Here is an 81,650-nt window from a genome sequence, read left to right as displayed (position 1 = left end):
ACTGTCACCATTGATGGCAATACCTACACCGCCACCGTTACTGGTAATGCTTGGACATTCAATATCCCTGTCGCAGACATTGCCAACTTTGAAGCGACTGAAGAAGTCGTAGCCACTGTCAGTGACCTAGCCGGGAATCCCGCTACCCCCGCTACTCGCAACATCACTGTTGATACCACTGCTCCGACTGTCACCATCAATGCCATTGCGGTTGATGACATCATCAATGCCGTGGAAGCAGGTAGTCCTGTTGCAGTCAGTGGCACCACGACTGGTGTTGAAGATGGTCAAGTCGTCACTGTCACCATTGATGGCAATACCTACACCGCCACCGTTACTGGTAATGCTTGGACATTCAATATCCCTGTCGCAGACATTGCCAACTTTGAAGCGACTGAAGAAGTCGTAGCTACTGTCAGTGATCTCGCTGGGAATCCCGCTACCCCTGCTACTCGCAACATCACTGTTGATACGGTTGCACCAGCGGTTAATGAGCTTGACATCACTGACAACACCGATACCGGCGCAGATGACTTGATTACTAGCAATGGCAATCCTGTCCTCACCTTCACGGGTGAACCTGGACTCACCATCACCCTTACCGGTCCGGATGGTGCACTGGCTCCATCTGCTGCCTACACCGTCGCAGAGACACCCAGTGCGAATGGATCTACCTACACTGTCATCCTGCTGGATGCAATTCCCAATGGAGAGCCAGATCCCTTTGGTGATTTTGCGAATGGTGTAGCAACCAATAATCCAGACAACACTGGCGACGGCACCTACACCATCGTTGCAACCGATGCTGCCGGTAACAGTGTTGAAGTTGATGAGTTTGTCATTGACACCACTCCTCCCAACATTGCTATCACCGCTATCACAAACGACAGTGGCACCCCCGGCGACTTCATTACCAACGATCAAACCCTGATCTATAGCGGGACAACCGATGCCAATGCCACGGTGACAGTAACCCTCACCGACAGCAGCAACAACCCTGTCTTCACAGCCACCACCACCGCAGATGCCAATGGCAACTGGTCGCTAGACCGCACTGCCAACGAAACCTTAGCCGGAGGCACTTACACCCTCACGGCCAGCACAACGGATCTGGCTGGCAACACAACCACCGATACTCAAGCCATTCGCATTGAAACCAATGCACCAGGCATTGCCATCGCCAGCATCAGCACTGACAGCGGCATCCCCGGCGACTTTGTCACCAACGACCAAACCCTAGTCATTGCTGGAACCTGGACCAACCTGGATACCAACACCTTGGCAGTGACCTTTAACGGCACGACCTATACCTTTGGGGAAAATCCTCAGCTAACAGTCAGTGGCAACAACTGGACCCTAGACCTCAGCGGTATCACCACCCCTCCAGGGGATTACGTCATCACTGCTGTCACCACTGACTTAGCTAACAACACCAGCCAAGCCACTCAAAACGTCACGATCGACACCACAGCACCCAATGCCAGCATCACACTGACATCCAACATCACAGCAGATGATGTCATCAATGCCGTCGAAGCCGGTCAGCTCATTCCGATCACCGGCACCGTCGGTGGCAACGTCAGAGCCGGTGACATTGTCACCCTCGCGATCGGTGGTCAAACCTTCACAGGAGCAGTCGCCAATGGTGGTACCTTCAGCATCGATGTTCCAGGTAGCGCCTTAGTCGCTGACCCTGACCGCACCATTCAGGCCAGCGTCACCACCACCGACCTAGCCGGTAACAGCACCACTGCTACCGACACGGAGAGTTATACCGTAGATACAACAGTGCCCGGAGCACCGATTGTCACGATTACGGAAGACGTCAACAATGACGGGCTAATTAGTGTCGGGGAATTGAGTGGGTTAGTGGATGTATCTATAGCTATACCAGGTGGTGTGGTAGCAGGGGATATCCTGACTATCAGCGATGGCACCACTCCCCAAACCATCGTCTTAACCGCCGCCCAAATCAACGCCGGAGTAGTAACCACCCAGGTAGCAGTACCCAACCCAGGTACTACTTTAACGGTGACCGCCTTTGTTACAGATATTGCCGGTAACCAAGGTACCAGTGGCCGTGATAGTGCCGTATTAGATACCACCGCTCCCGGAGCACCCACCGTAACGATTACGGAAGATACCAATAATGACGGCTTCATAAGTGCAGGGGAATTGAATGGCCTAGTAGATGTATCGATCGCCTTGCCCACTGGGTTAGTTGCTGGGGACACCCTGACCATTAGCGATGGCACCACTCCCCAGACCATTGTCCTCACCACCGCCCAAATCACCGCCGGAGTAGTAACCACCCAGGTAGCAGTACCCAACCCAGGTACTACTTTAACGGTGACCGCCTTTGTTACAGATATTGCCGGTAACCAAGGTCCCAGTGGCCGTGATAGTGCCGTATTAGATACCACCGCCCCCGAAGCACCGGTGGTCACGATCGCCGAAGATGCCAATAATGATGGCTTAATCAGTGCTGGGGAATTGAATGGCTTAGTAGATGTATTGATCGCCTTGCCCACTGGGTTAGTTGCTGGGGACACTCTGACCATTAGCGATGGCACCACTCCCCAAACCATCGTCTTAACCGCCGCCCAAATCAACGCCGGAGTAGTAACCACCCAGGTAGCAGTACCCGCCGAAGGTGCCACTTTAACGGTGAGTGCATTCATAACGGATAATACTGGGAACCAAGGTCCTGATGGCAGCGATAGTGCCGTATTAAACACCACAGCGCCTAATGCCGGCCCCCTGGACATCACTGACGCAACTGATACCGGCGCCGATGACTTGTTGAGCAGTAATGGTAACCCCGAACTGACTTTCACTGGTGAACCAGGATTAGAGATTGAGTTGCTTGGGCCTGATGGTAACCCTGTTGATCCCGATGCCTATGAAGTGGTAGAAACCCCCGGTGCCAACCCTGGTGACCCTTCCACCTACACAATCAAATTAATTGACGCTGATCCATCTGACCCAGATAGCGATCCGTTTGGAGACTTCTTCAATGGAGTTGTCACAGGGAACCCTGCCAACACTGGGGATGGAACCTACACCATCACAGCAACGGATAATGCAGGCAATACCAACGATGTAGGTCAATTTGAAATTGATACGACTTCTCCCGGTACTCCCAACAATGGCAATTCTCCTTTCAGTCCCCTGGACATCACTGACCCAACTGATACCGGTGCCGATGACTTGTTGAGTAGTGATGGTAACCCCGAACTGACTTTCACTGGTGAACCAGGATTAGAGATTGAGTTGCTTGGGTCTGATGGTAATTCTGTTGACCCCGATGCCTATGAAGTGCTAGAAACCCCCGGTGTAAACCCTGGTGACCCTTCCACCTACACAATCAAGTTAATTGACGCTGACCCATCTGACCCAGATAGCGATCCGTTTGGAGACTTCTTCAATGGCTCCCCCACAGGTAATGGGGCCAATACCGGCGATGGCATTTACACCATCACAGCAACGGATAATGCAGGTAATACCAACGATGTAGGTCAATTTGAAATTGATACGACTTCTCCCGGTACTCCCAACAATGGCAATTCTCCTTTCAGCCCCCTAGACATCACTGACGCAACTGATACCGGCGCCGATGACTTGTTGAGCGGTAATGGCAACCCCGAACTGACCTTTAGCGGTGAGTCAGGATTAGAGATTGAGTTGCTTGGGCCTGACGGTAATCCCGTCGATCCCGATGCCTATGAAGTGGTGGAAACTCCCGGTGCCAACCCTGGTGACCCTTCCACGTACACAATCAAATTAGTTGACGCTGACCCTGACCCATCTGACCCGGATAGCGATCCGTTTGGAGACTTCTTCAATGGAGTTGTCACAGGGAACCCTGCCAACACTGGGGATGGAACCTACACCATCACAGCAACGGATAATGCAGGCAATACCAACGATGTAGGCCAATTTGAAATTAAGACTAGTTCTCTAATTTCTATCAACGATGATCGGGGTACCGTTGTCATTGGCGATCTGGGTTTTGGCTCCATCAATGTCGATGTCTTAGCCAACGATCAGGGCTTGGGCATTCAGATCACCAACCTGACCCAACCTCTTAAAGGTACGGCGGTGCTGCGGGATAATGGCACCCCCAATAATTTCAGTGACGATTTCTTGACCTATCACATCCATGAAGAGTTATTGGATTTACGTTCAGCCACAGGGCCTGTACGCATAGATATCAGTGATATTTTCAGCAGTGCGAGCTACAACAATTCCGTCGGCTTCTATCAAGTTTTGGATCATTTTGGCACCATTCTTGATCCGGCTTCTGGGCGACTTTTAACCCCGGCAGATCTGGAATACAGAAATGTGGCCCTGGCCAGCGCCATTCCTGGGCTACAAATCAGTAAGGATAATCCAGTTCAGTCCATTGAACTACCTGGAGGCGGCATCTATGCTCCGTTCCTAACGTCTGACCAGGGTAACGGGCAAGTGAATCACTTCTTCGCCCTCATTGATGCCAATCCAGGTCAAGTGGACTATGTTCGTTTTGCCAATGGCACCTATAGCTTTGAAGATAGTGCCTTTGGCGATCGAGATTTCAATGATCTGCGATTTGCGGTCAATATTTTGCCCCAGGGAGGTTTCGTTCCCCCAGCCATTGGCCTCACCGCTAACGCGGGAGTTTTCACCGCCAATGGGCTCGTTGATCAATTTACCTACACCATCACCGATGTTAATGGGGATAATCGGACCGCTAGCGTTGCCATTGACAATCAGGAACATCTCAAATTCACCCTGCTGGGAGTGGACGGAGATTTCAAAAATGAGGTGGCTATTTTCAGGGTGGACGATCGCCAGGGAACTATCAATGGCATTGCCCCAGGACAAGCAGGCTATCTGGAAGCGGCCTTAAGCAATAGCCAGGTGATATTTACCGGTATCAGTGGACAGACTCAGCTTTTCGGTGAATCCCTGACCCGGACTATGGAAGAATTCAAAGTTAGTGATAGTTTTGGTTTCCTGTTAATCCAGAATAATTCCCTGGATATGGTGCTCAGAGAGCAGGCCGCCGGGGCCATATCCACTCCGGTTTTCTTCAGTCAGGCGATCGCCAATGGCAATCAAATCCAACAAATCCCGAGTAATGATGGTCAGGGGATAGTTGTTGCTTGGGAAGATATTGCCCAGGGAGGAGACGGGGACTTTAATGACTTTATCTTCCGGGTGGCAATGACAGACCAACCGGCTCCCTTGGGGACGCTCTACCAAGGGCAAGCTCAACAGGAGATCTTCGCTAATACGAGCAATCAAAACGTTCAAATCGGGGTTCAGATCGCCAGTGACTCTGCCTATGACAATACTGTTGGTTTCTACCTGGTTCAAAATGCCCAGGGCACGGTGCTGGATTACACCACCGGTCAACTGGTCAACCCCGGTGATGCCAACTATGCTGAAGTGGCGGTGCGGCAACGTCTTGCCCTTGGTTCCAACGGCCAACCCATTGGGGGGGAAATTCGCCCAGGGCAAATTATTGCTCCCTTCCTGATTTCCAATGGCACCGAAAATCAATTCCTGACGGTTAATCCTGTCAACCAGGCGATCGCCGCTGGCCCCGTTGCCTTCTTTAGCTACATCAATGCCAACCCCGATGGACTGGATCATTTCCGGTTACTGGCGGATAACACCTTTGGGGTGGAAGACATGTTAGGAGGAGGAGACTTTGACTACAACGACGTGGTCATTAAGTTGGATCAGAATCCTGTTAATCGGGAATTATTGGACCTGCGTTCCCTCAGTGGCTCCGTAAATCTTGGCATCAACGAAATCACCGGTGATGCTTCCTTTGGGCTCTCCGTTGGTTTTTATCGGGTGGAAAATCAGTTTGGTGCCATTGCGGACCCCCTGACGGGCCAACTGCTAAACCCTGGTGATGGCAACTATCAAGCCGTGGCGCTGCAAAATACTGCCGCCCAATTTACTGTTACCCCCAGTACCACGACCCAGGCATTGGAGCTAACCGGGGGGAGCTTGTTTGCTCCTTACCTCACCGTCAGTCAGTCCGACGGCAATGTCTTTAATTACTTCTCCTATCTGGGGGCTAACCCTGATCAGGCAGATCACATTCGGGTTTTGGGGGATACCTTCCAATTTGAGGATGGCTTCTGGGGGGGAGATATGGACTTTAATGACCTCCAGTTCCGGATTAACATCCAATAGGGGCGCTGATCAGGGTAAAAAGTGGCTCTGGATTTCCCCCGCCGGTGGGTCTAGGGCAGGGCAAATTTAAAGAAACTCTGGGGATTGGCTCCATTCCCCAGAAAAACCTTTAAGATGGGTGGGATCTTTGCACTCTGGACATTCCCGCCCCCGGCGATCGCCATGGGTAGGGGAAGCTTTTTTCCCCTGTTGCCGTCAATGGATTCCGTGAGTCCGGTTTACCTTTCCGCCGTCCCCCAGGTTTATGTTGCTGAGTATCTCCAACGTTTTCATCAAAAACCCCGTGCTGACTACGGTGTGCACCATCGTGATCATCCTCCTCGGGGCGATCGCCTTACCCCTCCTGCCCCTGGCCAAACTTCCAGACATGGCCCCCAAACAGGTGCAGGTAACCACCAACTATGTGGGCTCCGATGCCCAAACTGCAGTGGATAATGTCACCACTGTGCTAGAGCGGCAGATTAACGGTACGGAGCAAGTCATTTATATGAACTCCACCACCGACAACACTGGCACTAGCACCATCAACGTCTATTTCCCGGTGGAAATGGACCGCAACATTGCCCAGGTACTCGTCCAAAATAACGTGGCGATCGCCGCTTCCAGTTTGCCGGAAGTTGTCAACCGCCAGGGGGTAACGACCCAGACCCAATCCCCCTCTGTCACCATTGCCTATGGGGTTTACTCAGAAAACGATGACCAGGGCAAACCGATCTATGACGACATCTTTGTCAGTAACTTTGTTGACCGGGTGTTGCTGGATGAAATTAAACGGATTGACGGGGTGGGTTCGGCCATTTTAATTGGGGCTTCTGAATATGCCATGCGTTTTTGGCTAGACCCCGATGCCTTGGCCGCTAGGGACTTAACCGCGGCCGATGTTACCAACGCCATTCGGAGCCAAAACATTCAAGTGGGGGTAGGGGGGGTTAACCTGCCGCCGGTCACTGATCAACAACGTTTCCAAATTAATGCCCGGGCCCTGAGTCGCTTTACCACCCCGGAAGAAGCGGAACAAATTGTCGTCAAAGTGGGGGATGATGGTACTCTCATTCGTATTAAAGATGTGGGGAGGGCCACCATTGGTACCCAAAACTATATTCAAACTGCCCTGTTCAATAACGCCCCGGCAGTGGCATTTGTTATCTATCAACTGCCCGGTACCAATGCCCTAGACACGGCCAACATGGTCAAGGAAAAAATGGCGGAGTTACGGCCCCTATTTCCCCCTGGTCTAAATGCAGAGGTAGCTTTGGATAACACCCTGTTTGTGACGGCATCTTTGGAAGAAGCGGCCCTGACCCTAATTGAAGCCATTTTGCTGGTAATTTTAGTGATTTTTATCTTCCTACAAAATTGGCGTACTACCCTAATCCCAGCCCTGGCCATTCCCGTATCTTTGATTGGGGCCATGGCCTTTGCCCTAGCTTTTGGTTTTAGCTTGAACCAGTTGACCCTGTTTGGGGTAATTCTGGCCACTGGTCTCGTGGTGGATGACGGTATTTTGGTGGTGGAGGCGATCGAGGTAAAACTGGATCAAGGCATGAAGCCATTCCAGGCCGCCCTAGATGCCATGGGGGAACTAACGGGAGCCGTAATTTCCACCTCTTTGGTGTTGATGGCTGTGTTCATCCCTGTGACATTCTTCCCAGGTACTACGGGGATTGTTTATAAGCAATTTGCTGTAATTATGGCTTCGGCGGTAGCGGTATCTACTTTTAATGCCATCAGTTTTTCCCCTAGTATGTCCGCCATTTTAATGCGGCCCAAAAAAGAGGTCCATGGCCCCCTCGCTTGGTTTTTCAATCTTTTTAACCGCACCTTTGACTGGTTAAAGGAACGCTACGGCAATATTATCACGGCAATTTTAAAGGTCAGACTGCTGGCTATTCCCATTTTTATTGGCAGTTTAATCCTCACAGTAATTGTCTATAACATCACCCCCACTGGGTTTATTCCCGAAGAAGATCAGGGGTATTTTTTCATGTTGGGCAACTCCCCCGCCGGTGTGTCTATTGAGTACACTAAAGATGTGATTTCCCAAGCAACGGAAATTGTCTCCGCTCGCCCAGAGGTGGAACATGTGCTGGGTATGGGGGGCTTTAGCTTTTTAGGCAATGACAGTAGTAAATCCCTCTTTTTCGTCAAGCTGAAAAATTGGGACGAACGCCCCGGGCAAAAGGGGTCTGTGTTCGGTCTGTTGGCAGAAATTAACCGAGAGTTAGCTCAAAAAATTCCCGATGCCCAGGTGTTTGCCGTTAATGCTCCCCCGGTGGACGGCCTTAGTAGCACAGGGGGTCTGGATTTTTACATCCAAAACCGGGGTGGTATGCCCCTGGAAAATTTCTTGGACTATGTCCAGCAATATATGGAAAAGCTGCGCCAGGAACCGGCTCTCAATCCCCGTACGGTTTTTACCCAATTTACCTTTAATGCTCCCTTGTTAGAAATTGGGGTGGATCGGGAAAAGGCCAATGCCCAAAATGTTGATATTTCGGAGGTGTTCAACACCATTGGTATTTACATGGGGTCTAGCTATATCAACCAATTTGTGATGGAAAGCCGGCTTTATCAGGTGTATGCCATGGCCGATGGGCAATTCCGTTCTAATCCCCGGGATATTGGTCGCCTTTATGTCCGTTCCCGCACTGGGGCTTTAGTTCAGCTCAGCAATTTAATTGATGTTAAACAAACCACCTATCCCCCGATTCTGACCAATTTCAATATTTATCCGGCGGTGGATGTCCAGGCTTCTCCGGCGGCGGGCTACAGTACGGGGCAAGCCATGGCAACCATGGAAAGGTTGTCTAAGGAGATGTTCCCCGATTCCATTGGTTATGCCTGGTATGGTACGGGCTATGAAGAATTGCAATCGGCGGGGGCGGCTCCGATCATTTTTGGTTTAGCCTTCATCATGGTGTTCCTGGTACTCTCAGCCCAGTACGAAAGTTACGTGGATCCCGCCATTATCATGATGACTGTTCCCCTAGCTATTCTCGGGGCGATCGGGGCGATTTTACTGCGGGCCAACTTTATGGTAGCCACCAACATGGTTTGGCCCACGGTAAACAACAATGTTTACGCCCAGGTAGCCTTGGTTATGTTAATTGGTCTAGCTAGTAAAAACGCCATTTTGATTGTGGAATTTGGTAATCAGGCTATGGATTTGGGCATGAAAATTCCCCAGGCGGCGGCTTTTGCGGCCAAGGAAAGGATGCGACCGATTCTGATGACCGCCATTTCCGGGCTGGTGGGTTTTTGGCCCTTGGTAATTGCTTCTGGGGCGGGGGCGATGAGCCGCTGGTCCTTGGGAACGGCTATTTTTGGTGGTTATCTAATTTCCACCATTCTTAGTTTGTTCCTAGTGCCGGTGCTCTATACCCTTGTCAAAGAGGCTGAGGCTCGCTTTTTGAAGGGGGAGAAAGGGGAAGGTGATTCTAATCCACCCCCTCCCTCCGGGGAAGATAATGGGGAGCCTGTTAATAACCCCAGCTAGCAAGATTGGGGGCCAGCAACCTAGACTAGAAAGTGAAGCCAATGGCTTTGGGGCAACTTAAACTCTGGAATTTTCCAGCTTGAGGGGGAGGCATTAACCCATGGCGATCGCCACTATTAATCCGGCCACGGGCCAAACGGTGCAGACTTTCATCGCCCATAGTCAGGTGGAAGTTAATGCCAAGTTGGATTTGGCCCAGGAAACATTCCAAAGTTTTCGCCATTTACCTTTTGCTCAACGGGGGCAATGGTTAAGAAAGGCGGCGGATATCCTCGAACAACGGCGGGATGAATGGGCCGCCCTGATGACCCTGGAAATGGGCAAATCGATCCCACAGGCGATCGCCGAAGTGAATAAATGTGCCCTGGTCTGTCGTTTTTATGCGGACAAAGCCGAGGAATACTTAGCCGATGAAGTGGTGACCACCGATGCTAGCCAGAGTTTCATTGCTTACCAGCCCCTGGGGGTAATTTTGGCGGTGATGCCCTGGAATTTCCCCTTTTGGCAGGTGTTTCGTTTTGCGGCCCCAGCTCTGATGGCCGGTAATGTGGGTCTGCTCAAACACGCTTCCAATGTGCCCCAATGTGCGTTGGCGATCGCCGAAATTTTCCAAACCGCCGGGTTTCCCGAAGGAGCGTTTCAAACCCTATTGATTGGAGGCAAAGTGGCCAGTGAGTTGATGGCCGACGACCGCATCCAAGCAGGAACTTTAACCGGTAGTGAACCCGCTGGAGCTAGTTTCGCCAGCGCCGCCGCAGGGCAAATTAAAAAAACCGTGTTGGAATTGGGCGGTTCCGATCCCTTCATCGTCCTCGAAGATGCGGATTTAGACCAAGCCCTAAAAGTAGCTGTGCCAGCCCGGATGCAAAACAACGGCCAATCTTGCATTGCCGCTAAAAGATTCATTGTCCAAGCCAGTGTTGCTGAGGAATTTTTCCAACGTTTAACCAAAGCATTCCAAGCTCTTAAAGTAGGAGATCCCAGCCTCTCAACCACCGATATTGGGCCCCTAGCTACCCCTGATATTTTGGCGGACATTGTTGCGCAAGTAGAACAAACCATTGCTGCTGGAGCCCACTGTCGTTGTGGCGGCCAAGCCCTAGACCAACCGGGAAATTACTATCCTCCCACCCTGCTCACCGACGTTCCCCCCAACGCCCCTACCTACCGTCAGGAATTTTTTGGCCCCGTGGCCCTCGGATTTACTGTCGATAATTTAGAGGAGGCGATCGCCTTGGCCAATGACATTCCCTTTGGGTTGGGGGCCAGTGCATGGACAACTAACCCGGAAAATCAACAAAAACTAATCCGGGGCATAGAAGCCGGGGCTGTATTCATTAACGGTATGACTAAATCTGACCCCCGCATTCCCTTTGGAGGCATCAAGCGCTCTGGCTTTGGGCGGGAACTTGGCCGCATGGGCATTTTAGAATTTGTCAATGCTAAAACCGTTTGGATTGCTTAGTCCGCCACCATTTTAAAATTATCGCTCTTCTATTCAGTGTAGGCGGTAAAGTCTATGGGAACTTCCAGTTTAAGGGCTGTCCCGTTAAATATGGCTTCGAGTTTTTGAAGCATAATTTTCTAACGTCTGTGGATTTTTTTAAGCATAGCTTGACCTTCTGTTGGTCGAATTCTAGGGATTTTCATCCATATTCGGTTCATAGGGCAGCTCAATGGTGAACATTGCTCCCCCAGTTTCATGGTTAGCTGCGGTTAAATTTCCCCTGTGGGCCAGGACAATTTCCTTGGCGATCGCCAAACCCAGGCCACTGCCATGGCGTTGACTATCGGGATGTAGGCGAGCACGGGAACTATCACCCCGATAAAGTCGCTCAAAAATGTAGGGTAAATCCCTTGGTTGAAATCCTAGGCCTTGATCCCTAATAATCATGGTGATCCCTTCTGTGCCTTGATGACCCTGCACAAAAATAGTCCCTTCCGGTGGGCTATATTTCAGCGTATTGTCCAAAATATTCATCAATACCTGCATCAGACGATCGCCATCCCCCTCTAGGTTCAACTTGGTTGGCCCTTGGTAATCCAGGGTGATATTTTTTACCACGGCGATCGGGGTTAATCGCTCCCAGGTAATGGCGAGTAAATGGCGTAAATTAATCGGTTCTGGCTCGAGGTAAAGATTGGGATTAGCGGTTATTTGGGTTAAATGGAGCCAACTTTCCACCAAATTCTGCAAACGAGAAATCTCCTTCAACAACCGTTCGGCCCAGTCCCCATCTTCAGCGGGCAGTCGAGCCTGTAAACGTTCCGCAATCAAAGCCACCGCTGTTAAAGGGGTTCGTAACTCGTGGGCCAGATCGGAAGAAGCTTGATCCCTACCCTGGCGCAGGGCCGCTAAAGTTTGGCGATTTTCCACAAATACAGCCACTTTGCCTTCTTTGAGGGGAAATCCCGATCCCCTGAGAAGAATCGACTCTGGTGTTAGTGGGCGGTGATTGCCCCAACCTTCCATGGCGGCGGTGAGGGGAGGAAAAAATGACCATTCCCGAGTCTGGTTAGTTTGGGTTTGCCGGGTACACTCAATTAATTGATCCAATTCGTAGGAGCGAATAAACTCCAAAAAAAGCCTGCGTTCCCCCGGTTGCCAATAACGGATATGTAGCAAACTTTCAGCCGCAGGATTACACCATTCCAAATTATTTTCCTGATCGATTAATAAATAACCGAGGGGAGAAAGGGACATTACTCCCCGCCAATGGGCAATGGTATCTAGATATTCCGCACAGAGATCATTTAAGTGATTAATTTCTCGCCGCACCAGGGACACAAGGGACAGGGAATGGGAAACTTCCTGGGTATCCGGCAGCCCAGTGAGCAATTTTTTAATTTTATTATTGAGCCGAAACCGTTCGATCGCCCCGATGCCAAAACCAATTGCCCCGCCGATCGCCAATGTAATTATTTCCATGTTCTAGCAGTTGCCTAGTCCGGAGCAGCATTTTTTCCACCAGCGATGATAGCAATTATCATCAAGTACAGCTAATAGCTAATGCGAACCCATTGAATTCTAGTCTTTTTAAGCTGAATCGCCATCAGTAGATACTTTTTAACCATCTTGATTGACGGAAATTTGATTATCCACCGCCAGGGCCGTATGGCTGAGCACTAACTCTGGGTTCACCTGATTGGAGTCAGCATTGAGGGGGGGCAAAATGGGATAAAAGGGTTGATGTAGGCTAATCAACTGAGCCAAAGTCCTTTTCAGTTGGGGACGGGGCACAATGGCATCGACAAAACCGTGGTGTAGTAAATATTCGGAAGTTTGAAAATCGTCGGGTAACTTTTCCCGCAATGTTTGCTCAATCACTCGCCGCCCCGCAAAACCGATGGTGGCTTTGGGTTCCGCTAAAATCAAATCCCCCAACATGGCAAAGCTGGCAGTCACCCCGCCAGTGGTGGGATGGGTGAGCACAGGGATGTAAAGTAACTTTTGCTCCCGATGGTTTTGCAAAGCTCCAGAAATTTTGGCCATTTGCATTAGGCTCAGCATGCCTTCCTGCATTCTGGCTCCACCGGAGGCACAAATAATTACCACGGGCAATCTTTCCAAAGTGGCGTACTCAATTAGGCGGCATAGTTTTTCCCCTACCACGGAGCCCATACTACCGCCCATAAACCGGAAATCCATTACCCCCAAGGCGATCGGTAGACCGTCAAGGCGACCGTGGCCAGTTTGCACTGCGTCCGTCAAATCTGTTGCTTTTTGGGTATCGCGGATGCGGTCTTTATAGGATTTGCGGTCTTTAAATTTGAGGGGATCGGTGGGCCGCAAATGTTCATTGATGGGTTGCCAGGTCTTGGCGTCAATCAACTGGCGAATCCGCTCGTCACTGTCCACCCGGAGATGGTGCCCACATTCGACACACACCATCCAATTGCCCTGCAGATCCTTGGTGTAGGTCAACACACCGCAGGCCGGGCACTTAGTCCAGAGACCATCGGCCACCTCCCTTTCCTGGGGGGATTGGGGCTGGAGCACTGGGGGCTCAGCTTTTTCACGGTTGGCAAACCAATCAAATAGAGACATATTTGTTCGGGGACAGTGGCGATCGCCGGGGTAATCCAGAATACATTCGCCATTCTACCAAGATCGTTGACCCCGCTTTGGCGATCGCCGGGTTGTCAGGGCTACAAAAGCCATTATTGCGTGGAACCTTGCAACACCCAGGTATCCTTACTGCCGCCGCCCTGGGAAGAGTTGACCACCAAGGAACCTTTGCGGAGGGCAACCCTAGTCAAGCCACCGGGATGGACATAAATTTCATCGCCCCGGTTAAGGATATAGGGACGGAGATCCACATGACGACCCTCCACCTGATCGCCGATCAAAGTGGGTACTCGGGAAAGATTTAGCACCGGTTGGGCAATGTAGTTACGGGGATTATGGCGAATGCGTTCGGCAAACTGGGCCCTTTCCTGGGGGCTGGCACTGGGGCCCATCAACATACCGTATCCCCCAGCTTCGTTGGCGGATTTGACCACCAATTCCGCCAGATGATCCAGCACATAATTTCTATCTTCTTCTCGCCAGCAAAGATAAGTGGGCACATTGGCCAAGAGGGGTTCTTCCTTGAGATAGTAATTAATCATCTCTGGCACATAGGCATAGATGACCTTATCATCCGCCACGCCCGTGCCGGGAGCATTGGCCAGGGCCACCCGCCCTTGGCGATACACTTCCATCAACCCTGGTACTCCCAGAAGGGAGTCTGGCCGAAACACCTCTGGGTCAATGAAATCATCATCCAGACGGCGATAGACCACATCCACCCGTTGTAAACCCTTGGTGGTACGCATTTGTAGATAGCCATCGGCCACCACTAAATCCCGACCTTCCACCAACTCCACCCCCATTTGTTGAGCCAGGAAGGAATGCTCAAAGTAAGCAGAATTATTAATACCAGGGGTTAACACCACCACCACCGGGGCGGCTAAGTGGGGCGGAGCCAGGTTCAGCAAAGTTTCCAGTAATTGGCTGGGGTAACTGTCCACCGGTTGGATGGGAATAGTTTGGAACATATCGGGAAAAGTGCTTTTCATTACCCGCCGATTTTCCAAGACGTAGGAAATGCCGGAGGGCACCCGCAGGTTATCTTCCAGCACAAACCATTTACCTGCGCCATCCCGCACTAAATCAGTGCCAGTGATATGACACCACACTCCGGCGGGGGGCTTGATACCAATGCAGGGCTTCAGAAAACCACTGGCGGATTCAACAATGTCCAGGGGCACAATGCCGTCTTTAACAATATTTTGGGGGCCGTAAATGTCGGTCAAAAAACAGTTCAGAGCTTTGATGCGCTGTTTCAAACCTTTTTCGAGCGATCGCCATTCGGCTTCGGCAATGATGCGGGGAATAATATCTACGGGGAAAATACGCTCCACTCCCTGGTCATCGTTGTAAACCCGAAAAGTGACCCCTAGGTTAAAAAGGGCAATTTGGGCCGTTTCGTGGTGTTGCCTGAGAATTTCCGGCGATAACTGCCCCATCCAGTCGATGAGGGGAGCCGCCTGGGGTCGGGGTTGTCCTGGGGCGAAAAAAAGTTCGTCGTAGAAATTGCCTGGGTCGTAGCTCTGAAGTTGCATGGTTCCCCATCGATGGTGGTCTAGGCTTGGGCCATGGTGCCATTGGTGATCAGTTTTTGGCTATTTGCAGAGTGAAAGTGTTTTGCCAACTCCAGTCGCTAACCCTTGGCCACGGTCCCATTATTCAGCTTGGAAGGAAACGGGGGCAGCGGTTGTAATTGAAGCGACAATTTCCTGGGTAATTTGGCTTTTGTAACAAAATATTACAAAAATGCAGGCATAGTGGCTTAATGGCTTGACAGGATAGTGGCGCGTGATTAAATTGGGGTACTATACCCGATGGGTAACCTAATCATTAGTGATATGCAGGACAAGCAAAAGGTCACACTTTATATGCCGCCGGGCATCCATCGGCAACTCCGAATTCGCTCAGCCATTGACGCTGAATCTATGTCGGCGATCGTAGAACGGGCCATTGATTTTTACCTCAAGCACCCGGACAAGGTCGAAGCCGAAGAAAAGTCCGCCTATGGCAAAACCCATCAAGTACATATCTGCCCCGAATGCGACGCTGCCATGGTGATGCGGGACGGACAGATGATGTCCCTGAAGGATCAGCCCAGTGTCCTGAACGACAACGAAGAGTCTTCCCTACCTCTGGTGGAGGATGCTCCGGCAACCGCCGATGTTGATGGGGAAAAGATGCTGATTCCCTGCTAAGTCGACCAACATTTCAGTTGGCCCTAGGCAAAATCATTCACATCGATTTCCTGTTCATTCCTTTCCTTCCCTCAATTTTTGGTCGAACCCATGCAAGAAGAGCTGAGTGTACTGCTGAAAGCTCAATACCCCCTGATTTATCTCGTTACTTCTGAGGAAGAACGGGCTGAGCAAGCGGTGTACCGCATCGTTCAGGAGGTCACCCGGCACCAGCGGCTATTTGTTTGGACTGTGACCCATGGCTTCCGGGAATACGGCGTTGCCCAACAGAAAACCCACCACAATACCATCTCCCCTGAGGCGGCGATTGAGTGGGTGGTGCGCCAGGAACCGGGCATTTTCATTTTCAAAGACCTCCATCCTTTCATCTCGTCTCCGGCGGTGACCCGGTGGTTACGGGAGGCGATCGCCAGCTTTAAGGGCACAGAAAAGGCGATCATACTCATGTCTCCCTACCAGGAAACCCCCATTGAACTGGAAAAGGATGTGGTGGTGTTGGATTTTGCCCTGCCCGATTTGGTTACCCTCGATGGGGTGCTGGGGCAACAGTTGGGTAAGTCTCGCCATGCCCTGGGAGAAGATTCCCGGGAAAAACTCCTTAAGGCAGCCCTGGGATTAACCAAAGATGAGGCGGAAAAAGTCTACCGCAAAGCCTACGTCAAAGCAGGCCAGTTAACCGAAGGGGAGGTGGAAATTGTCCTCTCCGAGAAAAAGCAGTTAATCCGCCGCAACGGCATCCTTGATTACATTGAGGAGGATGAAACCATCCGGGCCGTAGGGGGATTGGAGGAACTGAAAAAATGGTTAACCCAACGCTCCGACGCTTTTACGGAAAGGGCCCGGGAGTACGGTTTGCCCCAACCCAAGGGCATGCTGATCCTGGGGGTGCCCGGTTGCGGTAAATCCCTCATTGCCAAAACCACTTCCCGGCTTTGGGGTTTGCCCCTCCTACGCCTGGATATGGGGCGGGTCTACGACGGTTCCATGGTGGGGCGATCGGAAGCTAATCTCCGCAACGCCTTGAAAACCGCCGAGTCCATTTCTCCAGCTATTTTGTTCATTGATGAATTGGACAAAGCCTTTGCCGGGGGAGCCGGTTCCGGGGATTCCGACGGCGGTACCTCCAGCCGCATCTTTGGTAGTTTCCTCACCTGGATGCAGGAAAAAACTTCCCCTGTATTCGTTATGGCTACGGCCAACCGGGTCGATCGCCTGCCAGGGGAATTTCTCCGCAAGGGACGGTTTGATGAGATTTTTTTCGTTGACCTACCTTCTTCCGAAGAGCGGGAAGCCATTTTCCGCATTCACCTCCATAAACGGCGCAAAGACACTTCCCGTTTTGACCTGGGGGAATTGGCCCGCACCTCCGACGGTTTTTCCGGAGCAGAGATTGAGCAGGCGATCGTAGCGGCTATGTACGAAGCCTTTGCCCAAGAAAGAGAATTTAACCAGCTCGACATTATCGCAGCGATCAAATCGACGTTGCCCCTGTCGCGCACTATGGTAGAGCAGGTCACCGCGCTTCGTGACTGGGCCCGACAAAGGGCTCGGCCTGCCTCCGCTTCTGTGGCTGAATATCAGCGACTGGAGTTCTAACAAGCTTTCTCCTGTTCCCGCAGGAGCAAAGACTAACCGTTGGGTTAGTAGTTTAAGATAAGCCGTTTTGATGGCGGCATTTCCCACTTCTCAATTGTTGTTGTTGACTTTTTTCTCTGGAGGAAATCCACCATGTCTCATTTCAGCACTCTCCGTACTAAGATCACGAACGCTGAAGTTTTAACATCTTCCCTCAATGACCTCGGTATCACCACCAAGACCGAAGCTGATGTGCGGGGCTACAATGGCCAACGCATCCGGGCTGACATTGTAGCCGTTTTGGATGGTGACTACGATTTAGGCTGGTCCCGCAACAGTGATGGTTCCTTCGACTTGATCGCTGATCTTTGGGGTGTGGCTAAAAAGCATAATCAGACTGAGTTGATCAATTCCATCAACCAGAAGTATGCCGTTAACCAAACCTTGGCCGAGGTAAAACAACGGGGCTTACAAAACGCCAACGTGAAGTTAGTCGTCCACTAAACTGCATCCCTTTGTTTCTGCAAAACGATTAGGATTTTTGGTGCGTTCCCAAGCCTCTTCTGGTAGCTGTCTTGATTGCAGGACGGCTGCTTTTTTCTGTCCATATTCCGTTAAGCTTGGGTATGGGCTGGTTCCATTGTCTTATTGATTAAGACGGTTTTTTGGTCTTTTTTTTGCTCCCATGTCTATTCCCCCTAGTGCTCTGGCTGATGTAGCCCACTATCTTGAAGAACAGGATGAGGGGCAAAGGATAAAAAAGTTACTCTTTTGTTTGTCGAAAAAATACTGGGAAAATGATCCCAATGTGCTCGACAGTAATGGTTTGGACGCCCTACTAATGGAGTTGGTAGTACAAAAACCAACGATCGAACAATTTACCTTTTCCCTCTATAAGCTAGTCAAAACCCTCAACCGCCCTAAGGTTTATGCGGCGGTGGCTAAAACCATACTGGACCAGTTGGGGCCAATTTATACGGCCTATGGAAAAACAGCTATACCAGAAGATGTTAAGGGCGAGGATGGGGCGATCGCCGCGATGCCCATGGAAACTGAAACCCCAGCTCCCATACATAGGGTGGTGGATCCCCAATACGTGGCCACCCAAGTGGCTCACATTCTGGTGCAGCATCGGGAACAAGCCCGTATTCAAAAGTTAATTTTTGCTGTGGCCCGGGGTTATTGGGAAAACAATCTCCAGGCGATCGAACAGGTGGGGCTAGCCAACTTATTGTTGGAGTTGCGGCAACGTTATCCTACCCCTGGTCAGTTACAGGAAGGCTTTAGTCAGATTGTCAACAACATCAACAAAACTACTTTCTATCTGGCGATCGCCAGGTTAATTCTGGAGCAAATGCAGGGCTTGTATGACAGTGGCCCTGGGTCGGAAGAACAATCGTCGCCATCCCACCAGGCAACCCAAGCAAATTTGATGGCGTCTGACTCTCCTAGCCCGGCGGAAAGCCAACTCAAATCCCTGGCCACATCCATCGTTGATTTTGACGCGTTGCCCATTCCCGCTCCTCCCCCCAGGCCCCGCCCAAGTGAACCAATTCTGACGGTGTTGGGGGCGGTGGTCCCCTCTCCTCCGGGTACCCCCCTCCAAGCCCACACTGAGAAGAAGGAATACAACCTGTTTGAGATCCGCTCAGAGATTATGCAATATACCAATCCCTTGCGGGCAAAAGTTTTACTTTTTTCGGTGTTGTTCCAAAGTTGGGACGAACATAACCCAGACTGGAGTTTAGTGCGTAGTTATGCCCTAGATGACCTAGTAGAGCAACTTATCCTGAGTCGTAGGCGGCCCAACGAGGTGGAAATTAAGCTCAATGCCTTGGCGAACCAAATGTTTGACCAGGAGGAATATCAACAAACCGCCCAAACTCTGATCAAAATTATTAAACCCCTATTGTAGTTTCGTTTAGAATTGAACCGCCAACGGAGATTTTCAGGACCAATGCTGGTGCAAATACGGGGTAAATTACGGCGGGGCGTAGGACTGGTATTACTATTCGTTCTCACAGTGGGGTTGGGCATTGGTAACCCAGTGTGGGCCAATGGTAAAACGGAAATTTTTTGGGATAGCTGGGGAGTACCCCATATTTTTGCTGCCAATGAAACCAAGTTAATGGAGGCTTTTGGTTGGGCCCAGGCCCGGGGCCACGGAGATTTACTCCTCACCTTGTATGGGGAAGCAAGGGGCAAAGGAGCGGAATATTGGGGCATTGATTACCTTGACAATGATCAGTATGTCCATACGATGAATATCCCTCGGCGATCGGAGGTGTGGTTAAATGCCCAAACCCCAGCCATGCGCCGTGATCTGGAAAGTTTTGCCCAGGGTATCAATAATTATTTCCAACAACATCCCGATTTCAGTCAGCCCAGTTTGCGCCAGGTATTGCCCATCACAGCCCAGGATGTGGTGGCCCATGTACAGAGATTATTACTGTTTGAGTTTGTTACTAATCCCCAAGCCGTTGCTAGCCTCGCAGGACAAATACCAGAAGCTAACGTACCCATTGCCTCCAATGCCTGGGCGATCGCCCCTAAGCAAACTGAATCAGGCCATGGGCTATTACTAATCAATCCCCATTTACCCTGGGGGGGGCAATTTCGTTTAACGGAGGCCCAATTGGTGGCCCCTGGCATGGATCTGACCGGGGCGGCCTTTGTGGGAACTCCTGTGCCGGCCATGGGTTTTAACAATGATTTGGGCTGGAGCTTAACAGTCAATTATCCCCATAACGTGGGCAAATATGCCCTTACTTTGGCAGAAGGGGGCTATGAATGGGACGGGGAAGTTAAATCCTTCGATCGCCGTAATAATCAAGTCAAAATTCTCCAGGGCAATGGCAGTTACCAAACTTTGCAATGGGAAGCCCTAGAAAGTGTGACGGGCATTGTGGTGGCCCAGCGGGGAGGCAATGCTTACACCCTCAAAATTCCTGGTTTGGACCGCAGTGGGGCCATCAGTCAGTTTTTGCACATGGGTAAAGCCAAAACCCTAGAACAGTTTGAAGCGGCTTGGCAAAAGCAACAAATTCCCATGTTCAATGTGCTCTACAGCGATCGCCAGGGCAATATTTTTTATCTATACAATACTTTGACCCCTATCAGGGAAGGCAGTTGGCAAGATTGGGACCGTCTGCAGCCGATTAACCGCAGTGCCGATTTAAACTCTGATTACTACATCTATGAACAATTGCCCAAGCTAACGAACCCCGCCAGTGGTTGGCTCCAAAACAGCAATGATCCCCCCTGGACCAGCACCTTTCCCCCGGAGTTGGATGCGGCGGATTATCCTCCCAGTCTGGCCGCGCCGGATCTAAGCTTTGCTCCTTCTTTGCTGCGTACCCAACGGTCAATTAAATTGCTGAAAAATAACTCTTCCCTAACTTTTGAGCAGTTTAAGCAAAAAGTCTTTGACAGCCAGATGGAATTAGGCGATCGCATTGTGCCTCTACTGGTGTCGGCCGCTAAAGTCTTGGCTAACCCCATTGGTATTGAAGCGGCGGAAGTGCTCCAGGCCTGGGACAAACAGGCTAACCCCGATAGTAGGGGAGCGGTATTGTTTATGCTCTGGGCCCTGACCATTGGCGCAGATAAAGTTTTGGGCGGTCAATGGAATCCCGCTGACCCCCTCAATACCCCCAGCGGCATGGCGGACATTAACAAGTTCATGGCGGTGCTGGAAGGGGTGGCGGCCCAGGTGAAATTTCTCTACGATGATTTGGCGATCAGTTGGGGAGAAGTAGTGCAAATGCAGGTCGGGAATTTTACTGCTCCTGCCAACGGTGCTCCCAGTAACCTAGGCAGTTTTCGGGTCTTGGCCCTCAGCACCATTGCCAACCAAAGATTTCAAGCAGTGGCCGGAGATAGTTACCTGAGCTTAGTGGAATTTGCCGATCGCCCCCGGGGCCAGAGTATTTTGGTCTATGGCAATGCCAGCCAGCCCGATTCCCCCCATAACGGTGACCAGTTGGAACTTTACAGTAAAAATCAACTGCGACCGGTGTGGCGATCGCCAAGGGAAATCAAGGCCCATCTGGAAAAGGAAGAAATTCTCTAAAACTGGGAAAAACAATCATGGCGGCATTATTTATTGTGCTAGAAGGCATTGACGGGTCAGGGAAAACCACCCAAGGGGATCTCCTGTTGGCCCATTTTCAGCGCCAAGGCCTGGCCGCAGTGCTTAGCCCGGAACCCACCAATGGCCCCGTGGGCCGCTTAATTCGCCAAGCTTTACAGGGAGATTTATTTACCTACAACGATGCCCGACAATTTGAAGCCCAGATGGGTTATTTATTCGCTGCCGATCGCCATTACCATCTCTACCATCCAGGGGATGGAGTGGAGGCAAAATTAGCCCAACAATGCCACGTAATCACCACCCGCTACTATTTTTCTTCTCTCGCCTATAATTGCCACACAGAGGCCGACTGGGAATTTGTTCAACGCTTAAATCAATCTTTTCCCCAGCCTGACTGGGTAATTTACCTAGACCTCCCGGTGGATTTGGCCCTACAACGCCTTGGCGATCGCCAGCAACTGGAGGACCAAGCCCCGAGGGAATGTTACGAACAACGGGAAAAGCTAATCAGTGTCCACCGCAATTACGACAGAATTTTTGCCCATTACCAGGGCCAACTTTGTCGCCTGGATGCCAGCCTGCCGGTGGAGCAACTACACCAAGCCATTATCACCAAAGTTGAGGAAATGCTGTGAGTAGATTTTGCCCTCGGTTCCGGTTATGGGGACGGCTAGTGCCGGGAGTAATCCTCGGCCTACTGCTTTTTATCGGATTGGCCCCTTGGGTGCAAGCTCAAATAAAACTTCCCCTAAATTTTTCCCCACCAATCTTGGTGAGTTCACAGCCCAGTAATGCCCTCAACGTCCAACAGGTAAACGAGCTTACCACGGACCTTGAAGGTAAATGGGCAGGAATTTACGAAAACTATTTCCAAGAAGATTTCTCTAGCCTGGGTTTAACCACCGAGGAAATTGGTAAAAAATTAGCTTCTCTACAGCAACAAACGGGGCAAAAAGCGGCCATTTTTTGGATTAATCCCGAAGCAGATGGGGTTTCCATTTGTCTGTTAACCGGCGATCGCCCAACGGTGGGGGTAAAGGTGCTGGATACGGCGGAACAAAATTTGATGGCCACCGCGGAAATGTTTGCCCTGCAAGTGAGTGATCCCCGCAACCAAAATTATCGAGCCACCGGCAAAAAGTTATATGACTGGTTGATTGCTCCTGTGGCGAACGAATTGAAAGCCAATGCCATTGACACCCTAATTTTTTGTGTGGGTCCTAAACTGCGCTCTCTCCCCTTTGCCGCCCTCTATGACGGGGAGAAATTTTTAGCCGAGCAATATGCCATCACCCGTATTCCTGGTTTTAACCTGACAGAGTGGGGCCCCACCGACCTGAGTCAAGCAAGAATTCTGGCTATGGGATCTTCGGAATTCACGGATGCTGAACCGTTACCGGGGGTGGCTTTGGAGATTGCCAACATTACCCCCCAACCCTGGCCCGGGGTTGCCATGCTCAACCAACAATTCACGATACAAAATTTGCAGGCGGCCCGCCAACAACAGCCCTTTCCCTTGGTGCATCTGGCCACCCATGCGGAATTTAATGCCGGTTCCCCCGCCGACTCCTACATTCAGTTTGTTAACAGTCGCTTGAACCTCAAGGAAATTAGGAATTTACAATGGCAGAATCCTCCCGTTGATCTTTTAGTGCTCAGCGCTTGCACCACTGCCTTGGGTAATACTCAGGCGGAATTGGGGTTTGTGGGCCTGGCTCTGCAATCTGGGGTCAAATCAGCCCTGGGTAGTTTGTGGCGGGTCAGTGATCTGGGCACCATGGCTTTGATGAGTGAATTTTATTGGCAGTTAAAAGCTAAATCCTTCAAGGCCCAAGCTCTGCAACAGGCCCAAATCAGGATGATTAATGGGGAAATTAACCTCGATGCTGGAGAATTGCACACTTCCCGGGGGGCGATCGCCGTGGAGGATGAATTATTAACGTTGAGAAATCCCGAACTTTCCCATCCCTACTATTGGGCAAGCTTTTCCCTGATTGGCAATCCTTTTTAGAAGTTACTTCAACTGCTCACCACCACCAGATCCTGGAAAAGATAAAGCCAAGGGCGATCGCCAAGATTTTGCTAGGATCTGCCTGTTGACCCAACTTAGATCATTAAAAACTTATGTTCTTGCTACACACCATGATTCGAGTGGGAGATTTAGACAAATCCCTGCAATTTTACTGCGACATTTTGGGGATGAATTTACTCCGCAAAAAAGACTACCCCAGTGGGGAATTTACCCTCGCTTTTGTGGGTTATGGCAAAGAATCGGAGAACGCGGTGATTGAGTTAACCCATAACTGGGGCACCGATAAATACGATTTGGGTAATGGTTTTGGCCACATTGCCCTGGGGGTGGAAGACATTTATAGCACCTGCGACAAAATCAGAGATAAGGGAGGGAAAGTGGTGCGGGAACCGGGGCCGATGAAGCACGGCACCACCGTCATTGCTTTTGTGGAAGATCCCGATGGCTACAAAATTGAATTGATCCAAACTTCCTCAAAGAAAGATTAGGTTCACACTGCTGAGGTGCAGTCCTAACTTCTATAACCATTGCAGTTGAGTAATCTAAGAGCGTGTTTGAAAAGCCCCCCTGGCCCCCCAAGTTTGGGGGGAAACTAAGTCAAAGTCCCCCAGTATTGGGGGATTTAGGGGGCAGAATCAGACTTTATAAACAGGTTCTGAGTACCCGATCGCCGATTGTTTTTGTTAAGGGGACAGGTCTTGCCAGTCCCCCAAACTTACTGGAAATTTGGCGAGTTGATGGGGGAAAGTACAAAACTTGCAATGGTTCCCTAGGTAGACAATCCTATCCCTGGGAGGGGATCAAACCGATTGGGGGGTAGCCAACAGCAGTACCCGTTCCAATAATTGGGGGGCAAACCGTTGGCACCACACAGCCAGATGACTCTGCCAACCCACCAAAATTTCACTACGGTTTTGTTTTAAACCTTTGACTAAGGATTGGGCCACTCGACCGGCGGTCATGGCTCTGACCCAGCGGAATTTTTGTAAACCCTTGGCCATATCCGTGTCGGTCAGGGTGGGTAGCAGGGTAACCACAGCGATGTTATGGCGGGCCAGTTCTCCCCGCAGAGCTTGGCTAAAGCCGAGAATGGCAAACTTAGTGGCGGAATAGGTGGCCATGGTGGGGGCCGCCACTTTGCCCATCAAACTAGAAACGTTGACAATGGTGCCCTCTTTTTGGGAGACCATGCGTCGGGCCACGCAACGGGTGATGCAATACAGACCCATTAGGTTAAGGGAAATTTCTTGGTAAACTTCCGGGAAGCGGCTATGGAGAAAGGGATTTTGGTGGGCAACCCCGGCACAGTTAACCAGCAAATGGATGGGGCCATGGTCCCGCCAAGTTCTGGCGATCGCCGTGTTGACGGCCACGGGTTGGGTTAGGTCCAGGGGCAAGGCAATGGCCTGTAATCCGGGATGTCGTTGTTCTAATTCGTCAGCCAATGTTTGCAGACTGGCGTGGTTACGGGCCACAAGGATAATTTTTCCCAGACCTTGTTTGGCTAGTTCTTCGGCGATTGCCCGGCCGATGCCCCGGGAAGATCCGGTCACTAAAGCAGTTTTGTTGAGTAAATTCATTGCTTACCTCCTATGGAATATGAGGCGTGTTCTCCCTGGGAATAGATACGGAACAAATGCCGACAGGGAGAAATTTTTGGGTTAATGGGTTAAGTACGATATTGGAGAAATTGGTTCTCCGTAACCCCAAAGCGGGGCACTAACTTTGCATTCCAGGTGCTAGCGGGGAATGGACAAGACAGTGCTATGACCTAGGCCTACCTAGAAATCACGGCCATGGTTCAACCTAAAAGCGATGGGAAAAATTAACGAACCAAGGGGAGACAAACGGTGCTCCAGACAATGACGGGCATAATTTTTGACCTAGACCCCGAACCATTGCCTCGAATAGTTCTTCAGTCTGGGGTGTGGTGGCTTGACTGGCACTGATGCATGGGGAGCATGGTAAACGCCTCCTAAAATTGTTTCAGCGTGGTTAAATGCACTCTCTGAAGCACACGCTAACAGATCAAACAAGAAACAGCAACAATTCTTAATATTTCGGGGCCAGTTTGGCGATCGCCCCTGGCTGGAGAGGCAGTTTTTCCTATGTCCTTTGTCGCCCTGATGTGAGAATTTGGAGTATCCCTTCTGAGATTGCCTGGGCAGTCAGTGATGGGAGGGTCAATTTTTGTTCAGTGCTATGCGTATTTACGGCAATCGCCTCCTGAAAACCCTACCGGGGCAACAGACTAGACCTACCACAGGGAAAGTCCGCCTGGCATTATTCAACATTTGGCGGGGAGAAATTCAGCACTGCCACTGGTTGGACCTCTGTGCGGGCAATGGCACCCTGGGGGCTGAGGCCCTGTGTCGGGACGCGGACAAAGTAGTGGCGATCGAGCAGTCTGCCAAAGTTTGCACCATCATCAAAGAAAATTGGCAAAAACTAGCGAAGCCTGGGCAACAATGGTCAGTTTTGCGGGGAGATGTGCTGAAATTGCTCCCAAGCTTGGCAGGACAAACCTTTGACCGCATTTACTTTGATCCCCCCTATGGCAGTGGACTATACAACCCTGTTTTAACCCTGGTGGGGGAATTGCAAATTCTCAGCCCCACTGGAGAAATGGCAGTGGAATATGACCGACACCATTGGCAGCCACCGGAGCAGATTGCTGGGTTGGAATTAATGCGTCAAAAAAAATATGGGTTGAGCAATTTAGCTTTTTATTGGCGGGAGCAAGGGGAAGCTTTGCCGATATAGTATTCTAGGTTGGCCCACCGCCGGATTGTGAAGTTTTGTTGTGAAGGGCGATCGCCGGGTGCGGCCCTGGATAGTGCCTTCTATTTTGTTGATGTTGATCTGATTTACCCCCATCTAGCCATGCGTGTTGCCCTGTTTACGGAAACCTTTTTGCCCAAAATTGATGGAATTGTCACCCGTCTGAAGCACACAGTGGAAAATCTGCAACGCCAAGGGCATCAGGTATTGGTCTTTTGTCCAGAGGGGGGGCTCAAGGAATATAAAGGGGCAAAAATCCATGGAGTGAAGGGCATGCCTTTACCCCTTTACCCAGAACTAAAACTGGCTTTCCCGTCGCCCCAAATTAAACAGGCCCTGCTGAAATTTCAACCAGACCTAATCCATGTGGTCAATCCAGCGGTATTGGGCTTGGGAGGCATCTATTACGCTAAAAATTTGCATATTCCCCTAGTGGCTTCCTATCACACCCATTTACCCCAATATTTGCAACATTATGGTCTAGGGGCCCTGGAAGGGGTGCTGTGGGAACTGTTAAAACTGGCCCATAACCAAGCGGAATTAAATCTTTGCACTTCCTCCGCCATGGTGCAGGAATTAGTCAACCACGGCATTGAACGGGTGGATTTATGGCAACGAGGGGTAGATACGGAACTGTTTCAGCCCCACCTGAAATCGGCCCAAATGCGGCAAAAACTGTCCCAGGGTCACCCTGACGATCCCCTATTTTTATATGTTGGTCGGGTTTCGGCGGAAAAACAAATCGATGAAATTAAGCCAGTGCTCGAGGCCATTCCCCAGGCCCGGTTGGCGATCGTGGGGGATGGACCTAACCGAAAAAATTTAGAAGCCCATTTTGCTGGCACTAATACCTATTTTGCCGGCTATATGCAGGGATTAGAGTTGGCGGCGGCCTTTGCTTCCGCTGATGCGTTCATTTTTCCTTCCCGTACTGAAACCCTGGGCTTAGTACTTTTGGAAGCTATGGCGGCGGGCTGTCCCGTGGTAGCGGCGGCCTCTGGGGGCATTTTAGACATTGTCACCGATGGTGAAAACGGTTACCTGTTTGATCCCGCTGTGGCAGGGGGAGTGGTGCAAGCCACCCAAAGGTTAATGTCCGCCCCTGGCGATCGAGAACTCTTGCGACAAAACGCTCGGCAAGAAGCGGAACGATGGGGTTGGCCAGCGGCCACCAGACAATTGGTGGACTACTACCAACTGGTAGCCTATGGGGAAAATGACGCTCCGTTAGCGGCTTAGGGTATAGCTTGCCACCCTCTGACTGTAGACAACAACTCGCTAAACCGTTACCAATCCTCGCAAACTTTCCCTCCAAACTTCGGGAAATTGGGGGGCATTTAAACTCCGAAAAAAATTTCCCCCGGCACAACCAAGGGGAAGAATACAATTATTTTTTCAAGAATGCCGAGGGCCTTTTGGATCTTTACCCCCATTCAGAACTTGACTGAATTTCTTCCCAGGGTTGGGAGAGTAATAATTGTGGCAAACAAAAAATCAATCAAGCCATTCCGTGTGGAAAAATTCTCCCCTCGGCTTATCAGTCCGTTCATAGGTGTGGGCCCCAAAGTAATCCCGTTGCGCTTGAGTCAGGTTTTGGGGAAGCACCGCCCGCCGGTAACTGTCAAAGTAATCCAACGAGGAACTAAAGGCCGGCACTGCAATGCCCATTTCATTGGCCAGCATCAACACTTCTCGCCATGGCCCCTGGCGATCCAAAATACTTTGCTTGAATTCCGGAGCTAGAAGTAAATTGGGCAACTGGGGATTGTCTTTAAAAGCTTTCTTGATCTTGTCTAAAAAGCCAGCTCGGATAATGCAACCCCCTTTCCAAATGCGGGCAATTTCCGGCAGGTTAACGTCGTAGCCAAATTCCTGGGAAGCTTTGGCAATTAGGGCCATGCCCTGGGCATAGGAACACATTTTCGAGCAATAGAGGGCATCCCGCACCTTAGGAATCCAGGCTTCTACGTCCCCACTAAAGGTTTTACTGGGACCCGACAGTTGACCGGAAGCGGCCACCCGTTCTTCTTTGAGGGAAGACATTACCCTGGCGTTAACGGCGGCGTAAATAGTGGGAATGGGCACTCCTAATTCCAAACCACTCATCACCGTCCAGCGTCCTGTGCCCTTTTGGCCGGCGGCATCAAGGATGTAGTCAATTAAATGGCCTCCGGTTTCGGGATCCTTTTTAGCAAAAATGTCGGTGCTGATTTCAATCAGGAAGGAGTTTAACTCATCGGTTTGATTCCATTGGCCAAAAACTTCGTGGAGTTGTTCGTTGCTCAAGCCGAGGCCATTTTTCAAGATGTCGTAGGCTTCAGCGATTAGTTGCATATCGCCATACTCAATGCCGTTGTGGACCATTTTGACGTAATGTCCTGCTCCCCCTGGGCCAATAAAAGTCACACAGGCGGGATTATCGGGGTCTTCCACCTGGGCGGCAATTTTAGTCAGAATGGGTTCCAATTCTTTGTAGGCGGCCGGGGTACCACCGGGCATCAAACTAGGACCCAGTAATGCGCCTTCTTCCCCTCCACTGACTCCCATGCCGACAAAGCCCAGGCCGGTGGCTTCCAAATCTTTGGTGCGACGTTCCGTATCTTCATAAAGGGAGTTGCCACCATCAATGATCATGTCCCCTTCTTCCAACAGGGGCTTCAACTCATTGATCACTGCATCCACGGGTCCCCCAGCTTTGACCATTACAAGGATTTTACGGGGGCGTTCCAACAGTTGGACAAATTCTTCTACGGTGTAGGCGGCTTTGATATCTTTGCCCACAGCCCGTTCGGCCATGAATTTCTCAGTTTTGTTGGGGGAACGGTTAAACACGGCGATGGGAAAGCCTCGACTTTCCACGTTGAGGGCAAGATTTTCCCCCATTACCGCTAGTCCAATTACCCCAAAAGTTCGCTTAGTCATAATAGCTACGTTAAATTGCACAGTCGGGCAAGGTTAATTTCCTTAAGGGTACATCGCATTTTTTGTTTGCTACCCCTGGGGCAAAATTTTTCTCCCTTTGCTTCCATTCTGACCCGGCTTAGTTTGGCGGTGGCTAGGTTCATCGGCGATCGCCTTTTGATCCGTAGATATTATTCTTAGTTAAATGGCTCTGGCTCTGGCGATCAGAGTTTATAAAGAAATTTCTTCGTGGGTCAAAGCAATTCCTTCGTCTTTACAGGTTTGTTTGATAAGAATTAGCTGACTGGGCTTAATGGCTCCAAAAAGATGAATCCTCAACGAATGATTGGTGTAATATCTGCCATAACTTTTGACTTGCCCGATCGCCGCTTTCCAGTTCTTGGCGGTCTTGACTTCAATAATTTCGGTCTTGGTCAGAATATCTATCCTGCCAACGGGGGTTTGAACTTCGATGTCTCCCCCCAATTTTTTCGCTAACCTTTTTTGATACCAAGACTCAGGATGCTTTTGTCCACTGGGAAAACTTTCCCCCAATGTGACTTTTTTCTCCCTTTCCTGCCCATTAACTGCATCGATGAGATCCCTAACGAATCCCCTAACAAGACTCTGGAATGGATCTGGTTTGGGCATTATTCACCGCCAAACATTTTGTACAGCCCATAGCCAGCTAATCCAACTACCGCACCAGCGGCGGCGATCGGGGCCATTCCTATTCCTATGGCCGTTCCAGTAAGAGCTAATCCCATTCCACCTAATGCCGCAGATGTCCCTGCTCCAACTACCGCACCAGTAGCAATTGCCCCAACTGCCATTGGATCTTGACCTTCGATTGCTTTTTTTGCTCCAAAGGCGGCAGACCCAACCACCGCACCAGCGGCCGCAACTGGGGCCATCCCTATGCCAATCCCGGCCCCGGCAACGGTTAATCCCATCCCTCCAATAGTTGCGGAAAGTCCAGCCCCAGCTACAGTCCCGACTGCAATTGCACCAGCCGCAATATCGGTATCGTCAATTTGACTGTTTTCTTGATTCTCGTTTTTGTTATCCATGGTGGAGAGTCTGTTGGGATATGTGTTTGTGATGGAAACTTGAAGATTAAACGGCGATCGCCTATTGGACTGTGAACTTTCTGAGGGCAACTAAATTTGAAACTTAGAAAGGTTAATACTGGTTTTTAGAAAGATTGTCGAGCAATTGTCCTATTTCACTTTTGATAATTCAGTATATTTTGCTACAATTTTATGTTTCTTTACCTTTTGTCCCCTACCAAATGGCGATCGCCTCGATGATTGTGGCTTGATCAACTTCGAGGTCATTAGATGTGGGTATAGTTATTGAGTTTGGTTTAGGGGAGGTTCACCCCAATGCCACCTTTCTCCGCAATCGTTTTATTCTCCATGACAAAATCTCCTCAAAAGAAACAGTGGTTGGCCAATGCCTTACTGGTGCTGGGCAGTTTAGGTTTTGCCGTGGTGGTGGCGGAAGTGGCCCTGAGGTTAATGGGCATTGGTTATCCCAGTTTTTACCAAGTCGATCCCCAACGGGGCCATAGTTTAATTCCCAATTTCAGCTCCCGTTGGACCCATGAAGGCAATGGTTTGGTAAGAATTAATGCCGATGGCCTGCGCGATCGCCATTATGAAAAGGAGAAACCGGCGGATACCTATCGCATTGTGGTATTGGGGGATTCTTTTTCCGAAGCAATTCAGGTTGATGAAGATGAGACCTATTGGAGCGCCATAGAAAAAAATTTGCCTTCCTGCCCCGGCTTAACGGGTAAAACGGTGGAAGTAATTAATTTTGGTGTGGGGGACTACGGCACTGCCCAGGAATATTTAACTCTCCAGCACCATGCCATGGAATACCAGCCAGATTTAGTCTTACTGCAAATTTTCACCGGCAATGACATTGTCAATAACTCTCGTCAACTCAGCCCTGGCGATCGCCTAGCGCCCTTTTGGGAAGAGGTGGATGGTAAATGGCAAATGCAGTTCGATTTTAAGGAAACAGCGGCCTATCAACGGCGGAATAGTGCCCCAAGACGATTCCTGTACAGCTTGATTAATCGGGTGCAGTTGCTACAAGTACTCAACGAAGCCAAACGACAATGGGTAACCCAGCGGACTTTAACCACCCAACAGCAAGGCAATGCTGACATCATTCCCGCTCTAGATTTCGACGTTAATTTATACCGGGAACCCACTGACCCCGCCTGGGAACAAGCTTGGGCCGCTACGGAATCTTTAGTCATAGCGACCAGTCAACTAAGTAGGGAAGAAAGTGCTGATTTTTTAGCAGTGGTGATTAGCAATCCTCCCCAGGTATATCCCGATCGCCAGGTGCGGGAAAAGTTAAAGCAGCTAGGGGCGGAGAATTTGTTTTACCCTGATCAACGGTTGAGCGCATTGGGACAACAGGAGGATTTTCCTGTGTTGACCCTGGCGAAAACCATGCAACAAAAAGCCGATGCGGAGCAAATTTATTGGCACGGTTTTGAGAACACCATCCCCGGAGTGGGTCATTGGAATGTTCAGGGCCATCAACTGGCCGGCGAATTAATTGGCGATCGCCTTTGCCAAATGGTGACAGAGCAAAAAAAGTAAAACGTTATCCTTTAATCTAAGTCCCGCAAAAGTTGAGCAAAATTAGCCGGGGATATGGGAACTGAAAGGATAAATGAGCAGAGGAAATCACTATGGAACGGCCTCTTTACTTCGACAACCACGCCACCACTGCCCTCGATCCTAGGGTACTGGAAGCCATGCTCCCTTACCTGACAGAGCAGTATGGTAATGCGGGCAGTGCCCATTTTTACGGTTGGCAAGCCTCAGCGGCAATTAAACAAGCTAGGCAAGAAATTGCCGAGACCATGGGGGCCCAACCAGAAGAAATTATTTTCACCAGCGGCGCTACGGAAGCTAATAATTTGGCCATTCGGGGAGTGGCGGAGGCGTACTTTGCCCAAGGGAAACACCTGGTGACGGTGGAAACGGAGCATCAAGCGGTGTTAGCTCCCTGTCGTTATTTGGAAACCTTGGGGTTTGAGGTGACCTATTTGTCAGTTCAATCCAGTGGTTTGGTGGATTTAACCGAGTTGGAAAAGGCTTTACGGCCCGATACCATTCTTGTTTCCGTGATGGCGGCCAACAATGAAATCGGCGTGCTGCAACCCCTCAAGGAGATTGGTGCTCTCTGTCGCCAACGCTCAATTATTTTTCATTGTGATGGGGCCCAAGCCTTGGGCAAAATTCCCCTCGACGTCCATCAACTTAACATTGACCTACTTTCCTTCACTGGGCACAAAATCCATGGACCCAAGGGCATTGGGGGATTATATCGCCGTCAAAATCCGGGGGTGAGGTTAGCGCCCCAACTGTTGGGGGGAGGGCAGGAAGGTAATTTTCGTTCCGGAACTCTGCCGGTGCCCCTGATTGTCGGTTTAGCCAAGGCTTTGACCATAGCTGGGGAAACTTTAGTGTCGGAAGGCGATCGCCAGCGACAACTGCGGGATCAACTCTGGCAAGGTCTGGCAAAAATTAGTGGGGTGGTGCTGAATGGGGACTACGAACAAAGGTTACCGGGCAACCTCAATGTCAGTATTACTGGGGTTGATCCCAAGGCTTTGCTAACTACATTGCAACCTCGATTGGCATTATCTTCCGGTTCCGCCTGTTCTTCCTACCGCACTGAAGCTTCCCATGTGTTGTATGCCCTGGGTCGGGACAAAACCAGCGCCCAAGCTAGTCTCCGTTTTGGTTTAAGCCGATTTACCACCGAGATAGAAATTGACCAGGCGATCGCCATTGTGACGGATACAGTAGCTAGGTTAAGGGCCGATGCTTCTAACCAGAGTTAAATTCCCGTAAGTTTCTCTTCCATGTGGCAATCAATTCGTTCCCTCATTTTTCAAACTCCCTGTCCTCTATGCCAAAAACCCAGTCAGGATCAACTTTGTCGGGATTGCACTGGACAAATTTTGAGCCATCGTTTTCCTCGTAAATTCCAGCAATGGCAAGGAAACTTTCCCCGCTTTGTTTGGGGACAATACGAAGGACAATTGCGGCGGGCTTTAACGGTGATGAAGTTTGAGCAACAGCCAGACATTGGCATTTGGTTGGGGGAACAGTTGGCAGAACAGTGGTTACAACAACCCCAAGCTAAAACTAAATTGCGTCCCCAGGTGGTGCCCATTCCCCTAAACGCTCGTAAGCAAGCCCAACGGGGATTTAATCAAGCTGAAAGAATTGCCGCTGGTTTTTGCCGCCTGACTGGTTATGTTCTCCACCCCCAAGCATTACAACGAGTTAAAGATACCCAAGCTCTGTTTGGTCTTAGCCCAGGCGATCGCCGCCGGGAATTGCAATCAGCTTTAGCCACGGGGCCAGGGTTTAACACTCGCCGACCCTGGTTGATTTTGGATGATATTATTACGACCGGCACCACCGCCCTAGAAGCCCGACGGATAATGGAAGAAAAGGGAGCTAAAGTGTTGGGTATCGTGGCGATCGCCGCACCGTCTTTTTCCCAGCCCATGGAACTTAGACAGCAATGATAATGATCATTTAACATAATATTTCTGTTGGTCTGTATTCAATCTCGTATTGTTAAAGCCCTATCGTTCCCTTTATTTTTGTCAATCCTATGCAGAAACAAGTCTCTCCCCTAGCCCGTGTCGCCCTTTGGTTGGGTGGTGTTAGTTTGACTGCAACCAGCTTGGTCATTCCCACCGCGGCCCAGGCCCAAAGTAGTCTCAATGGAGGTAGTGCCATTCCTCCTTTGAAGCCGATTCCCGAATCTACCTACACTCCTCCTGCTGCTCCCACCAGTACCCCTAGCAATCCAACTAGCCAGGCCTTGGCCACCCATATTGTGCTGGTACTGGGAGAACGGAAAGTTTACGCCTACCAAAACGATAAAGTTTTAGCAAGTTACCCGGTGGCAGTGGGCAAAAAAGGCTGGGAAACACCCCAAGGCAATTTCCAAGTAATCCAAATGGTGGAAAATCCCGTGTGGGAAAATCCCTGGAATGGCAAAAAAGTGGCCGCCAGCTTGGATGGTCCCATCGGTATCCGTTGGATCGGTTTTTGGAGTGACGGTAAAAATACCATTGGTTTCCATGGCACCCCGAAAAAACATGAGCATTTCCTGGGCACAGCGGCTTCCCACGGTTGCGTCAGAATGCGAAATCAAGATGTGGTGGCTTTGTTCAACATGGTGCAAAATGGCACCCCAGTGCGGGTAGTGCAGAAAAAATAGATGATTTGAACTGACTGAATCAAAACGGCGATCGTGTACAACCGTGAAGGATTATAGTCCCGGTTTCTGAGTTGTAACTTCTGATCGCCACTCAGGGTAATGGTGCAATACAGAGGAAATACCAATGGCGACAACCCTAATCAATCATATTGAGATCACGCCAGGAACCTGTGGTGGAAAACCTCGCATCGCTGGGCACCGGATCACAGTTCAAGACATCGTGATCTGGCACGAACGAATGGGACTATCTCCCGACGAAATCGTCCATCATTATCCTAGTATTACTTTAGCTGACGTTTATGCAGCTTTGTCTTACTATCACGATCACCTTGAAGAAATTAGGCAAGGAATTATTGATGATGAAATTTTTGCTGAAGAAATGCGGTCCAGTACCCCTTCTTTGATGGAAGCAAAATTAAGAAAAGTTCATGGCAAACAGGATTAAATTTCATCTTGATGAAAACATCAGCTATAGCATTGCCCTTGGCTTACGTCATCGCAGTCTTGATGTTACAACAACTCCGGAAACTGGTCTGCTAGGGGTTTCTGATCAAGAGCAGTTACAGTTTGCTGGGTCTGAAGGCCGAGTAATTTTTACCCAAGATACTGACTTTTTAAAATTAGCTCAATCATCTCCCGATCATACTGGCATCGCTTATTGTTCTCAACGAAATAAGTCGATTGACCAAGTTATTCAAGGATTAGTCTTGATGTGGGAAATTCTCGAACCAGAAGAAATGTGTAATCACATTGAGTTTTTGTAGTGTATTTACCACAGACAGATAGTGATAAATACCTATGGCGATCATGTCTAAGCATTAAGAATTGTATGGAAAGACGTAAAAAAATAATTGAACTAAATAAAGCTGAAAGTGAATCAGGATAAGCATTACAGAAGATTAAAAGCTCGATCAAAATGTAAAGTTACTGCTCGACAAGGTTAAGGCTTTTACCGACAATTTGAGGGTGAATTATGCCCCCGGAGTCTGAACCCTATGAAATTGGCCTATTGGATGTACGCTGGCCCGGCCCACATTGGCACCCTACGCATCGCCAGTTCTTTCAAAAACGTCCACGCCATTATGCACGCTCCGTTGGGGGATGATTATTTCAACGTCATGCGCTCCATGTTGGAACGGGAGCAGAATTTTACCCCTGTCACCACCAGTGTGGTCGATCGCCAAGTGTTATCGAGGGGTTCCCAGGAAAAAGTGGTGGACAACATTGTCCGCAAAGATGGGGAAGAAACGCCGGATTTAATTGTGCTGACCCCCACCTGTACCTCCAGCATTTTGCAGGAAGATTTGGCCAATTTTGTTGACCGGGCCCAGATGGATGCCCACTGTGATGTACTTTTGGCGGACGTGAACCATTACCGCTATAACGAATTGCAAGCTGGCGATCGTACCCTTAAGCAGATTGTCGAGTTTTACATCAAAAAAGCCCGGAAACAGGGTAATTTAGCCACGGAAAAAACAGCTAAGCCATCGGTGAATTTAATTGGCTTCACCACCCTAGGTTTCCACAATCAACATGATTGCACCGAGTTAAAGCGATTAATGGCGGATCTGGGCATTGAAGTAAACCTGATTTTGCCGGAAAAAGCCACGGTGGATCAATTGGCTAAAATTCCCCAAGCTTGGTTTAACCTCTGCCCGTACCGGGAAATTGGTTTGATGACAGCGGAATATTTGCAAGAAGAATTTGCCCAGCCCTACGTGGACATTACCCCCATGGGAGTGGTGGAAACGGCCCGTTGTATCCGCAAAATGCAACAGGTGTTAAATCAACAGGGTTTCGACGTTAACTACGAAGATTTCATCCAGCAACAAACCCGTCACGTCTCCCAAGCGGCCTGGTTTTCTCGCTCTATCGACTGTCAAAATCTCACGGGCAAAAAAGCAGTGGTCTTTGGGGATAATACCCATGCGGCCGCTATGACCAAAATTTTGGCCCGGGAAATGGGTATCCACGTTGTGCTAGCAGGAACCTATTGCAAATACGATGCCGATTGGTTCCGAGCCGAAGTATCTGAATACTGTGACGAAGTGTTGATCAGTGAAGACAACGGGGCGATCGCCGATGCCATAGCCAGGATTGAGCCGGCAGCAATTTTTGGCACCCAGATGGAACGCCATGTGGGCAAACGCTTGGATATTCCCTGCGGTGTGATTGCGGCCCCGATCCATATCCAGAATTTTCCCCTGGGCTACAAACCTTTCCTCGGTTACGAAGGGACAAACCAGATTGCCGATTTGGTGTACAACTCCTTCACCCTGGGCATGGAAGACCATCTGTTGGAAATTTTCGGCGGCCACGACACCAAGGAAGTGATCACCAAAGGCATTTCCAGTGACTCTGATCTAGGCTGGCACAGCACCGCCCAAGCAGAATTGAATAAAGTGCCAGGGTTTGTGCGGGGTAAAGTTAAACGCAACACAGAAAAGTTTGCCCGAGAGCGGGGCCTATCGGAAATCACCCTGGAGGTTATGTATGCCGCCAAGGAAGCCGTGGGAGCTTAAGGGTCTGTGGGCCAAAATTCTAGTTGCTTACTCAACCCTCAAATTTCCCCATCAAACCTTGGTGGGGATTGGCCACCATCAATTTTCGTGAACTTCCATTACAATCAAGCCTGTTATCCAACGGGTGAAAGATGTATATTCTCATTGGTGGCATGGGGAGCATGGGCTCCAATTTGGCCAAAAATCTGCTCAAAATGGGTCACACTGTGGCGGCGGTGGATACCGATCCCTTGGCCTGTCAGTATGCCCGGGAAAAAATTGGGGTGATGGCCTTTGAAGGCAGTGCGGTCAATACCTCAGTTTTACTAGAAGCAGGAGTTCGTAAAGCGGGGGCTGTGATTGCAGCGCTCCAGGAGGATGCCCTAAATTTGGCTTTAGTTACCCTGTCAAAACATTACGGTGTGCCGCAAATTGTCGTCCGCATGAGCGATGGGGATTTTGCTGAACCGTACCGCTTGGCCGGTGCCACCCACATTATCAGCACCACAGAATTGGCTCTTAATCGGGTAATTAATGCCATTGAGTATCCCCAAGTGGATGCCATGATGCACTTTGAACAGGGACAAATTGAAGTGCTCAAACTTTCTATTCCCCCCAATTGCACCATTGTGGGCCGTAGCGTGGCGGCGATCGCCCAGGATCCCCGTTTTCCCTCCGGTACATTGATTATTGGCTACCAGGCCAATGCCCATGAAGATCTAAAAATTCCCAACGGCAATACGTTGCTCGAAGATGGTTCCACCATTTTGGCTGTGACCAAACCGGAATTGGTGCGGCAATTGATTGATTTTATGGGGTTGTGTCAGTCTTGATGGAACACAGACCAATTTGATCAAAAAGACCGCAGATTAGAACAAAAAGCTGGTGCGTATATGCCCCACATATTGGGTGGCGTTGTTGCTGTTGGCTTCAGGATTAAGCACGACCCAAAAACCTGGGGTGATGGAAATATTGTCGTTGAGTTGGATGCGATAGAACGCCTCTAAATGGTAAGGGGTGGTTTGTCCCACTGCCCCCGGTAAATTACTGGCCGTTACCGTCGGAGGAATACCTAGAGCAATGCCCGGTAAATTACCCTCTCCCCCCACGTCTGGGAAACTAATGCCCACCAAGCCATACCAAATGGCCGAACTATTCCAGGACACATCCCTCAACACTGTCCCCCCCACTCCATTGGATAAATTGCTTAATCCTCCCCCCTGGGCTTGGGCCTCCACAAAACCTCCCCAGCCATGGATTTGTACGTGGGGCGTGATGCGGTAATACCCCTGCAAAGTGTAAAAATTCCCCGCCGTGGCGATCACCTCTCCGAAGGGTTGAATGGCCAACAGACTACCAGTGCCCGCCATTAAATCCGTATTACCAGCGGGGAAATAGGAACGGGAATAGGTGAAGCCAATGCCCCCGTCAGCGGTTTGATAAGCCAATTGAGCCAGGGTGTGATATCCCCCATTGAAAAGGCCATTGCCTGGGTCAGGATCGTTGGGATTGGTGGCCAAGTAGCCCACACTCAGTTGCACTGTGGGGGTTATCTGCCAATTAAAGCCAGCTCCTCCCCCTCCCCGACGATAAACCGGATCATACTCCCCAAAGCGGGAAGGAATACCCAGGGCATCATCGGCAATGGTGGGGGGAGTTAACGTATCCACTAAATCTGTGTAGCCCACCCCGACAGTACCCAAGCGCAGAGTCAAATTATCCGTCAAAGGAGTACGGTACCAAAGATGGCTCACCTCCACATTATTGTTGGAATTATCGTCATAGTTGAAGCGGGTCATATTGGTGCCAGTTTGCTCTACTCCGTTAAGAAAGTTGGAGAACTGCAACCTGGTTCTGAACAAATCTTTGCCGGTAAAACTGGTTTCTAAATTAAATCGGACTCGATAGGCGAACTGGGTTTGAAATTCATTGCTGCCGCCCCCCACCCGATCGCCAAAGACCTTATCCAAAGAAGTAATCGTTTGTCCATAAAGTTTTGTGGTGACGGAAAATTGGTGGTCTTCTAAAAAAGCAGTGCGAGTTTCCAGATTATCGACCCGAACTGCCAATTGTTTTAGCTCTGCTTGGAAATCCTGGGCTAATTTTTTCAGCAGGTCTAAATCTCCCTGGGCAACGGAGACATTTTCTTGCAATAGTTGCTCAATGGTGTTTAAACAAGCATTTAATCCCGCTGCAAATTCGTAACGACTCAGGGGGCGGGCACGCAGTGTGCCTTCGGCATCACCTCGGTAGGTGCGGTCTGGATAACCAACTAAACAACCGTAACGCTCCACCAAACTTTGCAGAGCGGCAAAGGCCCAATCACTGGGTTGCACATCCCTTAGTTCCGCCACTGAGGTAACTTGATTAACGCCATTGCCCAAATTACTTGCACCCAACTGGTAACGATTAACCGGAGGGAAAAATTCGTTCACGGAGATAGTTTGGGCCTCACTGGGTATCGTCACTGTTAGTCCACTGGCGATCGCCAAACCGCAAATTAAGCCCATGGATGCAGTCAATTTTGCTAATGACAATGTGGTACCCTCCCGAAAAAAATCAAGCTAATGTCAATTAATTCCCCTCAAAATAAAAAATTAATCACATTTGCTCCAGAGTTTTACCCTTAGTTTCCTTCACAAAAAACCAGATAAAGAAAATTGAAATGGCCGCTGAAGTGGCATATAAACCATAGGCGGGGCCCAAACCCACCGTATCCCATAGGGGCGGAAAAGTAGTGGAAATAATAAAGTTAGCAATCCACTGTACCCCCGCCGCCACCGATAGGGCCGCCGCTCGAATTTTGTTATTAAACATTTCCCCCAGCAAGACCCAAACAATGGGCCCCCAAGAAAAACCAAAACTAAATACATAAAGATTGGCTGTCACCAAAGCAATTATCCCAGCGGCCCCCGTCAGGGTGGGTTGGCCATTAACCACCGTTGCTCCCCCAAACACCACGGAAAGGATGCCCAAGGTAATGGTCATACCAATGGAGCCCATGAGCAACAAAGGCTTACGGCCAAATTTATCCACAAAGGCGATCGCCACTAGGGTGGTGAGGATATTGATAAAACCAGTGATTACCGTGATTAACAGAGACTTTTCTTCGGTAAAACCCACCGATCGCCAGAGCACGCTACTGTAATAAAAAATTACGTTAATGCCAACAAACTGTTGTAGTGCCGACAACCCCATACCAATCCAGACAATGGGCAATAATCCTCCCCGACGACTGAGCAGATCGCTAAACCGGGGTTTATGGTCGAGACTAACCGTTGCCTGGATTTCCTCAATGCGACTGGGCACGTCTCCCCCTTCCACTTTCCACAAAATAGCCGCCGCTTTTTCCCCTTGCCCTTGGGCGACTAAATACCGGGGAGATTCGGGGATCAGGAAAGCGCAAACTCCATAGAGCAGGGCGGGAATTAGCTCTGTCCAGAACATCCAACGCCAGGCCGCCGCACCGAACAACCAGGGATTTTGGGCCGATCCCCCCGCCATCAAAGCAATAAACCAATTACTGAGCAGGGCAATGAAAATGCCAGAAACAATGGCCAACTGTTGCAAAGATCCTAAACGCCCCCGCAGATGGGCCGGCGACACTTCCGCAATGTAGGCCGGGGCAATAACGCTAGCGGCCCCCACCCCAATGCCCCCCAACACCCGCCAAAAAATAAAATCCCAAATGGTGAAAGGTAAACCCGACCCAATGGAACTGAGGGTGAACAGCACCGCCGCTAAAATCATCGTTTTAATCCGCCCATGGCGATCGGCGATCGGTCCCGCCCCAAAGGCTCCCAGTGCTGATCCCAACAGAGCTAAGGATACAGATAAACCTGTTAAAAGACTGTCCGTCTGAAAATGTTTTTGTAGGGCCGCCACCGCCCCATTGATCACCGCAGTGTCAAAGCCAAACAGGAACCCCCCCAGGGCTGCTACCCCCGAAATCAGCAGGACAAACTTAACGTTAGCCGTAGATTGGGAAGGAGAAGAGGAGGGATTCATGTAAAGCTGAAATTGAAGAAGTTAGCCTATGGCAAGTTGCGCTTGCCCACGGAATAAATCCTACCAAGTAAAAAAACTTCGTCATGAATTCTTAATTAAATGTTGCAAAACACTGCAATGCATAGCAATGGTTAAAGTTAGTGCAAAATGATCAGGCATCGACAAAAGCGAATTTTTGTATATCAAGAAAATTTAATTACTTTGTCCCCCATCGTTGCTTTCGGCCCCAGGCGATCGCCTAGGGATCGACCCGTAGCACGATAGAATCGAACATTGTCCCCGATCAATTCCTTTCCCATGCAAAGACTGCGTTGGCTACTGCTTTTAATTGTTGTCTTGGTCATTGGGGCCAGCTTTGTGCTGGTCAAATTACCCCTGCAACTGGGTTTAGACCTGCGGGGGGGAGCCCAGTTAACCATTGAAGTGCAACCCACCAAAGAAATTCCCCAAATTGACAACGATAGCTTGGTGGCGGTGAAAACGGTAATTGAAAACCGGGTTAATGCCCTGGGAGTATCGGAACCATTGGTGCAAACGGCCGGGGAAGATAAGATTGTGGTGCAACTGCCGGGGGTGACGGATCCGGGACAGGCAGAACGAATTTTGGGGGGCACTGCCCAGCTAGAATTTCAGCAACAACGGCCGGGCACGGAAGGGGAATTCCAAGCGGAATACAGCATTAAACGGCAACTGGATGCGGAGTTGGAAAACCTGCGTCGTTCCGGTGCGTCCCCGGAAAACAGCGATCGCCTAGAGGAATTAATCAAAGCGAAAGAAGAATCCAATAAAGCTCTATTAGCTCTGTTTGAACCCATGGGACTGACGGGGAAAAACCTCACCGATGCCCGCCCTAGCCCTAATCAATCCGGCACAGCCTGGGAAGTGGCCCTCCGGTTTGACGAAGAAGGGGGACAGAAATTTGCCGAGTTAACCCAAGCGGTGGCCGGCACGGGTCGGAGCCTGGGGGTATTTTTGGATAACGATTTAATCAGTGCTCCGGTAGTGGGCGTGGAATTTGCCAATACGGGGATCACCGGGGGCGCAGCGGTAATTACAGGAAATTTCACCATCGACACTGCTAACGATCTGGCGGTGCAACTGCGGGGCGGTTCCTTGCCGTTCCCAGTGGAAGTGGTTGAAAACCGCACAGTGGGGGCCACCCTGGGGCAAGAAAGTATCCGCCGTAGTTTAGTGGCGGGGTTTGTCGGTCTAGTTCTCGTGCTAGTTTTCATGGCGGTTTACTATCGTTTGCCGGGGATAGTGGCGGATATATCCCTAATGATTTACGCCGTTTTGACCCTAGCGGCCTTTGCTTTGGTGGGGGTAACGTTGACCCTGCCTGGTATTGCCGGTTTCATTCTCAGTATCGGCATGGCGGTGGATGCCAACGTGTTGATTTTTGAGCGCACCAGGGAAGAGTTGCGGGCGGGCAACACCCTCTACCGTTCGGTGGAAGCGGGCTTTTTTCGGGCCTTTTCCAGTATTTTGGACAGTAACGTCACCACCCTCATTGCCTGTGCGGCCCTGTTTTGGTTTGGTTCCGGTCTGGTGAAAGGTTTTGCTCTCACCCTGGCGATCGGAGTCATGGTGAGTTTGTTCACCGCCCTGACCTGCAGTCGTACCCTGTTACTGGTTATTGTGCTCAGTTTGCCCAAAGTGCGTCAAAATCCCAGGCTCTTTTGCCCGAATCTATCATCGGTAACGGCTAAGTCTTAAAAGCTTTTTATTTTTCAACCCAGAATTCTGTTTGCTTTCTTTGACCAATTCTCAAAAATTATGAAATTAGACCTGTTCAAATGGGAAAAGCCAGCTTGGATCGTTTCTTCTCTCTTGGTGCTGATCAGTATTTTCGCCATGGCAATTTCCTGGGCACAATTCCAAGCTCCTTTTAGGCCAGGTCTCGATTTCGTCGGTGGTACCCGTTTGCAACTACAACTGGAATGCGCCAGCAGCAATAATTGCCCAGCGGCGATCGATGTGGCGGAGGTGCAGGATATTCTCGGCGGCGTGGGCTTAGGTAACAGTAGTGTGCAGGTAATTGAGGACTATACCCTTTCTATCCGTCAACAAACCCTGGATGTGGAACAACGGGAAGCGGTGCAAAAAGCATTGAATGAAGGCATAGGTAAGTTCGACCCGGAAACTATCCAAATTGACACCGTTGGCCCCACGGTAGGCAAAGCTTTATTCCGTTCTGGGGTGTTAGCCCTGGTGATTTCCCTGCTGGGGATTATCATCTATTTAACTATCCGTTTTCAGCTTGATTACGCTGTTTTTGCCATTATCGCCCTACTTTATGATGCCTTGATTACCATGGGAGCCTTTGCCATTTTTGGCTTAGTGGGAGGAGTGGAAGTTGATAGTCTTTTCCTGGTGGCGTTACTGACCATCATCGGCTTTTCTGTCAATGACACCGTGGTCATATACGACCGGGTGCGGGAAACCCTAGAGCGCCATTCTGACTGGGATATTAACCATGTGGTGGATGATGCAGTCAATCAAACTTTGACCCGTTCCATTAACACTTCTTTGACCACTTCTTTGCCCCTGGTAGCAATCTTTCTTTTCGGTGGTGATAGTCTCAAATTCTTTGCTTTAGCTTTGATTATTGGCTTTGCTTCCGGGGTTTATTCCAGTATTTTCATGGCCACAACCCTCTGGGCCTGGTGGCGTAAATGGCGATCGCCAAAGAATCCTCCTAGGGAAATGGTGGCGGAGGTTTAATTTTTGCGTTCCCCTGGGTGAGGCTGAGAGAGATACCTTAGACCAAAGTTAGCACCGGCGAAAAGGGACGGGAAAGGTCAAAGCCTTATGGGAAAATGGCCACAATTTAGCGTTTAGCTCCGCCGATCTCCCATGGAATTTAGCCAACTCGTAGAACGCCTACAAACCCATATCCAATGCCACAGCCTAGAAAAATTTGGCGATCGCAATCCAACCCTTGGGGGCGTTGCCGCCTTAACGGAGGCCTTGACCGGGCAAATCAGTTACGTCGATAGTGCCAAGTATGCGCCTCAAATGAAGACAACCCAGGCCAGTGCGCTAATTTTGCCCCCGGATGCAAAACTTCAAGCAGAAGCGGATGCCCAAGGTATAGCCTGGTGTGCCACTGCCCAACCCCGGCTCCTATTTGCGGCGGCGATCGCCGTTTTTTATCAACCCTATCGTCCACCGGCGGGTATCCATGCCACTGCTGTTATCGATCCCTCGGTGCATTGTGGTGAGGACGTGAGCATTGGCCCCCATGTGGTAATTTATCCCAACGTGACCCTCGGCGATCGGGTGTGCATCCACGGCAATGTGGTGATTTACCCCGGTGTGACCATTGGCAACGACAGCGTACTCCATGGTAACTGCACCATCCACGAACGAACTCAGATTGGCCAAGGTTGTGTGATCCATAGCGGAGCGGCGATCGGGGCAGAGGGTTTCGGCTTTGTGCCTACCCCCGAAGGCTGGTTCAAAATGGAACAATCCGGCCAAGTAGTTTTGGAAGACGGGGTAGAAATTGGCTGTAACAGTGCAGTAGATCGTCCCGCCGTGGGGGAAACCCGCATCGGGAAAAATACTAAACTCGACAATATGGTGCATGTGGCCCATGGTTGTCGTATTGGTGAGGCTTGTGCTCTAGCCGGCCAAGTGGGTTTAGCGGGGGGAGTTACCATCGGCAACCGGGTAATCCTCGCTGGTCAGGTGGGAGTAGCGGACAAATCCGAGATCGGTGACGGGGCGATCGCCTCGGCTCAAACGGGAATCCATGGCAAAGTGGGGCCCAAAGAAGTAGTTTGTGGCAGTCCCCATATGCCCCACAAGCTTTATCTCAAAGCCTCTGCCATCTATAAGCGTTTACCGGAAATGTACGACACCCTCAAAAAACTGAAAAAAGTTTAATACCTGCAACGAAAAACCCCATCCCAGTTACCTAGGGTGGGGAGTTTCTTTTTCTTGGTTCAATTATCTAAATCGGTCAGCCTTGCCCAAAGGGAAAATAAAGCTTTCTACTTTGCGGTGGCGGCAACTTTTACCACTTCACTAAAAGCGGCGGGGTCTAAAACAGCCAACTGGGCCAACATTTTACGGTTGATTTCAATATTGGCTTTTTTCAATTGTCCGGTCAGCTTGCTGTAGCTCATACCTTCTTGGCGAGCGGCAGCGTTGATGCGGGTAATCCACAGACGACGGAAATCCCGTTTACGCTTACGGCGATCGCGGTAGGCATTGCGTAGAGCCTTCATTACCTGTTGGTTAGCGGTGCGGAAAAGTTTGGAGTGGGAACCCCGGAAACCTTTGGCTAACTTGAGAATTTTCTTGCGGCGTTTGCGGGCAACGTTGCCCCGTTTAACTCTGGTCATAGTAACTTTAAAAAACTAAAGATAATTTCAGCTTTACCTGGGAAAGTGTTTTGGAGTTAGAACCCTAGCGGGATTTTCCCCATCCCAACTTTCCATGGCACCCAGCGGAAAAGTGAGCAAAAATAGCGCTAACTACTCAATTACATATAGGGAAGCATGAGCCGGACATTTTTCTCATCGGCTTCATGCACCAAAGCTAGGTTAGACAGACGACGATGTTTCTGTTCAGAACTCTTATGTTCCAATAGGTGATTTTTAAACGCTTTGCGACGGATAATCTTCTTGCCACTGCCGGTTGGGCGAAATCGTTTGGCGGCGGCTTTACGAGTTTTAAGTTTGGGCATAATGTGGCTGGTAATCGAACACAGTCTTCCACTATACCATGGCTAACCCTGCTGTTGGAATTTTCAGATGAATTAAGGCAATTACATGCATTTCTCCTAATCTCCCTGGGGAAAACGCTCCCACAGATCTGTGCATTGCCGCAAACTTTGGTGCTTGCCGTGGCCCAAAATGAGATGGTCCAATACCGGAATTTGCAAGTATTGGGCCCCCTGGAGTAGGAATTCTGTCAGCCTGATATCTTCCGGGCTCGGCTCTAGCCCACCGGAGGGATGGTTATGGGCCACAATCAGCCTGGTGGCACCCTGTTTGATCACCTCCCGAAAGATTTCCCTGGGGTGAATTAGGGTCTCTGTGGCGGTGCCAATGGTAATCACTTTGGTCGCCAGCAAACGGTTTTTTACGTCTAGCATGACAATGGCAAAATGTTCCTGGGTCTGCCACATCAAATCCTGGCTCAAGGCGATCGCCGCCGCTTCGGGACTATCCACCACCATTTTTTCCAAGGGACGACTCTGGAACACCCGTTTACCCAATTCTACCGCCGCTAAAATCGTGGTGGCCTTAGCGGGACCAATGCCGGGAAAAGCAATCAATTCCTGAGGGTGGATATTACGCAACACGTCCATGGGGTCCTGACGATTTTGTCCCAACTGTTGCAAAATATATTGCCCCAGACCCACCGCCGACAGCTTGCCTTTGCCTTGACCTGTGGCCAAGAGAATGGCGATCAATTCAGCATTCCCCAGATGCTTGGCCCCGTATTTGAGCAATTTTTCCCTGGGGCGTTCATCCTCCGGTAGATCGGCAATTCTCAGGCTATAACTCATTGCTTACCGCCACCGTTAAACCGCACTGGGGACAATGGCGCACCGCGTAGCGGATCTCTGCGAGATCGCCAACCCTAAGGGGATAACCACAATGGTCACAGAGGGCATGGGAGCCAACTTTTAAGCCTTCTTGCACCGCTACCCTTTCATCAAAGACAAAACATTCCCCCTGCCACAAACTTTCCTCCGGGGCAATGGTTTCTAGGTAATGCAAAATTCCCCCCCGGAGATGGTAAACCTCCGCAAATCCCTCCTCCAAGAGATAGGCACTAGCTTTTTCGCAGCGAATCCCCCCAGTGCAAAACATCGCTACTTTTTTGTTTTTTTGCTGGTCTAGATTATTCTTCACATAGTCGGGGAATTGGCGAAATTTTTTGGTACAGGGATTGACTGCCCCCTGGAAGGTGCCGATCGCCACTTCATAATCGTTGCGGGTATCAATCACCACCACATCAGGGTCTTGGAGCAATTGATTCCACTGCTGGGGCGACACATAAGTTCCCACTTGTTTTTCCGGGTTCACCTGAGGCTGGCCAAGGCTGACAATTTCCGGCTTAATTTTCACCTTCATTCGTTGGAAAGGTATGGTTTTTGCCCAGGAATGACGTTGGGGCACACTGGTTAGGCCCAAATCCGCTGCCATAATTTTGACCATTTCTTCGATGGCTGCCGACTCACCAGCAATTGTGGCATTGACCCCTTCCTCTGCCAACAAAATAGTTCCCTTTAGCCCCAGGCGATCGCCCAACTCCTGCCAACGGCTTTGCTTCTCTGCCAAACAATTGAGCCGGGTAAAATGGTAAAAAGTTGTTACCTGATAAGCCATAGGAAAGCGGAAAAATCCTTGCTTGTTGTGAACTTCTATGGCTATAATAGCTGAGGTTTGTTACCAAAGGGCGTAACATGCACCAGTTCACGGGGGTTTAGCTCAGTTGGTAGAGCGCCTGCTTTGCAAGCAGGATGTCAGCGGTTCGAGTCCGCTAATCTCCATACTTTTTCGAGCCGGTTTTCAGATATTCCTGGCTGTTGTTTTTTGGCTAGGTCTGAAGATTGCGCCCTAGATATACTAGGAGTAGCCCTGTTGAGGAGGAATAAATGGCAACAATTGAAACTGACTTAAAAGACATTTTAGCCAAAATTGACGAGAGACTAGACCGGATTGAGCGAAAGCTGGAAGCCCTTCCACGCATAGAAGAGAAGTTGGAAGGCTTGAATGGTCGAGTTAATCGCCTAGAGGACAGTCAAAACCGTCAGATATGGGCATTACATTGATTGTGGCCATTATCGGGGCAATGATTGCTGCTGCTGTGAGATTTGGCTTTACGTCCAACCCCTAAGTATAATCTTTTGCTTTGTAGGTACTTGCCCGATTGTACCCGGTGGCTAGAGTTTCATTGATTGCCAACTCCAATAGTTCAAGTCCCCTAATCTCCATCCTCATCAACACTGATAGCCGTGATGGGTAAATTCAGACCCCGCAGTAATTCCTGATAGGCTTGCCACTCCCAAAAAGGTTCTGGTTCTTGTCGGTGTACCGCCACAATTTCTTGGCTCAGGCGCAACACCAATTCTCGGTCTTCCTGTTTGGGAATTTCTTCCGTTAAGTTAGCAAAGTCCACTTCAACCCCCTGCAACAAATAATCTTGCAACTCCTGTCGCAGATGCTGAGGATCAGATCCACTGCCTTTAAACACCTGACTGAGGTTATCTAAAATAATCGCCATTTCTGTCTCAGAAATTTTGCCGTCGGCGGCGGCGACAGCGGCCACTGTGCGAAGAATTTTAAACTGTTGGGGGGAAAGGCTGGGGGCTTCTCCTAAATACACTTCAATTACTTTGGGATCATTTTGAATCTGGTCCATGTTACCTTCACACAATACTGAACCCTGATGGAGTACTGTCACCTTGCGGGCAATTTGGCGCACAAACTCCATATCATGTTCAATCACAATGATGGAATGGCTTTCCGCCAGGGCCAAGAGCAAATCCCCCACATTTTCCGTTTCTTCATCAGTCAATCCCGCCACCGGCTCATCCACCAACAATAAAGTGGGGGACTGGGCCACCAACATGCCAATTTCAAGCCGTTGTTTTTCGCCGTGGGAGAGTAGGGCCGCCGCCAAGTGAGCTTTGGGGGTCAGGCCAATGGTTTCCAACAGTCCTCCCACACTGCGCTGCTCAGCTCCGGTAGCCTGTCCCATCAAAGTACCCCAAACGGACTTTTTTCGGTTTACCGCCAAGTCCAAATTTTCCGCCACCGTCAGATTGAGATAGACCCTAGGAGTTTGAAATTTCCGCCCCACCCCCAGACGGGCAATGCGATATTCCGGAATTTTACGAATGTCTTTGCCTTGGAATAGGACCCGGCCTTCCGTTGGTTGAACTTTACCGGTGATCACGTCTAAAAAAGTTGTTTTTCCTGCGCCGTTGGGGCCAATAATTACCCGCAATTCCCCCGGATTCATGGAAAAAGTCAAATGGTTGAGGGCCCTAAAGCCGTCAAAGCTCACCGTCAGGTCTTGAATTTCTAAGATTTTGCTGGTCATGGGCAATGGGGACAACCTAAAAATTTTGGCAGGACAAGGCTGGGACAAACATTCCTGCTTGTCAATTCAAACAAGGGGCGAGGCGGAAAACTGTTTACCAGGAACGAAATTTTTTGCACTACTACAGTCTTGTAAGTATTTTGCCAAATTTGACTGCCATCGAAAACCACAAGTCCCCTCAGCTATCTTGCCGGGAATTCGGAGGAAACGCCACCTTCAGGACCGCTACCATCTAAATTTTCATCATCACTTTCTAAATCTGCCTGTTGCCAATCCGCTGGCGATCGCCTGGTCAATTCTTCCAGAGAACGGGGCACTAGACTAACTTGTTGGCTTTCTGCCGGGATATCAGCATTCTCCACCGGGTTAACCAGAGCGTAGAGAGAATTCCCTGCAAAGTCGGGGTTACCTAACTGGAGACGGTGGGTTTTACCATTGACCAATTGAATAGTTAACTCTGTCCCGGCAGGATTAAGGCCGTAGTCCGTTAATTCCGCTGTGGGCACCTCAAAATCCCGGTCGTTCTGACTGCCCAAGACCACACTGAGCAAAAAATCTACCGCCGGACCACTCACGGCCGCTGGCTGGGGATTATCCATCAACCAAACAGAGTCACCATTATTATCTTTCCCCCGGCGATAGATTTTGATCTCTGCTCGGTTCGGCTCAGACTGGGTAATGGTGATGGATTGCACCAAATCAGCACTGAAATCAAAATGGCGATTTACAGAGGGACTTTGGACAGTAGTTGTACCCTCTTCAGGAGTGCGACTCATTTCCCAGGCCACTACGCCCAACCCCAGCATTAAGGCCACTGTCCAGAGCAACCAAGTCCCCCGTTTCAGTTTCAGTACCATAGGTCAAGCCCATAACCATTAGCCAATCTAGGGCGATCCGGGGGCTGGGGCTATCGCCGGTTCAGTCTGCTGTTGCTGCATTTCCATTAGTCGTTGCTGTTGCAGTTGCTTGAACTGGTCTGCGGCTTTATTGATATTTCTCTGGGTATCCTCAGCAAAGTCTGACCCATTACGGGTGCGACTCAAATTGGCATTGTGAATCAACGACATGGGATCGAATCCCCCTCCCAAACCCTGCTTACTGGGGTCAACGTTGTTGGAAACAAAGGGATCTTCTCCAGGGACAGTGCCGGTGGATTGACCCTGAACGGGGGCGAAACTGAACAGGCCAGTGGTGAGGGCACTGAGGGCTAAACAGCGGGTTATTTGGGCTGTCTTCATGGTCATCAGGCTCCAAGTGGTTAATTGGTCTAAAACTTTACAGCTCAATGTTGCCGAGATACGGTTGTTGAACAAATACGATCAGCTATGATCAACAGACAAAATCACAAAAAGCGACGTTTGAGCAAAGGTTGGATTAATAACAATACTAAACCATCAAACAAAACTAACACCCCCAATACCTGGGCGAAATTCAAACTGAACCAAGGGGCAGTCAAAACCGTACTATCCAAACCCCAGTTGCCATTCAGGTAAATGTAACGGATTGGTTCGATGGCATAGGTTAATGGATTTAAACTGGCCACCACCTGCAACCAATGGGCCATGAAGTCCAAAGGAGCAAGGGCAGTACTGGCGAAGAGTAGGGGTAAATTAGTGACAAAAATTACCGCAATCAATTCAATGTGGCCCGGCAGGGCAAAGGCTAAACCTAAACTTAGGGCCGTTACCCCCAACACGATTAGGAAAACAATCAGGGCAATCATTCCCAAACCAAAGCTATTGGGTAAACCAGCTCCCAGCAGAGCACTGGCCCCGACAATCACTGCTGCTTGGATCAGGCTCAGACTGATGATATACACCGTGGAGGCGGCCACAATGGAGTAGCGAGAGGCCAAGGGAGCAACCAGCAAGCGATTCAAAAAACCAAATTCCCGATCAAACATCACCGGTAGACCGGCATTCAAAGCCCCTGAAAAGGCAGTAAAAACAATAATGCCCGGTGCTAGAAATTGGGCATAGTTGAGGTCATTACCAAATAGGCCCTGGGGCGCATTGAGAAATAGGGCACCAAATAGCACTAACCACATAAACGGCTGAATGATCCCTGCCACTAGGGTGGTAGGCCGCCGTTGCAGTTGGATAAATAACCTCTTAGTTAGGGCAATGGTTTCTTGGAAAAACTCCACCGTTAAGCTGGGGGGATTGGCCGGGGCGGCCTGAGGAGCTAGCAGGGAAGTGATTTTGGGAGGGGTGAGGGTTTGACTCATAAAACTTTGGGGCTTGACGGCAGTTTAATTGACTTTGCTGAATTTGCACACACTGGGGCAGAGTTTTACCTTGGTGACCATGGTAGGGAATTTTTTTCGCCCTTGCTTTGATCGTTCAGGAAAAGTCTCCGGGAGATTGATTGACACCGTGGTTAACTAGCTTTCATCGCTTGTTTTTTTTCTGCTTTGAGATCCCGTTGGGCAGCAGCGGCCAAGTCCGCATCCATCAGGGTTTTGCCGGTGGCCGCTAGGTACACATCATCCAAACTAGGTCGGGATTGGGCCAAGCTGAAAATCGGTAAACCGTCAGCGAGTAGGGCTTTTTCGATCTGACTGAGGGGATTACTCTGGGGCGTCACCACCAGATTGAGGGAATTGCCTTGGGCTTGGTTGACAATCACTTCCTGAACGAAAGCTAGGGAGCGGAGAATTTGGCTAGCTTTTTCTGCTTCCTGGTCTGCCGTAAATTCCTTAATTCTGAGGGTGACCCTGTCCCCCCCTACCCGGTCTTTTAGTTCCGTGGGGGTGCCGGTGGCGATAACTGTGCCCTGGTCAATGATGGCTAGGCGATCGGCTAGGGCATCAATTTCCTCCAGGTAATGGCTTGTAATTACTACCGTAGTGCCTGCATCTCGCAATTGGCGCAAAAATTCCCAGAGAATAAAGCGACTTTCAATGTCTAGCCCCACCGATGGTTCATCCAACACCAACACCGTTGGTTGATGGAGTAAACCTGCTGCTAGGTCCAAACGTTTTTTTAGCCCGCCGGAATAAGTTCCAGTTTTCTGATCTGCATAGGCTGTTAAGCCCAAAATATCTAAAAGTTGGTCGATGCGTTTTTGAGAGCTAATGGCATCAAGATGGTAGAGGGAAGCTTGTAGTTGCAACAATTCTCGACCTGTTAAGATTTTATCTATGGCAACTTCCTGGGCCACATAGCCTAAACGGCGCCGGGCCTGGCGGGGATCGCTTAATACGTTTACGCCATCAATCCACAGTTCCCCTCCGTCTGGTTTGGCTAGAGTACATAAGCAACGGATAGTGGTGGTCTTACCGGCACCGTTGGGACCAAGTAAACCAAATATCTCTCCCCTGGGCACCGCAAAGGAAATGTCCTTCACCGCAGGGATAGCACCGTACTTTTTTCGGAGTTGTTTGACTTGAACAGCAACGCCCATGAGGTAACTCTTTCCCATTTAGTCTGCAACTTTTCTTAACATTATCCCTGATATGGTCGGTTTTGCCCTCCCGGTTTGAACTTTAATGAGCACCCTCCTTGGAATCCTCGCAATTTTGTCAGCGGCGGCAGCGGCGGGGATGCGCATTGCCCTACCGTTGTTAATAGTTGGTCTAATCCAAGGTCAGTTATGGTCGGAAGTGCCCCTACTCTGGAGGGTTAATCCCCAGGTGGTAGTGGCGGTGTTGACCAGTTGGTCTTTGTTTGAATTGTTTGGCTCAAAAAAGTTGCTGGGCCAGAGAGTTCTACAAATTGTGCAATTGTTGTTCACTCCCCTAGTGGGGGCAATGATGGCCATCACTGTCGCTAGATTATTGACTTCAGAGTTGGCTTCACAATTGGAAATGGATTTTCGTTTTCCTCCCCTATGGGTGGTGGGGGCGATCGGTTCCCTCTTTGCTCTGGCCATAAGGCTAGTGGCGATCGGTTGGTTTTTTCGCTTGCGGGGGTTGCCCTTTTGGGTAACAGTTTTAGAGGATTTATTCTCGGTGGGACTGGTACTATTCGCTTTCAAAGCTCCCAAAAATGGTGGCTTAATCGCGATTTTGCTGTTGTGGATTGTTGTCCGCAGTTCCACTGCCTGGAGAACCTGGTTTTTGGCCAACCACAGTCGCGACCAGCCATCCGAACCTAAAAATCGCCAATGATTCTGTTTAGAGTTTTCGGCCAACTTTTCAAGCAGTAATATTCTCCAGCATTAATTTAGAGCGCCTGACCGCATCTGGCACAGTGATGGGGTATCTTCCATTGAAGCAGGCAGAACAAAAATGGGAAATATCTTCGCCGGTGCACAACAACATGCCTTCCTGGGAAAGATAAGCGAGGGAGTCCACTTCAATTTGCTCAGCAATCTCCGCCACTGTCAGTCTGGCCGCAATTAGTTGATCTTGACTGTCGGTATCAATGCCATAGAAGCAAGGATGGGTCACTGGCGGAGAAGAAATCCGCATATGTACCTCTGTTGCTCCAGCTTCCCGTAACGCTCGGACAATTTTGCGACTAGTGGTGCCCCGCACAATAGAGTCATCGACGATAATGATCCGTTTACCGGCCAATACGTCTTTGAGAGGATTGAGTTTCATGCGGATGCCGTGCTCTCGCATATGTTGGGTGGGTTGGATAAAGGTACGCCCCACGTAACGATTTTTGATTAAACCTTCGGCATAGGGAATACCGGAAGCTTGGGAAAAGCCGATCGCCGCTGGAATACCGGAATCGGGTACCCCCATCACGAGATCAGCATCCACAGGGGATTCTTTGGCTAAATGTTTGCCAATGCGCATGCGATAGGTGTAGAGGCTTTCATCGTTAACCACGCTATCCGGGCGAGAAAAATAAATCATCTCGAACACACAGAGTTTACGGTCAGCGCTTTCGGCTAATCGATGGGAAACTAGGCCAGATTCGGTGATATGGACCAATTCTCCGGCTTCCACCGTGCGCACATAGGTGGCACCGATGATGTCCAGGGCACAGGTTTCCGATGCCAATACATAGCGGGGAGTTTCTTCTTCTAACACACCGATCACCAGGGGGCGAATGCCATGGGGATCCCTGACTCCAATGATTCCCTCCGGTGTGCCGATCACTAAGCTATAGGCTCCCGCACAAAGGGTCAGGGCCGCAATGGTGCCTTCCACCCAGTCTTTGCCTTTATCCACCTCATTGGCGATCGCCACTGCAATCATTTCCGAATCGGTGGTGGTGACAAAGTCCTCACAGCCCCTTTCCGCTAAAGCTTCTCGCAACTGGTTAGTGTTAACCAAATTGCCATTGTGGGCCAGGGCCAGGGGACCCAAACGGGTAGGGAGCACTGCCGGTTGAGCATTGACCCGATGGCTGGATCCCGTGGTGGAGTAGCGGGTGTGGCCCACAGCCAGAGTACCCACCATTTCATTCAGTTTAGATTCTTGAAAAACCTGGGACACTAGCCCCATATCCTTGTGGCAGTGAACCGTTGTCCCGGCAAAAGTGGCAATACCCGCCGACTCCTGACCCCGATGTTGCAGGGCATAAAGTCCAAAATAGGTCAATTTGGCCACCGCTTCTTCAGGGGCGTAAATGCCAAACACCCCACATGCTTCTTCTGGTTTATCGGCATGGTGGCCAGACAAAGGCTGACCATCATTCAACTCAGTCAAATCACTGGAGGGGGGAAACATGGCGGCAATCTTCCTGGATCAGGGTAGAGAAAAACGGGTACAGAAACTAAATCTTAGACTATGGGAATTGGTGGATTCCCGCCAGACAGGGAAGGCAATGACGAACGGGTCTAGACCCCTTAATCAATTGTTAATCGTTAACCCATACTAGCAAAGAAGCAGTGCCCACACCGCAGTGTTTGGTTCTTGGCCAAGTCGGTCTAGTTGTCAGGGGACAGGGGAATGTATAGATTAGTGTGTAAGGATAAACTTTTAGGAATTTTTTAGATTATGGAAAGTGTTGCTTACATTCTGGTGCTGACCATGGCCCTTGCGGTCCTTTTCTTTGCGATCGCCTTTCGGGAACCCCCCCGCATCGAAAAATAGTCCAATTAAAGGGTCTTTTTTCCAGGTGTTTTTTGCCTGGACACTCCCTTAAAACCCCAGTTTTTACCTCTGTTTCAACCGTGGGCTAGCTTGACTTTGACGCAACATTCTTGTATGCGTTAGGTTGGGCTAAGCTCATTTTTTGTAGCCATTATGCAATGTCCTCACTGTCAGCACCACAATAGTCGAGTCCTTGAATCCCGTTCCAGCGAAGGTGGCCAAAGTATTAGGCGGCGGCGGGAATGTTTGGAATGTAAACACCGTTTCACCACCTACGAACGGCTGGAGTTGTTACCCGTCACGGTCATTAAACAAGATGGGGAACGGCAAGCCTTTGACCGCTCCAAACTGCTGCGGGGTATGGTGCGGGCCTGTGAAAAAACTGATATTAATTTCCAGCGCCTAGAACACATTGTTGAAGAAATTGAGGCCAACTTACAGCAACAGCCAAAACGGGAAATTCACAGCGAGGCAATCGGGCAAATGGTGTTGCAATATTTACGCCAGGAAAGCGAAGTGGCCTATATCCGTTTTGCTTCTGTTTATGGGCGATTTCAAGGCATTGCAGATTTCGTTGATACCCTAGAGCAACTGCAACGAGAACAATATCCTGAACGGCAATATTTGACCATGACTTAGAATCCGTTGATGGGGCTTCAATCTCTCCCTTAGCCAATGACTCGTCGTCAGTTAGCTACTGATAAATCTAGAGAATTAGCCGGTCATAAACTTAGCGACAACCCACTAGGGTGGCCGTGTAAGTTTTGCCCAATGAGTCTAGCCCGTTAACAAAAAGATTTACCTGATAGGGTTGTTCTTCTGGGGTAGCATTACCGACAATTTCCAAGGGAGTATTAGGTTTAAAGACAAAAGCTTGTTGATTAAAAATTTCTGACGCAGTCTGGTCGCTATATTTTAAAAACATTCGAATATCAAAGGGGGTAGATTCGGCAGAGGTTACCGTCATCACGAATTTTTTAAAAACTGTTCCCCCTGGTACGGCCCAATCGGTATTCCAATTATTACGAGTTATGTTAATTCCCAACATGCCTAGAGGCCCTGCGGGAATAGTCGGAACAGCGACGGTTTTAGTCACACTATTACCTTGACCTCCCACCAAAGGGATGGGCACACAGGTTTCGCCGTGGCCAGGAGTGGCCAGACCCAGTGACAGAGCAATGCCGGCCATGGCCAGGGTTAGGGGCCTAGTTAGGGGAGACATCGAAGTTAGCCAGGGGAAAGGGTAATTAATCATCAGAAGAGTTGGTCTGAAAATTAGTGAATATTGGCGGATATAGGCAACACTTAGTGATGTTGGCAAAACGGCTAGCTCACCCACGACTTATCTCTCACCAGTCAGCCTAGTAGTCAAAATTATCCATTTAGGGTCGGCATTTTTGGCTGGGCAAACCTAAGGTTCCGCCACTGTCTCGAAGTAGGTCTTAGCCTTTTCCGGGTCGGGGATCATGGTTTTGTCTCCTTCCTGCCAATCCACTGGGCAAACTTCGTTGGGGTGAGATTGCACATGGCGAATGGCTTTTAGTACCCTCAGAGTTTCGTCCACACTCCGGCCAAAGGAGAGATTGTTGACGGTGGCGTATTGTAAGATGCCTTCCCGGTCAATAATGAATAGTCCCCGCAGGGCAATGCCTGCATCGGGTTCGAGGACATTATAGGCTTGGCTAATTTCTTTTTTGAGATCTGACACTAGGGGATAGTTAATGTTGCCGATGCCCCCCATTTTCCGTTCGGTCTGAATCCAGGCCAGGTGTGAAAATTCGCTGTCTACGGAGATGCCCACAACTTCCGTATCTAGGGCAGTAAATTCGCTATGGCGATCGCTAAAGGCAATGATTTCCGTGGGACAGACAAAGGTGAAATCTAGGGGATAGAAAAACAGCACCAGGTACTTACCACGGTAGGTGCTTAATTTGACGGTCTGGAAGCTTTGATCGACGATCGCCGTGGCGGTGAAATCCGGTGCCGGCTGTCCTACCCTTAATACCTCTGTCATTGCTGTTTGCTTAAAACTTGGTGAGTATTGAAATAACTGGAAAAACTTGCTTGATGGGATGGTTGGTAATTTGTCGTACCCTGTACCCAAGTCAGTCTAACCGTGGTCGGAGTCAATCCAGGGCAAGGCCAGAATCGTCGTCTTCCAAATCTTCAGTGGCGATCGCCTGGGGCAAGTTGTTGAGGAGATTGAGAATTTTATCGCCCCGTTCCAAAGAGCGGTCTTCTAAAAAGGAAACTTCTGGGGTGCGCCGTAAACGCATCCGTTGCCCCAGTTCTCGACGGACAAAGGGAGCGGCGGAGTGCAGTCCAGCCATGGTGGAGGCTTTGGCTTCAGGGGAGCCGTAAATGCTAACGAAAATTTTGGCGTGCTGTAGGTCGCCGGAAACTTCCACTTCCGTGACGCTAACCATGCCTGTGCCCACCCGGTCATCTTTGATTTCGTGGAGAAGCATTTGACTGACCTCCCGCTTAATTAGGGACGACACCCGGGAAACTCGACGACTGGTAGCCATAGACCTGCTCCTCGGCAACAAAAAAGTCCGAGCCTGGACAGATTAGCCCAAACTCCCTCTACACGGTCAATCCTAACATGGCCCGCAGAGTGAAATAGAGAAAAATGAATCCACTGACCAGCAGTCCCATCAGGGCGATCGCCCCGACACGATTTTTTAATAGGGGCTGGAGCCAAGTGAAAACGGAGAAAAAGATGCCCAGGGTAAAACTGATCAGATACCGGGGATAACGGGAAACGTTGGCTAAAAAATCACCCATGGTTATTGGTTGGCTGGAATGGTTCGTTCAACTTGATCACCCACAAGGTTAGGGTTGGCCAAGTCCGCTCCCCAGTGTAGCAAGAGACCTAGGATTATTAGTGGTTAAAGTTAAATACCTAACCGTTGCCGATAACTAGCCACAGTGTTAGCTAACAACAGAGTCACCGTCATGGGGCCAATGCCACCGGGCACAGGGGTGAGGTAACTGGCCACGGGCGCAACCCCCGCAAAATCCACGTCCCCCACCAGTGTCGATTTCCCCTCTCCTAAATCAAGACGGTTAATACCCACATCCACCACGATTGCCCCTGGTTTGACCATATCGGCGGTGACAAATTCCGGCTTACCGATCGCCGCTACGAGGATGTCTGCTTGCCGGGTGATATCGGCCAAGTTTTGGGTGCGAGAATGGGCAATGGTAACGGTGCAATTTTTCTCTAGCAACATTAGAGCCAGGGGTTTGCCCACCAAAATACTGCGCCCCAACACCACCGCATTTTTGCCCGTTAAATCAAGGTTATATTCCGCCAATAGAGCCATCACCCCCGCTGGAGTACAACTCCTTAGACCCTCTTCTCCCCGCACCAAATGACCCAAATTGACTGGATGCAACCCGTCTGCATCTTTACTGGGATCAATGGTGTGTAATAGTTTGACTGCATCGAGATGATCCGGTAGGGGCAATTGCACCAAAATGCCATCCACCCGTTCATCCTCATTCAAACTGGCGATCGCCGCCGTCAATGTTTCCTGGTCCGTATCAGCGGAAAAATGCTTGCCAAAGGAAACCATGCCCAATTTTTCACAGGCTTTTTCCTTATTGCGGACATAAACGGCACTGGCTGGATTGTCCCCCACCATCAACACCGCCAACCCCGGCGATCGATGGCCCTGGGCCACCAGTTGGGCAATGTCCCGTTGTAATTCCCCCTGCATTTTTTGGGCGAGGGCTTTACCGTCAAGGATTTGGCAGGATGGGGGTACGGCAGTCATGGGTAAAGGTAATTAAACTTAATAATTCAGGTGATTGATATGGCACACCTCGAAGGCTAATTTTAGGGGTTTCCTAAGGTTTTGTGACGGTTTTTTGGGGTTGGGCGGGAATAACTCTAGGAGTTTGCAATTCCTGGGCCCTGGCCACCAGGGCCAAATCATCGGAAAGTTGATTTAATTGCTGGGCATATTGCACCTGTTTCGTCAGATGTTCTGTGGTGGAAACCAAATTACTTAGTCCTTGAATAAGACGAATTAACTGCTCTCGCAAAGCTGGATTACCGGTGAGTTGATCCACATCGGAAGTGATTTTTTCTAGGTTCTGGGTGGCAGCCCGGGCGGATTCTAACAACTGCTGCAACAAAATAATGGTTTGGGGATCATTCAGGCGATCGGCAAATTGATTCAGATTCCCGGTCAATTCATTGGCATTATCAGCTACAGCTTTGAGATCGGCCAACGCTTGGTTAAGATTGCCCACCGTATCTTGTTCATTAACCTGAGTTAACAATTGCACCAAAGGGGGCTCTAGGTTTTTAACACTGATTTGTAACTGGTCGCTGGTGCCCTGGAGACTGGTGAGGGTAGCCCCCAGCCGTTGGTTATTAACTTCCAAAAAAGCTTGGATTTGCTCCGCCGCTGATCCGACAGAACGCAAACTGCGGTTAATTTCCGGAATAGTTCCCCCTTGGTTGAGGGTACGGACAGTGTCAGTGGCTTCCCGGCTCAAAACGGACAAGTCTTGGGCAGTTTGATCCACAGAGGCCAGGGTGCGACGAATGTTTTTGACTCCCCCATCCTGGTTAATTTCCCGCAGTAGGGTAGCCGCTTCATTACTAAACTGACTGATATCCTTGAGGGCTTCGGGGGTTTGGGTTGCAAGGGAGCGGATGGCATTGTTAATCTCTGGCTCACTGAAAAAGTCAGAAATACGCATCATGGCCCGAATTAGGGCATTAACATCCAACGCATCCTGCCCCATCAGGATGGAACCGTTGCAGATAATCACTTCCGGATTACAGTCCTTATCCAGGGGTTTATAGTTAACCTCCTGGGGTAAAACCACTTCACTGGGAATGATGTTAATAGATGTTTCACCAATTAACCCGGATTGACGTGCTTGGATTTCCGCACGACTGGAAATTAGGCGATCGGTGGGACTAATTTCCACTTCCACTGCCACCCCTTCCGGTTGGGGCGTGACGCTGACCACCTGACCAACCCTAACCCCCCGATAGTCAACCCTGGTGCCCACTAACATACCGGCTGCATCACTAAAAAGCACCGTGGCTCGGTAGGAACGGGAACCAAAACGAATATTTTTTAGCCACAGGGTACTGAATGCCAAAAGAATGAGAGCAGTCAGAATTAACAGGCCGATACTACTCTGTAACAATACGGGCGATAGGCGCTGGTTTCGTCCTGCTGTCATTGGGGTTAACTGAGAAAGTTGTGCTCGGGCCTCTCACAAGACTATTAAACTCTATTCCCCCGGTCAAAGTTCCACAGAGGAGCATATTTGGGCGCAGAGCTGGAGGTTTATGAGATTTGTAATGATGAGCGATGGGTGGTGATACGATCAGGCAAAACTAATTTAAATCCTCCCTGTGCTCTAATGGCCCCATCCTCGTCCTGTGATTGCATAATTGTCGGCTCAGGGTTGTCGGGATTGATCGCGGCCCGTAATTTATCTCGGGTTAACTATTCTGTCTTAGTTATTGAAGCCCAGGAACGCTTGGGGGGCAGAATGTATGGAGAATATTTGCCATCGGGACAATGGATTGACCGGGGAGGCCAATGGGTGGGCCCTACCCAGGATCGTTTTCTGGCCTTGCTTAATGAATACAACATAGAACGTTTTCCCAGTCCTGCTGATGGCTTAAAGGTATTGTTATTTGATGGGAAACGTTACGAGTTTGATGGTTTTTTTCAAGGAGTGTTCCAAGGGGAAGCGCCGAAAATAAGCTCTGATGAATGGAATGATGCCATGGTGGCATGGGAAAAATTTAATACCCTTGCCCAAAGTCTGGACGAGCAACATCCCGAAGCTACGCCAGAAAACAAAAAGTTAGACAGTCAAACCTTTGCCGATTGGATTAAAGAAAATACCCATACAGCATTCGGCCATTGGTATTTTTCCTATATGTGTCGTGCTGTGGGGTTTTTAGGCCCCGCCGAGCCTTCTCAGGTATCTCTTTTGCACATCCTATGGGGCCATAAATCTGCCTCCCAAGGGGAAAATCCAGAAGCAGAACTATTACATGGTGGGGCGGGACAAATTCCTCAAAAAATTGCCGCTGAATTGGGGAATTCCATCCTCTTAGGGGAACCGGTCATACACATTGCCCAGGACGACAAAGGGGTAGAGGTGACCACTACAACAGGAAAATATCAGGGAAAATTCGCCATTGTGGCAACCCCGCCCCATTTGGCCGGAAGAATTACCTATAGTCCCCCCATGCCTCCTCTCCGCCAGCAACTCACCCAAAGAGTACCCATGGGCACCTGCTGTAAGCTTTTGATTTCCTACGATCGCCCTTTTTGGCGGGAGAAAGGTTTAGCCGGTATTGGCTTGGGTAACACCACCTGGATCGAATTATGTGCTGATAGTTCCGATCCAACCACGGGAGTGGGAGTAATTGCTTCCTTCGTAGTTGGCGATCGGTATGGAAAATGGATTGCCATGGGCGAAGCGGAACGCCGTCAAGGAGTACTGTCAGATCTGGCTCTGTACTTTGGCGAGGAAGCTTTATCTCCTGAGACCTACGATGAAGTTGATTGGCCCAGTGAACAATGGGTTGGGGGAGGGTATGCCGCCTTTATGCCTCCCGGAGTCTGGACAAGTTTTGGCCAAGCCCTGAGCGCCCCTGTAGGTCGTATTCATTGGGCCGGGACGGAAATAGCCCCCCGCTGGGCTGGCTTTTTTGATGGTGCAATTCGTACTGGGGAAGCGGCGGCTAAAGCCATTATCGGTCTACTTTAGATCTGGCTGGGCGTTGGAACTTCAATAAAATGTTCCCTGCCTGCCATTGAGTCAAAATGCTTCAAAATCCGCCGATAACTGGTTGGGGGGTCAACGGTAAACAGGCAACGTAAAGTGAAAAGAACTACCCTGTTTGGGGCGACTGTCCACCCAAATTTGGCCGTAGTGGGCCTGGATAATTTTGCGACAGAGAGATAAACCTAAACCATAGCCATCGGTCTGTTCATCCCGTTGCAGTCGAAAGTGTCCCTCAAAAATGGTTTCTTGTTTGGAATTGGGAATGCCGGGGCCGTTGTCAGTGATGCTGACCTGAACTTTTTGGGTAGTACGATGGAGAGCTCCCACGGTAATGGAACCATGGGCAGGAGTGTACTTGATAGCGTTATCTAAAAGATTGGCAATTACTTGGCGAATTAATTCCTCATCGGCAAAAACATTTGGTAAGTCTTTGGGAATATCGTAGGTAATGGTGAGATTTTTTTTGCTAAATTTTGCTTGGTACAATTCCAGAACTTCTTGGCAAAGATCGGCGATCGCCAGGGGACGACCGTGAACTTGAAACTGAGAATTAAGATTTTTAGAAGCCTGTAAAATGTCTTCAATTAAGCGGTCCATAATTTTGAACTGCTTGCGAGCTTGATACAATAGTTGACTTCTGAGGGCAGGTTTCTGTTCTTCGATGGGTTTGTGTTGTAACAATTCCAAGGTATCAACGGCAATGGAGGCGGCGGTGAGGGGACTGCGTAAATCGTGGGCCAACATGGCCAGAATCTGATCCTTGAACTGTATTTGTTGGAGCAATTCTTCCTTATCTTTCTTCAGCAGAAAAAGTTCGTCGGACATTTTCATCAGTTCCCCGGAATAACCCACGGAGGAAATTTCCCGGGGACAACTGGGGGATTGCCCCGTATCCTCTGGGTTAGGATCCATCGCCAATTCCTGTTGCCAGCGGGGCCACCATTTTTGCAATTGTTGGATGATATTACTGCCAGCTAAAACCTGCCGTGGTTCTGGTTGTAGTTTAATCAAGGAGGGGGTGGCGACCAGACGAAAATGCTCTACGAGGTGGGGATGTTTACTGATTTGCAGAATTTGGAGGTCATGGCTGTGTCCATCCAACAGGTTAGTCAGGCATTGACCAATTTCCTGCACACTGTCTTGGGAGTTGGGGCGATCATCGATGAACAGTAAAAACTGCAACGGCACAGAAGACGCATTACCAAGTTCAGAGGAGGAGGACATTGCAGGGCTTTCGGCTTTTAAAGACAGGGTGTCCGGACTGATAAGGTCCAGTCTGAATCTAGGTAAATGGGGTTATTCTTACCAACTAAAACCGTGATAATTCCGACTGTCCTCACCATAGATGAGCAGACCATGACCATAATTGTCAACGATCAGGGGGCATAAAATCCGTTTCAAATTGCTTGCGGGTGATGGGCTGGGCAATCATTAACCCTTCTCCTCCTAGTACTGTTAGAGGTTCTCCCTCCACTAGTAAACGAACAGGAAGATTGGGGTCTGTACTGGTAGCGGTGTAAATAATTTGTCCCAGTCTGGCAATCATACTTTGACTCCCTCCCCCTGCGGTGAATTGGGCTGATAGGTCAACGTTGATGCCGGTGGCGGTTTTGGTGAGGCTCAGAAGGCTGGTATTGGGGGGAATGGCGGAAATGTCGCTGTCAGGAGCGGCTAATAGGGTTTTCAGGGCTCGTTCCGTCTGTACTTCTGGTGGATCATTGTTGGGGGGAATGTTTTGGGGCACAAAGGCGATCGCCGTGTCATTGTTGTTAAGCCAGTAAATTTGTGCTTGCCCAGGGACGGCCTTGTCGGGCTTATCGGGGTCCACTGTGACCGTGGGGGAACGTTGGGAAAGATTAAATCCAGTCCAGAAGGCAAAGCCGGTGCCAACCAATGCCACCATCAGAGCGGCCAGAGCAAAGCCGGTCAGGGACGAAGATGATTTTTGTTCGCTCATGATTTTTTCCACCAGTGCCGGAACTAATTCCAGTTTATCTTCTCGATTGGACTAGATTGAAAGCCAGGGCGGCATTAATTCGGCTTCAAGCAGTTGAGTTTGGGGGTTAGTTCCTCGTTGGTTAATGGTGACGACCCCGGACGACGTAAACTGGGGGTTGGCAAATTTTGTTGTGACCTTCATCGTTAAAGATTGGAATCGTGCGAAAAATCATTATTGCGGGCAATTGGAAAATGCATAAGACGCAGGCGGAGGCCCAAGCGTTTTTGCAGGGGTTTAAACCTTTAATCGAAGATGCGGCGGAAAGTCGTGAGGTGGTGTTGTGTGTTCCTTTCACCGATTTGAGCGGCATGTCCCAACAACTCCATGGCGGTAGGGTCCGCCTAGGGGCACAAAATGTCCATTGGGAAGCGAGTGGGGCCTACACAGGGGAAATTTCAGCGGCTATGTTGACGGAAATCGGTATTCATTATGTGGTTATCGGCCACAGTGAACGACGGCAATATTTTGGGGAAACGGACGAAACTGCCAATTTGAGAGTATTGGCGGCCCAAAAGGCGGGCTTAATTCCCATTCTGTGTGTGGGGGAAAGTAAGGCGCAACGGGATGCCGGAGAAACGGAACAGGTTATCGTTGACCAAGTGAAAAAAGGCTTGGTGAATGTGGATCAATCTAACCTAGTCATCGCCTACGAGCCGATTTGGGCCATTGGTACAGGGGACACCTGTGCGGCAACGGAAGCCAATCGGGTTATTGGGCTGATTCGGGAACAGTTAACTAATTCCCAGGTCACCATCCAGTATGGCGGTTCGGTCAATGCCAACAATGTGGATGAAATTATGGCCCAACCGGAAATTGATGGAGCCTTGGTGGGAGGAGCTAGTCTGGAACCCCAGAGCTTTGCCCGCATTGTTAATTTTCAGCCCTGAGTAGATTGATTGACGGGTGTGATGAAGCTTAGTCAGTGGTTAGGTTTAGCTTGTTTGGCAATGGCGGCCTATGTGGCTTGGGAAATCCGCCAACTGTTGTTACTGCTTTTCCTGGCCATTGTGCTGAGCACTGCCCTCAATCGTTTAGTTAAACAATTACAAACCTGGGGAATTAAACGGCCTCTGGCCCTAGCTATTACCCTGATCACCGTCACAGTGGCGGTGGTTTTATTTTTTCTGTTAGTTATTCCCCCTTTTTGGGAACAACTGCAAATTCTCATCGGTTCCCTGCCTAAAGTTGGCGATCGCCTGGAGAATTTTTTTGAAGACTGGCACGACCGGATGGAGGTGAAATTTTTTAGCCAAGCTTTTTCCGTCGATGATCTGCCGGACTCCATTTCCGCCCTGGGGGCCAATGCCCTTAGTTCCCTGATTAACCTATTTTCCAATTCCGTCACCGCTGTCCTGCAAATAATCTTCATCCTGGCGATCGCCGTGATGATGTTGCTTTCTCCCCAAGCCTATCGACAGGGCACCCTAAAATTATTTCCCTCCTTTTACCGCCGCCGGGCCGACGAAATCCTGACCCAATCAGAATCTTCCCTGGGCAATTGGCTCACGGGCATTGTCATTAACTCTTTTTTTATCGCCAGTCTCAGCGGCATTGGGTTATGGATATTGCAAATTAAATTAGTCCTAGTCCATGCTTTGATGGCGGGAATTTTAAATTTCATTCCTAACATTGGCCCCGCCGCCAGTGTGGTATTTCCCCTGATGATTGCTGTGCTGGACGCCCCCTGGAAAATCATTGCCGTACTAATTCTCTATTTCCTCATTCAAAATGTGGAAAGCTATTGGCTGACCCCCATTGTTATGGCCAAGCAAGTTTCCCTGCTGCCCGCGGTCACCCTCATCGCCCAACTATTTTTTGCCAGCATATTCGGACTTTTAGGTTTGATCCTAGCCCTACCCCTGACGGTGGTTTTAAAAACCTGGATTGAAGAAGCTCTGTTTAAAGATCTTTTGGATAATTGGCAATGAGCAATTCCAGTGGATCCCGTCTCCCCCAGCCAAAATCTTTTCCCATTCTGCGTCCCCTACTGACTCTATCAGCCTGGGCTTTACAGAGTCTTGTGGTGCCCCCTGTCCAGGCTGAAACGGTGTTGGAATCCATTAAATCCACTGGCTTACTCGAGGTAGCGATTCGAGACGACTCAGTGCCCTTTGGTTTTCGGGACGGCCCTGCCAATCAATGGACAGGCATTTGTGTGGACTTTATCCAAGCGTTACAAGCAGAGGTATCTGCCACCCTCGGGGGTCAACCTCTACTGGTAAAGTTTTATCAGTCCAGTTTGTTCAATCGCTATAACCTGGTGGCCGAAAAAGTAGTGGTGGTGGAGTGTGGCCCCAACACCATCCGCCGTGACCTACCATTGCCCATCACCTTTTCCCGGCCTTTTTTCGTCACAGGAACCCAATTTTTAATTCCCGCCGATCGCCTGGGGTCATTTGACAGTGATGGTGATTTGCGCGGGGAGAGAATCGGAGTCTTGGGCGGTACCAGTAACAGTGAATTTTTAGCGGCCCGTTATCCCGAAGCAGAACTGATTAATTTTCAGGGTTTTACAGCACGGCGTTTGGGGGTAGAAGCTCTTATGCAGGGGCGCATTGATGCTTTTGCCGGTGATGGCATTTTGCTGTTTGGAGAAGCCCTAGTGCTGGACATTCCTCTAGGGCGGAGTTATCGCCTTTATCCCCCCTATCCCCTGGATTGTCAGGGCTATGGGCTGATTTTGCCCGCCGATCAGCCGGAATGGGAAAATTTGGTTAACCGAGTTGTGACCTCCCCCAATTCCCGGGATATTTACCGCCGCTGGCTAGGCCCAATTTTCCCAGCTCTGGAAAGAATAGAACAGCATTGCCAGGCCAGACAGAAGCCATCTTCCCCTAAGGAGCCCACAGAGGACGAAAGCCCATCAGGGAAAGAGCCTTGAGTTCCGCCTGTTGCCCTAACTCTGGCCTTAAGGGCGGTATGAGCAACCATAACTGACTATCGGCGATCGCCTCCCCGGTGTCGGTGTTAAGACGGCTATCAGCCGGGGTTTCGGGATCGATAATTACCTGGTCAAATAACAGAGCCAAACCGTCAGGGGAAAGGCTCATTTGGGTGTCCCGGTAATCCTGCAACTTAAGCAGGGGAAAAACTTCACCGCTGTTGACGTTAATTTGGACAAAATAAGGCTCTTCAATGTATTCATCCCCCGGCAAAAGCTTGGTTAGCAGACAGTACAGGGTTTGGTTATTGCGACCAAATTCACAACTGACAATGGAGCCGTCCGTATCCACTAATTCCTTTTGCACCCCAAGGTTATTGACAAAGAAAAGGGTTCTTTGGAAGCGTTTTTGGGCATCTTCCGTATTGAAATTCACCAGAGCGGCGGCGCTACCATCGCTGGAAAAAGTTAACAGTTGACCGAATTTGGGCAGAAAATCCAATGGTTTTGCATCCGGTTGGAGGGGCAAAATACCGATGCCTTCCCCCCGAGCCACGGCCAAGGACTGATTATCCGGGGCGATTTGAAAGTCTCCGCCCTGTACCTTCAGACGCTCAGGCTTTTGCTGGTTTTTGAGCATCCAGAGGTCAAAGTCAGCGGGATTTTCACGGTTGACCCTCTGCACCACAATGGATTTACCGTCTTCGCTTACGTCGAATTGATTGTTCTGAAATCCCTGGTTATCCAGCACCAAAGTCGGTTTGGGCAACTCTTGGGGATTGTCATTCTCCACCACGGGCACTTGGTATAGCTGTAGTTGCCGGAGCCCCTCAAAGCCCAATTGAATTTCAGCGGCGGCAAACAGAATCCCTTTACCCCCGTCAAAGAATTGGAAATCCACCACAGTCAGTCCCGGTGGGGTGAGGATGGTTTTCCTTTGTTTAGTCAGGTTGTAGAAAATAATCCGTCCCTGCTCGATCCCTTGGGTGCCAATGTAAGCAAAGGCCCGGTCTCGACTACGGAAACTGCTGGTGAAGGGGGCCATCATTTGCCCTTGGTGGTGACCCGCATACTGTTCCCGCACATTGGTGATTTGCAGTTCGTAATCAGTGCCGTAGGGAATGGGATTTTCCAGGGTATAGGCCATGCGACGACCCGCCCAACTAAATTTTCCTGGTAGGGCTGGGGTAATGACCAAATTCTTTTCCACCTCCCGTTGGTCCATGGGACGGTCAAAGGTGATGATAAAAGCCCTGTCCTTCGCCCCCAGATCAGCCTCGCCCCAACTAAAATTTTGTACCCTGGGACGGTTGGCAAATATACACTGATTGTTGTTCTGGCAGGTGTAATGACCCACCACCACCACGGCGATCGCCGCACTAAGGACACCGATCAAACCGAGGGCCGCACGATCAATGGGTTCAGAAAAATATTTAGCGAGCATGGATAGAGGAGCAAAATTTAGAACAGAATCACAGCCGGACTTCCCTTTCCCCAGGGCTTGAAGCTGTGTTACATTTTGTGATGAGTAGTTCTCATTTTTGCCAAGTTTGGGAGCTTTTCCACCCTTGGTCAAACCGTCATAGTACGCTGATTATATGCGATTTTACGGCTCCGCCGGAGTCAACCCCCTCCATCCCTGATCCTTAAGAGAAGTCTAGCTTCAATGTTTTCAAAAGAAGTCACCGAATCAAAAGTTTTTCAATGGTTCAATGATCGTCTGGAAGTGCAAGCCATCTCCGATGACATTGCCAGCAAATACGTTCCTCCCCACGTCAATATTTTTTACTGTCTGGGGGGCCTGACCCTGACCTGCTTCCTGATCCAGTTTGCCACTGGGTTCGCCATGACCTTCTACTACAAACCCACGGTCACGGAAGCCTTCGCCTCTGTCCAATACATCATGAATGAAGTCAACTTTGGTTGGCTGATTCGCTCCATTCACCGTTGGTCCGCCAGCATGATGGTGCTGATGATGATTCTCCACGTTTTTCGGGTTTACCTCACCGGTGGTTTCAAGAAGCCCCGGGAATTGACCTGGGTTGTGGGTGTAATGCTAGCCGTCACCACTGTCACCTTTGGTGTAACCGGTTACTCCCTTCCCTGGGACCAGGTGGGTTACTGGGCGGTAAAAATCGTTTCCGGTGTACCGGCCGCTATTCCCGTGGTTGGGGATCAATTGGTGACCCTCATGCGAGGTAGTGAAAGCGTTGGTCAGGCTACCTTGACCCGCTTCTACAGCCTCCACACCTTCGTGCTTCCCTGGGCGATCGCCGTGTTGCTGTTGTTGCACTTCCTGATGATCCGCAAACAAGGCATTTCCGGTCCTTTGTAATTCCTGTCTTCCCACCGATCTGAGTTTGATCGGGCAATTTCGTTTAAACCGTTGCCAAATTGCTAAAGATTGGAACAGATTAGAAAATCTAGAAAACTTCTAAAAAACCTTAACTTGGAGCCTCTGCCCCATGAGTATTATCAAAAAGCCGGATCTTAGCGATCCCGATTTACGGGCCAAACTTGCCAAAGGCATGGGTCACAACTATTATGGTGAGCCCGCCTGGCCCAACGACATTCTTTACATGTTTCCTATCTGCATCCTTGGTGCTTTGGGGCTAATTGCCGGATTGGCGATCCTCGACCCTGCCATGATCGGTGAACCAGCGGATCCCTTTGCGACCCCTCTGGAAATTTTGCCTGAATGGTACCTGTACCCCACTTTCCAAATTTTGCGCATTCTTCCCAACAAACTTTTGGGCATTGCCGGTATGGCTGCCATTCCCCTTGGTTTGATGTTGGTGCCTTTCATTGAAAGTGTGAACAAATTCCAAAACCCCTTCCGTCGTCCCATTGCCATGACTGTCTTCTTGTTCGGCACTGCGGCGGCTTTATGGTTAGGTGCTGGGGCAACTTTCCCCATTGATAAGTCCCTAACCTTGGGCTTGTTCTAATGAAGATTTTCCACTCTTGGGTAAGGTCGACAGTAGTGGTTTGAGTCCTATAAGTTCAACAAAATCCTAATCCATCTTTAAGACCTGGTATCTCGGGATATTTGTTAGCTAACTCCCAGAACGATTGGCCAAAATTCAAGATATCATTACCACATAAATTCCTTTGTCAGCTTATTTTGTTTGCAAAGGAATTTTTTTGCTGGTAAAAATCCTGATTGCATTGCCAAACATCCTCTCAATCTTGACAATCAATGAAAATTGTTATTGATGGTATTTTTTTTCACATTGCCAATACCGGGATTGCGAGGGTGTGGCGGAGTGTCTTGGCGCAATGGTGTGATTCAGGTTTTATAGAAAATATTATTCTGATTGATCGAGGTCATACTGCTCCCCAGTTGCAAGGGGCTCAATACTATCATCTCCCAACGTTTAATTATCAAGAAGAAGCATTATTTTCCACCAAGCTACAGGAAATTTGTGATCAATTCCATGCTGATCTATTCATTTCCACTTACTACACAACGCCCCTATCTACCCCTTCCCTTTTAATGATCCATGACATGATTCCAGAGGTAATGGGCTGGGATTTAAGGGAGTTTTGGTGGCGAGAAAAAAACTATGCCATACTCTATGCCAATCAATATATTGCGGTTTCTAACAATACGGCCCAGGACTTAATGCGATTTTATCCTGAGGTCCAGCCTTCCCGGATAACAGTTATTCATAATGGCGTTGATAAGGGATTCCATCCAGCAGAGTCACGAGAAATCAGTGGAATTAAAACAAAGTTTGCTATCAATGCTTCCTATTTGTTACTAGTCGGTACCCATTTGGGAGCAAACCAATATAAAAACGGCACTATTTTATTTGAAGCGTTAAAGCATTGGCAGAGTCCTGAAAAGTTAACTATTGTTTGCGTGGGGGGCAATGTAGATTTGCAAAGGGAAATGCCATCACTACCCAACAATGTTGATATTTGTTTGATTCGACCAACAGATGAGGAATTAAAAGCTCTTTACTCTGGGGCGATCGCCTTGGTTTATCCTTCTTTGTACGAGGGCTTTGGTTTGCCGATTCTTGAGGCTATGGCCTGCGGTTGCCCAGTAATCACTTGCCATAACTCTTCATTGCCAGAGGTGGGGAAAGATGCAGTTATTTATATCGATGGTCAGAATAAAAGAGAAATGATTGAAGCCTTGGAAAAAGTTCAAAATCAAGCAATTCGCAACGAACTAATTACTAAAGGGAAAGAGCGAGCTAAAAAATTTCCCTGGTCAACAACTGCCGGCAAAATTAGTGATTTGTGTCTAGAAATAATTGCAGACACAAAAAATAAAGCAGAAAAAAATAACTTTATTTCGCTCTGGCAAGATTTTAGGCAATGTCAGGTTCAAGAATATCAATATTCATCAATGGCAGAAACAATACAAGCGAAAAATATTGCGGTTAATGATCTAGTTTGTCATTTAGAAAATGAGATTGAAAATAACAATTATGTTATCGCTCATTTACAGACAGAGAATCAGCAATTGCAGGATTCCATTGATAAATTGAATTGGCAAATTGAAGAATTATTAAATACAAAGAAGACGCTAAAAAGATTATGCAGAAAAGTACTGAAGAAGCTATTTAGGCTCAAATTAGATACAGATAAAAGGTATAGGGACCACTAGAGACCGGATATTGTTCGGCAAAAAGTTATATTTGCAGGTTCATGGTTGGCAAAATAGTTTAATCTAGACTATCTAAAGGTTTGTTAATATCAAGCCACCTCAAAATTGCGATCTTAAACCGAGCGCTATGACGAATACTAAGACTACCCCCACGGTCAAAATACTACGGGAATTTGCCTGGATTATGGCCGGGATGATTGCCTTTCTCTTTGGTCTGCTCATTCCCCTACTAAAGGGCCACGGATTACCTCCATTGCCCTGGGCGATCGCCTTTGCCTTTGGAGGGCTGGGGCTAGTGGCTCCCCGTAGTTTGGGCCCAGTGTATGAACTATGGCTAAAAATTGGCCATGTTTTAGGGTGGATTAACAGCCGCATCATCCTGACCCTAATTTTTGCGTTGGTGGTTACTCCTATGGCTCTGGTAATGAAATTAATCAAAAGGGACACCATGGCCCGCCAATTGGAGCCCCAGCAGGTTACCTATCGATCGCCTTGTCGTCCCCGGGACATTAGCCATCTGCAAAAACCCTACTAACCCACAAATTGCTAATAAACGTTTAAAAGTAACCTTATGGAAGGATTTATTGAATTATTGCAGGATGTTTGGGGTTTCTTGCGGCAAAGAAAAAAATATTGGCTATTACCCCTGATTTTAACCCTCGTTCTCCTGGGAGCCTTAATTGTTTTCACCCAAGGATCGGCGATCGCCCCCTTTATCTACACTCTCTTTTAAGCTTCCATGTCTCTGCTTCCCCATCGTCAAACCCAGTTGAAGGCCCTACTGCGACGGTTGGGATTAACTGACAATACCCCAGTGGATTGGAACCTAGTGGATTTGGCCCTCACCCATGCCAGTCAGTCCCCGGAACAAAATTACCAGCAATTGGAGTTTGTTGGGGATGCAGTGGTGCGGTTAGCCTCAGCGGAAGTGCTGATGAAACATTATCCCCAGACTTCAGTGGGGGAAATGTCTGCCCTGAGGGCGATTTTGGTCAGTGATCGTACCCTAGCCGGTTGGGGAGAATTGTATGGCCTAGACCGATTTCTTTGGATTACTCCGGCGGTCCTGGCAGACAAAAATGGGCGAGTTTCCCTGATGGCGGATAGCTTTGAGGCCTTATTGGGAGCTCTTTACCTTAGTGTGGGGGATTTATCCCTAATCCGCCCTTGGTTAAGCGAACATTTGTTGGCCAAAGCCACTGAAATTAGACAAGATCCTGCCCTCCATAACTATAAAGAAGCTTTGCAGGCATGGACCCAAGCCCACTACAAATGTTTACCAGAATACCGAGTAGAACCCCTGGATCAAAATTTGCCCCAACAGTCAGGTTTTCAGGCAACGGTTTGGCTTGGCGATCAACCATTGGGTAGTGGTAGTGGTTCATCGAAAAAAAGTGCTGAACAGGCCGCCGCTCAACAAGCCTACCAAGATTTTATTGCTAAGGAAATTTTACCCATGCCCAAAATAAATTAATTTGGTTAGATAGAGTTGAGTTAACAGATATATTGCCGAGCCTGAATTTTAGCTAACAGTTGACCCATGCAAATGGCACCGTCGTTGGGCGGTAGTTCTCTGGGCCACAAAGGAGAAAAACCAGCTTTTTTGAGGGCAGTAATGGTACTGGCAAGCAAATAACAATTTTGAAAGCAACCTCCCCCCAGAGCAACTTTTTCGATTCCCTGCTGTTGGGCAATAGTGATAATTAAATTTACTAAACTGTTGTGGAATTTAGTGGCTATTAGGTTAGTTTTGCTTCTATCTTCTGTGGTTATAGCTTTAATTAAGGGGCGCCAATCAACAGCTAATTTTTTTTCCTTGTTGTTTAGAGTCAAAGGATAATACTCCTCAGTTAAATTTGGCATAATCTGAGCTTCCAGAGCTATGGCCGCCTGACCTTCAAAAGTTACTTCGTTAATCAATCCTATCAGTGTCGCAATACCGTCAAATAATCTTCCCATACTCGAAGTGAGCGGTGCTTGCCCTCGTTGCCAAAGTTGACGTAAATTTTTGTTGTTTAGATCCTGATTTAACCTGCTGTTTATCTTGTTTTTAAACCCATTATTGAAATTCAACCAATTTCCTAAAGAATCAGCAGAAAAATCATCACCAAAAGTGGGCCATAACAACGCCAAAGCAATCCGATGGGGATATTTAATGGCTTGTTGATTACCTAATAAATGAAATGGTTGTAGATGAGCAATTCTCTGCCAAGTACCTTGGGTGATTTTTAAAAATTCTCCCCCCCAAATAGTACCGTCCATGCCGTAGCCAGTGCCATCCCAAGCAATACCTAACACGGACTCCTCCATAACTCCATGTTCCGCCATAACCGCTAAAATATGAGCATAGTGATGCTGCACAAAAGTGACAGGCAAAGCTTGGTTTTCAGCATATTGATGACTGAAATAATCAGGGTGTAAATCTGCAACAATTTCCTGGGGAGAGAAATCGTATAGCTGGCTTAAATGGGCAATGGCTTCTTCAAAATTTTGGTAGGTGGGAGCAGAATTCAAATCGCCCAAATGTTGGCTGACGTAAGCTTGATTTTGTTTGGCGATCGCCACTGTATTTTTATAATGACCTCCCATCGCCAATAGTTTTTTTTGAGTAGGCTTTGGTAAAGTAATGGGTTGAGGAGCGTAACCCCGGGCTCGACGCAAAAATAATGGCTTCCCAGCTACTATTTGGACAACGGAATCATCCACTGGACAAACAATCGGGCGATCATGAACGAGAAAACCGTCAGCAATATTTTGTAACCGGGTTAAAGCGTCAATATTATCAATGCAAATTTGCTCCCCAGCTAAGTTACCACTGGTAGCTACCATGGGTTTCTTTAATTTTTTTAGTAATAAGTGATGCAAAGGAGTATAGGCTAACATTACGCCGACTCGGGGGTTGCCTGGGGCAATATTTTCCACCAAAATTAATTGTTTTTTTTTGTTTAATAACACAATAGGGGCGGCGGCACTTTGTAACAATTCAACTTCTAGATTATTAGGTTGGTAATGCTCCACAATTTGACCAAGATTACCATACATTACCGCCAAAGGTTTATCCGGTCGATGTTTCCTTAATCTTAATTTTTCCACAGCTTCAAAATCAGTGGCATCACAACACAAATGGAAGCCACCTAAGCCTTTAATAGCGATAATATTGCCGACTTTTAAATTATCTACAGCAAAGTTTAAAGCTTCATTTGCTTCTGCAATTACTTGGCCTTGTCGGTTCCAAAAAGCCAGTTGGGGGCCACAGCGAGGACAGGCATTAGGTTGGGCATGGAAGCGTCTATCGCCTGGTTGCTTATATTCCCTTTCACAGTCGGTACATTGGCGAAACCTAGCCATGGTGGTACGACAACGGTCGTAAGGTAGGGCTTCAATAATGGTGTAGCGGGGACCGCAATGGGTACAGTTAATAAAGGGGTAAAGATAACGGCGATCGCTAGGGTCAAATAGTTCTGTTAAGCAGGCGGAACAAGTGGATAAATCGGGTAAAATACTCGCAGTTTTAGGGCCATCACTACTGGGGCGGATAGTAAAGTTAGTAAAACTTTCCAGCGGTAACTGTTCAACGGCTAATTGTTCAATCAAACCAGGGGGAGGTAATGTCTTCGTTAATCTCTCCGTAAAGTCGGCGATCGCCTTTTCGTCGGCGGTAATGACAACGGTAGCTCCTTGAGTGGAATTATTCACCCAACCATTCAGTCCCATTTCCTGGGCAAGGGTATAAACAAAGGGACGAAAACCCACTCCTTGCACCCTTCCCTGGACCTGTATGGCAACGGTTTTTAACATTATTCTACTTCCATTAATACTGTTAAATAACCTGCTATGCCACAACTAAGAATTAGCGTTATTTTTCCAATAAGATGCTAATAATTGGTGGGGATAGGGAGAGGCAACGAGAGCTTGGGCTTGATGGTAATGGGCGCTATAATCTCGATGGCTCCGGTCAACTTCCTCCGTTGGGAGAATAGTTTTTAACTGCTTGAGAGTTTGCACCGCCACTGTAGGAAAAAAGGAAAACTTACCCGGTAACACACAAAGGTAGTTGCTCTGGGGATTAACTTCAATCCAATAACTATAGCGACGTTTTTGGGCATCGTCACTAATGAACTCCGTTTTAACGCAATCGTAACTCCAGAGTTGACGTTGATATAAATTTTCTTCGCTGAAATACCGTGCCGCCGTATCCAAAAGTAATTCAATTTCTCCACTAGCTAAATAATCATTTTCGTTACTGACGTAACCAGAATTTGCCAGCATGGAATAGTTTAGAAATTCCGAAGAATCAGGAATATTTGCCCTTTGAAAAAAATGATTGAAATGGTAGGAGTTTTTAGTGGACATCCGCACGAAATTATGGGAACTAATGGCAGGGTAAGCTACCACCATGGTGCTGCGACTTTGTTTTAGCTTAGCTCGCACCTGTAGAGTGGGTAAAATGCGCTCAAAGCCTGCTCCCACTGCAAAAATAAACGCTTTGGCTTTAAGGTAATGTTGCTGTCCTTGGCAATCTCGATAAAAGATACTTTGTACCCTGACTGGGCCATAACGATCCACATTAATTTGTTCTAAATTAATTCCGGTGGCGATCGCCGTTCCGTGGGCCAGGGCGCTGGCGGTAAGATCCTGCAAAATCCCCTGGGTATCCATGGCACAATCTAAACTTTTCAACAGGGCATAGTCACTGGGTTTTACCCCATGGCTAAGGTCAAATTGTTGGCAATAGTGACTAATTTTTTCCGACTGACCTAATAGACTGCAACTCCGCTGTTCATAACTTTCCAAATGGTCATAGTCCGGTGCCACTGCTCCATTGCCCGTCGGCGATCGCCAATTGAATTGCTGCCCATAGGCCATTTCCAAACGACCCAACACCCGCTTTAACTGCATTTCCAACTGCACCCGATCCCCCTTGAGGCCGGACTGGAGCATTTCTGGGGAGTGGCGTTGGGGATGGATCAGGTAAACGGGATTGGGGTCGAACCAACCTGCGCCGGTAACTGTGGGGCGGTAACCGTGGTCAAATTGCTCCAAGGTCAAATTACAGCGACCCGCGAAATAATGGCTGTAATGGTTGAGTAAATCCTCCACCCCATTAACGCAATTAAAAAAAGTCTGACCATCATCCTGGCCCGAATATAGGGCCCCCGTATGGAACCAACCCTCCAATTTGCCGGAGGAATCCCCCCCCAAATGGCTATTTTGTTCTAACAACTGCACTGACAGGTTAGTATGGCGGGCCACATATTCGGCGATCGCCACCCCAGCAATGCCTCCCCCAATGACGGCCACATCGACCCGATTGATTGCCGCCGCACCAACTTGAACCATAAACTATGCTGAATTTATCCATGGGAGCTTTAACCCCCCTATTCTAGATTCAATCCGGTAAACCATGGCCATGCATAAGCACGGCAAACAGAGCTCAAGCTCACCGGAAACTCTGCCACTATAGACTTTCCTCTTCCCATGACCACTCTGTACAATCTGCTCGCCATTCTCCGTAAAGAGCTACTAAGTTATTTTGGTTCTCCTTTTGCCTATGGCATTGCCGCCATTTTTTGGTTAATGTCGGGAATTTTCTTTTCTTTGATGCTCAGTCAAATTATCTCCAACGTTGAGTTTTTGCGGCAGTCGGGGGTTTCTGAGCCAGTGGATGTGGCGGGGGATTTTCTTTCTAGTTATTTAGGCTTAATTATTTCGTTGATTTTAGTACTACTACCTGCCCTTTCCATGGGACTGTACGCAGAAGAAAGAAAGCGAGGCACCCTGGAATTATTGGCCACCTCCCCAGTCACCAATTGGGTGGTGGCGGTGGGCAAATTAATGGGGGCATTACTGTTTTTCTCAGTGTTGTTAGTTCCCCTATGGATTTATCAAATCATTATCTTTTCTGCGGCTAATCCTCCCCTACCAAGCGGTTTAGTGCTAGTGGCCAATGGGGCGGTAATTCTAGTGGCGGCGGCGGTGCTTTCCCTAGGCATGTTCATTTCTTCTCTGACGGAAAACGTGATAATTGCCTACATTCTCACCTTCGTTTTAATTTTGATGCTTTGGATTATGGATGTATTTGCCCAAAACCTAGGCGGGGCGATCGCCGATGTCTTCGCCTACCTTTCCCTTTTCCAAAGTTACCAAGATTTAATTAACGGAGTAATCAATAGTAAAAGCTGTGTGTTATTTGCCAGCTACATTTTTCTGGGTATTTTCCTCACTGCCCAGTCCATCGAAGCCCTAAGATTTCAACGTTCTTAACCCAAGTTAACCGGGGCCGCCATGCTCAAACACATTGCCATACATACCCAAATCAAGGGTTACCATCACCGGTAAACACTCGAAACACCTTTGGGCTAACCGTAAACGATCCTCCCTGGCCAGCATTTTTTCTAACTTATGGCGCAGGGGAATCAAATAACGTACATCATTGGCAGCATAGGCCAATTGGGCCTTACTCAAATTAGCCGCGTTGCCCCAATCGGAACATTGGGAAGACTTATCCAATTCCACTCCCACCAATTCCTGCACCAGCGTTTTGAGTCCATGGTGGGAAGTGTAGGTACGGGCAATTTTGCTGGCAATTTTAGTACAAAAAATCGGATAAGTTTTAATGTCAAAGGTGTGTTTTAGTTGGGCCGTGTCGAAACGAGCAAAATGGAAGATTTTAGTGATACCTGGGTCTTCCATCAATCGGGTCAGGTTAGGGGCCTCCTCCTGGCCTTTGGCAATGCGTAAAGCCGTCACATTGCCCTCTGGATCACAAATTTGCACCAAGCAGAGGCGGTCCCGATGGGGATTTAAACCCATGGTTTCCGTATCCACCGCAACTTCTTTGCAAGCCAAAAGCTGCTGGCAAACGTCTTCGGGTAAATCGTAGTCAAAAACTTCGAACTGACTCAGGGTATCGGCAGAGGGCATGGTAAGCAATAAAAATCAATAAAAGAAAATTTCCTAGGGGCGAAAATCCGCAGGGGTGGGGGTGCGGCGTCGGGGAGGATTTGGTTTAACCACAAGGGCCGGTTTGGGAGTAACCGTTTCCATTTCTTTGGCAACGGAGTTTTCTTCGGTCACAGTGCTGACACTCTCTTCTTCCATCACCATGCCGGACTGTTCATTAGCGGGTACTTCTGGTACTTCCTGCTTAATGATAATTTCCGTCCCGGTTTCCGTTACCTCTGTTGGAGTGGGGTTAGGATTATTCTCCAAGGTCTGAACCGGCTCAGGGGCAATGAGTTCTTGTTTTTCTGGGGTGATTGGCTCTGGGCCCACAGGGCTAACAGCGGTTCCGCCCAAAATAGCGGCCTGGGTGCCACTAATGTAGTAGTGCCCCAAAACTTGACCTTCGTAGGTGCGTTTAGTGAACTGCCAGCCTGGGTTGAGCTGTACCTGCATAAAACCTGCGCCAATCCCCTTGGTACTACCAACTACGAGTTCGGGGCCGCGGCCGTTGCGAGAAGTGGCCACCAAAACTAATTCATTGCCCCTGGGTACAAGACGTAATAAGTAATCCAAGCCATAGTCCTGGCCATCGATGCGGATGGAATAGCCGTTGCTGTCTGTGGCGCGGCGGCAGTGGCCAGTGAAGTCAAAATTTAACAGCAGGGGATCCACCATGGCCGGTGCTCCGGGGGTGACATCCCAACATTTGTTTTTACCGGGAATCTGTTCAATCACCAAAAGGTCATACTTAGTGGTTTCGACGCCATAGGGGCGGGCCACTGCAATTACCTCAGTTTGATCGATCGCTGTTTCGGTGAAGGTACTGGCGGAGACGGGGGTGAAGGGAGCCAAGATAGCCCCGACGGCCATGGCTAGGAAGGGGTGTGGGAAAAATTTCCAGTTCATAAGAGAAATAGTCAACGCGGCATAGGATTGTTAACCCCATCAAGCCCGAAAATGTTCCCCAACGGAGCCCCAGAGAGACAGTCTGCAGGTTGGAACAGAACGTCTGGGAACCAGGCTCAGTCAAGATTGCTAGCCCATTCTACCAAACGGGCCCCCAGGGCTTTACCCATGGCCGAAAAATCGAGCAACGGCAATGGGCTTTGAGCTTGTCTAGCGGTTGGGGGGAGAGGATGGCAAAATGGAACAACATAATACAGGTGACATTCTCGTTTTTCTATGGATACCAAAGCTTTTAAACGGTCTCTGCACCACTCCGACAATTACCATCGCAAGGGGTTTGGCCATGGGGAAGAGGTGATGGGGGTAATGAATACGGAATACCAAAGTCACCTAATCCAGGAAATTCGTCAGAATAATTACCGCCTAGAGCGGGGGGATGTCACCATTCTGTTGGCGGAGGCCTTCGGTTTTTGCTGGGGCGTGGAGCGAGCCGTAGCCATGGCCTACGAAACCCGTCAACATTTCCCTGGCGATCGCCTCTGGATTACCAACGAAATTATCCATAATCCTTCGGTGAATCAACGACTGCGGGAAATGGAAGTGAATTTTATTGATGTGGTTAACGGGGAAAAGGATTTTAGCGGCGTGGCCAAGGGAGACGTGGTGATTCTGCCCGCCTTCGGGGCCAGTGTGGAGGAAATGCAGCTACTCAACGACCGGGAGTGTACCATTGTCGATACTACGTGTCCTTGGGTTTCTAAAGTTTGGAATTCGGTGGAAAAACATAAAAAGAAAGAGCATACTTCCATCATCCACGGCAAATATAACCACGAAGAAACCATTGCCACCAGTTCCTTTGCTGGGACCTATTTAATTGTTTTGAATATGGCCGAAGCCCAAAAGGTTTGTGATTATATTCTCCACGGTGGCGATCGCCAGGAATTTTTAGACTATTTCGCCAATGCCCATTCCGCTGGTTTTGACCCGGACCAAGATTTAGTTCGTTTGGGGGTCGCCAACCAAACCACCATGCTGAAAAGTGAAACGGAAATGATTGGCAAATTGTTTGAAAAAACCCTGTTGCAAAAATATGGCCCAATCGAGTTGAACAATCACTTTATGAGTTTTAATACCATTTGCGATGCCACCCAGGAACGGCAGGATGCCATGTTTGATTTAGTTGAAGAAGACTTGTCCTTAATGGTAGTTATTGGTGGTTTTAATTCTTCTAATACGACCCATCTCCAAGAAATTGCGGTGGAACATGGTATTCCTTCGGTTCACATTGACAGCGGCGATCGCATTGGGCCGGGCAATCGGGTGGAGCATAAGCCCCTGGGCAAGGATTTAGAAGTGTTGGAACCCTGGCTACCGGCGGGGAAAATTACGGTGGGGGTGACTTCCGGCGCTTCTACCCCCGACAAGGTAGTGGAGGAAGTGATGAAAAAAATCTTGGCCATTAAGGAAGCCCAACCCGTCCTAGAAATTGCGGGATAGGGAAGGATCGGGGCTGGCCTGGCTGTTGAGCATGAGGCGTAAATTTTGACAGCGCAACAGTTCATTAAAGCTGAGGGTACTGCGGTTTTCAATCCTGGCCGTGTTTTCGATCGCCGTTAACAGGGCCTGGATGGCTTCTTTTTGGTTGTAGCCCCGACGTACCGCTACCTTGAGGGCTTGGGCGTCAGCTTCGATTTCCCGTTCATTGCTTTGGTAACCCCGCCAAATTTGTTGAGCAGCTAAGGCCGTTAATCCTCCGGCCACCACCATGCCTACCCCATCCCTTTGCCAAAGTTGTACCCCCACGGCGATCGCCCCCGCCACGGTCAACCCTTGGTATAAATCTGGCTTGAACCAACGGATATTAACCAAACGACAGACCACACTCAGCATCAGCAAATCCCGTTCCTGGATGGTCAACTCCCACCACAGACTAAAATTAATTTTCACCAGGCGATCGCCAAATTGCCAGGGCTTAGGAAAATCACAATCAATTACCCGGGACTGTTTCGGCTGGGCCTGGAGTTTAACTAGCATCCGCCCCGAAGCCGGCATCAACTCTTTCAGACGACGAACTTCCGTTTCTTGGTCACTGCCTTGATAGGTTCCCTGGCGGTTCATAGTGATTTAAATCTTAGCTAGCATCGACTTCAAGTCTGACACATACTTTCGACAACGTTAAACAATAAATGTTGGCAATTGTTATGGCGATGTTTAAGAGCGTGTTTGAAAAGTAGGGTGAAGAATGGAAAATGGTGAAAAGAATAAAATTTTCACCATAATTAATGATAATTCGAGAATTTTACAGCACGGACATCACAGATAGCCAG

Annotated in this window: 73 protein-coding genes and 1 tRNA gene; 41 read left to right on the top strand and 33 right to left on the bottom strand. The window is 49.2% G+C overall.

Annotated elements, in window-relative coordinates:
• From H6G46_RS11520 to H6G46_RS11510, 3 genes are all read left to right on the top strand, one after another.
• A partial coding sequence (locus H6G46_RS11520; protein ID WP_190759859.1) for a DUF4114 domain-containing protein occupies nt 1-6,195 on the top strand: 6,195 nt, incomplete at its 5' end.
• Nucleotides 6,196-6,439: 244 nt separating this feature from the next.
• Nucleotides 6,440-9,691 (top strand): efflux RND transporter permease subunit, encoded by a 3,252-nt coding sequence (locus H6G46_RS11515; RefSeq protein ID WP_010873317.1) that lies wholly within the window; start codon nt 6,440-6,442, stop codon nt 9,689-9,691.
• A gap of 100 nt (nt 9,692-9,791) precedes the next feature.
• Nucleotides 9,792-11,156, top strand: coding sequence for an NAD-dependent succinate-semialdehyde dehydrogenase (locus H6G46_RS11510; RefSeq protein ID WP_010873318.1), 1,365 nt, complete (start codon nt 9,792-9,794; stop codon nt 11,154-11,156).
• 171 nt (nt 11,157-11,327) lie between these two features.
• On the opposite strand, the gene H6G46_RS11505 is transcribed toward H6G46_RS11510, so the two are convergent.
• The 3 genes from H6G46_RS11505 to H6G46_RS11495 form a co-directional block, all read right to left on the bottom strand.
• Entirely contained in the window at nt 11,328-12,620 is a 1,293-nt protein-coding gene (locus tag H6G46_RS11505) for a PAS domain-containing sensor histidine kinase (protein WP_190595414.1), read from the bottom strand.
• A 138-nt stretch (nt 12,621-12,758) separates the two neighbouring features.
• Nucleotides 12,759-13,739 (bottom strand): acetyl-CoA carboxylase, carboxyltransferase subunit beta, encoded by a 981-nt coding sequence (accD, locus tag H6G46_RS11500; protein ID WP_010873320.1) that lies wholly within the window; start codon nt 13,737-13,739, stop codon nt 12,759-12,761.
• Nucleotides 13,740-13,852: 113 nt separating this feature from the next.
• Nucleotides 13,853-15,298 (bottom strand): circularly permuted type 2 ATP-grasp protein, encoded by a 1,446-nt coding sequence (locus H6G46_RS11495; protein ID WP_010873321.1) that lies wholly within the window; start codon nt 15,296-15,298, stop codon nt 13,853-13,855.
• 279 nt (nt 15,299-15,577) lie between these two features.
• On the opposite strand from H6G46_RS11495, the gene H6G46_RS11490 reads away from it, so the two are divergent.
• The 8 genes from H6G46_RS11490 to gloA all read left to right on the top strand — a co-directional run bounded on the left by H6G46_RS11490 (nt 15,578) and on the right by gloA (nt 24,146).
• Nucleotides 15,578-15,958, top strand: coding sequence for a hypothetical protein (locus H6G46_RS11490; RefSeq protein WP_010873322.1), 381 nt, complete (start codon nt 15,578-15,580; stop codon nt 15,956-15,958).
• Between the two features lie 90 nt (nt 15,959-16,048).
• Entirely contained in the window at nt 16,049-17,554 is a 1,506-nt protein-coding gene (locus H6G46_RS11485) for an AAA family ATPase (RefSeq protein ID WP_010873323.1), read from the top strand.
• Nucleotides 17,555-17,686: 132 nt separating this feature from the next.
• A complete protein-coding gene (locus H6G46_RS11480) occupies nt 17,687-18,037 on the top strand; it encodes a DUF1257 domain-containing protein (RefSeq protein ID WP_010873324.1) in 351 nt (116 codons plus the stop codon).
• Between the two features lie 181 nt (nt 18,038-18,218).
• Nucleotides 18,219-19,448, top strand: coding sequence for a hypothetical protein (locus H6G46_RS11475; protein WP_010873325.1), 1,230 nt, complete (start codon nt 18,219-18,221; stop codon nt 19,446-19,448).
• A gap of 42 nt (nt 19,449-19,490) precedes the next feature.
• Nucleotides 19,491-21,605 carry a penicillin acylase family protein gene (locus tag H6G46_RS11470; RefSeq protein WP_010873326.1) on the top strand — a complete coding sequence of 705 codons (2,115 nt, stop codon included), beginning with the start codon at nt 19,491-19,493 and terminating at the stop codon, nt 21,603-21,605.
• Nucleotides 21,606-21,622: 17 nt separating this feature from the next.
• Nucleotides 21,623-22,261 (top strand): dTMP kinase, encoded by a 639-nt coding sequence (gene tmk, locus H6G46_RS11465; RefSeq protein WP_020862197.1) that lies wholly within the window; start codon nt 21,623-21,625, stop codon nt 22,259-22,261.
• A 137-nt stretch (nt 22,262-22,398) separates the two neighbouring features.
• Nucleotides 22,399-23,637, top strand: coding sequence for a CHAT domain-containing protein (locus tag H6G46_RS11460; protein WP_223211279.1), 1,239 nt, complete (start codon nt 22,399-22,401; stop codon nt 23,635-23,637).
• Between the two features lie 113 nt (nt 23,638-23,750).
• The gene (gene gloA / locus H6G46_RS11455) at nt 23,751-24,146 is read left to right on the top strand and encodes a lactoylglutathione lyase (protein ID WP_010873329.1); all 396 of its coding nucleotides are present in this window, start codon (nt 23,751-23,753) and stop codon (nt 24,144-24,146) included.
• Nucleotides 24,147-24,458: 312 nt separating this feature from the next.
• On the opposite strand, the gene H6G46_RS11450 is transcribed toward gloA, so the two are convergent.
• Nucleotides 24,459-25,238 carry an SDR family NAD(P)-dependent oxidoreductase gene (locus H6G46_RS11450; RefSeq protein ID WP_010873330.1) on the bottom strand — a complete coding sequence of 260 codons (780 nt, stop codon included), beginning with the start codon at nt 25,236-25,238 and terminating at the stop codon, nt 24,459-24,461.
• 622 nt (nt 25,239-25,860) lie between these two features.
• Here H6G46_RS11450 and rsmD point away from each other — a divergent pair.
• Together rsmD and H6G46_RS11440 are read left to right on the top strand one after the other, a co-directional pair.
• Entirely contained in the window at nt 25,861-26,421 is a 561-nt protein-coding gene (rsmD, locus tag H6G46_RS11445) for a 16S rRNA (guanine(966)-N(2))-methyltransferase RsmD (protein WP_010873331.1), read from the top strand.
• Between the two features lie 27 nt (nt 26,422-26,448).
• The gene (locus H6G46_RS11440; protein WP_010873332.1) at nt 26,449-27,678 is read left to right on the top strand and encodes a glycosyltransferase family 1 protein; all 1,230 of its coding nucleotides are present in this window, start codon (nt 26,449-26,451) and stop codon (nt 27,676-27,678) included.
• Between the two features lie 255 nt (nt 27,679-27,933).
• On the opposite strand, the gene gnd is transcribed toward H6G46_RS11440, so the two are convergent.
• The 3 genes from gnd to H6G46_RS11420 all read right to left on the bottom strand — a co-directional run bounded on the left by gnd (nt 27,934) and on the right by H6G46_RS11420 (nt 30,410).
• Nucleotides 27,934-29,361: a decarboxylating NADP(+)-dependent phosphogluconate dehydrogenase gene (gene gnd / locus H6G46_RS11435; protein ID WP_014407132.1), complete on the bottom strand. Its 1,428-nt coding sequence runs from the start codon at nt 29,359-29,361 to the stop codon at nt 27,934-27,936.
• Nucleotides 29,362-29,571: 210 nt separating this feature from the next.
• The gene (locus H6G46_RS11425) at nt 29,572-29,991 is read right to left on the bottom strand and encodes a hypothetical protein (protein WP_010873334.1); all 420 of its coding nucleotides are present in this window, start codon (nt 29,989-29,991) and stop codon (nt 29,572-29,574) included.
• Nucleotides 29,991-30,410 (bottom strand): hypothetical protein, encoded by a 420-nt coding sequence (locus tag H6G46_RS11420; protein ID WP_010873335.1) that lies wholly within the window; start codon nt 30,408-30,410, stop codon nt 29,991-29,993. Before H6G46_RS11420 ends, H6G46_RS11425 begins: the two co-directional genes overlap by 1 nt.
• A 348-nt stretch (nt 30,411-30,758) precedes the next feature.
• Here H6G46_RS11420 and H6G46_RS11415 point away from each other — a divergent pair, with 348 nt between their 5' ends.
• The 8 genes from H6G46_RS11415 (at nt 30,759) to H6G46_RS11380 (ending at nt 37,951) form a co-directional block, all read left to right on the top strand.
• Nucleotides 30,759-31,964 carry an SGNH/GDSL hydrolase family protein gene (locus tag H6G46_RS11415; RefSeq protein WP_041425833.1) on the top strand — a complete coding sequence of 402 codons (1,206 nt, stop codon included), beginning with the start codon at nt 30,759-30,761 and terminating at the stop codon, nt 31,962-31,964.
• Between the two features lie 92 nt (nt 31,965-32,056).
• On the top strand, nt 32,057-33,217 hold the full coding sequence (locus H6G46_RS11410; protein WP_010873337.1) for a cysteine desulfurase family protein: 1,161 nt from the start codon (nt 32,057-32,059) through the stop codon (nt 33,215-33,217).
• Between the two features lie 21 nt (nt 33,218-33,238).
• Complete coding sequence (locus H6G46_RS11405; RefSeq protein WP_010873338.1) at nt 33,239-33,913, top strand: ComF family protein; 675 nt, start codon at nt 33,239-33,241, stop codon at nt 33,911-33,913.
• 89 nt (nt 33,914-34,002) lie between these two features.
• Nucleotides 34,003-34,617 carry a L,D-transpeptidase gene (locus H6G46_RS11400; protein ID WP_010873339.1) on the top strand — a complete coding sequence of 205 codons (615 nt, stop codon included), beginning with the start codon at nt 34,003-34,005 and terminating at the stop codon, nt 34,615-34,617.
• Between the two features lie 124 nt (nt 34,618-34,741).
• The gene (locus H6G46_RS11395) at nt 34,742-35,062 is read left to right on the top strand and encodes a DUF433 domain-containing protein (RefSeq protein ID WP_010873340.1); all 321 of its coding nucleotides are present in this window, start codon (nt 34,742-34,744) and stop codon (nt 35,060-35,062) included.
• A complete protein-coding gene (locus H6G46_RS11390; protein WP_010873341.1) occupies nt 35,046-35,381 on the top strand; it encodes a DUF5615 family PIN-like protein in 336 nt (111 codons plus the stop codon). Before H6G46_RS11395 ends, H6G46_RS11390 begins: the two co-directional genes overlap by 17 nt.
• A 231-nt stretch (nt 35,382-35,612) precedes the next feature.
• Nucleotides 35,613-37,139, top strand: coding sequence for a ferredoxin:protochlorophyllide reductase (ATP-dependent) subunit B (bchB, locus tag H6G46_RS11385; protein ID WP_010873342.1), 1,527 nt, complete (start codon nt 35,613-35,615; stop codon nt 37,137-37,139).
• Nucleotides 37,140-37,270: 131 nt separating this feature from the next.
• A complete protein-coding gene (locus H6G46_RS11380; RefSeq protein ID WP_010873343.1) occupies nt 37,271-37,951 on the top strand; it encodes a TrkA family potassium uptake protein in 681 nt (226 codons plus the stop codon).
• A gap of 36 nt (nt 37,952-37,987) precedes the next feature.
• On the opposite strand, the gene H6G46_RS11375 is transcribed toward H6G46_RS11380, so the two are convergent.
• On the bottom strand, nt 37,988-39,628 hold the full coding sequence (locus H6G46_RS11375; protein WP_010873344.1) for an iron uptake porin: 1,641 nt from the start codon (nt 39,626-39,628) through the stop codon (nt 37,988-37,990).
• Between the two features lie 91 nt (nt 39,629-39,719).
• On the bottom strand, nt 39,720-41,126 hold the full coding sequence (locus tag H6G46_RS11370; protein WP_190595412.1) for a sugar porter family MFS transporter: 1,407 nt from the start codon (nt 41,124-41,126) through the stop codon (nt 39,720-39,722).
• A 297-nt stretch (nt 41,127-41,423) separates the two neighbouring features.
• On the opposite strand from H6G46_RS11370, the gene secD reads away from it, so the two are divergent.
• The 3 genes from secD (at nt 41,424) to lpxD (ending at nt 45,017) form a co-directional block, all read left to right on the top strand.
• On the top strand, nt 41,424-42,842 hold the full coding sequence (secD, locus tag H6G46_RS11365) for a protein translocase subunit SecD (protein ID WP_010873346.1): 1,419 nt from the start codon (nt 41,424-41,426) through the stop codon (nt 42,840-42,842).
• Nucleotides 42,843-42,902: 60 nt separating this feature from the next.
• Nucleotides 42,903-43,850 carry a protein translocase subunit SecF gene (secF, locus tag H6G46_RS11360; protein WP_010873347.1) on the top strand — a complete coding sequence of 316 codons (948 nt, stop codon included), beginning with the start codon at nt 42,903-42,905 and terminating at the stop codon, nt 43,848-43,850.
• A gap of 132 nt (nt 43,851-43,982) precedes the next feature.
• Nucleotides 43,983-45,017 (top strand): UDP-3-O-(3-hydroxymyristoyl)glucosamine N-acyltransferase, encoded by a 1,035-nt coding sequence (gene lpxD / locus H6G46_RS11355; protein ID WP_010873348.1) that lies wholly within the window; start codon nt 43,983-43,985, stop codon nt 45,015-45,017.
• A 107-nt stretch (nt 45,018-45,124) separates the two neighbouring features.
• Here the strand turns inward: lpxD and rplT are convergent, their stop codons facing one another.
• The 4 genes from rplT to H6G46_RS11335 form a co-directional block, all read right to left on the bottom strand.
• Entirely contained in the window at nt 45,125-45,478 is a 354-nt protein-coding gene (gene rplT, locus H6G46_RS11350; RefSeq protein ID WP_010873349.1) for a 50S ribosomal protein L20, read from the bottom strand.
• A 140-nt stretch (nt 45,479-45,618) separates the two neighbouring features.
• The gene (gene rpmI / locus H6G46_RS11345; protein WP_010873350.1) at nt 45,619-45,822 is read right to left on the bottom strand and encodes a 50S ribosomal protein L35; all 204 of its coding nucleotides are present in this window, start codon (nt 45,820-45,822) and stop codon (nt 45,619-45,621) included.
• Nucleotides 45,823-45,918: 96 nt separating this feature from the next.
• Nucleotides 45,919-46,650 carry a DNA repair protein RadC gene (gene radC / locus H6G46_RS11340; RefSeq protein ID WP_010873351.1) on the bottom strand — a complete coding sequence of 244 codons (732 nt, stop codon included), beginning with the start codon at nt 46,648-46,650 and terminating at the stop codon, nt 45,919-45,921.
• Nucleotides 46,640-47,476: a rhodanese-related sulfurtransferase gene (locus H6G46_RS11335; RefSeq protein ID WP_010873352.1), complete on the bottom strand. Its 837-nt coding sequence runs from the start codon at nt 47,474-47,476 to the stop codon at nt 46,640-46,642. The genes radC and H6G46_RS11335 overlap by 11 nt, the downstream gene beginning before the upstream one ends.
• A 91-nt stretch (nt 47,477-47,567) precedes the next feature.
• On the opposite strand from H6G46_RS11335, the gene H6G46_RS11330 reads away from it, so the two are divergent.
• Nucleotides 47,568-47,640 (top strand) — tRNA-Ala (locus tag H6G46_RS11330).
• A gap of 105 nt (nt 47,641-47,745) precedes the next feature.
• A complete protein-coding gene (locus H6G46_RS11325; protein WP_010873353.1) occupies nt 47,746-47,922 on the top strand; it encodes a hypothetical protein in 177 nt (58 codons plus the stop codon).
• Between the two features lie 152 nt (nt 47,923-48,074).
• Here H6G46_RS11325 and urtD read toward each other — a convergent pair whose 3' ends face one another.
• The 5 genes from urtD to H6G46_RS11300 all read right to left on the bottom strand — a co-directional run bounded on the left by urtD (nt 48,075) and on the right by H6G46_RS11300 (nt 52,601).
• On the bottom strand, nt 48,075-49,196 hold the full coding sequence (gene urtD / locus H6G46_RS11320) for an urea ABC transporter ATP-binding protein UrtD (RefSeq protein WP_010873354.1): 1,122 nt from the start codon (nt 49,194-49,196) through the stop codon (nt 48,075-48,077).
• A 182-nt stretch (nt 49,197-49,378) separates the two neighbouring features.
• On the bottom strand, nt 49,379-50,053 hold the full coding sequence (locus H6G46_RS11315) for a hypothetical protein (protein WP_014407133.1): 675 nt from the start codon (nt 50,051-50,053) through the stop codon (nt 49,379-49,381).
• A 27-nt stretch (nt 50,054-50,080) separates the two neighbouring features.
• On the bottom strand, nt 50,081-50,434 hold the full coding sequence (locus H6G46_RS11310; RefSeq protein WP_020862192.1) for a hypothetical protein: 354 nt from the start codon (nt 50,432-50,434) through the stop codon (nt 50,081-50,083).
• Between the two features lie 104 nt (nt 50,435-50,538).
• Nucleotides 50,539-51,423, bottom strand: coding sequence for an ABC transporter permease (locus H6G46_RS11305; RefSeq protein WP_010873358.1), 885 nt, complete (start codon nt 51,421-51,423; stop codon nt 50,539-50,541).
• Between the two features lie 152 nt (nt 51,424-51,575).
• A complete protein-coding gene (locus H6G46_RS11300) occupies nt 51,576-52,601 on the bottom strand; it encodes an ABC transporter ATP-binding protein (protein ID WP_020862191.1) in 1,026 nt (341 codons plus the stop codon).
• Nucleotides 52,602-52,686: 85 nt separating this feature from the next.
• Between H6G46_RS11300 and H6G46_RS11295 the strand changes: the two genes are divergently transcribed.
• Complete coding sequence (locus tag H6G46_RS11295) at nt 52,687-53,307, top strand: DUF4126 domain-containing protein (RefSeq protein WP_010873360.1); 621 nt, start codon at nt 52,687-52,689, stop codon at nt 53,305-53,307.
• Between the two features lie 27 nt (nt 53,308-53,334).
• Here the strand turns inward: H6G46_RS11295 and purF are convergent, their stop codons facing one another.
• Entirely contained in the window at nt 53,335-54,822 is a 1,488-nt protein-coding gene (gene purF, locus H6G46_RS11290) for an amidophosphoribosyltransferase (protein ID WP_010873361.1), read from the bottom strand.
• Between the two features lie 270 nt (nt 54,823-55,092).
• Here purF and H6G46_RS11285 point away from each other — a divergent pair, with 270 nt between their 5' ends.
• Nucleotides 55,093-55,188 (top strand): photosystem II reaction center protein T, encoded by a 96-nt coding sequence (locus H6G46_RS11285; protein WP_010873362.1) that lies wholly within the window; start codon nt 55,093-55,095, stop codon nt 55,186-55,188.
• A 153-nt stretch (nt 55,189-55,341) separates the two neighbouring features.
• Nucleotides 55,342-55,827 carry a transcriptional regulator NrdR gene (nrdR, locus tag H6G46_RS11280; RefSeq protein ID WP_010873363.1) on the top strand — a complete coding sequence of 162 codons (486 nt, stop codon included), beginning with the start codon at nt 55,342-55,344 and terminating at the stop codon, nt 55,825-55,827.
• A gap of 91 nt (nt 55,828-55,918) precedes the next feature.
• Here the strand turns inward: nrdR and H6G46_RS11275 are convergent, their stop codons facing one another.
• From H6G46_RS11275 to H6G46_RS11250, 6 genes are all read right to left on the bottom strand, one after another.
• Complete coding sequence (locus tag H6G46_RS11275; RefSeq protein WP_020862188.1) at nt 55,919-56,410, bottom strand: hypothetical protein; 492 nt, start codon at nt 56,408-56,410, stop codon at nt 55,919-55,921.
• Nucleotides 56,411-56,599: 189 nt separating this feature from the next.
• Nucleotides 56,600-57,202: a peroxiredoxin gene (locus tag H6G46_RS11270; RefSeq protein ID WP_014407134.1), complete on the bottom strand. Its 603-nt coding sequence runs from the start codon at nt 57,200-57,202 to the stop codon at nt 56,600-56,602.
• Between the two features lie 112 nt (nt 57,203-57,314).
• Entirely contained in the window at nt 57,315-57,716 is a 402-nt protein-coding gene (gene rbfA, locus H6G46_RS11265; RefSeq protein WP_010873366.1) for a 30S ribosome-binding factor RbfA, read from the bottom strand.
• A 58-nt stretch (nt 57,717-57,774) separates the two neighbouring features.
• A complete protein-coding gene (locus H6G46_RS11260) occupies nt 57,775-57,975 on the bottom strand; it encodes a DUF751 family protein (RefSeq protein WP_010873367.1) in 201 nt (66 codons plus the stop codon).
• A 110-nt stretch (nt 57,976-58,085) separates the two neighbouring features.
• Complete coding sequence (folD, locus tag H6G46_RS11255) at nt 58,086-58,970, bottom strand: bifunctional methylenetetrahydrofolate dehydrogenase/methenyltetrahydrofolate cyclohydrolase FolD (protein WP_010873368.1); 885 nt, start codon at nt 58,968-58,970, stop codon at nt 58,086-58,088.
• A gap of 73 nt (nt 58,971-59,043) precedes the next feature.
• On the bottom strand, nt 59,044-60,402 hold the full coding sequence (locus tag H6G46_RS11250) for an MlaD family protein (protein WP_014407135.1): 1,359 nt from the start codon (nt 60,400-60,402) through the stop codon (nt 59,044-59,046).
• 135 nt (nt 60,403-60,537) lie between these two features.
• Here H6G46_RS11250 and H6G46_RS11245 point away from each other — a divergent pair, with 135 nt between their 5' ends.
• Nucleotides 60,538-61,953, top strand: a complete 1,416-nt coding sequence (locus tag H6G46_RS11245; protein WP_010873371.1) for an L-amino acid dehydrogenase — start codon at nt 60,538-60,540, stop codon at nt 61,951-61,953.
• A 90-nt stretch (nt 61,954-62,043) separates the two neighbouring features.
• Here the strand turns inward: H6G46_RS11245 and H6G46_RS11240 are convergent, their stop codons facing one another.
• Complete coding sequence (locus tag H6G46_RS11240) at nt 62,044-63,195, bottom strand: histidine kinase (RefSeq protein WP_010873372.1); 1,152 nt, start codon at nt 63,193-63,195, stop codon at nt 62,044-62,046.
• 145 nt (nt 63,196-63,340) lie between these two features.
• Nucleotides 63,341-63,928, bottom strand: coding sequence for a GerMN domain-containing protein (locus H6G46_RS11235; RefSeq protein ID WP_020862186.1), 588 nt, complete (start codon nt 63,926-63,928; stop codon nt 63,341-63,343).
• A 200-nt stretch (nt 63,929-64,128) separates the two neighbouring features.
• Between H6G46_RS11235 and tpiA the strand changes: the two genes are divergently transcribed.
• The 3 genes from tpiA to H6G46_RS11220 are packed head-to-tail and all read left to right on the top strand — an operon-like array spanning nt 64,129 to nt 66,851.
• Entirely contained in the window at nt 64,129-64,857 is a 729-nt protein-coding gene (gene tpiA / locus H6G46_RS11230) for a triose-phosphate isomerase (protein WP_010873374.1), read from the top strand.
• 21 nt (nt 64,858-64,878) lie between these two features.
• On the top strand, nt 64,879-65,898 hold the full coding sequence (locus H6G46_RS11225; protein WP_041425834.1) for an AI-2E family transporter: 1,020 nt from the start codon (nt 64,879-64,881) through the stop codon (nt 65,896-65,898).
• Complete coding sequence (locus H6G46_RS11220) at nt 65,895-66,851, top strand: amino acid ABC transporter substrate-binding protein (protein ID WP_010873376.1); 957 nt, start codon at nt 65,895-65,897, stop codon at nt 66,849-66,851. Before H6G46_RS11225 ends, H6G46_RS11220 begins: the two co-directional genes overlap by 4 nt.
• Here the strand turns inward: H6G46_RS11220 and H6G46_RS11215 are convergent.
• Complete coding sequence (locus H6G46_RS11215; protein WP_010873377.1) at nt 66,805-68,295, bottom strand: Ig-like domain-containing protein; 1,491 nt, start codon at nt 68,293-68,295, stop codon at nt 66,805-66,807. The two genes, H6G46_RS11220 and H6G46_RS11215, sit on opposite strands and share 47 nt — an antisense overlap.
• A 222-nt stretch (nt 68,296-68,517) precedes the next feature.
• Between H6G46_RS11215 and petB the strand changes: the two genes are divergently transcribed.
• The 6 genes from petB to rnc all read left to right on the top strand — a co-directional run bounded on the left by petB (nt 68,518) and on the right by rnc (nt 72,946).
• The gene (gene petB, locus H6G46_RS11210; protein WP_010873378.1) at nt 68,518-69,186 is read left to right on the top strand and encodes a cytochrome b6; all 669 of its coding nucleotides are present in this window, start codon (nt 68,518-68,520) and stop codon (nt 69,184-69,186) included.
• 130 nt (nt 69,187-69,316) lie between these two features.
• Nucleotides 69,317-69,799 (top strand): cytochrome b6-f complex subunit IV, encoded by a 483-nt coding sequence (gene petD / locus H6G46_RS11205; protein WP_010873379.1) that lies wholly within the window; start codon nt 69,317-69,319, stop codon nt 69,797-69,799.
• Between the two features lie 251 nt (nt 69,800-70,050).
• Nucleotides 70,051-71,472: a glycosyltransferase gene (locus tag H6G46_RS11200; protein ID WP_010873380.1), complete on the top strand. Its 1,422-nt coding sequence runs from the start codon at nt 70,051-70,053 to the stop codon at nt 71,470-71,472.
• Nucleotides 71,473-71,599: 127 nt separating this feature from the next.
• Nucleotides 71,600-72,007: an SxtJ family membrane protein gene (locus tag H6G46_RS11195; RefSeq protein ID WP_010873381.1), complete on the top strand. Its 408-nt coding sequence runs from the start codon at nt 71,600-71,602 to the stop codon at nt 72,005-72,007.
• A 36-nt stretch (nt 72,008-72,043) separates the two neighbouring features.
• Nucleotides 72,044-72,205, top strand: coding sequence for a DUF5989 family protein (locus H6G46_RS11190; RefSeq protein WP_020862183.1), 162 nt, complete (start codon nt 72,044-72,046; stop codon nt 72,203-72,205).
• Nucleotides 72,206-72,211: 6 nt separating this feature from the next.
• Nucleotides 72,212-72,946 (top strand): ribonuclease III, encoded by a 735-nt coding sequence (gene rnc / locus H6G46_RS11185; RefSeq protein WP_010873382.1) that lies wholly within the window; start codon nt 72,212-72,214, stop codon nt 72,944-72,946.
• Nucleotides 72,947-72,966: 20 nt separating this feature from the next.
• On the opposite strand, the gene hypF is transcribed toward rnc, so the two are convergent.
• Nucleotides 72,967-75,270, bottom strand: coding sequence for a carbamoyltransferase HypF (hypF, locus tag H6G46_RS11180; protein WP_010873383.1), 2,304 nt, complete (start codon nt 75,268-75,270; stop codon nt 72,967-72,969).
• Nucleotides 75,271-75,315: 45 nt separating this feature from the next.
• Nucleotides 75,316-76,812, bottom strand: a complete 1,497-nt coding sequence (locus tag H6G46_RS11175; RefSeq protein WP_010873384.1) for an FAD-dependent oxidoreductase — start codon at nt 76,810-76,812, stop codon at nt 75,316-75,318.
• Nucleotides 76,813-76,950: 138 nt separating this feature from the next.
• Here H6G46_RS11175 and H6G46_RS11170 point away from each other — a divergent pair, with 138 nt between their 5' ends.
• On the top strand, nt 76,951-77,736 hold the full coding sequence (locus H6G46_RS11170; RefSeq protein WP_010873385.1) for an ABC transporter permease: 786 nt from the start codon (nt 76,951-76,953) through the stop codon (nt 77,734-77,736).
• A 6-nt stretch (nt 77,737-77,742) separates the two neighbouring features.
• On the opposite strand, the gene H6G46_RS11165 is transcribed toward H6G46_RS11170, so the two are convergent.
• Nucleotides 77,743-78,396, bottom strand: coding sequence for a ribonuclease D (locus tag H6G46_RS11165; protein WP_010873386.1), 654 nt, complete (start codon nt 78,394-78,396; stop codon nt 77,743-77,745).
• Between the two features lie 33 nt (nt 78,397-78,429).
• The gene (locus H6G46_RS11160) at nt 78,430-79,287 is read right to left on the bottom strand and encodes a DUF3747 domain-containing protein (RefSeq protein WP_020862182.1); all 858 of its coding nucleotides are present in this window, start codon (nt 79,285-79,287) and stop codon (nt 78,430-78,432) included.
• 312 nt (nt 79,288-79,599) lie between these two features.
• Between H6G46_RS11160 and H6G46_RS11155 the strand changes: the two genes are divergently transcribed.
• Entirely contained in the window at nt 79,600-80,820 is a 1,221-nt protein-coding gene (locus H6G46_RS11155) for a 4-hydroxy-3-methylbut-2-enyl diphosphate reductase (RefSeq protein WP_010873388.1), read from the top strand.
• Here H6G46_RS11155 and H6G46_RS11150 read toward each other — a convergent pair.
• The gene (locus H6G46_RS11150) at nt 80,803-81,441 is read right to left on the bottom strand and encodes a DUF3318 domain-containing protein (RefSeq protein WP_010873389.1); all 639 of its coding nucleotides are present in this window, start codon (nt 81,439-81,441) and stop codon (nt 80,803-80,805) included. The genes H6G46_RS11155 and H6G46_RS11150 overlap by 18 nt on opposite strands.
• Nucleotides 81,442-81,650: the final 209 nt, after the last annotated feature.

The organism is Synechocystis sp. FACHB-908, assembly GCF_014698595.1.
Taxonomy (GTDB): domain Bacteria; phylum Cyanobacteriota; class Cyanobacteriia; order Cyanobacteriales; family Microcystaceae; genus Synechocystis.
The sequence above is the reverse complement of the archived record's forward strand: the minus strand, read 5'-3'. Positions and strand labels throughout refer to the sequence as shown.

Coding starts and splice junctions, on each gene's coding strand:
- H6G46_RS11515 (WP_010873317.1), top strand. CDS start 6,440: ATGTTGCTGAGTATCTCCAACGTTTTCATCAAAAACCCCGTGCTGACT.
- H6G46_RS11510 (WP_010873318.1), top strand. CDS start 9,792: ATGGCGATCGCCACTATTAATCCGGCCACGGGCCAAACGGTGCAGACT.
- H6G46_RS11505 (WP_190595414.1), bottom strand. CDS start 12,620: ATGGAAATAATTACATTGGCGATCGGCGGGGCAATTGGTTTTGGCATC.
- accD (WP_010873320.1), bottom strand. CDS start 13,739: ATGTCTCTATTTGATTGGTTTGCCAACCGTGAAAAAGCTGAGCCCCCA.
- H6G46_RS11495 (WP_010873321.1), bottom strand. CDS start 15,298: ATGCAACTTCAGAGCTACGACCCAGGCAATTTCTACGACGAACTTTTT.
- H6G46_RS11490 (WP_010873322.1), top strand. CDS start 15,578: ATGGGTAACCTAATCATTAGTGATATGCAGGACAAGCAAAAGGTCACA.
- H6G46_RS11485 (WP_010873323.1), top strand. CDS start 16,049: ATGCAAGAAGAGCTGAGTGTACTGCTGAAAGCTCAATACCCCCTGATT.
- H6G46_RS11480 (WP_010873324.1), top strand. CDS start 17,687: ATGTCTCATTTCAGCACTCTCCGTACTAAGATCACGAACGCTGAAGTT.
- H6G46_RS11475 (WP_010873325.1), top strand. CDS start 18,219: ATGTCTATTCCCCCTAGTGCTCTGGCTGATGTAGCCCACTATCTTGAA.
- H6G46_RS11470 (WP_010873326.1), top strand. CDS start 19,491: ATGCTGGTGCAAATACGGGGTAAATTACGGCGGGGCGTAGGACTGGTA.
- tmk (WP_020862197.1), top strand. CDS start 21,623: ATGGCGGCATTATTTATTGTGCTAGAAGGCATTGACGGGTCAGGGAAA.
- gloA (WP_010873329.1), top strand. CDS start 23,751: ATGTTCTTGCTACACACCATGATTCGAGTGGGAGATTTAGACAAATCC.
- H6G46_RS11450 (WP_010873330.1), bottom strand. CDS start 25,238: ATGAATTTACTCAACAAAACTGCTTTAGTGACCGGATCTTCCCGGGGC.
- rsmD (WP_010873331.1), top strand. CDS start 25,861: ATGCGTATTTACGGCAATCGCCTCCTGAAAACCCTACCGGGGCAACAG.
- gnd (WP_014407132.1), bottom strand. CDS start 29,361: ATGACTAAGCGAACTTTTGGGGTAATTGGACTAGCGGTAATGGGGGAA.
- H6G46_RS11425 (WP_010873334.1), bottom strand. CDS start 29,991: ATGCCCAAACCAGATCCATTCCAGAGTCTTGTTAGGGGATTCGTTAGG.
- H6G46_RS11420 (WP_010873335.1), bottom strand. CDS start 30,410: ATGGATAACAAAAACGAGAATCAAGAAAACAGTCAAATTGACGATACC.
- H6G46_RS11415 (WP_041425833.1), top strand. CDS start 30,759: ATGACAAAATCTCCTCAAAAGAAACAGTGGTTGGCCAATGCCTTACTG.
- H6G46_RS11410 (WP_010873337.1), top strand. CDS start 32,057: ATGGAACGGCCTCTTTACTTCGACAACCACGCCACCACTGCCCTCGAT.
- H6G46_RS11405 (WP_010873338.1), top strand. CDS start 33,239: ATGTGGCAATCAATTCGTTCCCTCATTTTTCAAACTCCCTGTCCTCTA.
- H6G46_RS11400 (WP_010873339.1), top strand. CDS start 34,003: ATGCAGAAACAAGTCTCTCCCCTAGCCCGTGTCGCCCTTTGGTTGGGT.
- H6G46_RS11395 (WP_010873340.1), top strand. CDS start 34,742: ATGGCGACAACCCTAATCAATCATATTGAGATCACGCCAGGAACCTGT.
- H6G46_RS11390 (WP_010873341.1), top strand. CDS start 35,046: ATGGCAAACAGGATTAAATTTCATCTTGATGAAAACATCAGCTATAGC.
- bchB (WP_010873342.1), top strand. CDS start 35,613: ATGAAATTGGCCTATTGGATGTACGCTGGCCCGGCCCACATTGGCACC.
- H6G46_RS11380 (WP_010873343.1), top strand. CDS start 37,271: ATGTATATTCTCATTGGTGGCATGGGGAGCATGGGCTCCAATTTGGCC.
- H6G46_RS11375 (WP_010873344.1), bottom strand. CDS start 39,628: ATGGGCTTAATTTGCGGTTTGGCGATCGCCAGTGGACTAACAGTGACG.
- H6G46_RS11370 (WP_190595412.1), bottom strand. CDS start 41,126: ATGAATCCCTCCTCTTCTCCTTCCCAATCTACGGCTAACGTTAAGTTT.
- secD (WP_010873346.1), top strand. CDS start 41,424: ATGCAAAGACTGCGTTGGCTACTGCTTTTAATTGTTGTCTTGGTCATT.
- secF (WP_010873347.1), top strand. CDS start 42,903: ATGAAATTAGACCTGTTCAAATGGGAAAAGCCAGCTTGGATCGTTTCT.
- lpxD (WP_010873348.1), top strand. CDS start 43,983: ATGGAATTTAGCCAACTCGTAGAACGCCTACAAACCCATATCCAATGC.
- rplT (WP_010873349.1), bottom strand. CDS start 45,478: ATGACCAGAGTTAAACGGGGCAACGTTGCCCGCAAACGCCGCAAGAAA.
- rpmI (WP_010873350.1), bottom strand. CDS start 45,822: ATGCCCAAACTTAAAACTCGTAAAGCCGCCGCCAAACGATTTCGCCCA.
- radC (WP_010873351.1), bottom strand. CDS start 46,650: ATGAGTTATAGCCTGAGAATTGCCGATCTACCGGAGGATGAACGCCCC.
- H6G46_RS11335 (WP_010873352.1), bottom strand. CDS start 47,476: ATGGCTTATCAGGTAACAACTTTTTACCATTTTACCCGGCTCAATTGT.
- H6G46_RS11325 (WP_010873353.1), top strand. CDS start 47,746: ATGGCAACAATTGAAACTGACTTAAAAGACATTTTAGCCAAAATTGAC.
- urtD (WP_010873354.1), bottom strand. CDS start 49,196: ATGACCAGCAAAATCTTAGAAATTCAAGACCTGACGGTGAGCTTTGAC.
- H6G46_RS11315 (WP_014407133.1), bottom strand. CDS start 50,053: ATGGTACTGAAACTGAAACGGGGGACTTGGTTGCTCTGGACAGTGGCC.
- H6G46_RS11310 (WP_020862192.1), bottom strand. CDS start 50,434: ATGAAGACAGCCCAAATAACCCGCTGTTTAGCCCTCAGTGCCCTCACC.
- H6G46_RS11305 (WP_010873358.1), bottom strand. CDS start 51,423: ATGAGTCAAACCCTCACCCCTCCCAAAATCACTTCCCTGCTAGCTCCT.
- H6G46_RS11300 (WP_020862191.1), bottom strand. CDS start 52,601: ATGGGCGTTGCTGTTCAAGTCAAACAACTCCGAAAAAAGTACGGTGCT.
- H6G46_RS11295 (WP_010873360.1), top strand. CDS start 52,687: ATGAGCACCCTCCTTGGAATCCTCGCAATTTTGTCAGCGGCGGCAGCG.
- purF (WP_010873361.1), bottom strand. CDS start 54,822: ATGTTTCCCCCCTCCAGTGATTTGACTGAGTTGAATGATGGTCAGCCT.
- H6G46_RS11285 (WP_010873362.1), top strand. CDS start 55,093: ATGGAAAGTGTTGCTTACATTCTGGTGCTGACCATGGCCCTTGCGGTC.
- nrdR (WP_010873363.1), top strand. CDS start 55,342: ATGCAATGTCCTCACTGTCAGCACCACAATAGTCGAGTCCTTGAATCC.
- H6G46_RS11275 (WP_020862188.1), bottom strand. CDS start 56,410: ATGTCTCCCCTAACTAGGCCCCTAACCCTGGCCATGGCCGGCATTGCT.
- H6G46_RS11270 (WP_014407134.1), bottom strand. CDS start 57,202: ATGACAGAGGTATTAAGGGTAGGACAGCCGGCACCGGATTTCACCGCC.
- rbfA (WP_010873366.1), bottom strand. CDS start 57,716: ATGGCTACCAGTCGTCGAGTTTCCCGGGTGTCGTCCCTAATTAAGCGG.
- H6G46_RS11260 (WP_010873367.1), bottom strand. CDS start 57,975: ATGGGTGATTTTTTAGCCAACGTTTCCCGTTATCCCCGGTATCTGATC.
- folD (WP_010873368.1), bottom strand. CDS start 58,970: ATGACTGCCGTACCCCCATCCTGCCAAATCCTTGACGGTAAAGCCCTC.
- H6G46_RS11250 (WP_014407135.1), bottom strand. CDS start 60,402: ATGACAGCAGGACGAAACCAGCGCCTATCGCCCGTATTGTTACAGAGT.
- H6G46_RS11240 (WP_010873372.1), bottom strand. CDS start 63,195: ATGTCCTCCTCCTCTGAACTTGGTAATGCGTCTTCTGTGCCGTTGCAG.
- H6G46_RS11235 (WP_020862186.1), bottom strand. CDS start 63,928: ATGAGCGAACAAAAATCATCTTCGTCCCTGACCGGCTTTGCTCTGGCC.
- H6G46_RS11225 (WP_041425834.1), top strand. CDS start 64,879: ATGAAGCTTAGTCAGTGGTTAGGTTTAGCTTGTTTGGCAATGGCGGCC.
- H6G46_RS11220 (WP_010873376.1), top strand. CDS start 65,895: ATGAGCAATTCCAGTGGATCCCGTCTCCCCCAGCCAAAATCTTTTCCC.
- H6G46_RS11215 (WP_010873377.1), bottom strand. CDS start 68,295: ATGCTCGCTAAATATTTTTCTGAACCCATTGATCGTGCGGCCCTCGGT.
- petB (WP_010873378.1), top strand. CDS start 68,518: ATGTTTTCAAAAGAAGTCACCGAATCAAAAGTTTTTCAATGGTTCAAT.
- petD (WP_010873379.1), top strand. CDS start 69,317: ATGAGTATTATCAAAAAGCCGGATCTTAGCGATCCCGATTTACGGGCC.
- H6G46_RS11200 (WP_010873380.1), top strand. CDS start 70,051: ATGAAAATTGTTATTGATGGTATTTTTTTTCACATTGCCAATACCGGG.
- H6G46_RS11195 (WP_010873381.1), top strand. CDS start 71,600: ATGACGAATACTAAGACTACCCCCACGGTCAAAATACTACGGGAATTT.
- H6G46_RS11190 (WP_020862183.1), top strand. CDS start 72,044: ATGGAAGGATTTATTGAATTATTGCAGGATGTTTGGGGTTTCTTGCGG.
- rnc (WP_010873382.1), top strand. CDS start 72,212: ATGTCTCTGCTTCCCCATCGTCAAACCCAGTTGAAGGCCCTACTGCGA.
- hypF (WP_010873383.1), bottom strand. CDS start 75,270: ATGTTAAAAACCGTTGCCATACAGGTCCAGGGAAGGGTGCAAGGAGTG.
- H6G46_RS11175 (WP_010873384.1), bottom strand. CDS start 76,812: ATGGTTCAAGTTGGTGCGGCGGCAATCAATCGGGTCGATGTGGCCGTC.
- H6G46_RS11170 (WP_010873385.1), top strand. CDS start 76,951: ATGACCACTCTGTACAATCTGCTCGCCATTCTCCGTAAAGAGCTACTA.
- H6G46_RS11165 (WP_010873386.1), bottom strand. CDS start 78,396: ATGCCCTCTGCCGATACCCTGAGTCAGTTCGAAGTTTTTGACTACGAT.
- H6G46_RS11160 (WP_020862182.1), bottom strand. CDS start 79,287: ATGGCCGTCGGGGCTATCTTGGCTCCCTTCACCCCCGTCTCCGCCAGT.
- H6G46_RS11155 (WP_010873388.1), top strand. CDS start 79,600: ATGGATACCAAAGCTTTTAAACGGTCTCTGCACCACTCCGACAATTAC.
- H6G46_RS11150 (WP_010873389.1), bottom strand. CDS start 81,441: ATGAACCGCCAGGGAACCTATCAAGGCAGTGACCAAGAAACGGAAGTT.